This is a genomic window from Rhizorhabdus sp. GW822-FHT03C02, assembly GCF_058801765.1.
The window spans coordinates 1-113677 of the sequence record NZ_JBXANN010000011.1; the positions used below are offsets into that span (position 1 = coordinate 1).

Genomic DNA, 113677 nt, shown 5'->3' on the forward strand with positions numbered 1-113677 from the left:
AAGTCGAGACACGCTGCGGTGGTGGAGCGTGTCTCGACTTCGCTCGACACGAACGGAGAAGAGGTGCTCCCGCACGTTGTAGCGTGTCCCGATCAGACGGCGTCCGACAGCGAGGTGAAGGTGAAGTCGCGCAGCTTCATCGGCGGCAGCATCATGATCAGGTTGGACTCGTCGCCCTTGACCCGCACCGGCTTGCCGAGCTCCTCGATATTGTTGAGCATGATCACCGGGCTTTCGTTGAAGCGGAAATTCTTCACCGGATATTTGATCGCGCCATTCTCGATATAGAAGGTGCCGTCGCGGGTCAGTCCGGTCAGCAGCACGGTCTGCGGATCGACCATGCGGATATACCAGGTGCGGGTGACGAGGATGCCCTTCTGGGTGGTCTTGATCAGGTCTGCGGTCGACTTGGTGCCGCCCGCCATGATCAGGTTGCCGATCCCCGCGGTCTCGCGCTTGCCCTGTTTCTTCGCCCAGAAACGCGAATATTGCAGGTTGGCGACCTTGCCGTTCTCGATGATCGCCATCTTCTCGCGCGGGAGATTGTCGTCGTCCCACGGCAGCACCGGCGCATCGGGATGCCAGGGATCGGCGGTGAAATTGACCCGCGGATCATAGACCTGCTCGCCGATCTTGTTGCCGCCGCCCTTTTTCGACAGGAAGCTGCGGCCTTCGTCGGCCGAGCGCGCGTCGAAGAAATACATCATGAACGAGATCAGCCCGGCGGCGGCGGCGGGTTCGAGGATCACCGTATATTTGCCGGGCTCGAGCGCCTTGGCGTCGGCCGATGCACTCGCCTTGCGCATCGCGGTCTGGATGTCGTTGCCCGCCTTGAACGCGGTCGCGTCCTGGACATTGTGCCCGACCCAGCCCGATCCGCGCCCGTCCTCTGTGCGGACGGTGCAGGTGAAGTCGAGCGAGGTCGCGCGCTGATAGCCGAAATTGCCCTTCGAATTGGCGAAGGCGACGAAGCTCTGGCCGTCCTCGAGGAAGCCCGCGGCGATCAGCTTCTGCGCCTTGCACGGGCCGATGCTGTCGGCGGCGACCTGCGCGCGATATTCGGGGGTGATCGCGGCGGTCGCCTCGGAGAAGGTCGGGGTCGGCTTGTAGACCTGCTTGTCGACCGCCGGCATGAACTCGGGATTTTCGGGGGCAAGCCGGGCGAGATCCTCGGCGCGGCGCACCACCCGTTCGAGCGAGGCGTCGTCGAACTGGTTGATCGTGGCGATGCCGACGCGCTTGCCATAGGCCACCTGCACCGCGAGGTCGCAGTCGTTGACGATGCCGCTGGTCGACACATTGTTGAGCGCGAAACGGATATTGCCGTTGATCGCGCCGCTCAGCTGCGCGGTGCACTCGTCGGCCTTCGACAGGCCGACGACCTTGGTCAGGATCGCCTTGGCCTGCTCTTCGGTAAAGATGCTCATCTTCGAGAACTCCTGGATCTATCAGCCGAGCGAGCGGGCGGTGTTGATGACGTTGATGCCGTTGAAGCGCGCGGTCGACGAACCGTGCGACACCGAGGACACCTGGCCGGGCTGGCCCTTGCCGTCGAAGAAGGATCCGCCGAGGCGATAGTCGCTCGCGTCGCACACGCCGACGCAGGCATTCCAGAATTCCGGGGTGCGGATCTGATAGGCGACGTCCTCGATCTGCTGGCCGATCTTGCCGTTCTTGATCTCGTAGAACAGCTGCCCGCCGAACTGGGCGTTGTAGCGCTGCTGGTCGATCGAGAAAGATCCGTCGCCGATGATGTAGATGCCGTCCTCGACATCCTTGATCATGTCGGCGACCGACAATTTGGCGGCGCCGGGCTGCAGCGAGACATTGGCCATGCGCTGGAACTGCACGCTCGACCAGCTGTCGGCATAGCAGCAGCCGTCGGATTCGGTCTTGCCGATGATGTGCGCCTGATCGCGGATCACCTGATAGTCGACCAGCTTGCCGTCCCTGATCAGGTCCCAGCGCTTGGTCTTGACGCCCTCGTCGTCATAGCCGACCGCGCCGAGGCTGCCGGGCTGGAGCTTGTCGGCGACGATGTTGACCTTGTCGCTGCCGTACTGGAAATGCGCCGCGCGCTTGTCCATCGTCGCGAAGCTGGTGCCGGCATAATTGGCCTCGTAGCCGAGCACGCGATCGAGCTCGAGCGGATGGCCGACCGACTCGTGGATCGTCAGCCAGGTGTGCGAGGGATCGAGCACCAGGTCATATTTGCCGGGCTTGACCGAAGGCGCCTTGATCTTGGCCTGCGCCTGTTTGGCGGCGGCGATCGCGTCCTCCTTCATGTCGTAGGACTTGCCGTAGACGGTGACGCCGTTGGGCAGCACGAACTTGCCCGAGGGCGCGCCGTCGAGATATTCATAGCCCATGCCCATCGGCGCCGAGAGCCCCTCGCGCTCGCGGAACTTGCCGGTCGCCTTGTCGATCGCGGTGACGGTGAACGGCGCCCAGATCCGATGGACGTCCTGGTCGATATACGATCCGTCGGTGCTGGCGAAATATTTCTGCTCGTTGACCAGGAACAGCATCGAATTGATGAAGTTCGCGCCGGCCGCCAGCGCCGCCGAATTGACGCTCATCAGCAGGTCGGCCTTCTCCTTGATCGGCACCTGCATCGCATTCTTGGTGATCGGCGCCTTCCACGACACCACGCCGACGCCCTTGACCGGCGCGAGCTGGACCGGCGCGGTCTGGCTCTTGGCATTGGCCTTGGCGATCGCCGCCGCCTGCTGCGCGGCGCGGGCGACGCTGTCGGGCGACAGGTCGTTGGTCGCGGCGAAACCCCAGGCGCCGTTCGCGATCACGCGGATGCCGACCCCGGTCGATTCGGTGTTCACGACATTTTCGACATGGTCGTCGCGGGTGATCACGAACTGGCGCAGATAGCGGCCGACCCGCACGTCGCAATAGCTCGCGCCCGCTCCGGTCGCCGCGTTGAGCGCGGCGTCGGCGAGCGTCTTCTTGAAGCCGACATCGAGGGCATCGCCGAGCGCCTCGGCGGCGATCGCCTTGCCGAAGAGCGACGGCAGCATGGCGCCGCCCAGGCCGAGGCCGCTGAGCGCCAGAAAATTACGTCTGTCCAAGACTGTCTCCACCGGCATGCCCGCGATCGCGGGACTGGAAGGATAGGATGTGCATGTGCGCTGCAGCATGCTTGCCGACATAAATGACACTATGGCGCGCGGCGTCAAACGGCTTTTCGCGTATCGGCGAGAAACTGTGTTACTTTTATAGCACGCATAGGAAAATTGGCGTTAAAACAAGGGCGAAGGTGCTTCGGCGATGCTGAAGGGGGAAGCCGCTCGCGCCGTCGCGATTATATTCCCATAGGCGCGGTTCGTTCCACGCGCGGACTCCCTTATCCGTCACCCCGGACTTGTTCCGGGGTCCACACTGCGCCGGTGTTGCCCAGCTTCTCATGGGTTGCGCTCGTGGTTCGGTGGACCCCGGAACAAGTCCGGGGTGACGAAGCTCATATGCGAAAAGCCCCTCCCGCAAGCGGGAGGGGCTCCGAGAGGCTTCGATAGGCGAAGGATCACGCCGCCGGATTGCCCGGGGTCGAGGAAGGCGCGGGCGTGCCCGCAGTCGCCGAACCCGATCCCGATCCCGATCCGGTGACCGAGGCCGCGCCGCCGGTCACCGAGCCGGCGAGACCGCCCGAGCCGGCGCCATTGGCGGCCGCGGTCGCGCCCTTCGCCTGGTTCACTGCCGACCCGACCCGATCGCGGGTGGCCGCAACCGCCCCGCTCGCGGTGCCGCGCGCGGTGTCGACGGTCGAGGCGACCCGGTCGCGAGCGCTGGCGACGCCGTTGGTTGCGGCGGTGCGGGCGCTGCCGACCGTCGACGAGGCGGTGTCGCGCGCTGATCCGACCGTGCTCGCCACCTGATCGGTGCCGACCGCGTTGACGCTGGTGCCGACATTGCGGCTGACGCTGGTGCTGCCCGAATTGGCGACATTGCCGGCGAGCGCGCCGCCATTGGGCCCGCTGGCGCCCAGCGCCGCGTCGGTGCTGCGCGAGACCGTGCCGGCCAGGCCGGCATCGGCGGCGACATTGCCCGATTTGGTGTTCACCGACTTGTTGGCCTGGGCGCTGCCCGACCCGGTCACGCTGTTCGAGACGCTGCCGGTCGCCGAACCGAGCGAACCCGCGGCGCCGCTCAACGAACCGGTCGCGCCGGTGACCCCGCCGACGGTGCCGCCGAGGCCGCCCGCGCCCGAAGTCATTCCGCTCACCGCGCCGCCGAGCATCCCGGCACCGCCGCCGCCCAGCAGTTGCGCCGCCGCGGGCGCCGCCGCGACACCGGCCATCATCATCGCCGCCACCATCAGACGGGCTTTGGTTGGATTGGTCATCGGTCTTCTCCTCATCTGCCGCCGGCCATGTCGTCCGGCTTCATGGAGAGCAACGACAGCCGCTCGGCGATTCATCCCGCCGCCGGCCAAATTATTTCAGGCCGACCGATTTCGGCGGAATCGCGCAGTCGCCGCAGACGATGCCGCGGCCGACCTTGCCGCCGCCGGGCCGCGCCTCGGCGGCGAGCGCCGCAAGCGTCGCGTCGGCATTGCCACGGTCCAGCCGGGCGAGGCGCGCGGTCACCAGCGGCGCCGCGAACGAGGTGCCGCGCAGTTTCTCCCAGCCGCCGCCGGGCACCGCCCCCGCCATGTCGGCACCTGGTGCGGCGAAATCGAGGTGGAGCGGCTTGCCGGCCTCGAACAGCGCCTTGCCCTTCGCATCGACCCCGGTGACCGCGACCACGCCGGGATAGGAGGCCGGATATTGCGGCGGCGCCGCCGGCCCGTCATTGCCGACCGCGGCGACGATGATGATGCCCTTCGCCTGCAGCGCCTTCACCGCCGCCAGCAGCAGCGGGTTGGGCGGGCCCACCAGGCTGATGTTGACGACGCGCGCGCCGCTTGCCGCCATCCAGCCCATCGCGCGCATGATCGCATCGGCCGATCCGTTGCCCGCCGCACCCCCATAGACATCGGCAACCAGCAGCGTGCCGCCCGGCGCCGCACCATGGAAGGCACCGGCGCTGCCGACGATCAGCGAGGCGACCGCGGTGCCATGGCCGCTCGGCCGCGCCGCCCCGGCGAAACCGCGCTGCTCGATATGCGCGCCCGCGAAGGCCGGGTGATTGCCGACGCCGCCGTCGATCAGGCCGATGCGGGTACCGGCTCCTTTTCCATCCGGGCCCGCGCTTCCCGACTCGGCGGCCGGCCCTTTCGCCGGCGCCAGCGGCGCCCTGGCCGGTTCGTAGACATGGTCGAGCGTATAGGTGCCGGCGGGGTCGATCGCACGGAGCTTCGCGATCGCCTTGCGCGCCGGCTCGCCCTTCGGTGGCGCGAGGATCGTCGTCGTCAGCCCGAGTCCCTCGACCGCGCCGCTGCGGACCAGCGCGAAGCCCGCCGCCTGCGCCCTGGCCAGCGCATCGGGCGCGAGTCCGATCGCGACGATCTCGCCGCGGCGGATGACATTGCCGTCATCGTCGACGTCGAGCGCATCGCGATTCGCGCGCAGCAAGGCACGCTGCCGTTCCTTGCGCAGCGACAGCAGGTCGCCCGGGGTCAGCGCGCGCAGCGTGTCGCCCACCCCCATCAGCGGACCCTGCAGCCCGCCGACCACCCCGCCTTGCCCGCTCGAACCGCCGAGCAGGCCCGAGGTCAGCCCACCAAGCCCGCCGCCCGGCAATCCGCCACCGCCCAGTCCTCCACCTAGGCCGCCGCCACCGATCCCGCCGCCGCCCAGCAACTGCGCCGTGGCCGGCCCGCCGACCGCGATCGCCGCCGCCAGCAGGCCGATCCGCATCCTTCGCGTCATGTTGCGCATGGTCTTTCCTTTTTCGTGGCACCGATGGATGAAACGACGGGCGATGGTCGTTTCATCCGCATGGCTACGAGGCAGATCATTGGACGAGTTCGAAAGCGCGCTGGCAAGCCTGCTCCCCCGGCTGCGGCGATTTGCCCATGGCCTGACCCGCGACGCCGCGGATGCCGACGACCTGACCCAGCAGGCGGCCGAACGCGCGCTCAAATCGCGGACGCTGTGGCAGCCGGGGACGAATTTCGACGCCTGGGTCTATCGGATCATGCGCAATCTGTGGATCGACACCGCGCGCAGCCGCCAGCGGCGCGACCGGGTGCTGGCGCCCGAGGAGGAAGGGGTGGCGGTCGGTGCGAGTGGCGACGCCGAGACCCGGGTCGAGCTCCATTATCTGATGCGCGCGCTGGGCCAACTGCCCGACGAGCAGCGCGAGGCGGTGGCGCTGGTGATGATCGAGGGCTTCGGCTACGCCGAGGCGGCGACGATCCTCGATATCCCCGCGGGAACGCTCACCAGCCGGCTGGTGCGCGGGCGGCAGGCATTGATGAAGATCCTGGGATGAAAATCCTGGCATGAAGAGGCTGGACGGAGACGGGTCATGAGCGGAACGATCGACGAAGCGACGATCATCGCCTGGATCGACGGCGAGCTTGGCGATGCCGAGGCCGATCGGGTCGCGCGCGCGGTCGCCGCCGATCCGGCGCTCGGCGAACTTGCCGACCGCCACCGCGCGATGAAGGCCCGGTTCGCCAAGGCGTTCGGCGCGATCATCGCCGATCCCGCGGCGCTGCCGCAGGCGACGCCCCCCCGGCGCGCACCGGCGCCGGTGATCTCGCTGGCGGCGGCGCGCGCCGAACGCAGCGAGCGGACCGAACAGAAGAAGCGCGCCGCGCCGCCGCGCCGGGCGACGACGCCGGGCGGCTGGGCGATCCCCGGCGCGATCGCCGCGAGCCTCGTCGTCGGCGCGCTCGCCGGCTATGGCTTCACCCCGCCCGGGGTCGGCGACCATCCCGGCGCGCTGGCCGTCGCCGGCCCGATCGCCCAAGCGCTCGACCAGCAGGCCTCGGGCGAGGCCGGCCCGATCCGGGTCGCGCTGAGCTTCCGCGACCATGACGGCCAATATTGCCGCAGCTTCGTCGGCACCAGCCTGTCGGGCGTGGCGTGCCGCGCCGGCGACGGCTGGCAGCTTCGCTATGCGGCCCCGGACAAAGCCGGCGATGCCGCCTATCGCCAGGCAGGCGGCGACACCACCCAGACCCAGCTGATCGGCGCGATGATCGCCGGCGATCCGCTCGACGCCCCGGGCGAGAAGAAGGCGCGCGAGGCGGGGTGGCGGTAACCAAGCTGGAAGCCCCTCCCCTTTAGGGGAGGGGTTCGTCAGGTCGGGAGTGCCCCCGGCACTCCCTCAACCATGCCGGGGGCATGGTTGACCTGACGAAGGTGGGGCGCGAGCGCAGCGAGCGTCTACGCTGGAACCGAAAGCGCCTTCAGCGGCATCGAGCCGAGCCGCTTCAGTCGCCACCCACCCCTTCCCCCTCCCTTGAAAGGGAGGGGCTTATTCCCAAAAAACCATCACCCGATCGGCAGCAGCCCATCCATGATCGCGGTCAGCGCCAGCACGGTCTGCGCCTCCATCGCGCTATGCCCGGCATTGGTCAGGACGAAACTGGCCGGCGTCGCGCCGGCCCCCGCCATCGCCTCGACCAGCCGCGAGGCCTGGGTCAGCGGGCAGACCTGGTCGAAGCGGCCATGGACGATATGGGTCGGGATGGCGGCGATCCGGTCGACATGGGCGACGATATAGTCGGGCGGCAGGAACAGGTCGTTCGCGAAGAAATGCGCCTCGATCTGCGCGAAGGACAGCGCGAACGCCGCCTCGCCGAACTTGCCCGGGTCGCTGTCCTGCGGGATCATGTTCGAGATCGTCCCCTCCCAGACCGACCAGGCGAGCGCCGCCTGCAGCTGGCGCGCGCGGTCGGCATCGTCCTGCGGCACCATGTCGAAGATCGCCTTGTAGGCGGCCATCATGTCGGCGCGCTCCGCCGGCGGGATGATCTCGACGAACGCCTGCCACTCGTCGGGATAGCTGATGTAGCTGCCGGGCTCGGTGATCGCGAACGGCCGCTCGGCAAAAGTCGCGGCATTGCCCTGGTACATATAGAGCAGGTCCTCGGGGGCGCCGAGGAAGATGCCGCGCAGGATCAAGGTCGCGACGTCCTCGGGATGGCGGATCGCATAGACCAAAGCGAGGGTGCTGCCCCAGCTGCCGCCGAACAGATGCATCTTGCCGCCGATGCCGAGCGCCTGCCGCAGCGCGCGGATATCCTCGACCAGATGGTCGGTGGTGTTGCGGGTCAGCGCGATCGCGGGGCCCGCGGCGGCGACCGTCGGCTCGCTCTTCCCGCAGCCGCGCTGGTCGAACAGGATTACCCGGTAGCGCGCCGGATCGAAGAAGCGCGCCATCGCCGGCGCACAGGCGCCGCCCGGCCCGCCGTGGAGGAACATCAGCGGCTCGCCGGCGGGATTGCCATATTCCTCCCAATAGAGCCGGTGGTCGGGATCGCTGTCGACCTGGAGCAGGCCGGAGCGGTTGGCGACCGCCGGCGGATAGGCCCATTCGTCGCGCACGGTGCTGACGGGCTGGAGCTTCGAGAGATCGATCATGGGGGAGTTGCCTTCATCCGATATATGCTTCGTGTTGCCCGGAATAATATCAACCGCCTCGAATTCTATCCCGTTCGTGTCGAGCGAAGTCGAGATACGTGCCACCAGCGCACCATGTCTCGACGACGCTCGACATGAACGGAAAAGGGGCAGGCACTATCGCACCCCCGGAAACCCCGGCTCCGCCCGCAGCCGCCGCATGATCCGCACGATCTCGCGGCGGTCGACCTCGACAGCGCCCAGCCGGACCGCGGCGTCGCGCCGTTCCTCGTTGAGGTCGTAATGCGGGAAGCTCACCGGCTGGAACCAGATCCGCCGCATGCCGATCGCATCGGCCATGGCGTGGAGTTCGTCGAGCGTGTCGGCGAGCATATGGCACATCAACATGCCGTGGAACGGGTTGCGGGCGTTGTCGACATAGACGGACATGAGGCGACAGATGGGGCCGGGCGGCGTCGATGCCAATGGCTGGCGGCGCGGCCTCGGATCGAGCCCGCCCGCATCCTACCCACCACCGTCACCCTGAACGTGTTTCAGGGTCCACCGTGCCGCGGGGGGCCGTTCCCGAGAGGAAGAGTGGATGCTGAAACCAGTTCAGCATGACGGACTTTGAGGTTCGTTCTTCAAGGACACCCGTCGAGCAACTCCCCGATCGCCGCCAGCGCCGCCGGCTCGTCGAGCATCGGCGCATGGCCGACATCGGGCACGATCCGCAGCGCGACGTTCGCCCGGCCCGCCACCATCGCCGCGGCATCGTCCGGATCGAGCAGGTCCGACAGCGCGCCGCGCAGCAGCAATAGCGGCCGGCCGGTCGCGAGCCGGTCCCAGCGCTGCCAGGGGTCGGCGCTGAGCGCCCCCTCCCCATCACCGAGCGGGTGGGCGATCGCCGGATCGCACAGCGGGATGATACGCCCGCTTTCCTCGCGGAACATCCGCCGCGCCATCCGCGCCCAGTCGGCGGCGCGATAATGCGGCAAAGCGGATTCGTTCAGCCGGCGCAGCCAGTCGGCGGCCGCGGCCCAGTCGTCGATCGGCGGGGTCTTGCCGGCATAGGCCGCGATCCGCGCGAGCCCGGCGGGGGCGAGCACCGGGCCGACATCGTTGATCGCCGCCGCCGCGATCAGCCCCGGGCGCAGCATCGCCAGCTCCATCGTGATCAGCCCGCCCATCGAGGTGCCGACGAAGATCGCCCGCGCCACCCCGAGCGCATCGAGCAGCCGCGCGACATCGTCGGCATAGGCGGGAAGCCGATAGTCGGCGGCGGGATCCCATTCGGACAGGCCGCGCCCGCGCACGTCGACCGCGAGCACGCGGCGGCGCCGCGCCGCGAGCCAGGGCGCCAGCGCATCGAAGTCGGCGGCGTTGCGGGTCAGGCCGTGGAGGCAGATCACCGGGAGCAGCGCCGGGCCCGCCGCGGCGGCATAGTCGCGCGCATGGAGGGTGAGCCCGTCCGCCGAGCGCCAGAAGCGATGCGCGAATAGGTCGCCCTCGGCCATCGGCCTAGTCCTTCTCGCCCCCGCCGCGCGGCGCGATACCATTTGCGATGAAGTCGCCCGCGACCCGCGACACCTCGGCCGGATCATAATCCTCCTCGCCCCACACCCCGAAGCGCAGCCCCAGGAAGACGTTGATCCCCATCAGCGCCCAGGCGCGAATCTCGGCCGATCCTTCGCTGACCTCGCCACGCGCCTGGCCCGCGGCGAGGCGGGCGGCGATGCGGCCGGCGGTGTTGGTATAATGTTCGCGATAGGTCGCCGGATCGACGAACTCGGCCTCGTCGATGATCCGGTAGATCTGCTTGTGGTGGCGCACGAACTCGAGATAGGCGCGCTGGCCGGCGCGTTCGGCCTCGACCTGGTTCGCCTCGACGACGATGCGCGGCCCGACGAAATCGCGGACCTGCCCGCTCAGGTCCCTGACCAAAGCGGTGAAGATCGCCTCCTTCGAATCGAAATAGGTGTAGAAGCTGCCGATCGCGGTCCCGGCCCGGCGGGTGATCTGGCTGATCGACGCCTCGTGGAAGCCCTTTTCGCCGAACTCCTCGGCCGCCGCGTCGAGCAGCGCGCGCAGCGTCCGCCGCCCGCGTTCGGTCTTCGGCATCTTGGCTTCACCGGCGACACTCACCGTGTCTGCCGCGCTATCCCCTTCGTTCAAAGGGTTTTTTCGAGAATCCATCTCCCAGTCTCTTTTCGTATTTGAAACCCGGTTCAACTTTCATTATGACCAAGCCCAACGAAGCGCAAGCGTCATGCATTGCGCTCTTATCTGGGAGAGGTCCGATGGCCACCATGGCATCCTTGCGTCATGCTTTTCTGTCTTTCGCGAGCCTCGCGGCACTGAGCGCCCCGGCGATGGCGCAGCCATCCGACCAGCCCGCACCCGCCGCCGACCAGGCCGACGACGGCGAGGCGATCGTCGTCACCGCGCGCCGGCGCGAGGAGACCCTGCTCAACGTGCCGATCGCGGTCAGCGCCTTTTCGGGCGACAAGCTCGAACGCACCGGCACGCTCGACATCACCGACATTTCGAACAGCACCCCCAACGTCACCCTCGAAGTGTCGCGCGGCACCAATTCGACCCTGACCGCCTTCATCCGCGGCGTCGGCCAGCAGGATCCGGTCGCCGGGTTCGAGGCCGGGGTCGGGCTCTATCTCGACGACGTCTATCTCAACCGCCCGCAGGCGGCGGTGCTCGACATTTACGACGTCGAGCGGATCGAGGTGCTGCGCGGGCCGCAGGGCACGCTCTATGGCCGCAACACGATCGGCGGCGCGGTCAAATATGTCACCAAGCGGCTCGGCGACGATCCGACCCTGTCGGTGCGCGCGACCTATGGCACCTACGACCAGGCCGAAGGCGTGGTGAAGGGGAGCCTGCCGATCGGCGACGGCACGATCAAGGTCGGCGGCGCGGTCGCGCGCCTCTCGCGCGGCGGGTTCGGCAAGAACCTCACCACCGGTCAGGACAATTACAACAAGGATATCTGGGCGGGCCGCGCCACCGTGCAGATCGAACCGAGCAGCAGCGCCTTCTTCCGCATCACCGGCGACTATACCAAGGATCGCAGCAATCCGCGCGGCGGCCACCGGCTGATCCCCGGGCTGTTCAGCGGCACCCCGGTGCTCAGCGACGTCTATGACAGCCAGGGCGGGCTGGTGTCGCCCAAGCAGGACGTCAAGGCCTGGGGGGTGTCGGGCTATGGCGAGATCAAGCCCACCGACTGGCTGACGATCCGCAGCATCACCGCCTATCGCAAGGACGACAGCGCCTCGCCGATCGATTTCGACGCGCTGGCGGCGGTCGATGTCGACGTGCCGGCCTATTACAACAACAAGCAATTGTCGCAGGAGGTGCAGGCGCTGGTGAGCAGCGGCGGCTTCAGCGGGCTGTTCGGTTTCTATTATCTCGACGCCGCCGCGCGCACCGTGTTCGACGTCCGGCTGCCGAGCGCGGTGACCGCGCTGACCTTCGGCAATGTCGACACCGACACCACCGCCTTCTTCGGCGACGTCACCTATGATTTCAGCGACCAATTCTCGGTGTCGGCGGGCGGCCGCTACACTTGGGACACCCGCAAGTCGCGGATCCTGCGCGGCACCTATCTGGGCGGCGGATCGCCCTTCTTCGGCGGCACCGGCGTGCTGCTGGCGACGACCTCGGATTTCCGCGGCACCGCCACCTTCAAGGAATTCACCCCGCGCGCCTCGGTCAGCTTCAAGCCGACCCCCGATCACAACATCTATGCGAGCTATTCGAAGGGCTTCAAGGGCGGCGGCTTCGATCCGCGCGGGGTGTCGACCGCGGCCCCCGACACCAACCGCGACGGGGGGCGCAGCTATGACGAGATCTACGATTTCCTGTCGTTCGATCCCGAGACCGTCGACAGCTATGAGATCGGCTACAAGGCGCAGTTCTTCGATCGCCGCCTGAACATCGCGCTCGCGGTGTTCGACGCCGAATATAAGGACGTCCAGGTCCCTGGATCGGCGGGCACCGTGATCAACGGCCAGCAGACCTTCATCGGCGTCACCACCAACGCCGGCAAGGCACGGATTCGGGGCGTCGAATATGAGGGCAGCTTCCTCGCCGCGCGCGACCTGTTCGCCGCCAGCGACCGCGTCGACCTCAACTGGTCGCTCGGCTATATCGACGCCAAGTACAAGCAGTTCATCGATGCCCGCGGCCTCAACGTCGCCGATCGCCGCGCCTTCCAGAACACCCCGAAATGGACGACGAGCGGGTCGATCGGCTACACCACCCCGGTGGGACCGGGCAAACTCAACATCAACAGCACGCTGTCGTGGCGCAGCAGCACCCAGCAGTTCGAGCTGCGCACCCCGGGGCTCGACCAGAAGGGCTATGCGCTGCTCGACGCCAGCCTGGTGTGGACCTCGGACGGCGACCGCTGGACGGTCGGGCTCCACGGCCGCAACCTGACCGACAAGAAATATATCGTGTCGGGCTACAACTTCCTCAGCCAGAATGCCGACACCGGCAATTTCAACCGCACCCCCGCCGGCGCGCTGATCCCGACGCTCGGCCGCGAGGGCGTGCTCACCGCTTATTACGGCAATCCGCGGCAGGTGTTCGCGACCGTGGGGATGAAGTTCTGACCCGGGCGATCGAAATTTCGGCTCCCTTTGCCGGGTCGAACGCCGGTCGAAATTTCGACTCCCTTTTCCGTTCGTGTCGAGCGAAGTCGAGACACGCTCCACCACCGATGCGTGTCTCGACTTCGCTCGACACGAACGGGGCAGGACTAAGGTTTTTGGTATGACGCCGACCCCGATCCCTGCCGCTCCCGCAGCGGGCCCCATCCCTGCAACCACCGGCCGCAAGGCGCTGGTGCTCGCGATGCTGCTGATCGTCTACACGTTCAACTTCGTCGACCGGCAGATCCTCGGCATCCTCGCCGGGCCGATCCAGGCCGAGCTCCACCTCAGCGACACCCAGCTCGGAGTGCTCGGCGGGCTCGCCTTCGCGATCCTCTATTCGACGCTGGCGGTGCCGCTCGCCTGGCTCGCCGACCGCACCAGCCGAACCTGGGTGATCGCCGGGTCGCTCGGCATCTGGAGCGCGTTCACCGCCCTGTGCGGGGTCGCCACCGGCTTCGTCCAGCTCTGCGCGTGCCGGCTCGGGGTCGGAGTCGGCGAGGCGGGCGGGGTCGCCCCCTCCTATGCGCTGATCGGCGACACTTTTCCGCCGCAGCAGCGCGCGCGGGCGCTGGCGATCTATTCGCTCGGCATTCCACTGGGCTCGGCGCTCGGGGTGCTGTTCGGCGGCTATATCGCCGCGACCGTCAACTGGCGCGCGGCCTTCCTGTCGATCGGCATCGCCGGGCTGCTATTCGCGCCCTTGTTCAAGCTGCTGGTGCGCGAGCCCAAGCGCCACGATCCGGCCGGCAGCCCCAAGCCGCGCTTCATCGACGTGGTCCGCATCCTCGCCGCCAAGCGCAGCTTCTGGCTGCTCGCCTTCGGCGCGGCGTCGAGCTCGATGATGGGCTATGGCCTCGGCTTCTGGCTGCCGTCGCTGCTGCGGCGCTCGTTCGATCTCGACCTGATCGCGGCCTCGCGCTTCTTCGGCGCGCTGGCGCTGACCGGCGGGGTCGCCGGGATCATCCTCGGCGGCTGGCTCGGCGACTGGCTCGGCGCGCGCGACCGCGCCGCCTTCGCCCGGGTGCCGACGATCGCCTATGTGATCTGCGTGCCGCTCTATGCCGCGGCGATGCTGGCGCCGTCGGTGTGGCTGTCGTTCGCGCTGTTCGTGGTACCGCAGGCGCTGGCCTATGTCTGGCTCGGCCCGGTGATCACCGCGGTCCAGCATCTCGTGCCCGCGCCGATGCGCGCGACCGCCTCGGCGAGCTTCCTGCTGATCAACAATCTGATCGGGGTCGGCGCCGGCGCGCTGTCGATCGGCGCGCTGTCCGACCGGCTCGCGCCGAGCTTCGGCGACGACGCGCTGCGCGTCGCGCTGCTGATCTCGCTGGTCTATTATCTGATGGCGGCCTTGTTCATGGGGCTCGCCGCCAAGCATCTGCGCACCGAGTGGGTCGAATGAGCCGGGCGCCGATCAGGCCACTGCTCGCCCTCGCCGCGCTGCTCGGCCTTGCCGCCGTACCGTTGCAGGCGGCGTCGGCGACCGCGACAACGACACCCGTGGCCATGGCTGCCACCGACCGGATGATCGAGGTCGACGGCGCGACGCTCCATGTCCGCGACGAGGGGCCGCACACCGCGCCGCCGATCATCCTGATCCACGGCTTCACCTTCGCCCTCGACACATGGGACGGCTGGGCCGCCGACCTTGCCCGCGACCACCGGGTGATCCGCTACGACCTGTCGGGCCATGGCCAAAGCCCCGCCGATCCCCGCGCCCGCTACGCGACCGCCGACCGTGAAGCGCAACTGCTCGCGCTGATGGACAAGCTCCACCTCCGCAAGGCGGCGATCGCCGGCAACAGCCTGGGCGGCCTGATCGCCTGGAACTTCGCCGCCGACCATCCGGAGCGGGTCGACAAACTGATCCTGATCGACAGCGGCGCCTTCCCGATGAACGGCGTCACCGACAAGCCGGTCGCGGTCCCCCCGGTGATGGCCGCTTTCCTGACCGCCCCGACCCCGGCCGGCATCGCCTTCACCGCCCAGCGCATTTACGCGCATCCCGACCGGGTCCCGCCGGCCCGGCTCGAAACGCTCCGCGCCGACATCGCTCGCAACGGGCCGGCGCTGGTCGCGCATCTCGAACAGTTCACGCTGCCCGATCCGGTCGCAAAGCTGGCGCGGATCAAGGCGCCGACCTTGGTGCTGTGGGGGCGGGCCGATCGGATGATTCCGGTGGGGGATGGGGAGGGGATTGCGGCGGCGGTGCCGGGGGCGAAGCTGGTCGTTTATGATGATGTGGGGCATGTGCCGCAGGAGGAAGCGGTGGGCGAGACGCTGCGTGATGTGCGGGGATTTCTGGCCGGTAAATAGACGTAGCGGGCGCTAGAAGCCGGTGGAATTTCATGCGCTGGAACGACCGGATTTGGGCCGGTTGCGGACTGGCAGCTTTCAGATCGTCAGGCGCAAGAAGCTGCCGTTAAACTAACGCTTCAATGGCGGAAGCTGCATCCGCCTTGGCCGCGTAGTGCTATCGGCTCCAAACTGGATCAAACGGAAGTCGAACGCTTTGTGGAGCTTTGCGTCCCTACATGCTAGGCTTCGGCTTAGAACCGAAGTCCGAACTGGGGAGGCTGTCTTTTGCCGCGTCGGAACCGCAAAGATAAGGTGACTGTATCGTTCCACTATCTCACTCGCACCGTTCAAGGCGACGATGGCGAGCCGAAGAACGCTCCTTTCTCTGTCCAAGAGTTTAACGAAGCGATGGAACGGCTGGCTGCGATGCCGCCCATCGACACGTCGACGCAGGATGCGGTTGATAAGCTGCGTTTCAGCAGCACTGCACCTGTTGAAGATGTGACCGAACTCGAACCCGGACTTCATTTCGGGAAGTACAAAGCCATCTATTCTGGGCACACATATCAAAACACGGCTAAAGGCGAAATTCCGTACAATAGTGCGAGTATCCGAAACTTCTATTTTATTGCGTACAGATCAAATTCTAGCGGTCGGGTGTATATTGCAACTCAGTATCTCGGGCAATTTGGGGATTATTCAGGGCTTCGCAACACGATCGAAAGGGCATTTACCAACCGGAAGGGTGTTGAATCTCGGTCGTTTCGCAATGATTCTACGGCGTTCGAGAAGGTCAATGCCGAAGAAATCGTTATAGAATATCTGAAGCCGGGTTCGAATGCTGGCGCGGCTAATAATTTCGGAAACGTCAGCACGATTGTGTTGAAAAAGAGCGGTGATGGAACGCAATTTGCCGCCGCAACTCGTAAGCGACTCTTTTCTATTTTCAAAAGTCCGAAGGATAAGATCAAAGCCGAAGTGGCGAAAATTCTCAAAGAGGATCAACTCATATCAGTGTCAGACGAAGACATCCTGAATTGCACGGTTCTTGCCGAGATCGACGGCAGCAAAGCAAAGTATTACTTTATTAACGATAGCAATCGCGCTACTCACTTTGAGTTATCTGTTGGGTTGGATGATCATGGCCATCCGGCACCCGAACAACTGAAGTCAGTTATGCGTGACATGCTAAAAAACAGGATTCTGAAAAAGTCCGAAAATGTTTAGCATTGCTGACATCATTCGCCGAGATGCGTCCACATATTATGAGTACGGAACCAATAATCGTGTAGGTCGCGTCAAGACGCTCATAATTTTTGGCGTTTTATCGATCGTTATTGGCGGACTTGTCACCGAAGCTTCTTCCGATTTTTTAGCTGGGGCGCTTTCTGCTGAAGCAATACTTGTAGGTTTTAGCTTCAATGTTCTTTTTTATCTCGTGGCCAATCGCCTAACGCGACCCGCCGCTTATGCGAGCATCGAACATGAGTTGCGCTTCGAGCGACTATCCAAGCTTTCGGACGAAGTGTTCGATAACGTCACTTATTTCAACCTAGTTGCCATTTCGGCTGCAGTCGCTGCGTTAATACTGCTGCTGATCGGGTCGGAGGGCTTTAACGCAAACCTTCAAAAGATAGGGGCATTCATCGAAAACCGAACGCGGATTGATCAAGCGACGCTTAGCTGGGCGAAATACGGCACGAAATCGGCTGGCTTAGGCGCTCTCATATTCGTCCTATGCGAGAGCATATATACGTTCCTACGGGCTGTCGGGCGCGTGCGGTTCTACTTCAGCATGCTGAAGACCATGAATGACGAAATTGGGACTTAGGTTCGAGAGCAGCGATCGAGGCTACGGCGTTAGGGGAAGGCAATGCGAGGCTGGTTCGCTCGGCATGGTGGAGTGCTGCTTGGTGTAGCGTTCGTGTTGATTTGGGTTCTTGTCGTACTGTTTTCCGGGTGGGGAGTTAACGCCACCGGCATTGACTGGAACTTTGAACGAACCGGGCAACTTGGCGATTCGTTCGGCGTCCTAGGCGCGATGATGGCGGCCGCAGCGGCATACTTCGCTTTTCGCACTTATCAGTCGGCGCGCGACGATGTGGCTCGGCTCGAACGACGTGCGGCAGAGCCTTCATATCTGAACTTGCTTGAGCGCAGATTCGATATTTTGGATCGGGTTCGATTGTCGCGCATGAGGATAACTCCGAAAGGCCCGGAAGGGTTTGAGCGCATCGGACAGAATGCGCTTGACTGGATTGTCATGCTTTTAAGAAAGCCAGATAGTGATAACCGGGCGCTAAGAACTCGATATTCGCGTTCTGTCAGCGGCGTCTCCGGCCTGTCGAACCTGTATCGCTTCACGTATCATATTGTTTCGTATGCAGATCGACAGTTCGCGGAACGGACGGTCGGAAGTGCAATTTCGAAGGCCGATCCGGCATATCAGTATGTACGCCTCCTTCGCGCTCAGATGTCGGACGCAGAATTGGTTTTAGTAGCACTGAATTGCGCGTTCGGCCCGGGTCACGAAAAATTCAAACCTCTCGTTGAGCGTTATGCTCTGCTGCATAATATGAACCCGTCAGACCGCGCGCTCTTTGGCTTGGACAATTTATTTGAGCCAAGCGCCTTCGGAATTCATCCTGAAGACCGGATCGCCCACGGAGACGGTCCACCGCACTTGAGTGCCGAACTCGACGACGGCATTGTCGGCGAATGATGGCCGAGATGTTGGCCGTAGTCGCGCCATTGGCACTACGTATCTGATATTACTACAGAATTGGCAGAGACGGAGATTTTCGAACTTCTAAGGCGACTTTTGGGAAATCCCGTCCGACGGCTGGCCGTCCGGTTATAGGGCGCAAAGCTGACGAGCGCTCTCTCAATCATCCGCGAACAAAAACGGCGCACTCCCTCCCAGATAGTCGTTCGGCAATATCTGCCGCCCGATCGGCGGCGCCGAGCGCGCCGCGCACGCCGTGCGGTGGCACAGCCGGCACGACACCCCGATCGGGGTCACGCCGCGCGGGGCGGCCTCGCCCTGCGCATAGATCAGCTTGTGGGCATGCTCCGCCGCGCAGCCGAGCGCGATCGAGCGGTCGATGCGGGGGCGGTCGAAGCCGCCGCCGCCGGCGGTGACGGTGCGCGCGATCGAGAAGAAGCGCTGGCCGTCGGGCAGCTCGATCCACTGCGTGACCACCTCGCCCGGGGTGCGGAACGCCTGGTGGACCGACCAGAGCGGGCAGGCGCCGCCATGGCGGGCGAAGGGGAAGCCGGCGCCGTCGAGCCGCTTCGAGACATTGCCGGCCTGGTCGACCCGGATGAAGAAGAAGGGCACCCGTTCCTCGCCCGGCTTCTGCAGGGTGGTGAGCCGGTGCGCGGTCTGTTCGAAGCTGGTGGCGAACTGGCGGGCAAGCGCCTCGACATCGTAGCGCTGCGCCTCGACCGCGCGCGCGAACGCCGAATAGGGCATCAGCAGTGCGGCGGCGGCATAGCTGGCGAGCGCGCGGCGGGCGAGGTTGAGCCCGCCCTCGGTGTCGAAGCTGCCGCCTTTGAGCACCGCGTCGATATCGCCGCGCAGTTCGAGATAGGCGAGCTGCAGCGCGAGCTGGAAGCGGTGGCTGGCGCCGTCGAGGCCGTCGTCGACGAACAGGGTGTCGCGGTGCATGTCGAAGCGCCGGGTCAGCCCGCCCATCGCCTCGGCTGCCCAGCGCCGGACCTTGACGTTGTGCTTCGCCTTCAACCGCGCGGCGAAGCCCTCGACCCCGGCGCCGAGCGTCGCGATCTCGCCCGCCAGCCGCTCGGCGGTCTCGTCGAGCATGGGAAAACTGTTGCGCCGGGCGCCGAGGAAGCGCCGCACCTCGGCGAGCGGATCGGCGGCCTCGGCGCCGCGCGTACCGTCGCGCCCCTGCGCCGCGGCGCTGTCGGCGAGCGCCAACTGTTCCTCGCTATAGGCGGTGTAGAGCCGCAGCAGCGCCTCGGTGATGCCGGTATAGTTGGTCGCGACGTCGGCGGCCTCGAGCGCGGGGATGTCGATGTCGGCGAACATCGGATCCTTGAGCACCGCCTGCAACCGCGCGCCATGATCGCTGCCCTCGTCGCTGGCGAGGTCGGCGACGTCGAGCTTGTAGGTCCGCGCCAGCCGCAGCAACATGTCGGCGGTCAGCGGCCGCTGGTTGCGTTCGAGCAGCGCGACATAGGATGGCGAAATGCCGAGATCCTCGGCCATGTCGGATTGCTTGAGGCCGAGCTCGCGCCGCAGCCGCCGCAACCGGGGCCCCAGATAGACCGCACGCTGATTGGCCATACAGGCTTTACCTCGACTCGTTGTACAGTCTGTACAGCTTTACACGAATCTTTTGTAAAGTCTCACAACTGAACTTCGCAAGGCCTCGCCGGGTGTCATGTCGGCGCGTTAGTCCCCCGTCATCGCATTATCGACCGAATGAGGGACTGCCATGTCGTACCAGGATCATATCAACCATCTCGACCAGCTGATCGACGGCCAGAGCGGCTGGACCGGGATCGGCGCTGAGTCGGTTGCGCGCATGCGCCTGCAGAACCGCTTCCGCACCGGGATCGACATCGCGCGCTACACCGCGAAGATCATGCGCGAGGACATGGCCGCCTATGACGCCGATCCGGCGAACTACACCCAGTCGCTCGGCTGCTGGCACGGCTTCATCGGCCAGCAGAAGATGATCAGCATCAAGAAGCATTTCGGCACCACCAAGGGCCGTTACCTCTATCTGTCGGGCTGGATGGTCGCCGCGCTGCGATCCGAATTCGGGCCGCTGCCCGACCAGTCGATGCACGAGAAGACCAGCGTTCCGGCGCTGATCGAGGAACTCTACACCTTCCTGCGCCAGGCCGACGCCCGCGAGCTGGGCATGATGTTCCGCGACGTCGACGCCGCGCGCGCCGCCGGCGACCAGCTGCGCGAGAAGCAGCTGCTCCAGGCGATCGACCAGCACCAGACCCATGTCGTGCCGATCATCGCCGACATCGACGCGGGCTTCGGCAATGCCGAGGCGACTTATCTGCTCGCCCGCAAGATGATCGAGGCCGGCGCCTGCGCGCTGCAGATCGAGAATCAGGTGTCCGACGAGAAGCAGTGCGGCCACCAGGACGGCAAGGTCACCGTGCCGCACGAGGACTTCCTCGCGAAGATCCGCGCCTGCCGCTACGCCTTCCTCGAACTCGGCGTCGAGGACGGGATCATCGTCTCGCGCACCGACTCGCTGGGTGCGGGCCTGACCAAGCAGATCGCGATCAGCCACACCCCCGGCGACATCGGCGACCAGTATAACGCCTTCCTCGATTGCGACGAGGTCAGCGCGGCGACCGCGCGCAACGGCGACGTGATCATCGTGCGCGACGACAAGCTGATGCGCCCGAAGCGGCTGCCGTCGAACCTCTACCAGTTCCTGCCGGGGACCGGGGCCGATCGCTGCGTGCTCGACTGCATCACCTCGCTGCAGAACGGCGCCGACCTGCTGTGGATCGAGACCGAGAAGCCGCATATCGAGCAGATCGCGTCGATGGTCGACGCCATCCGCGAGGTCGTGCCCAACGCCAAGCTGGTCTACAACAACTCGCCGTCGTTCAACTGGACGCTCAATTTCCGCCAGCAGGTGTTCGACGCCTGGGCCGCCGAAGGCCGCGACCTGTCGGATTACGACCGGGCCCGGCTGATGAGCGTCGATTATGACGCGACCGATCTCGGCATCGAGGCCGACAACCGCATCCGCACCTTCCAGAAGGACGCGGCGGCGCGCGCCGGCATCTTCCACCACCTGATCACCCTGCCGACCTATCACACCGCCGCTCTGTCGACCGACAATCTGGCGCGCGAATATTTCGGCGAGGCGGGCATGCTCGGCTATGTCCTCGGCGTCCAGCGCCAGGAGATCCGCCAGGGCATCGCCTGCGTGAAGCATCAGAACATGGCCGGATCGGACATGGGCGACGACCACAAGGAATATTTCGCCGGCGAGGCCGCGTTGAAGGCCGGCGGCACCCACAACACGATGAACCAGTTCGCGGCCTGATCACCGTATAGGAGAGGCGCCATTCGGGCGGGGTAACGGATCCTGCCTTCTACCTTCACTTCTGAAGCCTTCTCCCGCCTGCGGGAGAAGGTTTGGATGAGGGTCTTCTTCCTTCTTATCCTTCACGGAAGAAGAAACAGAAGAAGACCCTCACCCAACCCTCTCCCATGAAGAATGGGAGAGGGCTCAAGAAGGGGAGAGGTGAAGGGAACCCCGACCCGAATGGCGGCCTGCACATCACAACCAAGACAACAGACCAAGGAAAGGAACGACCATGGACACCACCACGACCACCACCGAACCGACCCCGATGGGCGCGAGCCCGGCGCGGTCGCGCGCGGTCTTTTCGTCCGAGGATTTCGGTTTGATCCGCACCGCGATCGGGCACTATCTGCGCGAGGTCCAGGACAAGCCGGAATCGATCAAATACGCCAATCTCTATCATCGTCTCGGCCGGTTGGGCTGAGCGCCGCGGCTAGGATAAGATAATGACGACGAGCACGACCACGCGCGCGGGCCTTTCGATGGCGAAGGTCTTCGCCGACTTCATCGAGGGCGAGGCGCTGCCGGGCAGCGGGATCGCCGCCGACGCCTTCTGGCAGGGCACAGCAGCGATCCTGGCCGACTTCGCGCCGCGCAACCGCGCGCTGCTCGACCGGCGCGACGCGCTGCAGGCGGCGATCGACGGCTGGCATGGCGAACGGGCGGGCCAGCCGATCGACCAGGCGAGCTATCAGGCTTTCCTGCGCGAGATCGGTTATCTGGTCGCCGAGCCCGCGCCGTTCGCGATCGACCCCGACAAGGTCGATGCCGAGGTCGCGACGATGGCCGGCGCGCAGCTCGTCGTGCCGGTGCTCAACGCCCGCTTCGTGCTCAACGCCGCCAATGCCCGCTGGGGCAGCCTCTACGACGCGCTCTACGGCACCGATGCGCTGCCCGGCGCGGCGACCGGCAAGGGTTATGACCCGGTCCGCGGCGCGCAGGTGATCGGCTGGGCCAAGGCGTTCCTCGACGATGTCGTCCCGCTCGACGGGATCAGCTGGACCGCATGGACCGGCGGCACCCCGCCGCTCGCCGATCCGGCCCAGCTCGTCGGCGATGCCGGCGCCAACATCCTGCTGCGCCACAACGGGCTCCATCTCGAACTGGTGATCGACCGCGATCATCCGGTCGGCCGCGACGATCCCGCCGGGCTCGCCGACATCATCCTCGAATCGGCGCTGTCGACGATCGTCGACCTCGAGGATTCGATCGCCGCGGTCGATGCCGAGGACAAGGTCGAGGCTTATGCCAACTGGCTCGGGCTGATGAAGGGCACGCTCAGCGCGAGTTTCGTCAAGGGCGGCGCGACGATGACCCGCACGATGGAGGCCGACCGCGCCTATACCGCGCCCGACGGCACCGGCTTCACTTTGCCCGGCCGCAGCCTGATGTTCGTGCGCAATGTCGGCCATCTGATGACGACCCCGACGATCTTCCTCGCCGACGGATCGGAGGCGCCCGAGGGCATCGTCGACGCGATCGTCACCAGCCTGATCGGGCTGCACGACCTGCGCCGCCAGGGCGCGTATGTGAACAGCCGCGCCGGATCGATCTATATCGTCAAGCCGAAGATGCATGGGCCCGACGAAGCCGCCTTCGCCAACGACCTGTTCGACGCGGTCGAGGATCTGCTCGGGCTCGATCGCCACACCGTCAAGCTGGGGCTGATGGACGAGGAGCGCCGCACCTCGGCCAATCTGGCGGCGTGCATCGAGGCGGTGCGTCACCGCATCGTCTTCATCAACACCGGCTTCCTCGATCGCACCGGCGACGAGATGCACACGTCGATGCGCGCGGGCCCGATGATCCGCAAGGCGGAGATGAAGGGCAGCGACTGGATCAAGGCCTATGAGGACCGCAACGTCCAGATCGGCCTCGCCTGCGGCCTGTCGGGCAAGGCGCAGATCGGCAAGGGGATGTGGGCGGCGCCCGATCGCATGGCCGACATGCTCGACCAGAAGATCGGCCATCCGCTGGCGGGCGCCAGCACCGCCTGGGTGCCGTCGCCGACTGCGGCGACGCTGCACGCGACCCATTATCACCGGGTCGACGTGTTCGCGCGCCAGGCCGAACGCCGCGCCGAACCGATCGCCGCGCTCGACCGGTTGCTGAGCGTGCCGGTCTCGGCCGGCCACAACTGGTCGCCGCAGGAGATACGCGACGAGCTCGACAACAATGCCCAGGGCATCCTCGGCTATGTGTCGCGCTGGATCGACCAGGGGATCGGCTGCTCGAAGGTGCCCGACATCAACGATGTCGGGCTGATGGAGGACCGCGCGACACTGCGCATCTCGTCGCAGCATATGGCCAACTGGCTGCTGCACGGGGTGTGCTCGGCCGACGAGGCCGACGCCGCGCTCGGGCGGATGGCGCTGCGGGTCGACGCGCAGAACGCCGCCGATCCGCTCTACACCCCGCTCGATCGATCGGGCTTCTCCTATCGCGCGGCGCGGGCGCTGGTGTTCGAGGGCCGCGAGCAGCCCAACGGCTATACCGAGCCGCTGCTCCACCGCTACCGTGCCGAGGCCAAGGCGGCGCAGGCCATCGAGGCCGACGAGGAGGAAGCCGAGGGAACGGAGGTCGTCGCGGCCGGTTGAGCGCGGGAAGGAGATCCCGATGTCCGAGACCGTGCGCAACAACAGCGAAGAGCATCGTTACGAACTGGAGGTCGACGGCCAGCTTGCGATCGCGGCGTATGAACCCCGCGGCGGCGCGCTGGCCTTCACCCACACCGTGGTGCCCGAAGCACTGGCCGGCCGCGGCATCGCCAGCCGCCTGATCAAGGCCGCGCTCGACGATGCGCGGGCGCAGGGCCTCAAGGTCGTCCCGATCTGCGAATTCGTCGCGGCCTATATCGACAAGCATCCCGAAGAGCAGGATCTGCTGGCCGCCGACGCGCCGGGTTGAGGCGGTCTTAGACCCTCCCCACGCGTAGCGTGGGGAGGGGGACCAGCGAAGCTGGTGGAGGGGTCCTCCTCGCTATCGATGTTGCGCAGACCCCTCCACCGCCCTTCGGCCACGGCTGCTGCGCAGCCGGCTCCGCGCTTTCACCATGCCCCCGGCATGGTGACGCACTACGCCCCCCTCCCCAAAGCTGCGCTTTAGGGAGGATCTGCAGGGAACGATCCCCCGCCTCCCCGGTTTGTTCATCAGACGTTCAGGAGACGAATGATGGGCGAAATCGCCTTGCAAGCCATTGACTAGCCTCGCGAAACTGCCGGTCGACGAGCTGATCTCGCGCGCCCCGGGCCGCGATGCGACCAGCCCCTGGGCACTGCCCTGGGCGGCGTGGAAACAGGTGCTCGCGCGCAGCTGGAAGGAAGCGAACGACGACAATATGAGCCTGATCGCCGCCGGGGTCGCCTTTTACGGCTTCCTCGCGCTGGTGCCGCTGCTCGGGTCGCTGGTGCTGCTCTATGGGTTGATCGCCGATGCCGCGACCGTGCTCCACGATATCGGCGCGCTCGCGCAGGTGCTGCCGGCCTATGCCGCCAAGTTCATCGCCCACCAGCTCGTCGAGATCGTCACCGCCTCGACCGGCAAGAAGGGGCTCGGCCTGCTGGTCGCGCTGGCGCTGGCGCTGTTCGGCGCACGCAACGCCGCAGGGTCGATCGTGACCGCGCTCAACATCGCTTATGAGAAGGCCGAAACCCGCGGCTTCATCAAGCTGAACCTGCTCGCGATCGCGATCACCGCCGCCGGGGTGCTGATCGCGGTCGTCGCCGTCGTCGCCATCGCCGCGCTCGGCCATCTCGAGGGCATGTTGCCGCAGATGCCCGACTGGCTGCTCGCGATCGGCAAGATCCTCTCCTATCTGGTGATGGCGCTCGGCGGCGCCGCCGGGGCCGCGACCCTCTATCGCTACGGCCCCGCCCGCGCCGAGGCGCGCTGGATCTGGCTGACCCCGGGCTCGCTCGGCGCGGCGCTGACCTGGCTGCTGCTGTCGCTCGGCTTCGGGGTCTATGTCGCCAATGTCGACGATTATAGCGCGACATATGGATCGCTGAGCGCGATCGTCGTCGTGCTGACCTGGCTCTATCTGTCGAGCTATATCCTGCTGTTCGGCGCCGAACTGAATTCGGAACTCGAACATCAAACCGTGCGCGATTCGACCAGCGGCGCCGAACGACCGATCGGCGAGCGCGGGGCTTGGGTCGCCGACCATGTCGCGGGCGAGGATCCGCAGGAGAATGACGGACGCGCCTCGCCGGTCTCGGATGCACCCGCCGAAACCAGCCTGCCGCCTGCCGAGAAGCCGCGGTCGGTCCCTGCCGAATATGTCACGATCCGCACGACCGCACGGGTCGGCCGGCTGGCGAAGGTGGCGCGGATCGGGATGCTGCCTTCGATCCTCGCTGCGACCGGCCTGTCGATGCTGCGCCGGCGCGGCAAGGGCGCAGCCGGTGCGGCGGCGCTGGGTGCGGCGGGAGCGCTGGCGTGGCTGTCGCGCGACAAACCCAAGCCTGGCGAGAATGGCTGAATATTTAAGGAATAACAATGATTTCGTCATGCTGAACTTGTTTCAGCATCCACTCATCCCCTCGGGAACGGCCCCTTGTCGCACGGTGGATGCTGAAACAAGTTCAGCATGACGAAGGTGAGGGTCGTGCTTCGCCTCTTTAACGAAGGTCGGGGTTCGACGCCGCTCGAGCGCCACCCGCTCAGACCTGCGTCTTCTCGCGTGCCGCGGCGATGCTCGCCATCAGATGTTTCTGGCGGAACGGCTTCGACAGCCGCACCACGTCGGGAGCGATCAGGTCGATCCCCTGATAGCCCGAGATGATCAGCACCGCGAATTCGGGATGTTCGGCGCGCAGCTTCTGCGCGAGTTCGGCGCCGGTCATCCCCGGCATGATATGGTCGGTGACGACGACGTCGGGATTCAGCCCCGCATCGATCAGGGTGAGCCCCTCGGCAGCGTTCTCCGCCTGGATCACGTCGAAGCCGACATCGGCGAGCATCTCGGCAGTGCCCTTGCGGACGATCAGCTCGTCGTCGATCACCAGCACGGTCTCGCCGCCGGCATCGCCGATCGGCGCGCCGGCGCCGGTGGCCGCGACCGGCGCCGCCGCCTTGGCGGCGGGCAGCCAGATCAGCACTTCGGTGCCGCGGCCGGGCGCGCTGCCGATCTCGAGCGCACCGCCGAGCTGGGCGGCAAGCCCCTGGACCATCGACAGGCCGAGCCCGGTGCCATGGCCCTCGCGCTTGGTGCTGAAAAAGGGTTCGGCGGCGCGGGCGAGGGTCGCCTCGTCCATGCCGATGCCGGTGTCGCGCACTGCGATCGACACATAGTCGCCGGGCGGCAGGCTCGCCGGGCCCCCGCCGGCGCGCAGCGCGATCACCAGGTCGCCGCCGTGCGGCATCGCGTCGCGGGCGTTGAGCGCGAGGTTGAGGATCGCCATTTCGAGCTGGTGGCGGTCGGCCTTGGCCGGGGGCAGGCCCGGCGCCGCGTCGATCCGCACGCCGATCCGCGACCCCAGCGTGCTGGCGAGCAGGGTCATGATGCCGTCGACCAGCCCCGGCAGGTCGACCGGCGCCGGCAGCAGCGGCTGGCGGCGGGCGAAGGACAGCAGCCGCTGGACCAGCGTCTTGGCGCGCTCCGCCGCCTCCATCGCCAGCGTCGCGCTGCGCGCGACCGCGGGTTCCTCGGCGCCGCGCCGCAGGATCAGGTCGAGCCCGCCGATGATCGGTGCGAGCAGATTGTTGAAGTCGTGCGCGACATTGCCGGTGAGCTGGCCGATCGCCTCGAGCTTCTGGGTCTGGCGCAGCGTCTCCTGCGCCTCGACCAGCTCGGCGGTGCGTTCCTCGACCCGCCTGGCGAGACCCGCGTTGAGTTCCTCGAGCGATCCGAACAGTCGGCGGTTTTCGAGCGCTGTCGCCGCCGATCGGGCGAGCGTTTCGAGCAGCATGATCTGGTTCGGGGTCGCCTGGGCGGTCTCCGACCAATAGGCGCCCATCGCCGCGACCGGCTCGGGCCGGCCGATCGGCACCATCACCATGCTCTTCACGAAGGTCACCCGATAGGCGTCGACCGGCACCCGCGCATCCTGGAAGACGTCGGGAATCGACGTGGTCTCGCCATGGGTCATCGCCCAGCCCGACACGCAGGTCTCCAGCGGGAAGCGCAGCCCGGCCCACAGCGGTTCCTTGGCATCCTCGGCGACATAATGGCAGCGATCGCCGTCGCGCAGCACGATCGCGATGCCGTCGGCGCCGACGATCCGGCGCGCGGTCGACCGCAATGTCTCGACCACCGCATCGAGCGTGCGTGCATTGGCCAGCTTCTCGATCGCCTCCGCGAGGAGCGACCAGCGCTGCGCCAGCAGCCGGTCATCCCCGATCCGATCCTCGTCAGCCATGGGCTCAGATGGTCCTTCGATACGCGTAAACTACGGTATGATCTTGGAGCCTGCGCCGCCAACAATCCAGTCGGATTCTGCAACCCGGCGCCTACGGATATATCCGATGCGGACAGGCCGGCGCGTCGGCCGTTGGTATCAGCGCCCGATGGCGTTGCGGTCGGGGACGTTGAACCACAGCAGTTCGAAACGCAGATTGTCGCGCTTGGCGATGTCGGCGAGCGCGGCCGGATCGAGCGTGTGGGTGAGCTGTTCGACCGGCATCGGCTTGTCGGCCTCGACCAGCATCAGCCCCGACCAGCCGACATGGGTCGCGTTGAGCGGGATCAGCTTGACCCCGGCGCCGCTGCCGCCGGGCCCGGCCATGATCTGCGCCTTGTCGGCGACCGCCGCGACCGCGCCGTCGTCGGAGATGCCGTAGACCTCGAACTCGGTCTTCAGCCGCTGCGCTTCGATGCTGACGTCGAAATCGAGCCCCTCGACCCCCGGCCGCCAGCCGCCGACCGTCATCCGCGGCACCCCGCTATAGCGATAGGCGCGGACCTGCTCGATCCAGCCGCATTGCTGCTGCAGCAAGGGTGCGACCTCGCTGGTTTCGATGCGCTGGATCGCGATGCCCTTCGCCGCCGCCGCGCGCATGATCACGTCGCGCACCCCGGCGCTGTAGACCGAGGCGCCGGCCAGGGAGAAGACATGCTGCCCGTCGGTCTCCGAATGTTCGGCGACGCGCAGCCACGAACAGGGCAGTGTCTCGATCGTCTCGGTCACGAATTTCTCGGGCGAGGCGCTGTAGGTGCGCCAGGCGAAGAAACCGCCGGCCGCCAGGATCAGGATCGATCCGGCCGCGATCAGCAGCCGGATCATGTTGCGCCGGGTGCGGCGCGACATCCGCGCCTTGCCGCTGCGCACCGCATTTTTCGACAGGGCATAGACCCGCATGGGCTGGGCGATGTTCTTGAGGCGGACGTCGCCCATATCCTCGAACTTCACCTTGAACTGGCGCAGATCCTCATAGGCGCGCGCCGAGATGCAGATGCCGCCGGGCTCGGCCTGACCCTCGAGCCGCGCGGCGATGTTGACGCCGTCGCCGAAGACATCGTCATTCTCCTCGTCGATCATGATCTCCGAGACGTTGATGCCGATCCGGAATTCGATGTGGCGATCCTTGGGGATGCCCTGGTTGCCGGCATCGGCGCGCTGCTGGATCTCGATCGCGCAGGCGAAGGCATCGATGACGCTGCCGAATTCGGCGAGCACGCCGTCGCCCGTCGTCTTGACCACGCGCCCGCGATGCTCGGCGACCTTGGGCCGCACCAGCCCGTCGAAATAGAGTTTGATCCGGGCGAGGGTCTCCTCCTCGTCCAGCTGCATGATCCGGCTGTAACCGACGATATCGGCCGCAAGGATCGCGGCAAGTCTGCGAACGACTGTATTCATATGGGCCCCTGCGACGCTACTGACTCCGCATGCGACGGCCCGCAACCCTCAATTGAGGGAGAGAGCGATGCGACCGTCCCGAGACGGAGCAGGAACGACAAAACCTTGGACGACACCCCACGCCGATAGCGCATGATGCGTCCACGCGACGTGAGCCTTGTCACAGATGACGGCAAAATCGAACCCGCGGCCGGGCCGGGTGGCGGGGGGGCCTAGAGCGGCCCGGACATCTTGAGCCGCCGTTCCTCGGCGCGGCGCAATATCTCATAGGCGGCCTGGACCGCCTGGAAGCGCACCGCCGCCTTGGCGTCGTTGGGCTTCACGTCGGGATGGTTCGCCTTGGCATGCCGCCGCCACGACGCCTTGATCGCCTCGAAATCGGCATCGCTTTCGAGTTCGAGGGTTTCGAGCGCGCGCAGCTCGTCGCCGGTCCAGCGGCCGTCGCCGGGGCCGGCCCAGCCATAATGCGACGCCTCGGCATAGCCCGACGAGGTGCGCCGCTCGTCGCGTTCGCGCGCCGCGGCCTCTTCCGCCGACAATCCCTGAAAATAATCCCAGTTGGCATTATATTCGGTGGCGTGCGCCAGGCAGAAATACCAGCGCTCGGGGCTGTTGGGCGATTTGGGGGCGGGACGGTCGCCGGGCTGGTCGCAACCATGGCGATCGCACATGCGCACCTTGGTCGCCCCACGCTCGCCGCCATAGCCGCCCCAGCGGGGGAAGCCCCAATTATCGGATCGAGATGAACGCGCCATAAGCGACCCTTTTAGCGCCAATCGACTGAACGGGCCATGTCCTTGAAGTGATTCGGCAAATTTTTCGCCGACGTACACCGGCTGTTTACGACGACTATGTACAACGGCCTTTCGGTGACGGGCGCGCGTTTTGCATCCGGCACCGGCGTAACCGGTTGTATTCGGGGTGTAGCATGGCTTTGATGTTGGCGGAGACCGTCGCTCCCAGGGGAGCTGCGGATATTATTCAGGCGTTGCTGCGGGCCGATGGGGCGGCGAGCCACCCCTATATCGCCTGTCAGGTTTTCGTGTCGGGCCGCGATACCGCGCGCAATCTCGCCGATGCGGTCCATCACCTCACCACCTTGCACGGGCGCGCGCCCGGTATAGTCGATCTGGCGGCCGCCCGCGCCGACTATGAACCCGCCACCGACTGGCTCGATTCCGCGACCCGCGGCTTCGAGCAGGAGCGCGCCTATCTCGCCCGGGTGGTGGTCGCCGCCGGGCCGATCCCCTCGACCCCCGGCCAGGCCGAATCGGCGGCCGCGGTCTCGGGTCAGCGCCATGCGCTGGAGACCCTCGCCCGGTCGGAACGCACCGGCTGCGCGCTCGGCGCGGCGATCGCGCTGACGATGGACTGGCGTGCGATCCGCACGATCATCGATGCCGCGGCGCAGCGTTTCGGTGTCGGCCTGGTCCCGCCCGCCTTGCCCAGCCCGCGCCAGACCGCCGCCGTGCTCAGTTCGACCGCCGGCCTGAGCGGGGTCGAACGCGCGATGGTGTTCGGTGCCCAGCAGATCTTCGTCCAGAACCGTGGCCTCTGGGACCTGCTCGATGCCCGCCAGCAGGCGCGTGTGGGATATTGAGCGACATAACCGCCCGGCGATGAAAGCCGGGCGGCGGCCGGGCTTCTTGCGCAGTGCGGCATCGCCGCTTATCGCTTTCTGTCAGCAAGGGCAGAGGAGAGAGCGGGCGTGCGCTTCGAGGGAACCGACGATTATATCGCAACGGCCGACCTGAAGGTCGCGGTCAACGCCGCGGTGACCCTGCGGCGGCCGCTGCTGGTCAAGGGCGAGCCCGGCACCGGCAAGACCGTGCTCGCGCACCAGATCGCCAAGGCCGCCAACGCGCCGCTGATCCAGTGGAACATCAAGTCGACCACCAAGGCGCATCAGGGCCTCTACGAATATGACGCGGTCGCGCGGCTGCGCGACGGCCAGCTCGGCGACGCCCGCGTCCACGACATCGCCAACTATATCCGCAAGGGCAAGCTCTGGGAGGCGTTCACCTCGCCCGAGCTGCCGGTGCTGCTGATCGACGAGATCGACAAGGCCGATATCGAGTTTCCGAACGACCTGCTCCAGGAACTCGACCGGATGTCGTTCGACGTCTACGAGACCCATGAGACGATCGCCGCGAAGGACCGGCCGATCGTCGTCATCACCTCGAACAACGAGAAGGAGCTGCCCGACGCCTTCCTGCGCCGCTGCTTCTTCCATTATATCAAATTCCCCGAGCGCGAGACGATGCAGGAGATCGTCGACGTCCATTTCCCGGGTATCCAGAAGCTGCTGGTGACCAAGGCGATGGAGATCTTCTACGAGATCCGCGAGATACCGGGGCTCAAGAAGAAGCCGTCGACCAGCGAGCTGCTCGACTGGCTCAAGCTGCTGCTCCACGAGGACATGCCGCTCGACATCCTCCAGAATCGCGATCCCAAGAAGGCCATCCCGCCGCTCCACGGCGCGCTGCTCAAGAACGAGCAGGACATCATGCTGTTCGAGCGGCTGGCCTTCCTCGCGCGGCGGCAAGGGAATTAAAGAATATCCGTTCGTGTCGAGCGCAGTCGAGACACGTTACGCCACCGCGGGGTGTCTCGACTGCGCTCGACACGAACGGCTTGGTTTTCCGCGCTATTCCGTCAGCCGCTTGATCGCCGCCTGATATTCGGCCTTGAGCCGGGCGACGAGCTGCGCGGTCGGGACCACCGCGTCGACCGCGCCGATGCCCTGGCCGCAGCCCCAGATGTCGCGCCACGCCTTGGCGCCGCCGGCGAGGGCGGCGAAATCCATCTTCGACGGATCGGATTCGGGGAGATGGTCGGGGTCGAGCCCGGCCGCGACGATGCTCGACTTCAGATAATTGCCGTGCACCCCGGTGAACAGGTTCGAATAGACGATGTCCTCGCCGTTGCTGTCGACGATCGACTGTTTGTAGGCGTCGGAGGCGACCGCCTCGTCGGTGGCGATGAAGGCCGAGCCGATATAGGCGAGGTCGGCGCCCATCGCCCGCGCCGCGGCGATCGCGCCGCCGGTGGCGATCGCGCCCGACAGCGCCAGCGGGCCGTCGAACCATTCGCGGATTTCCTGGACCAGCGCGAACGGCGACAGCGTGCCGGCATGGCCGCCGGCGCCGGTCGCGACCGCGATCAGCCCGTCGGCGCCCTTTTCGATCGCCTTGCGCGCGAAGGCGTCGTTGATCACGTCGTGGAGGACGATCCCGCCATAGCTGTGGACCGCGTCGTTGACGTCGGTGCGCGCGCCGAGCGAGGTGATCACCATCGGCACCTCGTAGCGCACGCACAGCGCGAGATCCTCCTCGAGCCGGTCGTTGCTCTTGTGGACGATCAGGTTGACCGCGAACGGCGCATCGCCGCCGCCGATCTCGGCGCGCAGCCGCTTGAGCCAGTCCTCGAACACCCCCGACGGCCGCGCGTTGAGCGACGGGAAGGAGCCGACCACCCCGGCCTTGCACTCGGCGATCACCAGCTCGGGCTGCGAGACGATGAACATCGGCGAGGCGATCGCGGGAACCGAGAGACGGCCTTCGAGGATTTTGGGGAGCATGGGTCGACCTTCGAGGTGCGGAATTCCGCATATATTCAGAAAAAAGGCAGGCGCCGCACGGCCGCGACGCCTGCCCCATCTCAGGACGATAAGCGCTTGATCAGCGCGGCGCCATCCGGATCGCACCGTCGAGGCGGATGACCTCGCCGTTGAGCATCGGGTTGCGGATGATCGACTCGGCGAGCATCGCATATTCCTCGGGCTTGCCGAGCCGGCTCGGGTGCGGGACCTGGGTACCGAGCGAGTCCTGCGCGGCCTGGGGGAGGCCGGCGAGCATCGGCGTCCAGAAGATGCCGGGGGCGATCGTCATCACCCGGATCTTGTGCTGGGCGAGGTCGCGCGCGACCGGCAGGGTCATCGCGACGACGCCGCCCTTCGACGCGGCATAGGCCGGCTGGCCGACCTGGCCGTCATAGGCGGCGACGCTGGCGGTGTTGATGATCACCCCGCGCTCCTCGCCGACGACCTCGAGCTGGGCGGCCTTGGCGGCGAAGCGCGACAGGGTGATGAACGAGCCGATCAGGTTGATCTCGATCGCGCGGCGGAAGGCGTCGATCGGGTGCGGCGCGAACTCGCGGCCGACGGTCTTGATGGCCGGCGCGATACCCGCGCAGTTGACCAGCACCCGCGCGGGGCCGTGCGCGGCCTCGGCGGCGGCGATGCCGGCATCGACACTGGCTTCATCGGTGACGTTGACCGCGACGAACAGCCCGCCGATCGCCGCGGCATGCGCCTTGCCGGCCTCCTCGTTGAGGTCGAACAGCGTGACCTTGGCGCCGTTCTGCGCGAGCAGCGCCGCGGTCGCGGCCCCCAGCCCCGACGCGCCGCCGGTGACGATCGCCGAAATTCCCGAGATATCCATACTAGTCCCTCTCTATTCGGTACGGATCAGACGAGCTCGACCGCGACCGCGGTCGCTTCGCCACCGCCGATGCAGAGCGCGGCGACACCCTTCTTCAATCCGCGATTCTTGAGCGCGGCGATCAGCGTGGTGATGATCCGCGCACCCGACGCGCCGATCGGATGGCCGAGCGCGGTTGCGCCGCCGTTGACGTTGACCTTCTCGTGCGGGATGCCGAGATCGCGCATCGCGATCATCGCGACCACCGCGAACGCCTCGTTGACCTCGAACAGGTCGACATCGGCGACGCTCCAGCCGGCCTTCTTGAGCAGCTTCTCGATCGCCGGCACCGGCGCGGTGGTGAACAGGCCGGGCTCATGGGCGTGCGCGGCGGTGGCGACGACCACCGCCTCGGTGGCGAGGCCGAGCTTCGCGGCGACGCTGGCGCGGGTCATCACCAGCGCGGCGGCGCCGTCGGAGATCGACGAGGCGTTGGCGGCGGTGATCGTGCCGTCCTTGATGAAGGCGGGCTTGAGCCCGGGGATCTTGTCGGGCTTGGCGTTGCCGGGCTGCTCGTCGACGATCACCTGGGTGTCGCCGCCGCGGCCCTTGACCGTCACCGGCACGACCTCGCTGTCGAAGGCGCCGCTGGCGATCGCGGCGTTGGCGCGGCTGAGGCTCTCGAGCGCGTAAGTGTCCTGGTCGCCGCGGGTGAACTGGTACATCTGCACCGCGTCCTCGGCGAAGGCGCCCATCGGCTTGCCCTTGTCATAGGCATCCTCGAGCCCGTCCATCATCATCGAATCATAGATGACGTCATGGCCGATGCGCGCGCCCGCGCGGTGCTTCTGCATGATGAAGGGGGCGTTGGTCATGCTCTCCATGCCGCCGGCGACGATCACGTCGACAGTGCCGGCGGTGAGCGCCTCATGCGCCATGATCGCGGCCTGCATGCCCGATCCGCACATCTTGTTGAGGGTGGTCGCCTCGACCGACTTGGGGAGGCCGGCGATCAAGGCCGCCTGGCGCGCGGGCGCCTGGCCGAGGCCGGCGGGGAGCACGCAGCCCATATAGATGCGGTCGATCGCGGATGGATCGACCCCCGAGCGCTCGACCGCGGCCTTGACCGCGACCGCGCCGAGATCGACCGCCGACACGCCGGCGAGCGCGCCCTGGAAGCCACCCATCGGGGTGCGGGCGAAGGACGAGATGATGATCGGATCTTCGGTCGACATGATATGCTCCTTAAAGCTTCGGCTCAAAGCGCGCGGGCGATGACCATGCGCTGGATGTCGGACGTGCCCTCGTAGATCTGGCAGACACGCACGTCCCGGTAGATTTTCGCGACCCCGAATTCCTCGAGATAGCCATAGCCGCCGAGCGTCTGGATCGCGCCCGAGCAGACCGCCTCGGCGGTCTCGGAGGCGATCAGCTTGGCCATTGACGCCTCCTTGAGGCAGGGCAGCCCGGCATCCTTGATGCTGGCGGCGTGGAGGACGAGCTGGCGCGCGGCCTCGAGCCGGGCGGCGAGATCGGCGAGCCGGAAACCGACCGCCTGGTGATCGATGATCAGCGCGCCCATCGACTTGCGCTCGCGCGCATAGCCGACCGCGATCTCGAGCGCGGCCTGGGCCATGCCGACGCACTGCGCGGCGATGCCGACCCGGCCGGCCTCGAGGTTCGACAGTGCGATCCGGTAGCCATTGCCCTCGGCGCCGAGCAGCAGATCGTCCTCGACGAACATATTGTCGAAGCGCAGCGCGCAGGTGTCCGACGCGCCCTGGCCCATCTTGTGCTCGACCTTGTCGACGACATAGCCCTCGCGGTCGGTCGGCACGATGAAGGTCGAGATACCCTTGCGCCCCGCCGCCGGATCGGTGACCGCGACGATCATCACCACCCCGGCGATCTTGCCCGAGGTGATGAACTGCTTGGCGCCGTCGATCCGCCAGCCGCCGTCGACCTTCGTCGCGCGGGTACGGATCGCCGAGGCGTCCGAACCGGCATCGGTCTCGGTCAGCGCGAAGGCGCCGATCGTCTCGCCCGAGATCAGCCCGGGCAGGAAGCGCGCCTTCTGGCTCTCGCTGCCGTCCTTGAGCAGGCCCGAGACCATGATGCTGTTCTGGATCGACACGATCGTCGACAGCGCGCCGTCGGCGGCGGCGATCTCCATCAGCGACAGCGCATAGGAGACATAGTCGGCCCCGCCGCCGCCGGCCTCCTCGGGCGCGGTCATCCCCATCAGGCCGAGCCCGGCGAGTTCTGTGAACAGCTCGGGCGGATAGCCGCCGGCGGCTTCGAACGCGGCGCTGCGCGGGCGGATCTGCTCCTGCGCATAGTCGCGCACCGCGTCGCGAATCGCGGCCTGCGTATCGGTCAGGATCATGGCGACATACGCTCCGAATAGACTTTACTCATGAGTAGTTGTGCGTTGCGTGCCGTCATGTCAATATCCGATCGATGAAGGACATGACCGACACCGCCTCGCTCGCCTCCACTGGCCCGGCCGCTTCCCCGTTTCGTTCGGCCGCCGAGCGCGAGCGCGACAAGGAGAACAAGCGCCAGGCGCTGCTGACCGCGGCGGTGACGATGTTCAACGAGCGCGGCTTCCACGCGACTTCGCTCGACGACGTCGCCGCCAGCCTGGGGGTGACCAAGCCGGTGATCTACCATCATCTCGGCAACAAGGATCAGGTGCTGCTCGAATGCATGCGGCTGGGGCTGGCGAAACTCGAAGCCGCCGCGCTCGACGCGCAGGGCCGGGCCGGCACCGGCGCCGACCGGCTGCGCTCGCTGCTGCTCGGCTATGCCGAGCACAACATGACCCCGTTCGGCGCCTGTGTCGTGCTCACCCCCGATTATGAGTTGTCGCCCGACAGCCGGGCGACGGTGCGCGGGATGAAGCGCCGGGTCGACCGCATCATGCGCGACATGATCGCCGAAGCGACCGGCGACGGCTCGGCCCGCATCGCCGACGTCCGCCTCGCCGGCTTCGCGCTGGCGGGGGCGATCAACTGGATTCCGCGCTGGTATCGCGCCGACGGCGAGCGGACGGCGGCGGAGATCGCCGCGAGTTTCGTCGATACGCTCATGCAGGGGATGGTGACGGCTGGGTGAGGGTCGGCCGGCATTCGCTCGGGCGCGCGCGGAGTTGGTCTTTCCTCGTCATCCCGGCGGAGGCCGGGATCTCGTGCGGATAAGGCGCGCCCCTGCCTCCTGAGATCCCGGCCTCCGCCGGGATGACGAGATAGGGGCGGGTCCCGCCCCGCGTCCCTAGTCGATCGCTTCGGCTATTTGCGTCAGATAGTCGGCGTCGATGATGCGGATCTTGCCCTGGGCGAGTTCGATGACGCCTTCATTGGCCCAGGCGGCGAGCTGGCGGTTGATGTTTTCGCGGCTGATGCCGACGAAGTTGCCGAGTTCGCTCTGGCTGAGGTCGCGCGTGAGCTGGGCGCCATGGGCCTGGAGGGTCAGCCGCTTGAGATAGCGCGCGAGCCGCGGGCCGGTGGTGAAGGCGCGGTCGCTTTCGATGGTGGCGTTGGTCTGGCGCATCCGGCGCGCCATTTCACGCAGCAGGCTGAGCGCCATCTTCGGGTTGCGCTCGACGAAGCCCTCGAACGCGGCGCGGCCGATGCGCAGCACCCGCCCGGCCCACATCGCGATCGCCGAGGCGGTGCGCGGCTCGCCGTCGAGCACCGCGATTTCTCCGAGTACGGTGCCGGGTTCGGCATAATCGAGGATGATCTCGCGACCGTTCGGCGTCACCATCGAGATGCGGACGACGCCTTCGAGGATGATCAGCAGCGAATCGCCATCGTCGCCCTGGCGCAGCATCGTCTCGTTGACCTTGGTCGACTGCAGCGTGCCGATCTGCAGCAATTCGGCCAGTTCCTGTTCGTTGCAGGCCGCGAAGACACTGTTGACCGGCAGCAAGGCGGCAAGTTGCGCTGGCGTCATCGACACGCTGTCTTTTCCCCCTGACGATTCGGACCAGGCGCGTGCCGGCGTCTCCTGGCGCGCTACCCGGCTATAAGAGTGTCGTGACGCGCCGATGAATGCAAGCATCGTTAATGTTTTTGGGAAAGCGCCGGAAAGCGGCGCGAACGCCTCAGCCTTTCGGTGCCCAGCCCGGCGGCGCCAGCGCGAATCCTTCGAAGACGAAACCCGGCGCGACCACGCAGCTCACCAGCGCCCAGCCCTCGCGCGCCTCGGTCGCCTGCCACCAGCCGTGCGGGACGATCGCCTGCGGGCGGTCGCCGGCGAGGACATCGGGGCCGACCCGGATCGCCTCGACCGGGCCATCGTCGCCCGGCGCGATCAGCAGCTCGACCGCGCTGCCGGCGTGGAACAGCCACAGTTCGGTGCCGTCGACCCGGTGCCAGTGCGAGCGCTTGCCGGCCTCGAGCAGGAAATAGATCGCGGTCGCCAGCCCGCGGCCGCCACCGTCGTCGCCCGCACCTTCCCGCCATGTCTGGCGATACCAGCCGCCTTCGGGGTGCGGTTCGAGCCCGAGCGCGGCGATGATGTCCTGAGGGTCAACCACCTGTCTGTTGTCTCATGTTCATGAAACCCGATCTATTTCCGATAGTTGTATCATCACGATGTGTTGCTTTGCGTATCTGGACGGCCTTCGCCCCGCGGCGGAGGCCGTTCATCTTTTCACATCAGCAACGTCTGGAACCACAGCGATTCGCGGACCAGCCGCCCGACCGCGATCGCCATCGCGAACATGCTGAGCCAGCGACCGCTGTCGGCGCGCGAGAGGATGCCGAAGGCGGTCCCCATCGCCGCCAGCGGCACCGCGGCCCAGGCGAAGATCGCATAAGACGGGACGAGCGTGCCCAGCAACACGCACAGACTGGCCGCCCCCAACGCCAGCGAGAACATATTGTACATTGCGCCCCGGCACCATTTCCCTACTTTCGCGCACCAGCCCCCTGCTTGCGCGAACTGTATTATTTTTCTAATACAGCAGAGATGACATTAGCCCAATTTGCTGGCGAGGAGAAAGAGATGCGTGCGAAGACCGTCATGTTGGCCCTTCCCCTTCTGGCACTGTCGCTGGTCGCGCTGGGCGGATGCGAAATGAAGATCGGCAAGGACGACGACAAGGCGAACGTCTCGTCTGTGACGGTCGGCGAGGACGGCAATGTCGCGATCGCGTCGGTCGACGACAGTAAGGGCGTTTCGATCTCGGTCCCCGGCTTCCAGGCCAAGGTCAACATGCCCGGGCTCAAGATCGGCGACGGCAATATGGATATCGACGGGATGAAGCTCTATCCCGGCACCAAGCTCGACGCGATCAACGTCAATGGCACCGACAATGGCCAGAAGGGCGTGGTGATGCGCTTCACCAGCGCCGCCGCGCCGGCCGCGCTCGCCGATTATTATGCCGACGCTGCCGCCGCGAACAATTTCACCGCGGTCCAGTCCTCGAAGACCGCCGCCGGTGCGACGGTGACCGCGATCAAGCCCGACGGCGACCATATCAAGATCGCGATGGCGCCGGCGGCGACCGGCGCGGGCAGCCAGGGCAGCATCAGCGTCGAGGACAAGGGGGAGTAGGGGAGTCTTTGTTTTAGACCCTCAAACGCCGGGCGGTCGGCATCCGCCTCCCTTGGCTTCCTCGCAATAAGCTCGGGCGGCCGGTCGGCCTTGCGGGCCTGCGGCCCGTGGCTTTGTACGCCCTTCAAACGCCGGGCGGTCGGCATCCCCATCTTCGTCGCCCCAGCGCAGGCTGGGGTCCATGTCTTTCTCCAATCCAGATGCCATCATTTGTCGTACGAGACATGGATCCCAGCCTTCGCTGGGACGACGGGGAGAGGTGGGCGCACAAGATCGAGCGGCAGGGAACCGGGCTCAGGCGACCCCAAGATGAAGCGATACGCACCCGCCTTGGGCGGCCCCGGCTTCCGCCGGGGCGGCGGCTGAATTGGCGACCAGGTCGCCCATTCAGCCTTGCACTGGCGCAAAATCATCGCAGCGGCTAAAGGCGGCGCATGCCCCCATTGTTTCTCGTCATGATCGGCGGCGCCATCGGCGCAGGCTTCCGATACCATATCTCGTCCGTCGCGCTGCGCCATATGGGCCCGGGCTTTCCCGTCGGCACCTGGATGATCAACCTGCTCGGCGGGTTGGCGATGGGGATCGTCGCCGGAATCGTCGCGCGCGGCGACATCGGCGCCGAGCAGTTCCGGCTGTTCGTCGGGGTCGGTATCCTCGGCGGCTTCACCACATTTTCCGCGTTCAGCCTCGAGACCTTCGAGATGCTGACCCGCGGTGAAAACATACTGGCACTGGCCTATGTCGTGTCGTCGGTGGCAGGATCGATCCTGCTGGTGATGGCCGGCCTCTGGCTGTCGCGGGGGATCGCATGACCGACAAAGAAAAGCCCGTCGCCCAGGGCGGCGCGCCGGCCGGCGATCCGACCGGCCGCCAGTTCACGGTCGGTTACGACGATGACGGCATCCGGCTCGACCGCTGGTTCAAGCGGCATCTGCCCGACACCAGCTTCAACCTCGTCTCGCGCTGGGCGCGCACCGGCCAGTTGCGGATCGACGGCAAGCGCGCCGAGCCCGGCGACCGGATCGAAGCGGGACAGATCCTGCGGGTGCCACCCGCCGAGATCGTCGCCGAGGCGATCAGCGCGGCGACCAAGGCGCCGCGCCCGAAGCGCGATCGCGAGCCGCTGAGTGCCGAGGACACCCAGCTGATCCAGTCGATGGTGATCCACCGCGACAAGCAGGCGCTGGTGCTCAACAAGATTCCGGGGCTCGCGACCCAGGGCGGCACCAAGACCGACCGCCATGTCGACGGCCTGCTCGACGGGGTCCAGTTCGAGGCCGAGAACCGGCCCAAGCTGGTCCATCGGCTCGACAAGGACACGTCCGGGGTGCTGCTGCTCGCGCGCACGTCGCGCGCCGCCGCGCATTTCGCCAAGGCGTTCAGCAGCCGCACCGCGCGCAAGGTCTATTGGGCGCTGGTCACCGGGGTGCCGTCGATCAACGACGGCATGATCGAGCTGCCGCTCGCCAAGCAGCCGGGCAGCGGCGGCGAAAAGATGCATGTCGACATGAAGGACGGCTCGCCCGCGCGCACCCGCTATCGGGTGATCGAGCGCGCCGGCAACCGTGCCTGCTGGGTCGAGCTCCAGCCCTATACCGGCCGCACCCATCAGCTGCGCGTGCATATGGCGGCGATCGGCCACCCGATCGTCGGCGACGGCAAATATGGCGGGCTCGAAGCCTTTCTGACCGGCGACGTCAGTCGCAAGATGCACCTCCATGCGCGCCGGCTGAAGGTCGACCATCCCGACGGCGGGGTGATCGACGTGATCGCCAAGCTGCCCAAGCATTTCAGCGATTCGCTCAACGTGCTCGGCTTCGAGGAGGAGCTGGGCGACCTGCTGCCGCTCGACGAGGTCAAGGCGATCGATACCCCCGAGGGCAAGCGCCGGCTGGTCGCCAACAAGGCCAAGGATGCGCGGCGTGCGCGCAAAGGCGAGCGGCGGGGCCGGGCCCGCGAGTGATGAAGGCGTTCGTCCGCGCGATCGCCGTGCCAGGGTTAGCGCGATGATCGCCGCCAACCGCCTCGCGATCTTCGACTGCGACGGCACGCTGGTCGACAGCCAGGCCAATATCTGCCGGGCGATGGCCGATGCGTTCGACGGCGCCGGCCTGACCCCGCCCGGCGACAATGCGACCCGGCGGGTGGTCGGGCTCAGCCTGGTCGAGGCGATGCGCGCGCTGCTGCCCGACGCCGATCATGGCCTGCATGTCGATCTGGGCGAGCGCTACAAGCGCGCCTTCCAGCAGCATCGCGGCGCGGGGCTGATCGAGGAGCCGCTGTTCCCGGGGATCGTCGAGACGCTGGCGGCGCTCGACGCCGATGGCTGGCTGCTCGCGGTGGCGACCGGCAAGTCCGATCGCGGGCTCGAGCTCTGTCTCGCGCATCATGGCATTCGCGGACTGTTCGTCTCGCTGCAGACCGCCGACCGCCACCCGTCGAAGCCGCATCCGTCGATGGCGCTGCAGGCGATCGCCGAGGCCGGGGCATCGCCCGAGACCAGCGTGATGATCGGCGACACCAGCTTCGACATCGGCATGGGGATCGCCGCCGGCTGCCCGACGATCGGGGTCGCCTGGGGCTATCACGCGCCCGAAGAACTGTTCGGCGAGGGCGCTGACTTCGTCGCCGACCGCCCCGACCAGCTCCCGGCGATCTGCACGCTCGCGATCGGGGTGCGTGCGGCCGGAGGCGCGGCGTGAAGCGTTTCTACAAGGTGGTGAAGGTCGGCGACGACCTGTCGATCAGCCTCGACGGGCGGGCGGTGAAGACCCCGGGCCGCGCGCCGCTGGTCCTGCCGACCTCGGCGCTCGCGCACAGCGTCGCCGCCGAATGGGATGCGCAGGGCGACGAGATCGACCCGCGGTCGATGCCGCTGACGGGCCTGTCCAACGCCGCGATCGACAAGGTTGCGAGCGACCGTGCGACCTTCGTGCGCGACGTCGCCGGCTATGGCGAGACCGACCTGCTCTGCTATCGCGCGACCTCGCCCGATCCGCTGATCGAACGCCAGCTGGCGACCTGGGATCCGCTGCTCGACTGGGCGCGCAACCGCTACGGGGTCGACTTCGTCACCGTGTCGGGGGTGATGCATCAGCCGCAGCCGCCGGCGACGATCGCGCGGCTGGCCGAGGCGGTTGACGGGTTCGAACATTTCCGGCTGGTCGCGCTCCAGCAACTCGTGACGATATCGGGCTCGCTGGTGATCGGCCTCGCGCTCGCCGAGGGCCATATCGATGCGCGCGCGGCGTTCGATGCGGCGCATCTCGACGAGCTGTGGCAGGCCGAGCTGTGGGGCGAGGACTGGATGGCGACCGACATGCGCGACGCCCGGCGCAAGGATTTCGAAAGTGCGGCGCGGTTTCTGGGGTTGTTGGTGGAGTAGGCCGGCGAGGCTGGGTGCGACCGAAAGCCCTCTCCCACTTCTTGGGAGAGGGTTGGGAGAGGGTTCTTCTTCTTTAAATACAGCGCCCAGCCGACCGTTGGTTCCCTCTCCCAACCCTCTCCCAAAATGGGAGAGGGCTTAGAAAAAGGCGGAATTCACCGAAACGCCCCGCCTTTAGGCAGGAACCAGCGCGCGATGATCAGGCCGCAGACCGACAGGCCGATCAGGTCGCTGGCGAACAGATAGACCCAGTAGCCCCAGCCATAATGGTTGAAGATCGGCTGGCCGAGCTCGGTGTAGACGGTGATCGCCAAAGTGAAGAGCAGGACGATCGCGGCGCGGCTCCCGAAGTCGAGCACCCGCGACCCGATCACGCCGAGCGCGAGCGCGATCAGGACGCCGGTGAGGACCGCGAGGCCGAAGCCGGTCGCGAGCGCGCCGGTGTCGGCGAGCGCGAAGCCGCCGGTGTTGAAATGGATCGTCGCGATCGGGCCGCGGCCATAGAGCACCGAACCGGCGGCGGTGTTGGTTGCCGGGACCAGATAGGTGCCGGTGCCGCCGGTCGTCAGATTCTGCGCGAGCGCGGCCTGCAGCGCGGTCGAGGGCGCTTCCTCGAGCCGGTTGAAGGCGAGCAGGCTGAGCGGGGTCCCCCAGAACAGGAAGCCGACCAGATAGAGCGCGATGCCGCCCAGCACCCCGCCGAGCAAAGTCTTCGCCATGCGGTTTCTCCCCTATGATCAAGCGCGGGAGCTTGCGACGATCGGGGGCGATGGGCAATCCCCGTGCGGCGGAGCGTCGCGCGGGCAGGACTGCCGGGCAGGATATTATTTGACGTCGAGCTTGCGGATGAAGCCGATCAGCCCGGCCTGGCGGCTGCGCTTGAGCCGTTCGGCCTCGAGGATATGCTTCACCTGGTTGAAGCAGGTGTCGATATCCTCGTTGACCAGCACATAGTCATAGCCGTCCCAATGGCTGACCTCGGCGAAGGCGCGCTGCATGCGGCCGGTGATCACCTCGTCGCTGTCGGTCGCGCGGGCGCGCAGCCGGCGTTCGAGTTCGCGCATCGACGGCGGCAGGATGAAGACGCGGACGACGTCGCCGCCACGCATCTGAAAGAGCTGCTGCGCGCCCTGCCAGTCGATGTCGAACAGCACGTCGTCGCCATTGGCGAGCATCGCGTCGATCGGCGCCGCGGGCGAACCATAACGATGGTTGAAGACATGCGCCCATTCGAGGAATTCATTGTCGTCGACCATCGTGCGGAAATGCTCGAGATCGACGAAGTGATAATCCTTGCCGTCGACCTCGCCCGGACGCGGTTCGCGGGTGGTCGCGGAGACCGACATCTGGAGATGGGGATCGGATTCGAGCAGGCGGCGGGCGATCGTGGATTTGCCGGCGCCCGAGGGCGAGGACAGGACAAACAACACGCCGCGTCGCTTGAGACGCTGCTCCAGAGATTTATCGGCCATGGCGGCTCTTGCGCCGGGGAGCCCCCTCGCGTCAATGTCCGCAGGCATGGAGGGCCGATGGAAAAGATGATCCTGTTGCTGAGAGGCATCAATGTCGGCGGCAAGAACCGGCTGCCGATGGCGGAATTGCGCGATGCCTGCCGTGAAGCCGGGCTCGAAGACATCGAAACCTATATCCAGAGCGGCAACCTCGTCTTCTCGGCGAAGAGCCCGGCCGCGGCCGAAGCGGCGGTCGAGGCGGTCATCGCCCAGCGATTCGGAATGACGATCGGCGCGATCGCGCGGTCGGCGACGATCTGGGCGGGCTATGCGCGGAAGACCCCCTTCGCCGACGCCGACGAACGCGGCAACATCGTCCATCTCGGCCTGTCGAAGCAACCGCCGAGCCCGGATATCGTCGACCGACTGATGGAACGCGCGGTGCGCGGCGAGACGGTCGTGATCGAAGGTGACGCGATCTGGATCGATTTCAACGCGGGCGTCGCCGACACCAAGCTGACCCCGGCGTTCATCGACAAGGTGGTGGGCTCGACCGTGACGATGCGCAACTGGCGGACGGTGCGCAAGCTTGCGGAGATGGCGGGGGTATAGAATCTAGAGCATGTCCTGATCAGATTAATCAGAACACACTCTAAATTGTCTTTGTTTGTCGTGATTTCCGAGCCGGCAGATATTCTATCTGCCTCGAAATCACTCTAGCCAGCCCGGTTACGCACCCTCAAGCGTCGCGCGCCAGCCTTACCCCGGAAAACATCCACCGCGACGCGGGCGGAAAGAAATTGCGGTAGGTCGGCCGCGCATGACCTTCCGGCGTCGCCAGGCAGCCGCCGCGCAGCACGAACTGGTTGACCATGAACTTGCCATTATATTCGCCGACCGCGCCCTCGGCGATGCGGAAGCCCGGATAGGCGACATAGGGCGAGGCGGTCCATTGCCAACCGCTGTCGCCCTGCTGGCGCAGCCCGCCATGGCCGGCGGCGACCTCCCATTCGGCCTCGGTCGGCAGCCGGCAGCCGCGCCAGTGCGCGAAGGCGTCGGCCTCATAATAGCTCAGATGCAGCACCGGCTCCGCCGGATCGACCGCGACGCGTCCGCGCAGCGAGAAGCGCGTCCAGCCATCCCCCTCGCGCCGCCAGTAGAGCGGTGCGCGCCACCCCTCGGCCTGCGCGGTCGCCCAGCCGTCGGACAGCCAATATTCGGGCCGGTCATAGCCGCCATCGTCGATGAACGTGCTATACTCGCCCGCATTGACCAGCCGGTCGGCGATCGCGAACGGCTCGATCCAGACGCGATGCTGCGGCAGCTCGTTGTCGAAGGCGAAACCGCCACCCGCATGGCCCATCGTGTAGAGCCCGCCGGGTTGCTCGATCCACGCCTCGGCACCATCGATCCCGATCGCAGCCGGCGCATCGGCGGCATAGACCGGGTCGCCGGGGTTGCGCGAGAAGCCGTGCTGGATGTCCATCAGCATCAGCTCCTGATGCTGCTGCTCATGCTGGAGTCCGAGCTCGATCAGTTCGGCATGGGCGTCGCCCTGCGCGTCGATCAGCGCGCGCATCGCCGCGTCGACATGGCGGCGATAGGCGCGGACCTCGTCGAGCGTCGGCCGCGACAGCAGCCCGCGTTCGGGGCGCGGATGGCGCTCGCCGACCCCGACATAATAGCTGTTGAACAGCACCGCATAGGACGGGTCGATCGGCCGATAGCCTGGCAGATGCGGGACCAGCAGGAAGGTCTCGAAGAACCAGCTGACATGGGCCAGATGCCATTTGATCGGGCTGGCGTCGGGCATCGACTGGATCTGGCAATCCTCGGCCGACAGCGGCGCGGCGAGCGCCTCGGTCCGCCCGCGCACCATCCGGAAGCGCGCCGCGATATCGGTTTCGCCGGCGATCGCCGCGATCGGCGCGCTGCTCATGGTTCGATCATGTCGCCGTTCGCCGCCCAGACATGGACCCCGAACATCTGCGCCTCGTCGAACCAGCTGGCCTGCGGCTCCCACCCGGCGGCGCGGGCGAGCAGCCGCGCCTCCTCCGGGGTGTATTTATAGCTGTTCTCGGTGTGGATGCTCTCGCCCTCGGCCATCGCGAAGCTCTGGCCGGCGGCATGGAAGCGGACGTCGCGGGTCGCGAACAGATGCATCTCGATCCGGCCGAGCCGATCGTTCCAGATCGCCTTGTGGACGAACCCATCGACCGGGACCGTGCCGCCGAGCTCGCGGTTGATCCGGTGGAGCAGGTTGAGGTTGAACGCCGCCGTCACCCCCGCCGCGTCGTTATAGGCCGCCTCCAGCACCGCCTGGTCCTTGCGGGTGTCGAGCCCGATGATCAGCCGGGCGCCGCCGCCCAGCGTCTCGCGGAACGACCGCAGCAGGTCGACCGCGGCGGCGTGCGGGAAATTGCCGAGCGTCGATCCGGGGAAGAAGCCGACCAGCGGCCGCGGCAGCACCGGCAGCCGGAGTGGCGCGGTGAAGTCGCCCGCGACCGGTTCCACCCGGATCTGCCGATAGGCGCGCGCGAGCACGTCCGCCGAGGCGTGGAGGAAATCGTCCGAAATATCGATCGGCACATAGACCGGCGGTTTCAGCGCCTCGAGCAGCAACGGGGTCTTGGTCGAGGATCCCGATCCGAACTCGATCAGCGCGCGGCCGACCCCGGCGAGTTCGGCGATCGCGCCGGCATGATGCTGGAGCAGCCCGGTCTCGACCCGCGTCGGATAATATTCGGGGAGACGGGTGATCTCCTCGAACAGTTCGGATCCGGCTTGATCGTAGAAGAAACGGGCGGGTATCGATTTTTTCGACTGGGCCAGTCCGGCGAGCACCGCCATGGCGAAATCGTCGAGTGCATCGGCAAATACATGGGCCATCCGGTAATTGCTCCCCCGCTTCAGCGGCCTAAAACGCACGGGACCGGGACTCGTTGCCAGCCACGGGGGAAAATGGGCGCGGCCCTGCCGTTCGGCAAGACATACCATCGGTTATATCACCCGTCCGAAGGTTTCCCCGAAGCGGGTTGAAGCCACCCCCGGCTTCTGCCACCGTCGCGGTTCCGCCGTCCCGGCCAAGGAACGCGCCATGGCCGCCGAGCCGATGATCGTCTTCGACAAAGTCGCCAAGTCGTTCGAAAACGGCCGGACCCATGCGGTGCGCGAGGTCTCGCTCGCGATCGCTCGCGGCAGTTTCGTCGCGCTGGTCGGCCAGTCGGGATCGGGCAAGACCACCCTGCTCAAGGCGATCAACCGGCTGGTCGAGGTCGACGGCGAGGTGCTCGTCGACGGGCGGTCGGTGCGGGCCGCCGAGCCCGCCGAACTGCGCCGGCGGATCGGCTATGTCTTCCAGGGGACCGGGCTGTTCCCCCACATGCGCGTCGCCGAGAATATCGGCCTGGTCCCCCGCCTGCTCGGCTGGGAGGCGGCGCGGATCGCCGCGCGCACCGCCGAGCTGCTCGATCTGGTCGATCTGCCGCGCGACCATGGCGATCGCTTTCCCGATGCCCTGTCGGGGGGCCAGCGCCAGCGGGTCGGGGTCGCCCGCGCGCTCGCCGCCGGCCCCGCGATCATGCTGATGGACGAGCCGTTCGGCGCGCTCGACCCGGTCACCCGCGACAGCCTCGCCACCGCCTATCGCGCGCTTCACGACCGATTGGGTCTGACCACGATCATGGTCACCCACGACATCCAGGAGGCGGTGCTGATCGCCGACCGCATCCTGGTGATGGCGGCGGGCCAGATCGTCGCCGACGGCGCGCCCGCCGATCTGATCGCCGGCCATCCCGATCCGCGGGTGACCGCGCTGATGGAGGTGCCGCGCCGCCAGGCCGATCGCATCCAGGCGCTGGTCGCGGGAGCCGCGCGATGAACCCGCAGGTCGCCGCCGCCTGGGCGCTGCTCCCCGATTATCTCGGCCAGCATGTCCTGTTGAGCGCCGCGGCTCTCGGCCTCGGCATCGCCATCGGCCTGCCGCTGGTGCTGCTCGGGGTGCGCCGGCCGCGGCTGCGCTGGCCGCTGCTCGCGGTCGCCGGGCTCGTCCAGACGATCCCCGGGCTCGCCCTGCTCGCGCTTTTCTATCCGCTGCTGCTCGGCCTGTCGGCGCTGACCGCGCGGGCGTTCGGCTTCGGGGTCCAGGCGCTCGGCTTCCTGCCGTCGCTGCTTGCGCTCACCCTCTATTCGATGCTGCCGATCCTGCGCAACGGCATCACCGGTTTCACCGGGCTCGACCCCGCTCTGATCGAGGCCGCCGACGGCATCGGCATGACCGCCCGGCAGAAATTGCTGCTCGTCGAGCTACCGCTCGCCGCCCCGGTGCTGATGGCGGGCATCCGCACCGCCGCGGTCTGGACGATCGGTGCGGCGACCCTGTCGACCCCCGTCGGGCAGACCAGTCTCGGCAATTACATCTTCTCGGGCCTGCAGACCGAGAATTGGGTGTTCGTGCTGTTCGGCTGCGCGGCGTCGGCGCTGCTCGCCTTCGTCGTCGACCTGCTGCTCGGCCTGATCGAGACCGCCGCCCGGCTGCGCGATCCGCGCCGGCTGGCGGTCGGGCTCGCCGTGCTGCTCGCCGGCACCGTGCTCGCCGCTGCGCCCTTGCTGGTGGTCTCGTCTTCGCCAAATTATGTAGTTGGCGCTAAAAATTTCAGCGAGCAGTTCATCCTCGCCGAGATGATGCAGGCGCGGATCGAGCGCGAGGGGGCGCGGGTCGCGCGGCGCGACGGGCTCGGCTCGGCGATCGCCTTCCGCGCGCTCGCCGCCGGCGACGTCGATGCCTATGTCGATTATTCGGGAACGCTGTGGGCCAATGTCCTCGGCCGCCGCGACCATCCGCCCCGCGCGCAGATGCTCGCGATCCTCGGCCGCGAGCTCAAGGCGCGCTACGGCGTGACCGTGCTCGGGCCGCTCGGATTCGAAAATGCCTATGCGCTGGCGATGACCCGGAAATCCGCCACGGACCTGGGGATCCAAACCCTCGACGATCTCGCCAAGGTCGCGCCGCGCCTGCGTTTCGGCGCCGACCTCGAATTTCTCGATCGCCCGGAATATGCCGGAATCCGCGCCTCCTACGGCCTCGCCTTCCGCTCGCTCAGATCCTACAATCCGACCTTCATGTACCGCGCGCTCGCCGGCGGCGACGTCGACGTCATCTCGGCCTTTTCGAGCGACGGCCGGATCGCCGCCCAGCATCTCGTCATCCTCGCCGACCCGCGCCACGCGGTGCCCGGCTATGACGCGCTGATCCTGCTGTCGCCGAAACGTGGGAATGACCCGCTGCTGCGCCGCGCGCTCACCCCGATGCTCGGCCGGATCGCGGTCGCGCGGATGCAGGAGGCGAACCTGCTCGTCGACCGCGACGCTGACAAGCGCTCACCCGCCGAGGCGGCGCGGTCGCTGGCGGCGGCGGTCGGGCTGCGCTGAGCGGGCGATGCCGAGCAGCGGCGCCAGCCCCGGCACCCGCCGAGCGATTTCATAGCTCGTCAGGCAGCCGAGCGCGGTCGCGGCGACGAGCAGCAGCGCCTCGGCGAGCACCGGCAGGTCGCGCGCGTCGAGCCACCAGGCGGCGAGGACGATGATCGTCTGGTGGGTCAGGTAGAAGGGGAAGATCCCGCCACGCAGATAGCGCAGCGCCGGCCCGTCGGCGGCGCGCAGGTGGCGGTGGCCGAAGCCGAGGATCGCGGCGATCGTCGTCCACTGGTTGATCGCGAAAGCGGCCATGATCGGGATCGCCCGCGCATGCTGGGGCGGCGGCAGCGTCGCGTCGATCATCAGCGGGACGACGCTGGCGACCGCGGCGGCGAGCGCGATCCAGCGCAGCCGGACCAGATCGGCCCAGATCGCACGGCTGTCGACGATCAGATAGCCGAGCAGGAACAGCGCGAGCGAACTCGCATGATTATACCAGTCGTTGCCCAGCCGGTTGGTGATGCCGAACGCCGGGAACAGCGCGATCCGTACCGCGGCGAGATAGAGGCAGGGCAGCAGGATCAGCCCGCCGCCGCGCAGGCCGGTCTCGAGCATCGCCCGCAGCCGCGGCGCGACCGGCACGATCGCCATCGCTGCGAAGCCATAAGCCCAGATGTAGAGGATGAACCAGAGATGGTTGAGCGGCACGTCGATCCGCGGCCGGCCACCGGGCAGGAAATAGCCCGAGAGGAAGCTCGCATAGTCCGCGGTCTCGCCGAACTTGGCGACCGCCTCGGCATAGGCCTGCGGCGGGACCAGGACGATCGCGCCGAATATCATCGGCACCAGCAGGCGCCGCGACCGGTCGACGAGCAGCGCGGCCGGCGTCCGTCGGCGCATCAGCGCGATGGCCGCGCCCGACACGAAGAACAGCAGCCCCAGCCGCCAGGGATTGGACATCACCAGCGCGCTGGCGATCCAGCGCTGCGGGTGGCGGCTGTTGAGGTGCCAGTCCCACGGCCCGAAGAACAGGGCGATATGATAGAGGATCAGCAGCGCGAACGCGCCGATCCGGATCCAGTCGAGGTCGGCGCGTCGCAAGCCGGGCTCGCAGGCTATGAGGGGGACTGCGAGCCCGGCGATCGCGCGATCAGCGGCCCGTGTCGACGACGACCGAGACCGCCCGGCGATTCTGGGCATAGGCGACATCGTCCGACCCGGTCACCTCAGGCCGCTCCTTGCCGTAGGACAGGCTGCGCAGCCGATCGGGCGAGATGCCGTTGGCGCTCATGAAGCTGGCGACCGCGTTGGCGCGACGGTCGCCCAGCGCGAGATTATATTCGCGGGTGCCGCGCTCGTCGCAATGGCCTTCGATCGTGAAGCCGACCTGCGGGTGCGCCTTCAGCCAGGCGACCTGACGGGCCAGCACCGCCTCGGCCTCGGCCGACAGGCTGTACGAATCGAGCGCGAACAGCACGCGGTCGGCGCCCGCGGCGGCGATCAGGTCGGCTTGCGACAGCCCGCTGCTCCGGACCGGCGGTTCCTCGGCCGCGGGCGGCGCGTAGATCGAGCTGGCGGCCGGATCGCTCGCCGCCGACACCGGCGGGGTCTTCTTCGCGCAGCCGGAAATGGCCAGAGCAGCCATGGCCACACCAATGATCAAATATTGCTTCATAAATCCCCCCAAAAACGATGAGGCGGGATGTACGCGGCTGGCGCCGGGGGTGTTACTATAGGATTTATATGCATGGACCCCCTGTTCGCGGCTTCCTAGCCCGACTTTGCCGAGGCGCGATCGGCACGATGTGGAACCGAGATGATGGCTGAGACAGCGGGCAGCGAGGTGCCCACCGCGTTCCCGCTGGGACGGGCGCTCAAGCTCCATCTCGACCTGCGCGACCTCGTGACGACCGCGCTGATCGTCGCGGTCACCGCCTTCGCGGCGTTCGCGGCCAAGCCCGATCTCGGCGAGGTCGCCGCGGCGCTGATCTTCATGCTCGGGATCAGCCTGGCGGGGGCGTTCGGCGGGCTGGCAGCGGCGCTGCTCGCGGCGCTGGTCGCCTTCTTCCTCTATAATTTCTACCTGACCGAGCCGGTGCTGACCTTTCGGCTCGCGACCGGCAGCGACATCGCGCCGCTGGTCGTGTTCAACCTGTGCGCGCTGGTCGCCGGCATGCTCGCGGGCCTGCTCAAGGACCGCGCCCAGGCCGCGCACCGCAGCAACATGCTGCTTGCGGGGCTGCTCGAGGCGAGCCGCTCGCTGCAGTCGGCGGTGCGGATCGAGGATGTCGCCGATTCGCTCCACCGCGGGGTCAAACCGCGGCTGCCCGGCCGGCTCGCTTTGTTCGGCCTGCGCGACGAGGCGCTGTTCCCGATCTATCCGCCGGCTCCCGGCGCGGCATGGCGCATCTTCGCCGAGCAGGCGCTCGCCGCCGATGCCGCGTCGATCGCCGACGGGCCGCTCGCGGGCTACAAGCTGGTCGGCGGCGGCGGCCCGGTGGGGGTGCTGCTGATCGAGGAAAGCGCGGCGCAGCGGCTCGAACCCGCCTTCGTCGCCGCGCTTAACAGCCTCGTCGCACTCGCGCTCGAACGCGCGATCCTGTCGGCGCGGATCGCCGAGACCAGTGCGCTGGCGCGCACCGAGGAGCTCAAGACCGCGTTGTTGTCGTCGGTCAGCCATGATTTCCGGACCCCGCTGACGACGATCGCGGCCTCGGCTTCGAGCCTGATCAGCTATCGCGAGCAACTCGGCCCCGCCACGTCCGAACGGTTGCTGCAGGGCATCGTCGAGGAATGCGACCGGCTCAACCGCTACACCGCCAACCTGCTCGAAATGAGCCGGATCGAGGCGGGGCAGGCGGCGGCGCGCGGCCAGATGCTCGACGTCGCCGAGATGCTGGGCTCGGTGATCGCGCGGGTGCGTCCGCGGGCCGGGGCCCGCACGATCCGGCGCGATTATGGCGGCGAGGCGCTGCTGATCCGGGCCGACGCTGCGCTGTTCGAACTGGCGCTGGTCAACGTCCTCGACAATGCCGTCACCCATGGCGAGGACGGCACCCTGATCGAGATATCGAGCCGCGCCGCGCAGGGCGGATGCGAGATCGTCATCGCCGACGAGGGCTGTGGCATCCCGCCCGAGGATCTCGAACGGGTGTTCGAGCGCTTCTACCGCGTGGTCCGGGCCGAGGCCGCGCCGCGCGGCACCGGTCTGGGCCTTGCGATCGCACGCGGCTTCGTCGAGGCGATTGGCGGGCATATCGCGGCGGCGTCTCCCGGGATCGGCGATCGGGGCACGCGCATCACCATCTGGCTGCCGCTCGCCGATCTGGAGGACCGAATTTGACCGCGCATGTGCTTCTGGTCGACGACGAGCCCGCGCTGGCCGCGGTGCTCGAGCCGGTGCTCGGCGCGGCGGGTTACCGCGTCACCATCGCCACCGACGCGCGAAGTGCGATCCGCCTCGCCCGCGAGATCGAACCCGATATCGTCCTGCTCGACCTCGGCCTGCCCGATCTCGACGGCAAAGAGGTGATCCAGCAGATCCGCAACCGCAGCGACGTGCCGATCATCGTCATTTCGGCGCGGCACCAGGAGGGCGAGAAGATCGCGGCGCTCGACGAGGGCGCCGACGATTATGTCAACAAGCCGTTCGAGATCGGCGAACTGCTCGCGCGGATCCGGGTGTCCGAGCGCCGGCGCACGCGCGCCTTCGCCAACGCCACCACCTATGCCGCCGGCGGGCTGACGGTCGATTTCCCGAGCCGCCGGGTGAGTCTCGGCGACGAGCCGGTGCGGCTGTCGCCGAAGGAATATGACCTGCTGCAACTGCTCGCGCAGTATGCCGGCCAGGTCGTCACCCACAAGCGGCTGCTCGCCGCCGGCTGGGGACCGGGGGCTACCGACACCCAATATCTGCGGGTCTATATCGGGCTGCTGCGGCAGAAGATCGAGGAGGATCCGTCCGATCCGAAACTGCTGCTGACCGAGCCCGGGGTGGGCTATCGTCTCGTGTCGCCCGACTGACCCGCCGGTCACTATAGAATTTATATGCATGGAAGGATGGGGGCCGCCTTCCTACCTCTGGCGCCGTCACCCGGCCCGGTCATCGAGGAGAAGCAGGATCGCCGAAGAGACCCCAGCGACCGGCGGAGCGGTCGACGCGATCGTCGAGCGGCATCTGACCGAGCTGTTCGGCCGGCTCGATGCCGAGACCGGCGACATCGATCGGCGCAAGCGGCTCCACGCGATCGCGGTCGGCCAGGCGATCGATCTCGCCGCCAACCGCTTCGCCGACAATCCGCATCTGCGCGACACGCTGGGCAGGGCGGCGGCGACTCATGCACCCGGCCACGCGCCGGCTAGCGAGGACCCGGACTGATGGAAACGCTGTCGATCGTCCTCGTCATGCTCGCGGCGGTGGTGGTGAGCGGCGCGCTGTCGCGGATGGTGCCGTTCAACCTGCCGACCCCGCTGATCCAGATCGCGCTCGGTTGCGCGATCGGGCTGGTCGCGCAGATCCGGGTCGACCTCAATCCCGAACTCTTCTTCGTGCTGTTCCTGCCGCCTTTGCTGTTCCTCGACGGCTGGCGGATTCCCAAGGACGAGCTGTTCAAGGATCTGCCGGTGGTGATCGAGCTCGCGCTCGGGCTGGTGATCTTCACCGTGATCGGCGCGGGGCTGTTCATCCACTGGCTGATTCCGGCGATGCCGCTGGCGGTGTCGTTCGCGCTCGCCGCGATCATCTCGCCGACCGATCCGATCGCGGTGTCGGCGATCGCCGCGCGGGTGCCGATCCCGAAGCGGATGATGCACATCCTCGAAGGCGAATCGCTGCTCAACGACGCCTCGGGCCTCGTCTGCTTCCGCTTCGCGGTGGCGGCGGCGCTGACCGGGGCCTTCTCGCTGCACGAGGCCGCGGCGAGCTTCGTCTGGATGGCGGTGGGCGGGCTGGTGATCGGCGCGCTGACGACGATCGCGATCACCCGCGCCAAGGCCTGGGTCACCCGCCGCTATGGCGAGGAGATCGGCTCGCAGATTCTGATCAGCCTGCTGATCCCGTTCATATCCTATCTGGTCGCCGAGCATTTCCATTGCTCGGGCATTCTCGCGGCGGTCGCCGCCGGCGTGACGATGAGCTTCACCGAAATCTCGCGCCAGACCCTCGCCGCGACGCGGATGCGCCGCAATTCGGTGTGGGACACCATCCAGTTCACCGCCAATGGCGCGATCTTCCTGCTACTCGGCGAACAGCTGCCGATGATCCTCGCCAGCGCCGGCGAGACCGTGAAGCTCAGCGGGCATGGCGAGCCGTGGTGGTTGATCGTCTATATCGTCGCGATCAGCCTCGGCCTCGCATCGCTACGCTTTGTGTGGGTGTGGGCGTCGTTCAAGGTGTCGATGCTCCGCAACACCGGCGCGAGCCCGCTCAAAGGGTCCGAGCTGCGGCTGGTCACGGCGATGAGCCTGGCCGGGGTGCGCGGCGCGATCACGCTGGCGGGCGTGCTCACTTTGCCGCTGACCCTGGTCGACGGCACCGCCTTCCCGGCGCGCGATCTGGCGATCCTGATCGCCGCCGGGGTAATCGTGATGTCGCTGGCGGCGGCCAGCATCGGCCTGCCGATCATCCTGCGCGGACTGGTGATGCCATCGGATCCGTCGGCGCTCGCGACCGAGAACAGCGCGCGGGTGGCGCTTGCCGAAGCCGCGATCCGGCGGATCGAAAGCGAACAGCACCGGCTCGCCGAAGGCCGCAACGACGCCGATCTCTATGCCAGCGTCGCCGCCGAGGCGATGGACCTCTATCGCGCGCGGATCGAGAGCCGGGCCCAGGAGGGCGAAGCGGCGGTGGCGATGCGGGTGCGTGACGGGATCGGGCGCGATCTGCGGCTGGCGGCGCTGGCCGCCGAGCGTGACGAACTGTTCAATCTGGCGCGCGATCGGCGAATCGGCAGCGCGCTGGCCACCAAGCTCACCCGCGAGATCGATCTCAATGAGGCTCGGTTGAGGAATTGATCGCCGGTCGCGGGCGTGGCCTGAAGGGCGGGCCTGCGCGATCCGGTTCGAAGATGTCCGCCGGGTCGCGCGTCGGGGCAGACGCGACGACCGGCAGACCGAACGTCAGATTTCGACGTCGCGCAGGTCGACGATCACCGGCTGCTGGACCTCGCCGGCCCGCGCCACGACCTTCTTGCGCGCGGCATGCATGATTTCGGTGCTCGCGCGACCGAAGGCCTCGGCCAGGCTGGCGCCCGGGTTGATCGGCCCCACCAGCACGTCGAGCACGCCACGCGCGACCCGACCGCGATAGGGATTGGCCTGAAACATCCACTGGGGAATGTCGCGCGCAGCCGCGCCGACCGTGAATTCGAACTCGTGAAATTCGGGTTCCATCATCGCTTGCCCCTTCATCGTTCCGACTGCTGCCAGATGCAGCGCACGCAGACTCAGACACAGGTCCGCTGGACCACTAAGCTACGGAAACTTAACTGGTCCTCTCCGAACGATGGGCCTTGTTGCCAAAGCCTCGCTGCTCGATTCATTACCATATCCGGGCCGACCTGTCGCCCTCATTGCCGCAGGATTCGGCCATTTTTGAGACAAATGTAAAAAAAGTTTACGCGTCACGTCGAATTTCGCGCTGAATCAGCGTGCAGGCCTGGGCGGGGATGTCATCGGGGAATGGCGCGCCCGGCAGGATTCGAACCTGCGACATACCGCTTAGAAGGCGGCAACTCTATCCAGCTGAGCTACGGGCGCGTTGGTGCAAGCGCATAAAGCATTTTCCAGCCGGGTGGAAACACCCCGCAGATCGAAAAATGAATCCGGGCAATGGGGCGGATTGCGCGGGAAGGGAACTGCGCTAGGCTGTGGTTCCATGACCGAAACGCCTTCGAACACAGCGCCGCTCGCGCTCGATGCCGCTGCCCTCGCCGGGCGCCCCTTGCGCTATTTCGACTTCGTGATGGCGGCGTTCGTCACCATCCTGTTGCTGTCGAATGTAATCGGCGCGGGCAAGGTCGCGACGATCGATCTGCCGGGGATCGGCGCCTGGCCGTTCGGGGCGGGCATATTGTTCTTCCCGATCGGCTATGTGATCGGCGACGTTCTGACCGAGGTCTATGGCTATGCCCGCGCGCGCCGCTGCATCTGGGCGGGGACCGGCGCGCTGATCTTCATGGCATTCATGAGCTGGGTGGTGGTGTCGCTGCCGCCGGCCGCCGATTGGGGCGGGCAAGCGGCCTATGAACAGGTGTTCGGGCAGGTGCCGCGGATCGTGTTCGCATCGCTCGCCGCCTTCTGGGCCGGCGAATTCGTCAACAGCTTCGTGCTCGCCAAGATGAAGGTCTGGACCGCGGGCAAGCATCTGTGGACCCGCACGATCGGATCGACGATCGCCGGCGAGGGTGTCGACAGCCTGATCTTCTACCCGCTCGCCTTTTTCGGCGCGCAGGGCTGGACCACCGCGCTGGTGCTCAAGGTGCTGGTCACCCAATGGGTGCTCAAGGTCAGCTGGGAGGTGATCCTGACCCCGGTGACCTATATCGTCGTCGGCTTCCTCAAGCGGCGCGAGGGGATCGACATCTTCGACCAGGGCACCGACTTCACGCCGTTCAAGACTGCACTCTGATCTAGAGCATGTCCTGATCGGATTGATCAGAACATGCTCTAAATTGTCTTTGTTTTCCGCATTTTCCGAGCCGTCAGGTGATTCCACCCGACTTGAAAATGCTCTAGCCCCGCGGTGCGAGCAGGATGACGAGGCTGCCGGCGACGCATAAGGCGGCGCCGATGCCGTCCCAGCGATCGGGCCGCACCCCTTCGACCGCCCACATCCAGCCGAGCGACGCGCAGATATAGATTCCGCCATAGGCGGCGAAGGCGCGGCCGGCGGCGGCGCTGTCGATACGGGTGAGGATCCAGGCGAAACCGATCAGCGCGGCGGCACCGGCGACCGCCCAGAGCGGCGACTTGCCGAGCCGCAGCCACGCCCAGAAGGCGAAGCAGCCGCCGATCTCGCACAATGCCGCCCCCGCGAAGATCAGCAGGCCGGCAGCCCCGCCCATCGTCAGGCGACCGGCGGGATCTGCGCCGGATAGCTGGGGATATCGTCGCTGATGCAGGCCCAGTCGGGCGCGGCCGAGGTCCAGATCGTCGCCTGCGGCGCGATCAGATTGGGATCGTCAAGGGTGCCGGCGCGCAGGAAGATCAGATGCGGCCGCGCGAGCGCCTCGCTGGTCAAGGGCGTCCCGCAGGTCGGACAGAAGCCGCGGCGCATCGCATTGCCGCTGTCGGCGACGCCGTCATGATAGCGGATCTCGCCGTCGATCGTCACCTTGTCGGCGGGGAAGCAGACATTGGTGGTCGCGGTGCCGCCGCCCAGATATTGGCATAGCCGGCACCAGCAGCTGCGCGCCGCCAGCGGCTCGGCATCGATCGCGAAGCGGACCGCGCCACACAGGCAGCCCGCCCCGTGCATCAGGCCATCACCTCGACCAGCCCCTCGAACAGGCGGCGACCGTCGCTGCGGCCATGCGCGGCCTCGATCACCCGCTCGGGGTGGGGCATCATGCCGAGCACATTGCCGGCGTCGTTGAGGATGCCGGCGATGCCGCGTGCCGACCCGTTGACGGGCTCGTCATAGCGGAAGGCGACCCGGCCTTCGCCCTCGAGGCGGTTGAGCACCTCCTCGTCGGCGGTGAAATTGCCGTCATGATGCGCGACCGGCACGACGATCTTCTCGCCTTGCTCGTAGCGGCCGGTGAACGCCGACTGGCTGTTCTCGACGGTCAGCGCGACGTCGCGGCACACGAAGCTCAGGCCGGCATTGCGCATCAGCGCGCCGGGCAGCAGGCCCGCCTCGGTCAGGATCTGGAAGCCGTTGCAGATGCCCAGCACCGGCACGCCGCGGCCCGCCGCCTCGACGACCGCGCGCATGATCGGCGACCGTGCCGCCATCGCCCCCGAGCGCAGATAATCGCCATAGGAGAAGCCGCCGGGGACCGCGATCAGGCCGATGCCGTCGGGCAGGGCGGTATCGCGATGCCAGATCATCTCGGGCCGGGTGCCGGTCACGTCGCGGATCGCGACCGCCAGATCGCGATCGCAGTTGGAGCCCGGAAAGACGATGACCGCGCTCTTCATGGCCTCAGGCCCCCCGTTCGATGCGGAAATTCTCGATCACGGTGTTGGCGAGCAGCTTCTTGCACATCGCCTCGATGTCGGCGTCGCTGACCGCATCGTCATGGTCGAGCTCGATCAGCTTGCCGGCGCGCACATCGTTGACGCCGGAAAAGCCCAGGCCGTCCAAAGCATTGTGGATGGCCTTGCCCTGCGGGTCGAGCACGCCGCCCTTCAGGGTAACATAGACGCGGGTTTTCATCGCGGCCTCATATCTGGGAAACTGGCGCCCCTATGGCGCGGGCTCGGGTCGGGGGCAAGGCTCTTGAACCGAATGTGCGCAAGGTCACGGCCCGATGGCGCGAATCGCGCCATGAAGATGCGGTCGATGAGCAAGGAGGCAGGCATGACTGCGATCACCATATTGGATAAGGCGATACCGGTCAGTTTCGAAGGCGATATCAGCGCGGCCGACCGCGACCGGATCAGCGATGCCCTGGTGGAGATGACCGCGCTGATCGACATGAAGCGGCCGTGGGATCCGCGCTATGCCGCCGCTTATACCGGCCTGAAGGGGATCGTGTTCTTCGCCGGCGAGATATTGGTCAACCAGCATCTGATGAGCCGGCCGTGCTGCGACGAGGACGACGCGATCTTCTACTGGGAGGCGGCCGAGTTCCTGCAGAATATGGAACCCGATCTCCACGCGCACACGCTGTTCCACGATTGCTGGCATGTCGTGCAGTTCAACGCCACCCACCGCTTCGCGACGCCGGGCAACGAGCAGATCGAGCGCGAGGTCGACGCGATCACCCACCAGATCGCGGTCGCCGAGCATCTCGGCGCCAAGCAATATGAGATCGATTTCCTGCGGAGCTTCTGCAACGCCCAGTCGCTCGGCCTGCGGATCGCCGAGGGCGTCGACGACGGCAAGATGCTGGCGGACGGCAAGCAGGTGCGGATGGCGGCGCGCGACAACCGGGCGGTCGCGACGGCCTGACGTAAAAAGGGCGGACCGAAGCCCGCCCTTGATCTTACTGGTCGAGGAAGCTGCGCATCTTGCGGCTGCGGCTCGGATGCTTGAGTTTGCGGAGCGCCTTTGCCTCGATCTGGCGGATACGCTCGCGGGTCACGCTGAACTGCTGGCCGACCTCCTCGAGGGTGTGGTCGGTGTTCATGCCGATGCCGAAGCGCATGCGCAGCACGCGCTCCTCGCGCGGGGTCAGGCTGGCGAGGACCCGGGTCACGGTCTCCTTGAGGTTCGCCTGGATCGCCGCGTCGACCGGGATGATCGCATTCTTGTCCTCGATGAAGTCGCCGAGATGCGAATCCTCCTCGTCGCCGATCGGCGTTTCGAGGCTGATCGGCTCCTTGGCGATCTTCATCACCTTGCGGACCTTCTCGAGCGGCATCGACAGCCGCTCGGCCAGCTCTTCCGGGGTCGGCTCGCGGCCGATCTCGTGGAGGATCTGGCGGCTGGTCCGCACCAGCTTGTTGATCGTCTCGATCATGTGGACCGGGATACGGATCGTGCGCGCCTGGTCGGCGATCGAGCGGGTGATCGCCTGGCGGATCCACCAGGTCGCATAGGTGCTGAACTTGTAGCCGCGGCGATATTCGAACTTATCGACCGCCTTCATCAGGCCGATATTGCCTTCCTGGATGAGGTCGAGGAACTGCAGGCCGCGGTTGGTATATTTCTTGGCGATCGAGATCACGAGCCGCAGATTGGCCTCGACCATCTCCTTCTTGGCGATGCGCGCCTCGCGCTCGCCCTTCTGGACCATGTTGACGATGCGCCGGAACTCGACCAGCGCCATGCCGGTCGCCTGGGCGATCTCGCTGATCTCGGCGCGGATGCGTTCGACCGCATCGCCTTCGTTGGTGACGAACGCCGCCCATTTCTTGTCGATCGAGCCGACCTTGTCGAGCCAGCCTTCTTCGAGCTCATGGTTCACATAGCGATCGAGGAAGTCCTTGCGCGGCACCTTGTGGCGCTCGGCGAGGCGCAGCATCTGGCCGCCCAGCGTGGTCAGGCGCCGGTTGAACGAATAAAGCTGGTCGACCAGATATTCGATCTTCGCGCCGTGGAACTGGACGCTCTCGACCTCGGCGGTGAGCTGCTCGCGCAGTTCCTGATAGCGTTCTTCCTCGCGGCTCGGGAAATCGTCGCCGACGCTGAGCGTCGCGAGCCGCTGGCCCTGGACGTTCGAGAAGCTCTTGTAGAGGTCGGTGATGGTCGCGAACTTCTCGAGCGCCATCGGCTTGAGCTGTTCCTCCATCTGCGCGAGGCTGAGGGTATTGTCCTCGTCCTCGTCGTCCGACGGACGCGGCGCGCGCCGCTCGGTCATCGACTCTTCGTCGTCGCCGTCGGCGACAGCCTCTTCCTCGGGCTCTTCTTCTTCCTTGAAGGTCGGGCCGGTGCTGGTCTCGGAGATTTCGCCGCTATCGTCCTCGGCGCCCTCGACCTGCTCGGCGGTCGGGCCCTTCGAGAGCATCGCGTCGAGATCGAGGATCTCGCGCAGCTGCATCGTGCCTTCGTTGAGCGCGGTCGACCATTCGATGATCGCGTTGAAGGTGATCGGCGATTCGCACAGGCCGAGGATCATCGTGTCGCGGCCGGCTTCGATGCGCTTGGCGATCGCGATCTCGCCTTCGCGGCTGAGCAGCTCGACCGCGCCCATCTCGCGCAGATACATCCGCACCGGATCGTCGGTACGGTCGATCGTTTCCTTCTTGGCGGTCGCGGCGAGCGCGGGGGCGGCTTCGCCCTCGCCATCGTCGGCGGAGGCCTCGTCGGCACCGCTGTCGTCGTCGGGCTGGCCGTCTTCGCCCGAATCCTCGTTGTCGACGATGTTGACGCCCATCTCGTTGAGCGCGGACATCACGTCTTCGAGCTGATCCGAGGACATCTGGTCCTGTGGCAGCGCTTCGTTGAGCTGGTCGTAGGTGATGTAGCCCTTGCGCTTCGCGCGGGCGATCAGCTTCTTGAGCGAGGCTTCGTTCAGATCGATGAGGGGAGCGTCACCTCCGGTCCCTTCGTCACCACTCTCGCCACCATTCGTCTTCGCCATCTAGGACACGCCCTCAATCAAATCGTCCGGCATCACAATCAGATGCCTTGGTCGTCCTCGCCTTCGGCCAGGTCGACAAGCCTTTGTTCCGCCGCGTTCCTTGCCTTTTGCAGCCGCTGCTGCTCGGCAAATCCCGCCTCATCCGTCGCCGCACTAGCCCTTACGGTCGCCTCTTTCAGCGCCGCATCGAGCATTGGCAGTGCCGCCAAGGCCTCGATGGCCGCCGATAGATCGCGCATAGCACGCTCATGATCGGCATTGCCGCGCAAAAATGAAAAGGCAAGTCCGTTCGTCGTCTGCAGCTCCTTCGCTACGACCCCAAGACCCGCATCGACCAATATGGTCTGCAGATCGGCGCTTTCAAGGCGGGTGGCGCCGAAGGCGGCGTCGATCGCGGTCGCGCGCACGCTTTCGAGCCGCGGATCGCCGAACACCAGCCGGCCGATCGCGTCGCTGTTGGCGGCGATCAGCGCGGGATAGCGGATCAGCCCGGCCAATATCGCCCGGCCCATCATCCGGTCGATGCCCGACTGGCGGACCGCGTGAGTCGCGGCGAGCGGCGGCCCGGGTTCGGGGCGCCAGGGCTGGCCGGGGCGGCGCTGCTGGCCGGGGCGGCCCGCCGGGCGCGGGGTGAAGGGGCGATCGAAGCGCTGGCGCGGCTGGGCTGCGAACAGCGCGTCGAAGCGGTTGCGGAACTCCTGCTGATATTGTTCGCGCACGTCGCGATCGGCGATCGTCGCGGCGAGATCGCCCAGCCGCTTGCGCAGGCCCGCCCGCGACTCGGGGGTGGTGAGCGGCTCGGCCTCATGCTCGCTGCGCCAGAGCAGCTCGTCGAGGCTGATCCGGTCGGCGAGCACCGCCTCGAACGCGGCGGCGCCGCCGATGGCGACCAGATCGTCGGGATCCTGCCCGCCCGGCAGCAGGGCGAAGCGCAGGGTGCGGCCGGGGGCGATCATCGGCAATGCGCGGTGGGCGGCGCGGACCGCGGCCTTCTGGCCCGCCTTGTCGCCGTCGAAGCAGAGGATCGGGATATCGTCCATCCGCCACAGCCGTTCGAGCTGGCCCTCGGTCAGCGCGGTGCCGAGCGGCGCGACCACCTCGTCGATGCCGGCCTTGGCGAGCGCGATCACGTCCATATAGCCTTCGACGACGATCACCCGGCCGGCCTTGCGCGCGGCCGGGCCGGCGCGGTCGTGATTGTAGAGGGTGCGGCCCTTGTCGAAGAGCACCGTCTCGGGCGAGTTCAGATATTTGGGCTCGCCCTCGCCGATGATCCGCCCGCCGAAGCCGATCACCCGGCCGCGCTGGTCGCGGATCGGGATCATCAGCCGGCCGCGGAACCGGTCATAGGGTTCCTTGTCCTCGACCTGGATCAGCAGCCCGGTATCGACCAGCTTGTCGACCCCCTGCTTGGCCAGCGCGGTCTTTAGCTTGCCGCGCGAATCGGGGGCGAAGCCGAGACCGAAGGCGCGCGCCAGCTTGTCGCCGATCCCGCGCTTTTGGACATAGGCGCGCGCCTGGGCGCCCTCGATGCCGCCAAGCTGTTCCTCGAACCAGATTTGCGCGGCGGCGGTGACGTCGTGCAGGGTGGACTGGCGCTCGGCGCGCTCGGCGGCCTTGGGATCGGGGGCGGGCACGTCCATGCCGGCGGCGGCGGCCAGTTCCTTGACCGCATCCATGAACGGCAGGCCCTTGGCCTCGGTCAGGAACCGGATCGCGTCGCCATGCGCGCTGCACCCGAAGCAGTGGTAGAAGCCCTTGTCGTCGTTGACGTAGAAGCTCGGCGACTTCTCGTTATGGAACGGGCAGCAGGCCTTATATTCGCGGCCGGCCTTCTGCAGCTTCACCGACTTGCCGATCAGCGTCGACAAGGTGGTGCGGGCGCGGAGCTCGTCGAGGAAGGCGGGAGTGAGGGACATCTTAGGTGTCGCAGTCGGCGCGCGGTGTCTCGACTACGCTCGACACGAACGGCTTTTTCGAATTTTCGCCCCCCTTTCCGTTCGTGTCGAGCGAAGTCGAGACACGTTCCGCAGGTGGTCGAGCAAAAAACGACACGCTTTTCCAATCTCCGTGAATCAACGCTTCCTTCTTCGCCCGGGACCAGGCCTTGATCCGCAGTTCAGCTTCCAGCGCCTCGATCCGCGTCGGACAATATTCCTGCCACGCGAGTTCGACGGGGCGCCTTCGCGAGGTGAAGTCGCAAAAACCACCCGCATGATGCTCGGCTATCCTGCGATCGAGATCGTCGGTGTGGCCGGTATAGAAGCGGCCGTCCGAGCATCGCAGCATATAGACCCAGAACGCCATCGATCGAGATTGCTATAGCGACCGCTCAGAGTCGATAACGCGTGTAGCGTGTCTCGACTGCGCTCGACACGAACGGACGAAAAGGAGCCCCTCCCTCGGCAGGGAGGGGGCTTTAGTTCAGCCCAGCCGCGCCTTCACCAGGCCGCTGGCCTTGGCGAAATCCATCTGGCCGGCGTGGCGCTCCTTGAGCGCGGCCATCACCTTGCCCATGTCCTTGACCGAGCTCGCGCCGATCTCGGTCGCGATCGCGTCGATCGCGGCCTTGGCTTCGTCCTCGCTCATCTGCGCGGGCAGGAAGCGTTCGATCACCGCGACCTCGGCGGCCTCGGCGTCGGCGAGTTCGGGGCGGTTGCCCTTCACATACATGTCGATCGATTCGCGGCGCTGCTTGATCATCTTCTGCAGCACTTCGGTGATCAGCAGATCGTCGTCGGGCTGGGTGGTCGCGGTGCGCAGTTCGATATCGCGATTCTTGACCGACGACTGGATCAGCCGGATCGCGTTGGTGGTCGTCGTGTCGCGCGCCTTCATGGCGACGACGAGCGCCGTCTTGATATCGTCTCGAATCATGGGATGCCTGTCGGAACTGGATCGGAAAGCGGAGCCGATAGCATGGCGGGAAGCTTTTTAATAGAATTGACCCTGCCGCATGTGGTGCCTAGTTACGCCGCCGTTTGCCCAGCACTCGAACCGATATAGGAGCGCCCCGCCAGTGGCCGAAACCGATCACGCGCGTCTGACACCCCCCGAGGGCGCAACGGGCGTATTGGTGTTGAGTTCTCCGGGCTCCGACCAGCCGACCATCGTCTGGGGCCGCGGTTTCGGGGCCGAGGGCGACGCGGTCGGCGAGGTGTGCTTCAACACCGCGATGACCGGCTATCAGGAGGTGATGACCGATCCCTCCTATGCCGGGCAGATCATCGCCTTCACCTTCCCGCATATCGGCAATGTCGGCACCAACCCCGAGGATATCGAGGCGATCAACCCGCACGCGCTGGGCATGATCGTGCGCGAGGACGTCACCGATCCGGCGAGCTTCCGCAGCACCCAGCATCTCGACGGCTGGCTCAAGGCCAATGGCCGGATCGGCCTGTCGGGGATCGACACCCGCGCGCTGACCCGGGCGATCCGGATCGGCGGCGCCCCCAACGGGGTGATCGCTTTTTCGGCCAAAGGGCAGTTCGACGTCGCCGCGCTGATCGAGAAGGCGAAGAGCTGGCCCGGGCTCGAGGGCATGGACCTCGCCAAGGAGGTCTCGGCGACCCAGAGCTACAGCTGGAGCGACGGGCTGTGGACGCTCGGCGAGGGCTATGATGTCGACGCGGTCGCGCCCGGCGCGCCGCATGTCGTCGCAATCGATTTTGGGCTGAAGCGCAACATCCTGCGCAACCTCGTCGCCGCCGGCGCGCGGGTGACGGTGGTGCCCGCGACCGCGAGCTTCGACGAGATCATGGCGCACGAACCCGACGGCGTCTTCCTGTCGAACGGTCCGGGCGATCCGGCCGCGACCGGCGTCTATGCGGTGCCGGTGATCCAGCAGCTGCTCGAAATCGGCAAGCCGATCTTCGGTATCTGCCTGGGCCACCAGATGCTCGGCCTCGCGGTCGGCGCGAAGACCTTCAAGATGCACCAGGGCCATCGCGGCGCGAACCATCCGGTCAAGCGCACCGACGACGGCCGGGTCGAGATCACCAGCATGAACCATGGCTTCGCGGTCGACACCGACTCGCTGCCGGCCAATGCCGAGGCGACCCATGTCTCGCTGTTCGACGGTTCGCTCGCCGGGCTGCGGCTGACCGACAAGCCGGCGTTCAGCGTCCAATATCATCCCGAGGCGAGCCCGGGTCCGCAGGACAGCCATTATCTGTTCGAGCAGTTCGTGAGCCAGCTTCGGTGAAGCTCACCGCCCGGCGCCTGTGGCTCGGCGTGACGATCGCGATCGTCGCGTGGCAGGTCGTGAGCGCATTCCGCTATCCCGACACGCTGTACGGCACCGGTTCGGCCTGGGTCTGCATCCCCGGCACCTATTATGCGCATAGCGAGCAGGAATCGAACGGCTACAGCTATCCGAACGAGGCGCAGATCGCCCGCGAGGCCAGCGTCATGTCCTATTACGGTCCCGATCGCACCGTCGAGCAGCTGCGCACCGCCGCCGCGGGCAAGCTGACCAAGGAAGAATTCAAGACGGTCGACTATTTCGGCTGCACGACCTGGTTTTACCTGATCAAGCGCATCTTCTACGGTCTGCTATGGTCGCTGCTGGCCGGCATCGTCCTGCTGCTGCTGCGCCGGCTGGCCCCCAATCTCGGAAAAGAGCAATAATGCCCAAACGCACCGACATCTCCTCGATCCTGATCATCGGCGCCGGGCCGATCGTCATCGGCCAGGCCTGCGAGTTCGATTATTCGGGGACGCAGGCGTGCAAGGCGCTGCGCGAGGAGGGCTATCGCATCATCCTCGTCAATTCGAACCCGGCGACGATCATGACCGATCCGGACATGGCCGATGCGACCTATGTCGAGCCGATCACGCCGGAGATCGTCGCGCGGATCATCGAGAAGGAGCGCCCCGATGCGGTGCTGCCGACGATGGGTGGCCAGACCGCGCTCAACACCGCGCTGGCGCTGTTCAACGACGGCACCCTCGAAAAATATGGCTGCCAGATGATCGGCGCCGATGCCGAGGCGATCGACAAGGCCGAGGACCGGATGAAGTTCCGCCAGGCGATGGACAAGATCGGTCTCGAAAGCCCGCGCTCCGAAGTCGCGCACAGCGTCGACGAGGCGCTGCGCGCGCTCGATTATGTCGGGCTCCCGTCGATCATCCGCCCGAGCTTCACGATGGGCGGCACCGGCGGCGGCATCGCCTACAACAAGGACGAGTTCGTCAAGATCGTCACCGGCGGCCTCGACGCGTCGCCGACCACCGAAGTGCTGATCGAGGAATCGGTGCTCGGCTGGAAGGAATATGAGATGGAGGTCGTCCGGGACCGGAACGACAACTGCATCATCATCTGCTCGATCGAGAATGTCGATCCGATGGGGGTCCACACCGGCGATTCGATCACCGTCGCGCCCGCGCTGACGCTGACCGACAAGGAATATCAGATCATGCGCAACGCCAGCATCGCGGTGCTGCGCGAGATCGGCGTCGAAACCGGCGGATCGAACGTCCAGTTCGCGGTCAACCCGGTCGACGGCCGGTTGGTGGTGATCGAGATGAACCCGCGCGTGTCGCGCTCGTCGGCGCTCGCGTCAAAGGCGACCGGCTTCCCGATCGCCAAGGTCGCCGCCAAGCTGGCGGTCGGCTATACGCTCGACGAGATCATGAACGACATCACCGGCGCGACCCCGGCGTCGTTCGAACCGACGATCGACTATGTCGTCACCAAGATCCCGCGCTTCGCGTTCGAGAAGTTCAAGGGCGCCGAGCCGTTGCTGTCGACCGCGATGAAGTCGGTCGGCGAGACGATGGCGATCGGCCGCAACATCCATGAATCGATGCAGAAGGCGCTGCGCGGGCTCGAGACCGGGCTGGTCGGCTTCAACATCGTCGATGCCCTGAAGGGCGCGCCCAAGGCCGAGATCGAGGCCGAACTGGCGCGTGCGACCCCCGACCGGCTGCTGGTCGCGGCGCAGGCGCTGCGTGAAGGCCTGACCGTCGCCGAAATCCACCGCATCGCCAAGTTCGAGCCTTGGTTCCTCGACCGCCTCGCCGAGATCGTCGCCGCCGAACAGGGCGTCTGCCGCGACGGCCTGCCCAACGACGCTGCCGGCCTGCGCCGGCTCAAGGCGATGGGTTTCTCCGACAAGCGGCTCGCCTGGCTGGCACTGCAGTCGGGCAATGTCGCCGGCATGAGCCGCGAGCAGGCGCGCGGATCGGGGATCGTCCACGACGCGCTCAAGGCGATGACCGGCGGCATCACCGAAAAGGAGGTGCGCGCGCTCCGCCACAAGCTCGGCGTGCGTCCGGTGTTCAAGCGGATCGATACCTGTGCGGCCGAGTTCGATGCGAAGACGCCCTATATGTACTCGACCTACGAGGCGCCGAGCTTCGGCGAGCCCGAGTGCGAGTCGAAGCCCACCGATCGCGAAAAGATCGTGATCCTCGGCGGCGGTCCCAACCGGATCGGCCAGGGCATCGAGTTCGACTATTGCTGCTGCCACGCCTGCTTCGCGCTCGGCGACGCGGGCTATGAGACGATCATGGTCAACTGCAATCCGGAAACGGTGTCGACCGACTACGACACCTCGGACCGGCTCTATTTCGAGCCGCTGACCGCCGAGGACGTGCTCGAGATCCTCCATGTCGAGATGTCGAACGGCACCCTCAAGGGGGTCATCGTCCAGTTCGGCGGCCAGACCCCGCTCAAGCTCGCGCAGGAGCTTGAGGACGCCGGCATTCCGATCCTCGGCACCTCGCCCGACGCGATCGACCTTGCCGAGGATCGCGAGCGCTTCGCGGCGCTGGTGACCGACCTCAAGCTGCTCCAGCCGCGCAACGGCATCGCCCGCAGCCGCGAGGAGGCGCTCGCCGTCGCCGAGCGGGTCGGCTATCCGGTGCTGATGCGGCCGTCCTATGTGCTCGGCGGCCGGGCGATGGAGATCGTCGAGGATCCCGCGCAGCTCGAACAATATATCACCACCGCGGTCCAGGTGTCGGGCGACTCGCCGGTGCTGATCGACCAATATCTGCGCGACGCGATCGAGGTCGATGTCGACGCGATCTGCGACGGCGACGATGTCGTGGTCGCGGGCGTGCTCCAGCATATCGAGGAAGCCGGCGTCCATTCGGGCGACAGCGCCTGCTCGCTGCCGCCGTACAGCCTGTCGGCCGAGGTCGTCGACCGGATCAAGGTCCAGACCGACAAGCTGGCGCGCGCGCTGATGGTGCGCGGCCTGATGAACATCCAGTTCGCGGTCAAGGACGACGCGATCTACCTGATCGAGGTCAATCCGCGCGCCAGCCGCACCGTGCCGTTCGTCGCCAAGGCGATCGGCGCGCCGATCGCCAAGATCGCCGCACGGGTGATGGCGGGCGAGAAGCTCAAGGATCTGCCGAAGATCGATCTCGACATCGCCCATATCGCGGTCAAGGAAGCGGTCTTCCCGTTCGCGCGCTTCCCCGGCGTCGATCCGGTGCTGAGCCCCGAGATGAAATCGACCGGCGAGGTGATGGGGATCGACAGCGATTTCGCGACCGCCTTCGCCAAGGCGCAGCTTGGCGCGGGCACCAAATTGCCGCTGTCGGGCAAGGCGTTCGTGTCGGTGAAGCCCAGCGACAAGCCGTATATCCTGCCGGCGGTGCGCCAGTTGATCGATCTCGGTTTCACCATCCTCGCGACCAGCGGCACCGCCGACTATCTGCGCGAGCATGGGCTCGCCGTCGAAAGCGTGCTCAAGAAGCGCGAGGGCCGGCCGAACATCGTCGACCGGATCAGCGACGGCGATGTCGACCTGATCTTCAACACCACCGAGGGCTGGCAGTCGCTGCTCGACTCGAAGGCGATCCGCACCACGGCGCTCTACGGGCGGGTTCCCTACTTCACCACCGCGGCCGCTTCGGTCGCGGCGGCGCAGGCGATTGCGTCGCTTCGGGAGCGCAAGCTTGAAGTACGGGCGCTCCAGTCCTATTATTCAGCTTCGCACGCCTGAATCCCCCAATCGTGAGATAGTTGCGGGCGGCCCCGACAAGGGGCTGGCCGGGGTTCAGGAATTTTGACGAAGGGGTTTTGCGGACGATGAGCGTTGAGAAGCTGCCGATGCTGGCGGAGGGCTACCAGACCCTGACCCAGGAATTGTCGCGCCTCAAAATCGAGCGTCCGCTGATCATCGATGCGATCGAGGAAGCGCGTGCGCATGGCGACCTTTCGGAAAATGCCGAATATCATGCGGCCAAGGAGCGCCAGGGCCAGGTCGAGGCGACGATCTCGGATATCGAGGACCGGCTGAGCCGCGCGCAGATCATCGATCCGCGCGACCTGTCGGGCGACAAGATCGTGTTCGGCGCGACCGTCACCCTGCTCGACGACGACGACAAGCCGATCCGCTACCAGATCGTCGGCCAGACCGAGGCGAACGCCAAGGACGGCAAGATCAGCTACAACTCGCCGCTCGGCAAGGCGCTGATCGGCAAGAAGGTCGACGACGACATCGAACTGACGGTGCCGTCGGGCGATCGTTTCTACACGGTGTCGAAGATCGAGTTCATCTGATCGGCGCGCTTCGATGAAGATGCCGCAGGCCCGGACCACCGTCGCGATCGCGGTCGCCGCGGCGGCGACGTGGCTGCTGCTGGCGGCGACCGGCTATGATGCGAGCGCCGACATCATCGGCGGCTTCATCCCGGCGCGGGTGAGCGGCTTCGAGGTCGTCGGCGCGCTGCCGGTGTGGATCACGCCGCTGTCGGCGACGATGCTCCATGGCAGCCTCGTCCATCTCGCCTTCAACATGCTGATGTTCGTCTATTGCGGACAGGCGGTCGAACGCGCGCTGGGCTGGGTCGGTACGGCGATCCTGTTCGTGGTCGGCGCCTATGCCGCCGCTGCCGCGCAATATGGGCTCAACCCGTTCGACATGTCGCCGATGATCGGCGCGAGCGGCGCGATCTCGGCGATATTCGGCGCCTATGCGCTGCTGTTCGGCCGCCCACGCGGTTTCGCCGGCCATCCGCGGATCGCCTTCGCGCTCAATCTTCTGTGGCTGGCGGTGGCGTGGATCGGCGTCCAGATGCTGATCGGTTTCGCCAGTGCGGGGACCGGCTTCGCGATCGCGATCGGCGCCCATGTCGGCGGCTTCCTCGCGGGTCTCGTGCTCGCGCGACCGCTGCTGCTGTTCCGCTATCGCCACGCCTGAGTGTCTCGTCATCCCGGGCTTGACCCGGGATCTCACTTTTTCCTCGGCCGACCAAAGGCAGGGAGATCCCGGGTCAAGCCCGGGATGACGATGAAGAGGCCTTCCGATCAGATCGTGTCGGGCTCGAGCAGCTTGTGCAGATGCACGACCACATATTTCATCTCGGCGTCGTCGACGGTGCGCTGGGCGGCGCTGCGCCAGGCATCCTCGGCCGTCTTGTAATTCTCGTAGAAGCCGACGACGTCGATCTTCGTCAGGTCCTCGAAATCGAGGCCCTGCGGATCCTTGACCCGGCCACCGAACACCAAATGCATCTTGCTCACGCTTACCTCCGATCAGGCTCCGGATCCGTTCGGGCCGTGCGGCCCGATCGCTGAGGCGATCTCTAGAGCGGTTTGGCCGCCGAGGAAATCGTTCGCAGGCCCGAAAAACCCGGAAAAACGACGAAGCCGGTGCAGGCTGGGACCCACACCGGCTTTCATCGGTCGATTATGCGAAGCGTTTAGGCGCGCGACTTCATTATCGCGATCAGGCCGTCGATGCCCTTGCGCTGGATGATCGCGTCGAAATCCTGGCCTTGGGTCACCGCGAGGTTGATATTGGCGACGGTCAGGTTGGTGACCTTGAAGGCGCCGCCGACCTGCGCGACCGACCAGACCGCGGTGATCGGCTGGGCGCCGGGCTTCTGGACCTGGGTGGTGACGTTGAAGCCGCTGCCCGCGGGGACGGTGCGGATCACCTTCATCGTCGCATTGGCATAATCGTAGAGATTGTCCGAATAGGTGCCGATGATGAAGGTCGGGATCGCGGCCTTGTAGGCGGCCTTCTGTTCGGGCGTGATCTGGTTGGCCCAGCGGCGGATCAGCCGTTCGCCGATCGCGTCGATCGCGAAATGCTGCGACAGGAGTTCGCGGAACTTGGCGCGCACCGCATTCTTGTTGCCGGTCTTGAGCACGCCGAAGGATTCGGATCCCAGCGACGAGATGAAGGTCGCGGCATCCTGGTTGGCGACCACCGCGGCGGTTGCGGGTGCGGTCGCGAGCGGGGCCGCGAACGAGGTCGCGATCAGGGCGGCGCTGCCCAATGAAAACATCAGCTTCTTCATGTCATTCTCCGAACATGGCCGGCCTCCACGGGCCGGCCATCCTTGTGATCCTGTTGGCAGACAGGCGGTGAACCGGGCTTGAACCAGCCGTTCACCGCCGGTCGGTCAGGCCTTGGCCTTGACCGCCTCGACCGCGGCGGTGCCGGCGGTCTCGGCGACCTGTGCCAGCGATTCGATCAGCTTGCCGACCTGCTTGCCGGCGGCATCGGTCGAGACGCCGAGTTCGTCGAGCTTGCCGGCGCCGGCGTCGCGCGCGGCGGTGAAGGCCGATCGGGCGCGATCGTTGATCTGGCCGCCGATCCCGCCGAGCAATTCCTCTTCCTTCTTCGTCTTCGGCAGCAGCGCGCCGACCAGCGCGCCGGCGACGATGCCGCCGACCAGCGCCGCGACCGGGAAGCCGTCGACGCTCTCGCTCGCCTTGGCCTTCGCCTTGTCGAGGCTGGCGCGGGCGGCGTCGCTCGCTTCGTGCAATTTGGTGCCGGCGAGCGTCGCGGCGCGCTCGGCGCTATCCTTCACGGTCATGACGTCTTCTCCTCGTCAGTGCGGGGAAGCGCCCGGGGACGGGCGCCTTGGGTCGGGTAACTCTTTCCCTGCGATCCGGTTGCGCCGGTCTTGCCGGCGGCGCGCAATGCCGCCTTGGCGAGCGGGCCGCGGAACAGCAGCGCGGCCGACAGGGCGATCGCGGCGAAGGTCCTGAACGGCCGGAAACGCAGCGCATTGACCGCGCGGTGCGCGATCTTCTGGCCCTGGTCGAGCGCATCGTCGAGGAGGTCGGCCATCAGCGTCTGCGGGCTCAGCCGCTGCTGCGCCTCGCCGACGGTTTCGGCCAGCCGCGCGCGCGCGACTTGCGACCGGGCGCGGGCGCGGGCGAACAGCTCGTCGACCGACAGCAGCGCGGTGCGCCTTTTTTCCTCGCTGTTCTTGTCGTCCCGCTGGGCATCGTCGTCGATGATCAGCGACAGTCGGCGCAGGCCGAAACGGATCGCGATGCCGGCGGCGGCGAAGCCGATCAGCGCGGCGACCGCGGCGCCCGGAAAGGGGCCGATGATCGGGCCCAGCGCGAAGGCGATCGAGATCAGCAGCACCACCGCGGCGGCCTGCGCCATGATCGCGCCGCCGATGCACAGCGCCACACCCAGCTTGGCGCGGCTGATCCGGCGATAGAAATCGACCCGGAACAGCGCCAGTTCATTGGTGATGAGCCCGCGGCCATCCTCGATCAGGCGGGAAAAGAGCTCGCCGATCGATTCCTGGTCCTGGGGTCCCCTTTCGCTCAAGGCTCAGGCCGTGGGCGCGGGATCGGTGCTGTCGGAGCCCTTGTCCGCAGGAGCCTTCTCGGCGGCGGCCGCCGCCGGTGCGGTGGCGGCGTCGAAGCCGGCCTTGACCACCCGCGCGACGACGAAGCCGACCGCGGCGGCGGCGGCGATCGCGATCGCCGGGCTTGACCGGATCGCATCGCGACCGGCGTCGAAGATATCGTCGGCATCCTTCTCGCGCAGCGTATCGGCGAAGCCCGAGACCGCCTCGGCAGCCTGGCGGACATAGCCGCCATATTGCTCGCCGAGCTTCTCGTCGATCTGCGCGGCAGCATCGCTCACCAGCGACGCGACATTGTCGAGCGCGTCGACGGTGCGGTCCTTGCCCTGACCGGTATATTCGCGCGCCTTGGCGCCGGCCTGCTCGCTGAAGCCCGCGGTTGCCGATTTGAGGCTGTCGAAGACACCGTCGAAGGCCGAGCTCTTTGCGCCGCTATCGCCGCTGCCCTGATTGTCGGGGGTATCGAGCGCCATGTCGTTCGTCTCCGTGCTGGAAGCCAATTTCACGTCAACAACCAAGTGGGGCGAGGACCGTTCCTTTTCCAGCCCCGTAACGACATCATAATTGCCTATCCCGGCGGTCGCGGATAGAGCCCGCTCATCCGATCGTCCACCAGAAAGGTCCGCATCCGAAATGACTGCCATCATCGAGGTCCATGCCCGCCAGATCATCGACAGCCGCGGCAATCCCACCGTCGAGGTCGACGTCCTGCTGGAGGACGGCAGCCTCGGCCGCGCCGCAGTCCCGTCGGGCGCGTCGACCGGCGCCTATGAGGCGGTCGAGAAGCGCGACAACGACAAGAGCCGCTGGCTGGGCAAGGGCGTCGGCCTCGCGGTCGAGGCGGTCAACGGCGAGATCGCCGAAGCGATCGTCGGCCTCGATGCCGAGGACCAGAGCGAGATCGACGGCCGCATGATCGAACTCGACGGCACCCCGAACAAGGCCCGGCTCGGCGCCAATGCGATCCTCGGCGCCAGCCTGGCGGTGGCCAAGGCCGCGGCCGATGCGCGCGGCCTGCCGCTCTACCGCTATGTCGGCGGGGTCCAGGCGCAGACGCTGCCGGTGCCGATGATGAACATCATCAACGGCGGCATGCATGCCGACAACCCGATCGACTTCCAGGAATTCATGATCATGCCGGTCGGCGCGGATTCGATCGTCGAGGCGATCCGCTGCGGTTCGGAGATCTTCCACACGCTCAAGAAGGCGCTCCACGACAAGGGCCTCGCCACCGCGGTCGGCGACGAGGGCGGCTTCGCCCCGAACCTCGCCAGCGCCCCCGACGCGCTCGACTTCATCATGCAGTCGATCGAGAAGGCCGGCTACAAGCCCGGCGAGGATGTGGTGCTCGCGCTCGATTGCGCCGCGACCGAATTCTTCAAGAACGGCGTCTATGATTTCGAAGGCGAGGGCGTGAAGCGCTCGCCCGCCGAAATGGCCGCCTATCTTGCCGATCTGTGCGCGCGCTATCCGATCGTGTCGATCGAGGACGGCATGGGCGAGGATGATTTCGAAGGCTGGAAGATCCTGACCGACCAGATCGGCGGCAAGGTCCAGCTGGTCGGCGACGATCTGTTCGTCACCAACCCGAAGCGGCTGGCGCAGGGCATCAAGGACGGGCTCGCCAACTCGCTGCTCGTCAAGGTCAACCAGATCGGCACGCTCAGCGAGACGCTCGAAGCGGTGACGATGGCGCAGCGCGCGGGCTATACCGCGGTGATGTCGCACCGTTCGGGCGAGACCGAGGATTCGACGATCGCCGATCTCGCGGTCGCGACCAACTGCGGCCAGATCAAGACCGGCTCGCTCGCGCGGTCGGACCGGCTCGCCAAATATAACCAGCTGATCCGGATCGAGGAGCAGCTCGGACCGGTCGCTTATTATGCCGGCCGCCAGGCGCTCAAGGCGCTGCGCTGACATAGATCCTCCCTGGGCGTAGCGCGGGGAGGGGGACCGGCGCAGCCGGTGGAAGGGTAAACCTCTCCACCGGTGCCAAGGTTCGACTGTCGGAAAACCCCTCCACCAGCTTCGCTGGTCCCCCTCCCCATCTGCGATGGGGAGGATCTTTCCCGATCCCTTTGGCGAATCGTGCCTCGGCGCGTCGCAAAAAGGCTTGCTACGCGAGTCATTTAGTGATTCTGCTGTCGGGATGGCACGCCTCCCCCTCTTCCAGATGGCGCGTTCCGCCGCGGTGCCGGCGGTCGCGATCCTGATCATCGGTTATTTCGCCAGTTCGGCGATCCTGGGCCAGAACGGCATCCTCGCGCTGGGCGGCTACAAGCAGCAGCTCAAGGCGAAGAGCGAGGCGTTGAAAGCCGCGCAGGCGTATCGCGATACGCTGCGCCATCGCGCGCAACTGCTCGACCCCAATCATGTCGATGCCGATTATGGTGACGAGATCGTCCGGAAAACAACCGGACAGGTTCGTCCCGACGAGGTTATCCTCCCGCGCGACTGATTCTTGCGCAAGTTTGTTGCGAAGCGCGAAGGGCGGCGCCTATAACGGGCGCTCCCCATTGTTCCCCCAGAGGAGCCACCCGCTTTGGCAAGATCCGCACAGCCGCGCGCAGCGTCGAAAAGCGCGCCGCGCAAAGCCCCCGCCAAGGCTGCGGCCGCAGCACCCGCTGCCGGCCCCGCCATTCCGAATCGCGAACGTCCGGCCGAGCCCGAGCGTTACCAGGCCTCGAAGGAGGAGATGCTCGAATTCTACCGGCAGATGCTGCTCATCCGTCGGTTCGAGGAGAAAGCGGGCCAGCTTTACGGCCTCGGCCTGATCGGCGGTTTCTGCCATCTCTACATCGGCCAGGAAGCGGTCGCGGTCGGGCTGCAGTCGGCGCTCGAGGTCGGCCAGGACTCGGTGATCACCGGTTACCGCGACCATGGCCATATGCTCGCTTATGGCATCGACCCGAAGCTGATCATGGCCGAACTGACCGGCCGCGCCGAAGGCATCAGCCGCGGCAAGGGCGGATCGATGCACATGTTCTCGGTCGAGCACCGTTTCTACGGCGGCCATGGCATCGTCGGGGCGCAGGTCAGCCTCGGCACCGGCCTGGCCTTCAAGCATAAATATTCGGGCGATGGCGGCGTCGCCATGGCCTATTTCGGCGACGGGGCCTCGAACCAGGGCCAGGTCTATGAAAGCTTCAACATGGCCGAGCTGTGGAAGCTTCCGATCATCTTCGTGATCGAGAACAATCAATACGCAATGGGCACCAGCGTCAATCGCTCGTCGGCCGAGGATCAGCTATATCGCCGGGGCGAAAGCTTCCGCATCCCGGGCATCCAGGTCGACGGCATGGACGTGCTCGCGGTCCGCGGCGCGGCCGAGCGCGCGGTTGAATGGGTGCGGGGCGGCAAGGGGCCGATCCTGCTCGAGCTCAAGACCTATCGCTATCGCGGCCATTCGATGTCCGATCCGGCCAAGTACCGGTCGCGCGACGAGGTCCAGTCGGTGCGCGACAAGTCCGATCCGATCGACCATCTCAAGCGCGAGCTCGAGGCCGTCGGGGTCAAGGAAGAGGATCTCAAGGCGCTGGAGAAGGACATCCGCGCGATCGTCGCCGATGCCGCCGCCTTCGCCGAGGAGTCGCCCGAGCCGGACGCCTCCGACCTCTACACCGACGTGCTTGTGGGACAATATTGACATGCCCGTTGAACTGAAGATGCCGGCGCTTTCCCCGACGATGGAGGAAGGCACCCTTGCCAAATGGCTCGTCAAGGAAGGCGATGTCGTCAAATCGGGCGATATCCTCGCCGAGATCGAAACCGACAAGGCGACGATGGAATTCGAGGCGGTCGACGAGGGCACCATCGCCCAGATCGTGGTTCCTGAAGGCGCCGCCAATGTGAAGGTCGGCGCGGTGATCGCGCTGATCGCCGAGGAAGGCGAAGACGCGTCGGCCGCCAAGGCGCCTGCACCCAGGCAGGAGCCCGAGGTCGCCGCGAAGGCCGAGGAGAAGCCCGCCGCCGAACCCGAGGCGGCCGCGGCCCCCGCGCCCGAATCGGCCACCCCGCACAAGATGGAGACCGCCGCCCGCGCGTTGGTCGCCAATGTCGCTGACACCGTCGACGCGCCGGAGATGCCCGAGGGCACCGAACTGGTGAAGACCACGGTGCGCGAGGCGCTGCGCGACGCGATGGCCGAGGAGATGCGCGCCGACGGCGACGTGTTCGTGATGGGCGAGGAAGTCGCGCAATATCAGGGGGCCTACAAGGTCACCCAGGGGCTGCTCGACGAATTCGGCGACAAGCGCGTGATCGACACCCCGATCACCGAATATGGCTTTGCCGGCATCGGCACGGGCGCGGCGATGGGCGGGCTCAAGCCGATCGTCGAGTTCATGACCTTCAACTTCGCGATGCAGGCGATCGACCACATCATCAATTCGGCGGCGAAGACCAACTATATGTCGGGCGGCCAGATGCGCTGCCCGGTGGTGTTCCGCGGCCCGAACGGCGCCGCGGCGCGCGTCGGTGCGCAGCATAGCCAGAATTACGCGCCCTGGTATGCCAGCGTCCCCGGCCTGATCGTGATCGCGCCTTATTCGGCGGCCGACGCCAAGGGCCTGCTGAAGGCGGCGATCCGCTGCCCCGACCCGGTCGTCTTCCTCGAGAACGAACTGCTCTACGGGCAGAGCTTCGACGTGCCCAAGCTCGACGATTATGTCCTGCCGATCGGCAAGGCGCGGATCGTCCGGGAAGGCGCCGACGTCACCCTGGTGAGCTATTCGATCGGGGTCGGCGTCGCGCTCGAGGCGGCGAAGAAGCTCGAAGCCGAAGGCATCGACGCCGAGGTGATCGACCTGCGCACGCTGCGTCCGCTCGACAAGGCGACCGTGCTCAAGAGCCTTGCCAAGACCAACCGCATGGTCGTGATCGAGGAAGGCTGGCCGGTCTGCTCGATCGCGTCGGAGATCATCTCGATCGTGATGGAGGAAGGCTTCGACGATCTCGACGCCCCGGTCCGTCGCGTGACCAACGAGGATGTGCCGATGCCTTATGCGGCCAATCTCGAAAAGCTGGCGCTGCTCAATGTCGATCAGGTCATCGAGGCGGCGAAGTCGGTCTGCTACAAGGGCTGACGCCTTTTGCTGCAGCGGCCCCTGCGATATTGCGGGGGTTCGCGACCTGACATTTCTGATAGGCTTGCCGATCTGATGCCGGCCCCATCCGCCTGCGGACGGGCCGGCATCGCTTTTTGTTGATTTTCCGTGACTTCCGAGTCGGCCGATGATTGTATCGGCTCGGAAATCATCCAAGAGAATCACCCAGTCCTGCACCAGGGAAGGGCGCAGCATGCGGAATCGGCCTTTTGTGCAAGATGGCGACATCATGTTGCTCGATCGTTCGACCCTGTTGGCGGTGCTGCGCGAATGCGGGACGCTGACCTTCGCCTCGGACGTCGTCCGGCCCGCGGCGCGGCCGGGCGCGCAGCGGCAGGGGGTCGATGCCGACGGCTTCGAGGGGCGGCTGCTCTATGTCGAGGATAATGTCCGCATCGCCGAGATCACCGAGATGATGCTCGAGGATCTGGGGTTCGAGGTGACCTGGGCCGAAAGCGGCGAAGAGGCGCTCCAGCGCATCGACGATGCCCCCGAACCGTTCGACTTGGTGTTCAGCGACGTCGTGATGCCGGGGATCAGCGGGGTCGGTCTCGCCAAGCGGCTGGCGCGCGACTGTCCCGATCTGCCGGTGGTGCTGACCAGCGGTTTCAGCGCCGAACTGGTCGCGGGCTTCGGCAGCGAATTCGAGCTGCTCCAGAAGCCGTTCACGCGCGCCGCGCTGATCGACGTGCTGCGGCGCCATCTGGACCAGCGGCGCTCCCACTGACCGCCGACGACCTCGTCGACCCCGAGCGCCGGCTGGCGCTCGCTTATGCGCCCGCGGCCGTCCGGGACGCACTCGCGCTGATGTGGCTGCTCGACGAGCGGATGGGGGCGATCGTCGCCGCCGCGCGCGAGCCGGCGATCGGGGCGATGCGGCTGCTGTGGTGGCGCGACGCGCTCGAGGCGCTCGACCGCACCGAGGCCCCCGCCGAACCGCTGCTGGGGGCGCTGGCGCGCGAGGTGCTGGCGCGCGGGGTCGATGGCGCGACGCTGGCGGGGATCGAAGAAGGCTGGGCGGCGCTGCTCGATGACGAGGAGCCCGGCGACGAAGCGATCCTGCTGCACGCGCGTGCCCGTGGTGGCCGGCTGTTCGCGGCTTGCGCGACGCTGCTCGGCGGCCGGACCGACGGGATCGACGCCGCCGGCGAGGGCTGGGCGCTCGCCGATCTGGGCCACCGACTGCGCGACCCGCGTGCGCGCGGTTTTGCCCGAGGAGAAGCTGCTGCGCGACTGCGCGCTGTCGATCTCGCCCGCTGGCCTACCACGCTGCGACCACTGGGCCTGCTGGCGCTGCTGGCGCGACGCGACGCGGCGATGCCGGTCGGCGACGTCCGGCGCCAGGGGGCGCCGGGGCGGGTGTTGCGGGCGATGCTCTACGGGCTGACCGGGCGGTAGCGACAAGATCGATAACGGACCGATCCCTTCTGGCCGAATCGATCGCACATCATAGGATGGCCGCCGATCAACCATCGGGGAGGGGCATCTATGTGGCGATATCTGGCGGGCGGGGTCGCGGCGCTGCTGCTCGGCGTGGGCGGCATGCTGATCTGGCAGGGCGTCGGCGACAGGCCGAAGCTCGCGATCGGACCAGCGCCGGCGCATGCCGCCGAGGACCCGGTTTCGGCCCCGCCGGCGGCGACCGAGGCGACCCGCGAGGAGAAGCGCTTCAACCGCTACGACAAGGACCGCGACGGCACGGTCACCTCGGACGAATATCTCGCGGCGCGGCGCAAGGCCTATGCCAAGCTCGACGTCAACGGCGACGGCAAGCTCGACTTCGATGAATGGGCGGTCAAGGCAACCACCAAATTCGCCGGCGCCGACGCCGACAAGTCGGGCACGCTGACCGCCAAGGAGTTCGAGACGACCAAGGTGGTGCGCAAGGAGAAGGCGATCGTGCCGTGCAAACCGGCTGCGGACAGCGAGGAGTCGTAGCCGCAAAACATGGCGCCGATATCCGATCCGGGCCGGTGATTCTGAAGATATGACACTGAAAAATCTGAACTTTCATGATTGAGTCATGCATTAGACTCGGCTGATTCACGCGCGTCCTGCAGCAGCGCCCGAACACATCGGGGATAACGCATGACACGTCGCATCAGCCTTTTCGCTCTCCTGCTCGCCGGATGTTCGATATCGCCGGCATGGGCCCAGCCGGCGATGGCACCCGCCGACGCGGAGACGCCGGTCGAGAGCAACGACGAGGAAATCCTCGTCACCGCCCAGAAGATCGAACAACGCGCGATCGACGTGCCGATCACCATCTCGACCGCAAGCGCCAAGCGGATGCGCGACCTGGGCGTTTCCGATCTCGACGAGCTCTCCAACTATATCCCCGGGCTCAACATTCAGGAACAGAGCGCCAACAATCCCGGCATCGTCATCCGCGGGATCACCTCGGACAGCGGATCGGCCCAGCAGGCGGCGCGCGTCACCCTCTATTATAACGGCATCGACATATCGCGCTCGCGCGGATCCTATCAGGACATCTACGACGTCGAGCGCATCGAGGTGATCAAGGGCCCGCAGGCGACCCTGTTCGGCACCGCGTCGGCGGTCGGCGCGATCAGCATCATCTCCGCCCGGCCCAAGCCCGGCCTGTCGGGCGAAATATCGGCCAGCTACGGCAATTACGACGCCACCGTCCTGGCCGGCCATATCAACGCCGGGTCGGACAAGGTCGCGGGCCGGATCGCCTTCGCCTGGAAGAAGCGCGACGGCTATGTCGAGAATCTGTCGACGACGCAGGACGATCTCTACGCGCAGGACCAGCTGGGGATTCGCGGATCGCTGCGGCTGACGCCCAGCGAGGCGTTTACCGCCGACCTGATCCTGACCTATGACCGTCAGCGCAATTCGGGCACGCCGTTCATCTCGCTGGCGCTGCCGACGTCGCAGGGGCCCGGCAACCCGTTCGGCGCGGCGAATCTGAGCGGCTCGCCGCTGTCGGGATCGGTGCTGGGCGGCGACAAGCTTGGCCTCCACCGCGACGTCTACGACGCCAATCTGACGCTCAGCTGGGAGATCGCCGACGGTTGGACGCTGGCGATGGTCAACGGCTATCGCGATTTCGACAGCAACGAGGTGTTCGACGCCGACGGATCGGCGGCCTGGTATCTCGAGTTCGCGGAGAAGGCGGTCGGCTGGCAGGCCAGCCACGAAACCCGTTTCTCCTACGACAGCGAGCATTTCCGCGGATCGTTCGGCGGCAATCTGTTCCGCGAGAAAAATTATCAGCGCGTGCCCTTCTCGACCGAGGAGGGGACCTATCTGCAATGCGCGGCCCGGGTCGTTCCCGGCCTCGCCTGCATCGCGCCCAACGGCACGGTGACCGCCGCGGGCGCCACCGCGATCCTGACGCGGGGCGCCGCGACGGTCATCCCCTACCAGTCGATGTTCGAAAATCGCGGGAAGAGCGACAGCTACTCGATGTTCGCCGACGGCACCTGGATCCCGGTTCCGGCGGTCGAGGTGACCGCGGGTATCCGCGCGCTCATCGAAAAACGCCGTTCGGGCTATGTGACGAAGGTGCCCAATTCGGTGCTGACCGGTGCGCCGCTGGTCCCGGGCCAGGTCGACACCGGCGGACGGGTGTTCAGCACCGAGGACAGCTTCCAAGCCTTCCTGCCGCGCTTCAACATCCTCTACCATTTCTCGCCGAAGGTGAACGGGTTCGTCACCGTGTCGAAGGGGCGGCGCTCGCCGACGGTCAGCCTCGACGCGGTCCGCACCAATGGCGTGGTCGTGCCGCGCATCAACAATGTCGCCGAGGAGAATGTCTGGAATTACGAGGGCGGCCTGAAGGGCAGCTTCGGCATATTGTCGGGGTCGCTCGGCGTCTATTATCAGAAATACGACAATTTCCAGGTGAGCGTCGTCCAGTCGAACGGCGTCGCCCAGACCGTCAGCGCCGGTTCGGCGAGCAATCTCGGCGTCGAGGCCGAGGTCGCGCTGCAGCCGACCCGCTGGCTCAACCTGTTCGGCAATATCGGCTATATCGACGGCGGGATCGACGACAAGGCGGCCAATGGCCGGTTCGCCGGCAACCGCTTCCGCCTGCAGCCCGAGTTCCAGGGCGCGGCCGGCTTCACCATCGACATGCCGCTGTCGGAGGATATCCGCCTGTTCGCGACGCCGAGCGTCACCTATCGCAGCCGCATCTATTTCGAACTGCCGAACAACCCGCTGATCAGCCAGAAGGCGGTGACGCTGGTCAATCTGCGCGCGGGGATGAGCTTCTCCGACGACCGGATCGAGGTTGCGGCCTTTGCGCGCAACCTGACCAACCGCAACTACCTGCTCGACGCGGGCAATACCGGCGGTGGCTTCGGCATTCCGACCTATATCCCGGCCGAGCCGCGCTTCTACGGCCTCCAGTTGACCGGCCGCTTCTGATGGGTATCGCCATCGATCGCCGTCTGCTGATCAAGGCTGGGATGCTGGGGCTGGGGGCGCTGGCGATCCCCGGCGCCGCGCAGATCCTCGCGGGCAAGGGTTTCACCCATGGCATCGCCAGCGGCGAGCCATCGGCAAGCTCGGTGCTGCTGTGGACCCGTTATGTCGCGGCAGGCGACAGCAAGCTGCGCTGCGAAGTCGCCACCGACCGCGCGTTCAGGAAGGTCGCGGGCGGCGGCGACGTCGTCGCCCGGGGCGATGCCGACCACACCGCCAAGCTGGTCGTGAAGGGGCTGGAGGCGGGCCGCGTCTATTATTACCGCTTCGTCGCGCCCGACGGCGCGATCAGCCCGGTGGGTCGCACGCGGACCTTGCCGCAGGGCGATGTCGCCCGGTTCGGCATCGGCCTCTTTTCCTGTTCGAACCTGCCTTATGGCTGGTTCAACGCCTATGCCCATGCGGCGACCCGCGACGATCTCGACCTGATCGTCCATTGCGGCGACTATATCTACGAATATCCGATCGGCACCTATCCGACGCTGAAGGATGCGCTGCCCGGCCGGCTGATCCAGCCGAGCCACGAGATCGTGACGCTCGCCGACTATCGCCTGCGCTACGCGGCCTATCGGCTCGATGCCGACCTGCAGCGGCTGCATGCCGCCTTTCCGATGATCGCGCAGTGGGACGATCATGAACTGGCCAACGATGCCTGGAAGGACGGCGCCGAGAATCACCAGCCGGAAACCGAAGGCGACTGGTCGGTGCGCAAGGCGATCGCCGAGCGCGTCTATCGCGAGTGGATGCCGGTCTCCGACGAGACCTACAGCAGTTACCAGATCGGCACGCTGGCGACGCTGTTCCGGCCCGAAACCCGCGCGTCGGCGCGGATGAAGCAGCTGAGCGTCGGCGATGCGCTGGCCGGTCGCGGCGACCTGGCGAAGGCGCTGGCCGAATTTCGCGACGGGGCGTGGAGCGCACAGGACCGGACCCCGATGGGGATGGTCCAGGAGAAATGGCTCCATGACGGGCTGGCCGCCTCGACCCGCGCCGGCACCGGGTGGCAGATCCTCGCCCAACAGGTGGTGATGGGCAATGGCCGTTTCCCCGCCGAGGCGGCGAACTGGGCGCCGGCGACCGCCGAGATCGCCCGCAAGCGGCTGATGGCCGCGGTCGCCGCGTCGCAGGCGGGCCTGCCGTTCAACATGGACGCCTGGGACGGCTATCCGGCGGCGCGCGCGCGGCTCTACGATGCGGCGCTGGCGGCCGAGGCCAATCTGGTCGTCCTGTCCGGCGACAGCCATAATGCCTGGGGCTATGATCTGGGCGAGGGCGGCTTCGGCCAGGGCAAGTCCGACCGTGTCGGCGTCGAGTTTGGCGGACACAGCGTGACCTCGCCCGGTTTCGAGACCTATGCCCCCGGTATCGCGCCGGCCGAGGTCGCGCGCGAATTGCGCGCGGCGAACCCGGGCCTTGTCTTCTCCGACACCAGCCAGCGCGGCTATGTCTCGCTCGAGGTGACGCCCGCCGAGGTGGTGGGATCCTGGCACTTCACCAGCGACATCCGCACGCGATCGAGCGCGCTTGCGGGCACCCACAGCATGCGGGTGCGCCGCGGTCAGCGCCGGCTCGAAGAGCTCTGACCGGCTGGCCGGCGTTTATACCGGATCCGGTGAGCGTGCCTCATCGGATCCGGTGTCAGCCCGTGCGGCGCTTGAGCATATCGATCGAGGATGCGTCAGCATCTTCGAGATCGCATATTAGTCCACGTCTTCGACGTCGACCTTCTCGCCGGTCACCCGCTGCGACAGCGCGGCGGCCATGAACTTGTCGAGATCGCCGTCGAGCACGTCCGACGGTGCGGTCGAGGTGACGCCGGTGCGCAGGTCCTTCACCATCTGATAGGGCTGGAGCACATAGGAGCGGATCTGGTGGCCCCAGCCGATCTCGGTCTTGGCGGCATAGCCGGCCATCGCCTCGGCCTCGCGCTTCTGGAGTTCCTGTTCGTACAGGCGCGCCTTGAGCTGCTTCATCGCCTCGGCCTTGTTCTTGTGCTGCGACCGCTGGTTCTGGCAGGCGACGATGATGCCCGACGGAATATGGGTGATGCGCACCGCCGAATCGGTGGTGTTGACGTGCTGGCCGCCCGCGCCCGACGAGCGATAGGTATCGATCTTCAGGTCCTTCTCGAGCACCTCGATGTCGATATCGTCGTCGACCTCGGGATAGACCCAGACCGAGGCGAAGCTGGTGTGGCGGCGCGCGGCGCTGTCATAGGGCGAGATCCGCACCAGCCGGTGGACCCCGCTTTCGGTCTTGGCATAGCCATAGGCGTTCTCGCCCTTGACCAGCAGGGTCGCCGACTTGATCCCGGCCTGCTCGCCCGAATGATAGTCGACCAGTTCGACCTTGAGCCCGTGGCGTTCGGCCCAGCGCGCATACATGCGGTGGAGCATGCCCGCCCAGTCCTGGCTCTCGGTGCCGCCGGCGCCGGCATTGACCTCGATATAGCTGTTGTTGGCGTCGGCTTCGCCGGCGAGCAGCGCGGTGATCTTGTCCTTCTCGGCGCGTTCGGCGAGCGCGGCGAGGCCCTTGACCCCGTCGTCGATCATGCCTTCGTCGCCTTCGGCCTCGGCCATGTCCATCAGCTCGACGGTGTCGTCGCGCTCCTGCTCGATCGCCTTGACCGCGGCGACCGCCTCGTCGAGGCGGCGACGTTCGCGCATCACCTCCTGCGCGGCCTTGGCGTCGTCCCACAGCTTGGGGTCCTCGACGCGGTTGTTGAGCTCGTCGAGGCGACGCAGCGCCCGATCCCAGTCGAGGAAGCGGCGCACGAGCGCCATCGCCTGGTTGATCTGATCGACATGGGCTTGCGCTTCGGCGCGCATGGTCTCGTCTCCGGTTCTAAATCGTCGATCCGGCGCGGGGCCGGAGCTGAAAGGGCTTCATATAGGGATGGCGCCCCTGCCGAACGAGATCCCAGCCTGCGCTGGGATACGGGCGGCACTGCCCGCCGCCCTAGTAGATGCCGCCCTGACTTTGCAAGAATTCGCTGTCGTTGGTGGCGCGGACCGGCGCCTTGGCGGCCTTGGCGATCTCGTCGCGGCGGATCGTGCGGCGCGGTTCGCTCTCGGGCTTGAAGGCTTCCCAGATGATCGGCGAATAATAGCTGCCGTCGGGCCAGGCGCCGAACACGCGGCGGCCGGTCTTGCGGTCGATGCGGATCATGCGGATGCCGGCCGGGGCCTGGAACGGGACCACCGGCATGCCGGCCATCGCCTTCTGCGCGAACTGGCGGAAGATCGGCGCGGCGATCGTGCCGCCCTGCGCATAGCCGCCCATCGATTTCGGCGTGTCATAGCCCATGTAGAGCCCGCCGACCATGTCGGCCGATCCGCCGACGAACCAGACATTGGTCGGGCCGGTCGAGGTGCCGGTCTTGCCGAACAGCGGCCGGCCGAGATCGCGCAGCACGGTCGCGGTGCCGCGCTCGACCACGCCTTCCATGATGTGCAGCATCTGATAGGCGGTCATCGCGTCGATCACCTGCTTCTGGCGCAGCCGCGGGCGCGGCATCGGCTTACCGTCCCATGCCGCCATGTTGCAGCCCTCGCACGAGCGCTTGTCGGCGCGCCAGATCGTCTTGCCGTTGCGATCCTGGACATAGTCGATCAGCGTCGGCGTCAACGCACGGCCCTGATTGGCGAACATCGCATAGGCGTTGACGATCCGGCTGACCGTCGTCTCGCCGGCGCCCAGCGCATAAGCGAGATAGGGCGGATATTTGCCGATCCCCATCACGTCGGCGGTGTGGATCACCTTGTCCATGCCGATCTGGCTGGCGACGCGCACCGTCATCAGGTTGCGCGACTGTTCGACGCCCCAGCGCATCGTCTGCTGGCCGGCATTGGCGCCCGAGAAATTCTTGAAGCATTTCTGTCCCAGCCGCGCCGACTGGAACACGCAGAACGGCCCGTCGATCACGATCGAGGCCGGGGTCATGCCATTGTCGAGCGCCGAGGCGTAGACGAACGGCTTGAAGGTCGATCCCGGCTGGCGCATCGCCTGGGTCGCGCGGTTGAACGAGCTGCCGCGATAGTCGAAGCCGCCCTGCATCGCCAGCACCTGGCCGGTGTGCGGGTTTTCGACGACCATGCCGCCCGAGATCTTCGGGATCGACTTGAGCGTCCAGCTGTCGCCGTCCTGGCGCACGACGATCACGTCGCCGGCGCGCAGGAAGTCGAAGGCGCGTCCGCCGACCCCGGCCTTGGGCATCGTCGCGCCCCAGGAGGGGAGGGTGCCCTTCGACCCGTCCTCGAAGCCGAGCTCGGCGGCCGATCCGGCGACCGACAGCACCACCGCGGGCCTCCAGTTTGGATAGCCCGCGCCGACATTGGCGCCGACGAGGTCGCGCTGCCAGTCGCCCTGGACGTCGATCTTGGCGATCCGGCCGCGCCAGCCCTGCGCGGCTTCGTAGCGCACCAGCCCGTCGCGCAGCGCGCCCTGGGCGGCATCCTGGACCTTTTCGTCATAGGAGGTCCGCACCCACAGGCCGCCGGCATAGACGCTGTTCGGTCCGGCATCGGCATTCTCGCCATATTGGTCGAGCAGCTGGCGGCGAACCTCTTCCATGTAGTAGCCGGTGACGCTGGGCTTGGACGTGTAGCGCGGCACCACCCCGAGCGGCGCGGCGGCGGCGGCGGCATGCTGGGCCGCGGTGATGAAGCCGTTCTCCTCCATCTGGCGCAGCACATAGTTGCGGCGGTCGAGCGCGCGATCGGCGTGGCGCTCGATCGTGTAGTTCGACGGCGCCTTCGGCAGGATCGCCAGATAGGCGATCTCGGGCAGGGTCAGGTCGGCGACGTCCTTGGCGAAATAGGCGCGGCTCGCCGACTGGACGCCATAGGCGTTGCGGCCGAGGAAGATCTGGTTGAGATAGATTTCGAGGATCTGCTGCTTGGTCAGCGCGCCTTCGATGCGGAAGGCGAGGATCGCCTCGCGGATCTTGCGCGCGATCGAATAATCGTCGCCGACGATCAGATTCTTGGCGACCTGCTGGGTGATCGTCGATCCGCCGCGCGCGCGCCGGCCCGATCCGAGCTTGGTCGTATAATCCCACACCGCGCCGGCGAGGCCGCCGATATCGACTCCGGGATGGCTGAAGAAGCTCTTGTCCTCGGCCGAGATGAAGGCGTTGACCAGCATCGGCGGATATTCGTCGAAGGCGAGCTGGACGCGGCGTTCGCGCGCGAAGTCGCCGATCGGTTCGCCGTCATAGCCGCGGACATTGGTCGGCAGCGGCGGCTGATAGGCGAGCAGCGCGTCGGCCGACGGCAGGCCGCGCGCGAACAGGAACCAGATCAGGATCCAGCCGAACAGCGCCGACCACAATATATAGCCCGACCAGCGCCAGCTCCTGTAGCCCCAGAGGCGACGAATCTCGCTGCCATAGCCGGCGAACGGGTTGCGGAGGGCAGGGAAGGAAACCACGGGACGAGCGTCTAGCAGTTTTGCAAGGCTTTGGAAGCCGGGGCCGCGCCGCCGCCGATCATCATTCGCCGGTCAGCCGGCGGGCGAAATGGGTCTCGACCGCCTTGCGCACCCCGACCGCGACCGCCTGGCGATAGTCGCGCGACTGGAGCAGCTTCAGATCCTCGTCGTTCGAGATATAGCCGGTTTCGAGCAGCACCGAGGGGACGTCGGGCGCCTTGAGCACGATCAGCCCGGCGAAGCGATGGGCGTCGTCCTTGAAGTGGACCTCGGGCGACATTTCGCGCTGGAGCAGGGTCGCGAATTGCGACGAGATGTTCATCGTCTCGCGCTGGGCGAGGTCGATCAGGATCGACGACACGTCGTTGTTCTCGCCGCCCAGATCGACCCCGTTCAAGATGTCGGCGCGGTTTTCCTTGGCGGCGAGCTGCGCCGCGACCCGATCCGACGCGACGTCGGACAAGGTGTAGATGCTGGCGCCGCGCGCCGCCGCATTTGGGGCGCTGTCGCAATGGACCGAGATGAACAGATCGGCCTTGAGCCGCCGGGCGATCTCGCGCCGTTCGCCGAGCACCAGGAAGCGGTCGTCGCTGCGGGTGAGCGCGACGCGCACCCGGCCCGATGCCGCGAGTTCGTCGCGGATCGCCCTGGCCATCGCGAGCGCGAGATCCTTTTCCTTCTGCTGCCCGCTTTGCGACTGCGATCCCGGATCATGGCCGCCATGGCCGGCGTCGATCACCACCAGTGGCCGTTTCGTGCCGCGCGCGCCGGTCACCTGCGGCACCGGTAACGGCCTGGCGGGGTCGAGCGGCACGGTGATGCCGCCGGGTTGCGGCGCGGCCTTGGTTTCGGGACCGAGACCGAACAATTGCCGGCCCCTGCGCACCGTCTTGCCGAAGATCGTCTCGGACACCGGCTTCAGGGTGAGGGTCAGCGTCTGGTGGTCGGGCGAGAATTCGGCGCCCGCGACCACCGCGGGTTCGGTCAGCTCGAACACGATCCGCGCGGTGTTCGAATCATATTGGCCGTGGCGGGTCGAGGCGATCATCCCGCCGGCGGCGCTGATCCGCCCCATCCGCGCGCCGGGCAGGTCCACCGCGATCCGTTGTGGCCCGTTGAGCACGAACGCCGATGCGGTCGCGACCGGCCGGTCGAAGCGCAGGATCACCTGGTCGGTGGCGATGTCGATCGCCGATATGCCCGCCGATGCCGACAGCGGCCCCGGAGACGCGACCGCCAGCAGCGCGAACATCAGCGCCAGCCACGACAGGACCGGCCGCAACAACGATCGGTTGAACATCATCATCGTCTCGAAGCCGGGCAGTTCTTCACTATGTACAAGTTCGTCCTGCCTGTCCGAGATGGGACGCGGTGCGAGCGTCATCGCCTTAGTTAACCAAAGCTTGACGGCTTTTGTCCATAGCGCTGTCGCGCCGAGCTTTTTGTTGCCTGTATGTCACACGGGTGGTAGCACCCCCTATCCGGATACAGGCAGATGCCAGGCATCGCCCGAAAAAAGTAACCGGGCCTGTCGCGGGTGCCGATTTCAGGGACCCGCACAATAGGTTGACGATCGCATGAGTCATTTTTCGCCCGATTGCCAAAGCCGTCCGCCAGTTGGCGGCGCTTGGGATCGGGCCTCTTATCCGGCGCATCGCGCCGGATGTGACTTCGCGACGGCCACGCATACCCGACTATCAACCCCGACGACCCAGGGAGGCTCAGCGCGATCCGCGCTGCTGCTCCCGATGTCGTCGCTTTCATATCGCGCGCGGCACGGCTTCCTGCCCGTAGGCCAGCGCGCCTGGAGACCATTGAATGACAACCCGCATGCTGATCGACGCGCGCCATCGGGAGGAAACCCGCGTGGCCGTCGTCAAGGGGAACCGGATCGAGGAATTTGACTTTGAGTCTGCCGAACGCAAGCAGCTCAAGGGGAATATCTATCTAGCCAAGGTGACCAGGGTCGAGCCGTCGCTTCAGGCGGCGTTCGTCGACTATGGCGGCAATCGCCACGGCTTCCTGGCCTTTTCGGAAATCCATCCGGACTATTATCAGATCCCCAAGGAGGATCGCGAAGCGCTGCTCCGCGAGGAAGCCGAGCATGCCGCCGAAGAAGAGGCGCTGCGCGCCCGCGACGATGACGGCGACCTCGACGAGGACGGCGGCGATCATGACGACGACGATCGTGGCCACGACCATGATCATGACGACCATGATCACGAGCATGGCGAGGACGGCGAAGAGCCGCTGCCGCGTCCGGAATCGACCGGTGGCGCCAGCGACGACCATGCGGTCGAGAATCTCCGCCAGAAGCGGATGAACCTGCGCCGCCGCTACAAGATCCAGGACGTGATCCGCCGCCGCCAGGTGCTGCTGGTCCAGGTCGTCAAGGAAGAGCGCGGCAACAAGGGGGCGGCGTTGACCACCTATTTGTCGCTCGCCGGCCGCTATTGCGTGCTGATGCCCAACACGTCGCATGGCGGCGGCATCAGCCGGAAGATCTCGAACGCCGCCGATCGCAAGCGGCTGAAGACGATCATGACCGAACTGGCCCTGCCGCGCACGATGGGCTGCATCGTGCGCACCGCGGGGCTCCAGCGGACCAAGGTCGAGATCAAGCGCGATTTCGACTATCTCGCCCGTCTGTGGGACGAGGTCCGCGAGAACACGCTGTCGTCGGCGGCGCCGGCGCTGATCTATGGCGACAGCGACCTGGTGAAGCGCGCGATCCGCGACATCTACAATCGCGAGATCGACGAGGTGATCGTCGAGGGCGAGGATGGCTGGCGCCAGGCGCGCAGCTTCATGAAGCTGCTGATGCCGAGCCACGCCAAGAAGGTGCAGATCTACGCCGACGCGGTGCCGCTGTTCCAGCGCTTCGGGGTCGAGGATCAGCTTGCGGCGATGTACCAGCCGATCGTCCAGCTCAAGTCGGGCGGCTATCTGGTGATCAACCCGACCGAGGCTCTGGTGTCGATCGACATCAACTCGGGCCGGTCGACCCGCGAGCATAATATCGAGCAGACCGCGACCGCGACCAACCTCGAAGCCGCGCACGAGATCGCCCGCCAGCTGCGCCTGCGCGACATGGCGGGCCTGGTCGTCATCGACTTCATCGACATGGAGAACAACTCCAACATCCGTAAGGTCGAGAAGGCGATGAAGGAGTCGCTGCGCAACGATCGCGCGCGCATCCAGGTCGGCCGCATCTCCAGCTTCGGCTTGTTCGAGATGAGCCGCCAGCGCATCCGCACCGGCGTGCTCGAGGCATCGACCCGCCAGTGCCCGCATTGCGAAGGCACCGGCCTGGTCCGCACCGCCTCGTCGGCGGGGCTGTCGGCGCTGCGCATGCTCGAGGACGAGGCCGCCCGCGGCCGTGGCTCGCGGCTGCTGCTGCGCGCCAGCCAGGAGGCGGCGCTCTACGTGCTCAACCGCAAGCGCGCCGAACTGGCGGAGATCGAGGAGCGCTACGGCGTCTTCATCGAGATCATCTCCGACGGCACCCTCGAGGGCGCGCGGATGACGGTCGAGGCCGGTGGCCCGCCGCCGGCCCACGCCCCGCGCCTGCCGGCGCCGGTCATCATCGACATCGACGATGACGAGGAAGAGTTCGAGGAAGAAGCCGAGGACGAGATCGAGGAGGAAGAGGCCGTCGAGCCGGCAGCACGCGAACCCCGCGAGCCTCGCGAGGGTCGTGAGGAAGGTGGCGAGCGCGGTAAGCGTCGCCGTCGCCGTCGCCGTCGTGGCGGTCGCCGTGACGAGGCGGGCGAAGGCACCGAAGCCTCCGAAGCCGGTGAAGAAGGCGAAGAGGGTGACGATGACGCCGCCGACGCTGTCGAAGGTGACGTTGCCGAAGCGGCGGAGCCGGCCGAGGCCCGCGAGGGCGATGGCGAACGTGGCGAGGGCCGCGGCCGTCGTCGTGGCCGTCGCGGTCGCCGCGGTGGACGTCGCGATGGTGGTGAAGGCAGCGAAGCCGAGACCGGTGGCGAGACCCCGGTCGAAGCCGAGGCCGAAGCGCCGGTCGAGACCGTTGCCGAGGTGCCGAGCGTAGCCGAGCCGGTTGCTGCCGACGAACCGGTCGCCGAGGAGGCCGCTCCCAAGGGGCGCCGTCGCCCGCGTGCGCGCAAGGCCGCAGCCGAGGCGCCGACGGTCGACGTCGTCATCGACACCCCGGCGGAAGAGCCGGCGGTGGTCGAGGTGGCCCTCGTCGAGCCGGTCGCGGAAGCCCCCGCAGCCAAGCCGCGCCGTTCGCGCAAGAAGGCGGTCGATGCCGTCGTCGAGGACAGCGCGGCAGCCCCCGTCGAAGCGCCGATCGCGGTCGAGCCCGCCCCGGTCGAGGAAGCGCCGGCTCCGGCACCCAAGCGTCGCAGCCGCGCCAAGGCGGCGCCGGCATCGGCCGAGCCGGTGACGGTCGAGGCGCCCGCCGACGAGCCGGCGGCGGCTGCCGAACCGGCGACCGAGGCGACCGAAACCGACGCGACCGATGGCGACGGCAATTCGCCGCGCCGTGGCTGGTGGCAGCGGACCTTCGGGGCCTAGGATGATGTTGGGCGGGGATCGGCACAGGCTGGTTCCCGCCCCACTTCATGGTTTATTAAGTGCGGATCGACGAGGCTCGGCTGCATGACCCATTATCCATCCGCATCGACGAAGCCGGCCTCCTGGCGCAAATGGGTGCGCGGCATCCGGATCGCGCTGGCGTTCGCCATCGGCGTCGCGCTGACCACCCAGCCGCTGGCCGCGCAGAATATATTGCGCGATGCCGAGACCGAGGCCTTTCTCAAGGAAATATCGGCGCCGATCATCGCCGCGGCGGGGCTGCAGCCCGGCAATGTCGACGTCGTCCTGCTCGGCGATAAGGAGATCAACGCCTTCGTCGCGGGCGGGCAGGTCGTCTATCTGCAGAGCGGCCTGATCGAGGCCGCCGACAATGCCAACGAGGTCCAGGGCGTGATCGCCCACGAACTCGGCCATATCACCGGCGGCCATGTCAGCCTCGCCGGCGAAAATGCGAAGGGCGCGTCGAACATCTCGATCCTGTCGCTGCTGGTCGCGGCCGCGGCGATGGCCGCCGGCGCGGGCGAAGCCGGCATGGCGGCGATGATGGCGGGCCAGCAGGCCGCGCTCGGCAAATATCTGTCGTTCAGCCGGTCGCAGGAGGCGAGCGCCGATGCGGCGGGCGCCGGTTTTCTCCAGAAGGCCGGGATTTCGGGCCGCGGCATGCTGACCTTCTTCCTGAAGCTCAAGAAGGAAGAATTCCGCTACGAATCGACCTATTATCAGACCGACCCCTATATGCAGACCCACCCGATGTCGGGGGATCGCGAGGCGACGCTGAAGGGCGACATCGAAAAATCGCCATCCTACAATGTGAAGACCGACCCGGCGATCGACGCCAAGTTCCAGCGGATCAAGGCGAAGCTGGTCGGCTTCATGGACGATCCGACCACCGCGGTCCGCAAATATCCCGAAACCGACCAGAGTGCGCCTGCCCATTATGCGCGCGCTTATGCCTATCATCGCGGTGCCTATCCCGACAAAGCGGTGCAGGAGGTCGATGCGCTGGTCGCCAAGGATCCGACCGACCCCTATTATCTCGAGCTCAAGGGCCAGATCCTACTCGAATCGGGCAAGCCGAAAGAGGCGATCGCGCCGCTCCGGCTGGCGGTCGCGCAGTCGCGCAGCACACCGCTGATCGCGGCGCTGCTCGGCCATGCGCTCGTCGCGACCGAGGATCGGGCCAACCTCGAAGAAGCGCGCGACGTGCTCAAGGTGTCGGTGTCGCGCGATCGCGACAATCCGTTCGCCTGGTATACGCTGGGCACCGCTTACGCCGAACTGGGTGATGAGCCGCGTGCACGGCTGGCGACCGCCGAACGTTACGCGCTGATCGGCGACAATGGCCGTGCCGTCGCGAGCGCCGAGATGGCGATGCAGGGTATCCCTCGCGGCACACCCGACTATATCCGGGCGGAGGATATCGCGGTGTCGGGCCGCGCGACGCAGGGTAATCGGAGAGGCCGTTGATCGATCGGGCGAATATCAAGAAGCACGCACCGCTGATCGGTGCGGCAGGCGTCGGCCTGCTCGCTTCGCTGGCGGTAGCGGCGACGCTGGGCGAAAAATCGCCTGCGCCGGTACCGGTCAAGGATCGCGCGGCGATCGAGGCGGTGGTGCGCGACTATATCCTCGCCCATCCCGAGATCATCCCCGAGGCGATCAACCGGATGCGCGAGAAGCAGGCGACCGACGCCTATGCGGCCAACAAGAGCAAGCTCGAAACCCCGTTCGCGTCGGCCTGGGCCGGCGCCGAAAAGGGCGACGTCACCCTGGTGATGTTCTCGGACTATGCCTGCGGCTATTGCCGGGCCTCGCTGCCGGAGATCAACCGGCTGATCGCCGAAGATCCCAAGCTGAAGGTGGTCTGGCGCGAAATCCCGATCCTGGGGCCGGGCAGCGAGCTTGCGGCCAAGGGCAGCCTCGCCGCGGCGAAGCAGGGCAAGTTCATCGAATTCCACAACCGGATGTTCGCGGCCGGTCGTCCCGACGGAGCGAAGGTGTCGTCGGTGCTCCGCTCGCTCGGGGTCGACAACAAGCGGCTCGAATCCGATGTCGAGAGCGCGGCGGTGTCCGAGGAGCTGCAGGCGAACATGAAGCTGGTTTCGTCGCTCGACAGCGAGGGGGTGGCGACGCCGACCTTCTTCGTCGGCGGCCAGATGCTCAAGGGCGCGGTCGGCTACGAGGCGCTCAAGGAAGCCATCGCCGAGGCCCGCAAGAAAGCCTGACGGCTTATCTCTTGGCGATCACCTGCCCGTCGAGGGTTGCGGTTGCCGGGTGGTACCGATCGAGATGGCGGCGGATGATCTTCAGGTTGCGGCTGTTCGACCGGAAGAAGAAGTCGGGCACCATGCCGACGACCGGGATCGCGCCGAGCAGCATGTCGATCCCGACATTGCCGAACATGCGCGCCATCTGCCATTTCGACATGCCGAGGTTGCGCGCTTCCCAGACCAGCCAGCTGCCCATGGCCGCCGCGATGACGTCGCCGACGAACGGGATCAGGTCGAGGATCACGTCGAGCCCCACCGGCCGGTTGAGCCCGGGGACGACGAACATCCGTTCGAGGACATTCTCCATCGCCTCGATCCGGCGCCGCACCGAAGCGGGATCGCGGTCGAGTTTCGCACCATGGGCGATGCGGTCGAAATCCATGCTGAATTTGGGCGCGCTCTTGCTGGTCATCGTCATTCCTTCACGCCATCAGCGTTCCGCAGGTATCTTGGTTCCCATCGGCCGTTAATCAAGGCCGTGGGTCATCGCGGTCATTGGCCGACGAGCGCCGCGAGCGGATGGGCGGCGCGGGGGTTGGTCGCGAAGCCTTCCAGGCCGGGGGCGACCAGCGACCAGCGAACCGGCTGCCCGATCGGCAGGAAGGGTGTGATATCGGCGAGCCGCTGTTCGGCCTGCGCGAGCAGACGGCTGCGCTCGGCGCCGTCGAGGGTCGCGCGGGCGGCGCCGAACAGCAGGTCGGCCTGTTCGGAGCAGGGGGCGCCGGTGCCGCAGCGAAAATGGGCCAGAAACCAGTCGGCCTGATCGGATGGGGCGACTTCGTCGATCAGCACGAGATCGGCAAGCGCCGCGCGGTCGACCCTCATGGTCCGCACGCCGATCGACCGCCATTGCCGCTCGACCGCACCAAACAGCAGGCGCGATCCGGGACCTTCGGGCAGGTACAGCTTCATCATCGGCGCCGTCCTGCCATGGGCGGCCGTCCAGCCGGCGACATAAAGCTGTGCTTCGGCGATCCGGCCGGCCAGGCCTTGGCCGGCGCCGCCGCGGACATTGGCCAGCGCGCGCGCCCAGAGCGGTCGGGTGGGCGTCGGCACGTCGCTTACGCCGTCCGGCAAGATCGCCTGGGTGCTGTGCCAGCCGGGTATGGCGAGGATCGCGCCGATCGCATCGCGATCGAGCACCATCGACAGGGCTTGTCGCCCTTCCGGCGCGGCGAGCAGCCCAGCTGGACGACGGATCATCAAGCCGAACAGGCCGCGGGTCGGATCGATCTGAAGCGCCTGGGGCGCCAGGCCGGCGACCGGAACATAGGCGAAGTCGGCATAGGTCCCGCCAAGAACCAGTCGGCTCGCACCCTTGGCGAAACGCGCCATCGCCAACCCGACCCGTTCGCCGCGTAGTTCGACGATATGGCGGGGGACTTCGCCCGCGCCGGGATCGGGTGGGGTCTCGAGCACCACCATGCCATGTGCGTTGCGGGTGATGCGCAACGGGCCGCTGCCCTTCGCATCGACGAGAAGGCCAAGCTCCGGGCGTGCGAAGACGGTGAGCAGGTCGGGCCGCGGCGCGCCCAGCCGGACCTCGATCACCTCCGGCGTGACCGCCACCACCTCGTCGACCCCGTCGAGGATGGGGCGCAGTGCACCGCCGCCGGCCAGCGCGATGCGCCGACGCAGCAACTGGGCGACTTTTTCTGCCGGAGGCCCATCGCGATCGAGACGGAAGGTATAATAGAGTCCGTCGTCGGAGACGGCCCAGCGAATGGCGAGGCCGGTAGCGATCTGACCGGTCGCGTCGAACCGCACCAGGCCTTGCGCCACGGCCCCGAGCAACGCCGCATCCGGGCGTGCGGGCCGATCGCGGCCGGGATCGGCGAGTTCGGTCGAGGGGCCGATCACGCTGACGACGATCGGGCCGCCGGCCGGCTTGCGGTCGCATCCTGCGACGGTGGCGGCCAGCAGCGCCAGCACAGGGAGCGCGCGGTTGATCATGGGCGAAGGCTCAGGGTCCGGCTGGGATGGGTGTTCGCCGGATTGTCGTGCCATCCCGCGACCCGGTCGGCAACCAGCGCGCGGCTGACATAATGGTAGATCGGGATGAGTGGAGCGTCGTCGACCAATATGGCTTCGGCGGCCCGCATCGCCACCGCGCGCGCGACGGGATCCGCTGTGGCCATCGCCCGATCGAGCGCGGCGTCGTAGCGGGGGCTGGCATAGCCCGAATAGTTGATGGTGCCGGCGTCCGACCGATGGACCGCGAGATAATTTTCGGGTGCGGCGAGATCGCCGATCCAGCCCGATCGGGCGAGCGCGAAGTCGTGGCGGCGCAGCCCGGCGAAATGGAGCGAGGCCTCGCTGTTGAGCAGATGCGCCTCGACCCCCAGCGGCTTCCACATCGCCGCCATCGCGATCGCCACCCGCCGATGATCGGGATCGCTGTTGAAGCGGATGTCGAAGACCAGCCTGTGGTTCGGCCCATAGCCGGCGGCGGCCAGCAGGGTGCGGGCGGCGTCGAGGCGTCTGGTCGCGGGCCAGTCCGCCCAGTCGGGGCGCAAGGCGCCCTGATCGCCCATGACCGCGGCAGGCAGCACGCCCCACGCCGGCTGTGTGCCGAGCCCGATCAGTCGCGCGGCGATCCAGCGCCGGTCGATCGTCATGCTGAGCGCGCGGCGTATCCGGGGATCGTCGAAGGGCGGCTGGGCGACGTTGAACACGAAATAATAGCTGCCATTATAGGGCGCGACATGCGCCGCGCCGGGCATGCGCCGTGCGATCCAGTCATAGCGTGTCTGGGGAAAGTCATTGGCGGTATCGGCCTCGCCGCCGGCAAAGCTGCGCAGCGCGGTCAGCCGGTCGGTGACAGGCCGCCATTCGACCCGGGCGATCGGTGCCTTGCCGTCGTGCCATCGCGGATTGCGGTCCATCCGCAGCCGTTCGTTCAGCCGCCACTCGACGAGCCGATAGGGGCCCGATGTGACCAGCGGGCGATCGGCAGTCCATGCCTCGCCCGCGGCGTCGATTCGATGCAGCGGCAACGCCGCCATCGACGGCAGGGCCAGCAGTTCGGGCAATGCCGGCATCGGCTCGGCAAGGGTGACCACGACATCGTCGCCATCCGCGGCGACCGCGCGGATGTTGCGGAACAACCCCGCATTGGGTGACGCGGTCGCCGGATCGTTAAGGCGCGCGAAGACCCGGCCGAACAGCCCCGGCGTGATCGCGACCCCGTCCGAAAAGCGCAGGCCGGGTCGCAGTGCGAAGCGCCAAATGCGCCCATCGCCCGATATGCGCCAGTTTCGGGCAAGGCCAGGCTCGGCATGGCCGAAGCCGTCCATCCGGGTCAGCCCCTCGAACTGGTCCTGATGGATCCGGATCGTCGCGAGGTCCGACGCTTTCTGGGGATCGAGATTTTTCAGTTCGTCGTCCTGAAGCCGCACGACGGTGTCGGCCGGCCTCGGCAAGCGGTGATCGCGCTGGCATGCGGCAAGCAGGAAAAGGAGCAGGACGACAGGGCGACGCATCTGGATGGCAGTTAGGCCCGAAGGCATCGCGATGCTCAAGCGCTTTCGGTCGGCTCGACAAGCGATTTCCACGCCTTACTGTGGTGGTGAAGGACAGGGAGGCACAAGATGCGGCACGGTTTGGGGTTGGGCTTGGGCGTGGCGCTGATGCTGGGCGCGACCCCGCTGTTCGCCGCGCCGACCGCCGCCGATCAGCGGTTCGATGCGCTCGCCGCGCGCGAATATGCGTGGCGCCGGGAAAGCTTTCAGAGCGCCGAATATGAAAAGGGCGGCGTGCCGGCGCATCTGTCCGACGAGAGCCTGAAGAATCAGGCGGCCCGCACCGCCTATTGGGAAGGCGTGCTTCGCGATCTCAACGCGATCGGTCCGGCCGACCTCTCGCCCGGCAAACAGGAGGATTATGCGGTCTATCGCACCCAGATCGAGGCGTTCGTCGATCAGCAGCATTTTCGCGACTATGAGAAGCCGCTGAATTCGGACAGCGCCTTCTGGTCGGATATCTCGTTCGTCGCGCGCGATCCGCTCAAGAAGGAACAGGATTATGTGAACCTACTGTCGATGATGCGCGATATCCCGGTCTATTTCGACCAGCAGACCGCGAACATGAAGGCGGGGCTCAAGCGCGGCTTCACCCCGCCGGCGGTGACCATGGTGGGGCGCGACAAGTCGATCGCGGCGATCGCCGAGGCGAAATCGGCCGAGGACACCGTGTGGTACGAGCCGTTCAAGGCGATGCCGGCGTCGATCGCGCCGGCGCGCCAGGCCGAACTCCGTGCCGCGGCGTTGCAGGTGATCAACGCCCAGGTGATCCCGACCTACGCGAAACTGCTCGCCTTCATGCGCAAGGACTATATCCCGGGCATGCGCAAGCCGCTCGCCGCCGAGAGCCTGCCCGACGGCAAGGCCTATTATCAGGCGAAGATCCGCGAGTTCACCACGCTCAACCTGACCCCCGACCAGATCCACCAGATCGGCCTCGACGAGGTCAAGTCGATCCGCGCGCAGATGGACGAGGTGATGAAGGAGGTGAAGTTCGCCGGCGATTTCCCGGCCTTCCTCCATTTCCTGCGCACCGATCCGCAATTTTATCCGAAGACGCCGGCGGCGCTGCTCGAGCGCGCGGCGTGGATTTCGAAACAGTTCGACGGCAAGGCGGCGCGCTGGTTCGGACGGATGCCGCGCGGGCGCTTCGGCATCGTCGAGGTGCCGCCCGATATCGCCCCTTTTTACACCGCCGGCCGCGGCGGCCGCGATACCTATCTGCTCAACACCTATGACCTGCCTTCGCGGCCCTTCTTCCAGCTCACCGCGCTGACCCTGCACGAATCGGCACCCGGCCATAGCTGGCAGGGATCGCTCGCGGCGGAGAACGACGATCGGCCCGACTATCGGCGCCATTATTATATCTCGGCCTATGGCGAAGGCTGGGCGCTCTATTGCGAGAAGCTCGGCGTCGAAATGGGCATGTACCAGACGCCTTATGACCGGTTCGGCATGCTCAGCTACCAGATGTGGCGCGCGGCACGGCTGGTGATCGATACAGGTATCCATTCCAAGGGCTGGACGCGCGAGCAGGCGATCGCCTTCCTCAAGGACAACAGCGCGCTGTCCGAGCATGAGATCGAGACCGAGGTCGACCGCTATATCGGCTGGCCCGGCCAGGCATTGTCCTATTATCTGGGCGAGCGCACGATTCTGCAGGAGCGCGCCCGGGCCGAGAAGGCGCTGGGGAGCAAATTCGACATCCGCGCCTTCCACGACATGATCCTGTCGCTCGGATCGGTACCTTTGCCGGTGATCACCGCCCGCACCGACCGCTTCATCGCCGAAGGCGGCAAGGGGCCCTGGCCGATCGAAAACTAAACTGTCGCGCTCCTGCCGTCAGGCAAGGACGCGGGCGAGGGCCTCGGCCAGGTCACCCGGGCCGAAGGGCTTGCGCAGCACGATCGCATCGTCGCCCATCACCGCGTCGATCGCCTCCGATTTCGCGAAGCCGGTCGCGAAGATGACGCGGATGTCGGGCCAGCGTTCGAGCGTTTCGCGGGCAACCTCGGCGCCGTTCATGCCCGGCATCGCGAAATCGATCACCATCGCATCGGGCTGGCGGGCTTCGACCATCATCAGCGCGGTGCGTCCATCCTGGGCGAGTTCGACCGAACAGCCGAAATCCTCGAGCAGCGATCCGACCACCTCGCGGACGGCTTCCTCATCGTCGACGACGAGCACCGAAAGCCCCGAAAGCCGATCGACATGTTCGGCCATGATCGGCTGGCCGCGCTCGACGATCGGCTCGCTGGCGTCGGCGGCGGGCAGATAGATGGTGACGGTCGTGCCTTTGCCGAGCGCCGATTCGATCTCGACGGTGCCGCCGCTCTGCCGGGTCATGCCGAACACCATCGACAGGCCGAGGCCGGAGCCTTGGCCGACCGGGCGGGTGGTGAAGAAGGGTTCGAACGCCCGCGCCTTCGTCTCGCGCGACATGCCGATCCCGGTGTCGCGCACGCTGATCGCCAGATAATCACCATCGGGCACGTCGTCGCGTCCCGACAGCCGCCGGTCGGAGACCGTGATCGTCAGGCTGCCGCCATCGGGCATCGCCTCGCGGGCGTTCAGGCAGAGGTTGAGGACCGCATGCTCGATCTGGACCTGGTCGCCGACGACCCGGCCGCTGCTGTCGCCGAAATCGGTCCTGATCGCGATCGTCGGCCCGATCGTCCGTCCCAGCAACTCCTCGAGTTCGGTGACGACCGGGCGGACGTCGATCGGCCGGAGTTCGAGCCGCTGGAGGCGCGAAAAGGCCAGCAACTGGCCGGTCAGCCGCTTGCCGCGCTCGATCGCGCCGATCGCGCTGCTCGCGAGCCGGGCGAGCTTGTCGTCGTCGGCCACCCGCCGGACGATGATCTCGAGGCTGCCGTTGACGACCTGGAGAAGATTGTTGAAGTCGTGGGCGATGCCGCCGGTCAGCTGGCCGACGGCTTCCATCTTCTGTGCCTGGAGGAGCTTGGCTTCGGTCTTTTCGCGCTCGGCGATTTCGGCGCGCAATGCCGCCAGCGCGGCGTCGCGTTCGGCGATGCGCGCGCTCAATGCCTCGTTGGCCTCGCGCAGCCGTGCCGGGGACGGCAGTGCGATCGCTCTCGGCAGCAACGGCCAGAGCAGGATCGCGGTGAACACCGATGCGACCGCGGTGACCGCCTTGATCAATGCCTCGGCGGCATAGTCGCCGTGCCAGAGATTCCAGATCGCCAGGACATGGGTCGTTCCACAGGCGGTGATGAACAGCGCGAAGAGCCAGAATATGCCGCCGAAGGCGATATCGCGGCGCTTGCGCACGAACACGATCAACGCCATCGGGATCGAGAAATACGCCAGCGCGATCAGCGCGTCGGACACGGCATGGGTCCAGATCAGCCACGGCTGCCACAGCAGGCAATAGCCATGGGGGGCATAGCTGGTGCCGATGAACTCACGGATCAATTCGAGCATAAGCGCGCGCCCCTTTGCGCAAACGATAGTGGGTCCATTTTCGGATGCACCTGATTTCTGAACCCCTATAGGGTGCGTCGCGCTTGACGCCAGCGGGCCGCTCCGGAATGACCGCAGGATGAATCCTATCCTGCGCGCCCTGAAGGGCATCGATCCGTTCCTGCTGATGCTGATCGCGACGGTGACGCTCGCCTCGCTGCTGCCCGCGCGCGGCGCGGCGGTCGGCTGGTTCGGCCTGCTGACCGACGCCGCGATCATGCTGCTGTTCTTCCTGCATGGCGCGAAACTGTCGCGCGCCGCGATCCTCGCCGGCGCCGGCAACTGGCGCCTGCACCTGATGGTGCTCGCCTCATCGTTCATCGTGTTTCCGCTGCTCGGCCTGGCGATCAGCAAGGGGGCCGTCGGGCTGGCGGCGCCCGAGATATTGAGCGGCCTGCTCTATCTGTCGCTGCTGCCGTCGACGGTACAGTCGTCGATCGCCTTCACCGCGATGGCGGGCGGCAATGTGCCCGCGGCGGTGTGCAGCGCCTCGCTCTCCAACCTGCTCGGCATCGTCGTGACCCCGGTTCTGGTCGGGCTGCTGATGCATGTATCGGGGGTCGCGGGCGGCATTTCGATCGACGCGATCAAGGGCATCATGGTGCAGTTGCTGCTGCCGTTCGCGGTCGGGCATCTGGCGCGTCCGTTGATCGGCGGCTGGATCGACAGCCACAAGAAGATCCTGCTGCCGGTCGATCGCGGATCGATCCTGCTGGTCGTCTATACCGCGTTCAGCGCGGCGGTGGTCGAAGGCATCTGGCACAAGGTCGACGCGATCGATCTCGCGACGATCCTGCTGCTGTCGGCGGCGCTGCTGGCGGTGGTGATGATCGCCAATATCGTGCTGGGCAAGCGCACCGGATTGCCGCGCGAGGATGCCATCGTCCTGCTGTTCTGCGGATCGAAGAAGAGTCTGGTATCGGGGGTGCCGATGGCGGGCGCGCTGTTCCCTGCGGCGCAGGTCGGCGTGCTGATCCTGCCGCTGATGATCTTCCACCAGCTCCAGCTGTTCGTCTGCGCGGTGCTTGCGGCGCGGTACCGCAAGCAGCTCGCGGAAACGATCAGATAAGTTCGATCAGCGGCGTCTCGGGACGGGCGCCGAAATGCGAGATGACCTCCGAGGCGGCGACATGGCCGATGCGCGCGCATTCGGCGAGCGCCATGTCGCGGGTGAGCCCGAACAGCACCCCGGCGGCGTAGAGATCGCCGGCGCCGGTGGTGTCGACGACCTGGGTCACCTTGCCGACGGGGACGCGGATCCGCTCTTCGCCGGCGACGATCAGCGATCCTTCGGCGCCCAGCGTGATGAAGACCAGCGGCGCGACCTTGGCCGCCAGATCGGCGGCGGCCGCGAGGTCGTCGGTTTCGTAGAGCGACTTGATCTCGTCGTCATTGGCGAAGACGATATCGATATGGTCGGCGATCAGGTCGCGGAATTCGGTGCGATAGCGATCGACGCAGAAGCTGTCCGACAGCGACAGCGCGACCTTGCGGCCGGATGCGCGCGCGACCTTCGAGGCCTTGCGGAACGCCTCCTTGGCGAGCGGCGGATCGAACAGATAGCCTTCGAGATAGGTGATCGCCGCCGACGCGACCAGCGTCTCGTCGATATCGTCGGGGGTCAGGTTCACGCAGGCGCCGAGATAGGTGTTCATCGTGCGCTGCGCGTCCGAGGTCACCAGGATCAGGCAGCGCGCGGTCGACGGACCGTCGGTCGCCGCCGGCGTGTCGAAGGTCGCGCCAAGGCCGCGCATGTCGTGCCGGTACACGCCGCCCAGGACATCGTCCTTGACCTTACCGATATAGGCGCCTTTGCCGCCCAGCGATGCGAGCCCGGCGATCGTGTTGCCGGCCGATCCGCCCGACGCCTGGATGCCGGCGCCCATCGCCGCATAGATCGCCTCGGCGCGCTCTTCGTCGATCAGCGACATGCTGCCCTTGGGCATGCCATGCGAATCGAGAAAGGCGTCGTCCGAATGCGCGATCACATCGACGATCGCGTTGCCGATGCCGAGGACGTCGATCGTGGGGGTGGCCATGGGAACTCCTGTTCAAATCCTGGCAGCCGCCTAGAGCGCGGCGGTGCCGAGGGGAATAGAAAAAGCTAATCGTCGCCCGGGCGCTTCATCCCCGCTTTGGCCCAGGGCTGGCCGATCAGCCGGCGATAGACGTCGTGGGTCAGCCAGAGCAGCGGGATGCGGCGTTCGGCGATGCCCGGCAGGCTCCAGGGATCGAGGCCGGTGAACGGCAGGAAGGGATTGCGCCGGTTATAGGCCCATAGTTCGATGCGGGTGCTGCGCGATCTGGCGAGGCCGCGGGCATGGAAACCGAAGGTGTCGGCGACGACCAGCGTATTGGCCGGCACCGCGAAGGGGGTCGGTTGCGGCAGGCCGAGCGTCGGCAACTCCTGCCTTTCGATGCGGAAGGAACCGCGCGCGGACAGAAAATCGCCCTGATCGAGCACGTCGATGCTGCGCCGCGTCTCCCAGGCAAGGCGCTCGGGGGTCAGCCGGTGCGATCCCGCGACATAAGTGAGCGGGCCCTCGTCCGCGGCGACGTCGTCGAGGAACAGCCAGGCCTTCATCGTCGGGTGGAAGGTGTCGGCGTGAAGATCGACCTGCGGGTCCGGCGGCGCATCGTGGCGATGGGTCAGGATCGACTGGATGTAGAGCAGCGGTTCGACGTCGAAGCTCGAGACATAGCGCGCGATGCCCTGCCAGCGCGGATCGTCGATGAAATGCCGGACCGACGGGATCGTGCCGATCGCACCGGGATCGACCGCATATCGCCTGGTGATCGTGTCGCCCTGCACCATCTCGCGGGCGGGGCCGCGAAAGGCGAAAACCTCGTCACGCAGTCGTGCGAAGATGTCGGGCGGCAGGAAGTCGCGAATCTCGACATAGCCGTCGCGATCGAAGGCGGTACGCAGGGCCGGGTCGACCCTCGGCGCGATCGTCGCGCGCCGTCTGGCCGTCATCCGATAGGCTGTCCGGACCCGCCAGCGGTGCAGGCCATATCGGTTCAGCCGCGGCGATCCGATCAGCGGGTTGTCGAGGAAGGATTTGGCGCCGGTCGGCAGCTGGGCGAGCCACCAGGGCGCGAGAAGCGGTCGAAGGAAGGAAAAGGCCATGGGATCAGCTTCAGGCGATCCCGCGCGCGCGCAATACGGCCTCGATCGGTGCGACATCGGTCGGATTGTTGAGTTCGATCGCGTCCCAGCCGATCGGATCGAACGGGACCACCCCGACCGGCACGCCGCCATCGAGGAAGCGAAGCTGCTCGAGGCCCTCGAGCTGTTCGAGTTCCGACGTTTCGAGCGCCATATAGCGGTCGAGGGCTTCGGGCCGGTAGGCATAGACCCCGAGATGCAGGTGAACCGGAGGGAATGCCGCATCGGCCGCCGCGGGCGGCAGATGCGGGACCACGCGCTTCGAGAAATATAGGGCGCGCCGGTCGCGGTTGAAGACGACGGTGGTTCCGCCGACACGGCCTTCGGCCTGGTCCTGGACCAGGTGGCGATAGGTGCTGTTCGCACAGCGTATCGCCGGGGTCATCATCATGATGCCGGGGGCGGCGCGCAGTGCTTCGACGAGCTGCGTCACCACGAAGCCGGGGGTCAGCGGCGCATCGCCCTGCAGGTTGACGACGGCATCGGGGCGGATCCCCAGCCGGGTGATCGCGTCGGCGCAGCGCTCGGTGCCATTGGCGCAGTCGGGCGAGGTCATCACGACCTGGCCGCCGAAACCGCGGACCACGGTGGCGATGCGGTCGTCGTCGGTCGCGACCCAGACATTGTCGGGATCGGCGACCGTGACGGCGCATTCCCAGCTGCGCTGGATCAGCGGCCGGGCTTCGCCGCCCGCACCGCGAAGCAGCGCAAGCGGCTTGGCGGGATAGCGGGTCGACTGATAGCGCGCGGGAATGATGACCGCGAGGGATCCGGACATCGCGGGGATCAGGAGCTCAGGCCGAACCTGACGAAATCATGCATATGGACGATTCCGACCGGCTTGCCGGACTCGTGATCGTCCATGACGAAGACCGTCGTGATCTGCGCGTCGTTGAGGAACATCAGCGCATCTTCGGCCAGCATGTCGGCGGGAACGGTCTTGGGATTGGGGGTCATGACCGCGCTGGCGATCTGGTCGAGCAGGTCGCCGATATGACGCCGCAGATCGCCGTCGGTGATGATCCCCACCAGCCGGCCGCGATCGTTGCGCACGCCGGCGACGCCGAAGCCCATCGAGGTCATCGTCATGATGACGTCGCGCATCGGCGCGTCGCTGTCGACCAGCGGCATGCGATCGCCGCCATGCATCATCTCGCCGACGGTCATCAGACGGAGGCCGATGGTGCCGCCGGGATGAAGCTCCTTCAGGCTGGCACGTGAAATTCCCCGCAGATCCATCAGGGCGAGGGCGAGGGCATCGCCGAGCGCGAGCATCATCACCGTCGATGTGGTCGGTGCGATATTGGCCGAACAGGCTTCCTGTACGACCGGGATCAACAGCGGAACCTCGCAATGCTGCATCACCGGCGAGTCCATCCGCGACGCCACACCGATGATCCGAACGCCAAGATTGCGGCAATGCTGCATCACCGCGCGCAATTCGGTCGTCACCCCCGAATTCGACAGCATCAGCACGGTATCGCCGCGCTTGATCATGCCGAGATCGCCATGAGAGGCTTCGGCGGGATGGACGAAGGTGGCTGCGGTACCGGTCGCGCACAGCGTGGCCATGATCTTGCGGCCGATATGGCCCGATTTACCCATGCCGGTGATAATCACCCGGCCGGTCGTCGCCGCCAGCAGGCGCACCGCAATTGCAAAATTTTCGTCGAGCGCCGCGGTCAGCGCGGTCAGCGCGTCACGCTCCGCCTCAATGACGGAACGTCCCCGATCAAGTATGTCCTCATTGGAAATCTTAGCGGAGACAAGGGGTTGGGTGGCGATCATTCCAAAACTCCGAACAGGCGACACACCGTACGCACCCCCCCGGGTTAGAGCTTCACCATATACTGGCGTGCAATTCTTGCAATAGCGCGCTGCAGCGAAATCCCTGCCGCTATTTTTTGCGAACCACCAGTCCGAACGATGTCGATACCCAGCGCAACAGCGCAAGTTTCAGATGCGAATCGGCCGAATAGGGCGGGAGGTCGATGAACCGGTCGAGCTCGGTGTCGCCGCTGTCGAAGGTGATCGGCATGACGTCATGCCCCTGTTCGGCCAGACGGAGCGCCAGCGCCTCGAAGTCGCGCCGCCGGAAAAGCACGGTGCCGCTGTTGTCGAGGGTCCCCTCGTTGGAGCTGAGATTGAGTTCGGTGGTATGCACGGCAATGCCGCCCGGCTTGAGGCAGGCCAGCGAGTTTTCGAAGAAATCGAGCCCTGCCTTGATCGAACCGAGATGCTCGTAGGCGCAGGACGACCAGGTGAAATCAAAGTCCCTGAGATCGTCGGGGATGGCGTTCATGTCGACGGGCCGGAACGAGACCCGTTCGTGAAAGTCGGCCTCGCTGCACAGGTCGGGATAATGGATCTGCGCCAATGTCGATCCAAGCTGGTCGGTATCGTCCCAGACCTGGGCGCGCGCGTCGGTCGCCTCGAGATCGGTTGCGACGATCGTGCAGCCCGATGCCGCGAACACCGACGAAAGCGGCTCGATTCCGACCCCGAACCCCAATCCCCGTGCCCCGTCGCGCCATGCGCCATGATATTGGAGCGTGCGCAGGATGAACGCGAATTCCCATTGCTTGCGGTGGCGGCCCGGCACCGTGCCCATGCGCGCGCACATTTCGGCATATTCGGGCTCCGCCATCTGATGCGCGGTGCACATCTGCGAGATCGGATGCGCCATGGTCGCCTGACGATCGACGATCAGATCCGCCAGCTTCCCTTCGCCCGGCGCCGCCAGAAAATCGCGACGGGCATCGTCGAGGCGGCGTTTCATCGCCTCTTCGCTGTCGCCGCCCCGCGCGAAGATGCTGATTCGATCGGCCCGCGCATCGGCGTCGGCCGACAGCAGACCCAGCAGGGCATAGTTGTAACCCGACAAGCCGAGCTGGGTTATATCGATGCGTCCGCCGTCCGCCGCGAGTTTCGCCAGCGAATATTCCTTGATCCGCGGCTTGGCGGCGTTGTCGCGCGAATCCAGTATGTTGACGTGAAGCAACAGCTTGCCTCGCGTGGCACGCAATCCATCGAACTGCAGCGTGAAGCGAAGCCGCCCGCCGGTCGATGGGACATATTCGGTATGGAAGGCATAGCCAGCGACCAGCGCGTCCTGGTCGCCGCCTTCGCCGGAAAGCCTGCTGCGATGATTCGGCCAGAAGGAAAAGGGCTTGAGCGCCACTTCCTTTTCGCCGACGCGGGTTCCCGCTTTCCAATCGAGAAGCCAGGCACGGACCAGCCGGCGCAGGTGCCGAAGGGCGGATTGCCCCCTGCCGGTCGTGGCGACGCGAACGGGGGAGGATGTGGAAGCGTCCATCATAAATTTTCGTCTCTATGGCGGCGCCGGCGGATCGGTTCAACAGGTAGATGCGCAACCCGGTGGAATGGGGGTTGTTCCCGAGGCGCCGGATCTGCGAAATCGCCTGGGCTGCAGCAGATGAACCTCGCCCTAACGAATCGGACAGTGGCGACCTATGCCGCGTGCCCGGGAAATGCCGGGCTCGATTGCCATCGGCGACGTGCGGCCCCATATTCCGGGCACGCTGGGAGGCGTGACAGGCGTTGAATGATTCACAGGATAATTCGATCGGCCGGATCGGCGATCGCAACTGGCTGCAACGGATGAACACGTTGACGGCGCGGCGTGCCGATGCCCTGCGGCCGCATATTCCCGTGGGCCAGCGTGTCTATGCGATCGGTGACATTCATGGCCGGCTAGACCTGCTGCTGCCGCTGCTCGCCCATATCCGGACCGACACCGCTGCGCGCCATCCCGCCGATACGCATGTCGTCCTGCTGGGCGATCTCGTCGATCGCGGGCCCTATTCGGCCGAGACGCTCGAGTTCATGATCAGCGCACCGCCGGGTTTTGCGACATTCCACTGTCTCATGGGGAACCATGAAGAGGCGATGCTGCGGGCGCTCGATCCGGCTGCCGATCGGTCGGAAAATCTCTGGCTGAAGTTCGGCGGTTACGAGACGCTTGCAAGTTACGGCGTCCCGGTCGCGATGCTCGGTGACGACATTCCGCCGGTCGATCTGCTCCAGCAGCATATTCCCGATCGGCACCGGCGCTTTCTCGAAGCGCTCGACGACAATATCCGCTTCGGCGATTATTTGTTCGTGCATGCAGGCATCCGCCCCGGCGTCGCGCTTTCCGCCCAGGATCCGCAGGACATGCGGTGGATAAGGGGCGATTTTCTCGATTATCGTGGGGATCATGGCGCGTTCGTCGTCCACGGCCACTCGATTTCCGCCGAACCCGACGTCCAGGCCAATCGCATGGGCATCGATACGGGAGCCTATCGCAGCGGTACCCTCACCGCGCTCGGGCTCGAGGGGGAAGAGCGCTGGCTGATCCGCGCCAGCGTCATCGACGGCGAAGTTCAAACCAAATTAAGTAGCGTCGGTTAAGGCTTCCGACTCGATAGCGGGTAACGGGAGTCACGCCGGCATGCGGCGGGTAAGGGGACGGGCGGCCAATATGGTGGACAGCGCGGTGGCCGAAGGCGGCGATCGCGGTTTCCGCTTCGTGCGTGGTCTGCTTCCGTCCGGTCCGGCGCATGACACCCAGTCGGTGGCGAACCGCGTCCGTATGACCAGCGACGTGCTGCCGATCCTGATGCTGGCCGAACTCGCGGCGGCGGCGGGGATCGCGATGGTCCGCGCGCCGGCGCCGGGAACCCGCGCCTTCTGGATGATCGTCGGACCGTTGTTGCTGATGCTGGCGGCGGGCGGAGCGTTCCGGATCTCGATGGCGTTACGCCTGCATCGCGGGCGCCCGCCCGAACGGACGCAATTTCTGGTCGCGATCGTCGGGCTGCTGCAAGGGATCGGCTGGTCGGTCTGGCTCGCCGGTTTCAAGGGGGACATGGCGTCGTCCTTGTGGCCGATCGTCGTCATCGCGCATTTCGGCCTGTTCGCGCTGGCCGGCATGGCCTTCGTCCCGGTGCCGCTGGCGGCCTTGGCGATGTGGTCGGCGATGGCGATCGCGGCGATGGTCGCGATCGGGCCATGGGCGTCGGCGGTGATGCTGCTGCCGATGTTCGGCCTGGCGGTCATCGCGCTCGGCGGCGTGTCCGAACGCTCCTATCTTGCCTCGCGCCGTTGGCTCGCCACGGCCTCGTCGGCGCTGAAGGCGTCCGTCCTGCTGCGCGAGTTCGAGGAGAATCGGCGCGGCTGGTTCTGGGAGACCGATGCGCGAGGATGCCTGACCTATATCTCCGCGCAGCTGGCGGCGGCGATCGGCCGGCCGGTCGAGGATCTGCTCGGCACGGCGATGACCGATCTTGTGCTCCATGACGGCGGCGATCCGCTGGCGCAGGGCGAGCGGACGCTCGGCTTCCATCTGTCGACCCGTCTCGCCTTCGCCGAGATCGCGGTACGCGCGGCGAGCGGCAGCGATGTCCGCTGGTGGTCGCTATCGGGGCGGCCGGCGTTCGACGAATATGGCAATTTCCTCGGCTTTCGCGGATCGGGCACCGATCTGACCGAGATGCGCCGATCGGAACAGGAGGTGAAGCGTCTCGCGAGCTACGACGCGCTGACAGGCCTGCCCAATCGCATCCTCATGCGCCGCACCCTCGACGAATCGCTGCGCGACATCGCCGGCAAGCCGAAGCGAACCGCTTTGTTCCTGCTCGATCTCGACCGGTTCAAGATGGTCAACGACACGCTCGGCCATCCGGTCGGGGACATGCTGCTGCGCCAGGTCGCCGAGCGCCTCACCCGCGTGATCCAGAATGACGGGCAGGTCGGGCGGCAGGGCGGCGACGAGTTCAAGATCGTGCTGCCCGGGATATTCGACCATGCGCGGCTGACGGTCCTGGCCGAGGCGGTGATCCAGCAGGTGTCGCGCCCCTATGTGATCGAGGGCGCGAACATCTCGATCGGCGCGTCGATCGGCATCGCGATCTCGCCCGATGACGGCGCGACCGCCGACGCGCTGTTCCGCAACGCCGACCTCGCGCTTTACGCGGCCAAGGCCGACGGCAAGGGCGTCCATCGCTTCTACGAGCCCGAGATGCATACCAGCGCCAAGGACCGGCGGCTGCTCGAAATGGATCTGCGCAACGTCATGTCCGACAATGGGCTGCACCTCGTCTATCAGCCTGTGGTCAATGCGCACAGCGAGGAGATCGTCGGTTTCGAGGCGCTGGTGCGATGGAACCACCCGACCCGGGGGCTGGTGTCGCCGGCATCGTTCATCCCGGTGGCCGAGGAGATCGGGCTGATCGCACAGATCGGCGAGTGGGTGCTGCGCACCGCCTGTCTCGAGGCCGCGCATTGGCCCGACCATGTCCGCGTCGCGGTCAACGTCTCGCCGAGCCAGTTCGCCAGCCCGGCACTGCCCGGCATCGTCGTCAGCGCGCTGGCTGCCGCCCAGTTGCCGCCGCAGCGGCTCGAACTGGAGATCACCGAGGGCGTGTTCCTCAACGATGGCGATGCGACCGACGCGATGTTCGCCCGGCTGAAGGCGATCGGCGTGCGCTTCGCGCTCGACGATTTCGGCACGGGCTATTCCTCGCTCGGCTATCTGAAGAAGGCGCCCTTCGACAAGATCAAGATCGACCAGAGCTTCGTGCGCGGGGCCGCGGTTCCGGGCAGTCGCAATGCGGCGATCGTACGCGCGATCGTCACCCTGGCCGACAGCCTGGACATGGAGACCACCGCGGAAGGCGCCGAGACGCCCGAAGAGTTGGCGCTGATCCGCTCGCTCGGCTGCAGCCACATCCAGGGTTATATCTTCGGCAAGCCGATGCTGCCCGACGATGCGCGTGCGCGGGTCGCGGGATCGGGTAAACTGGCGATGCCGGGCCTGCTGGTCAGCCGCGAACCGCGGGTGGCGGTGCTGCGGTCGGTGACCATCCGCAGCGCCGGGGGTATCGTGACGGGCCGGGTGCGCAATCTGTCGCGCACGGGGGCGATGATCGAAGGGCCTGGCGGCCTGGCCAACGGCACCCGGATCATGCTCGAATTCGGCGACGGCGGCCGGGTCGACGGCACGATCCGCTGGGTGGACGAGGCGCGCTTCGGCGTCGCCTTCGATGGGCCGATCGAGGTCGAGCAGTTGACGGCGCAGCGGATCAGCCGCGCCGCCATGGGCTGATCGGCGCGATCAGCCCGGAATTTCGCCGCCCATCAGGCCCGGGAAGAAGCCCTCATGGGCGCTGCGCAGCTCGGCCAGCGTCACGCCTGCGATCTTGTCGCCCCCGGTCACGCCGAGCCGGCAGGCGAAAATGCCCGCGGTCAACGCGGCCGCCATCACCGCGTCGGAATTGGCGGTGGTGACGACATAGCGTGCCTGGTCCTCGCCAAAGGCCCTGCTGTGGCTGGGATCGCCGATCTCGGCGCCGATGCCGCCGGCCAGCGCCATCTCGGCGACGGCGACGAGCATCCCGCCATCGGATATGTCATGAACCGCGCTGACCTGTCCGTCGAGAATCAGGCCGCGGACGAACTCGCCGTTGCGGCGTTCGGCATCGAGATCGACCGGCGGCGGCGGTCCCTCCTCGCGGCCGGCGACGTGGCGCAGCCACAGCGACTGGCCGAGATGGCCCTCGTCGTCGCCGATCAGGACGATGTGCTCGCCGACGGCCTTGAACGCGATCGTCGCCATGCGGTCGACATCGTCGAGCAGACCGATGCCGCCGATCGCCGGGGTCGGCAGGATCGCGCTGCCCGATCCGTCGTCATTCTTGGTCTCGTTGTAGAGCGAGACATTGCCCGACACGATCGGGAAGTCGAGCGCGCGGCACGCCTCGGCCATGCCCTCGATCGCGCCGACGAACTGGCCCATGATCTCGGGCCGCTGCGGGTTGCCGAAATTCATGCAGTCGGTCGTGGCCAGCGGCCTGGCGCCGACCGAGATCAGGTTGCGCCAGCATTCGGCGATCGCCTGGCGCCCGCCCTGCACCGGATCGGCGAAGACATAGCGCGGGGTGCAGTCGGTCGAGATCGCGATCCCCTTGCGCGAACCATGGACGCGGACGACCGCGGCGTCACCGCCCGGCCGCTGCAGGGTGTCGGCGCCGACCATGTGGTCATATTGTTCCCAGATCCAGCGCCGGCTGGCGAGGTCGGGGGATGCCATCAGCGTCAGCAGATTCTCGCCGATCGACCCCTTGGGCGGCACCGCGCCGAGCGGCTTGCGCGGCGGGGTCGCGACCCAGGGGCGGTCGTAGAGCGGCGCGTCGTCGGCCAGCGGCCCCAGCGGGATGTCGCAGACGATCTCGCCGTCGAATGTGAGTACCATCCGGCCGGTGTCGGTGACATGACCGATCACCGCGAAATCGAGTTCCCATTTGTGGAAAATCGCTTCGGCCTCGCCCTCGCGCC

The 113677-nt window shown here is 66.7% G+C and carries 103 protein-coding genes and 1 tRNA gene (1 of these 104 cut by a window edge); 51 read left to right on the plus strand and 53 right to left on the minus strand.

Translation table 11 applies throughout. The features are described 5' to 3' along the window. Nucleotides 1-92: 92 nt before the first annotated feature. From AC1RM6_RS22635 to AC1RM6_RS22650, 4 genes are all read right to left on the minus strand, one after another. The gene (locus AC1RM6_RS22635; protein ID WP_493105403.1) at nt 93-1427 is read right to left on the minus strand and encodes a TldD/PmbA family protein; all 1335 of its coding nucleotides are present in this window, start codon (nt 1425-1427) and stop codon (nt 93-95) included. A 21-nt stretch (nt 1428-1448) separates the two neighbouring features. After that, nucleotides 1449-3083 carry a TldD/PmbA family protein gene (locus AC1RM6_RS22640; protein WP_493105405.1) on the minus strand — a complete coding sequence of 545 codons (1635 nt, stop codon included), beginning with the start codon at nt 3081-3083 and terminating at the stop codon, nt 1449-1451. 452 nt (nt 3084-3535) lie between these two features. After that, nucleotides 3536-4354, minus strand: coding sequence for a hypothetical protein (locus AC1RM6_RS22645; protein WP_493105407.1), 819 nt, complete (start codon nt 4352-4354; stop codon nt 3536-3538). A 91-nt stretch (nt 4355-4445) separates the two neighbouring features. Then, nucleotides 4446-5831, minus strand: a complete 1386-nt coding sequence (locus tag AC1RM6_RS22650; RefSeq protein WP_493105409.1) for a S8 family serine peptidase — start codon at nt 5829-5831, stop codon at nt 4446-4448. A gap of 43 nt (nt 5832-5874) precedes the next feature. Here AC1RM6_RS22650 and AC1RM6_RS22655 point away from each other — a divergent pair, with 43 nt between their 5' ends. Both AC1RM6_RS22655 and AC1RM6_RS22660 read left to right on the plus strand, forming a co-directional pair. Beyond that, the gene (locus tag AC1RM6_RS22655; RefSeq protein WP_493105411.1) at nt 5875-6387 is read left to right on the plus strand and encodes an RNA polymerase sigma factor; all 513 of its coding nucleotides are present in this window, start codon (nt 5875-5877) and stop codon (nt 6385-6387) included. A 36-nt stretch (nt 6388-6423) separates the two neighbouring features. After that, a complete protein-coding gene (locus AC1RM6_RS22660; protein ID WP_493105412.1) occupies nt 6424-7164 on the plus strand; it encodes an anti-sigma factor in 741 nt (246 codons plus the stop codon). Between the two features lie 233 nt (nt 7165-7397). Here the strand turns inward: AC1RM6_RS22660 and pip are convergent, their stop codons facing one another. From pip to AC1RM6_RS22680, 4 genes are all read right to left on the minus strand, one after another. After that, nucleotides 7398-8489 (minus strand): prolyl aminopeptidase, encoded by a 1092-nt coding sequence (pip, locus tag AC1RM6_RS22665; protein ID WP_493105414.1) that lies wholly within the window; start codon nt 8487-8489, stop codon nt 7398-7400. A 156-nt stretch (nt 8490-8645) separates the two neighbouring features. Then, on the minus strand, nt 8646-8918 hold the full coding sequence (locus tag AC1RM6_RS22670; protein ID WP_493105415.1) for a DUF4031 domain-containing protein: 273 nt from the start codon (nt 8916-8918) through the stop codon (nt 8646-8648). 194 nt (nt 8919-9112) lie between these two features. Continuing rightward, nucleotides 9113-9985: an alpha/beta fold hydrolase gene (locus tag AC1RM6_RS22675; RefSeq protein ID WP_493105417.1), complete on the minus strand. Its 873-nt coding sequence runs from the start codon at nt 9983-9985 to the stop codon at nt 9113-9115. Between the two features lie 4 nt (nt 9986-9989). Next, on the minus strand, nt 9990-10589 hold the full coding sequence (locus AC1RM6_RS22680) for a TetR/AcrR family transcriptional regulator (RefSeq protein WP_493105419.1): 600 nt from the start codon (nt 10587-10589) through the stop codon (nt 9990-9992). Nucleotides 10590-10768: 179 nt separating this feature from the next. Between AC1RM6_RS22680 and AC1RM6_RS22685 the strand changes: the two genes are divergently transcribed. From AC1RM6_RS22685 to AC1RM6_RS22710, 6 genes are all read left to right on the plus strand, one after another. Beyond that, nucleotides 10769-13102, plus strand: a complete 2334-nt coding sequence (locus AC1RM6_RS22685; protein ID WP_493105421.1) for a TonB-dependent receptor — start codon at nt 10769-10771, stop codon at nt 13100-13102. Between the two features lie 241 nt (nt 13103-13343). After that, nucleotides 13344-14546, plus strand: a complete 1203-nt coding sequence (locus AC1RM6_RS22690; RefSeq protein ID WP_493105770.1) for a spinster family MFS transporter — start codon at nt 13344-13346, stop codon at nt 14544-14546. Then, nucleotides 14543-15460 carry an alpha/beta fold hydrolase gene (locus AC1RM6_RS22695; protein WP_493105422.1) on the plus strand — a complete coding sequence of 306 codons (918 nt, stop codon included), beginning with the start codon at nt 14543-14545 and terminating at the stop codon, nt 15458-15460. Before AC1RM6_RS22690 ends, AC1RM6_RS22695 begins: the two co-directional genes overlap by 4 nt. 294 nt (nt 15461-15754) lie before the next feature. After that, nucleotides 15755-16669, plus strand: a complete 915-nt coding sequence (locus AC1RM6_RS22700; protein WP_493105424.1) for a hypothetical protein — start codon at nt 15755-15757, stop codon at nt 16667-16669. Then, a complete protein-coding gene (locus AC1RM6_RS22705; protein ID WP_493105426.1) occupies nt 16662-17273 on the plus strand; it encodes a hypothetical protein in 612 nt (203 codons plus the stop codon). The genes AC1RM6_RS22700 and AC1RM6_RS22705 overlap by 8 nt, the downstream gene beginning before the upstream one ends. Before the next feature lie 42 nt (nt 17274-17315). Continuing rightward, nucleotides 17316-18164: a putative phage abortive infection protein gene (locus AC1RM6_RS22710; protein ID WP_493105428.1), complete on the plus strand. Its 849-nt coding sequence runs from the start codon at nt 17316-17318 to the stop codon at nt 18162-18164. 162 nt (nt 18165-18326) lie between these two features. Here AC1RM6_RS22710 and AC1RM6_RS22715 read toward each other — a convergent pair whose 3' ends face one another. Further along, nucleotides 18327-19751 carry a helix-turn-helix domain-containing protein gene (locus AC1RM6_RS22715; protein ID WP_493105430.1) on the minus strand — a complete coding sequence of 475 codons (1425 nt, stop codon included), beginning with the start codon at nt 19749-19751 and terminating at the stop codon, nt 18327-18329. Nucleotides 19752-19902: 151 nt separating this feature from the next. Between AC1RM6_RS22715 and AC1RM6_RS22720 the strand changes: the two genes are divergently transcribed. The 5 genes from AC1RM6_RS22720 (at nt 19903) to AC1RM6_RS22740 (ending at nt 26017) form a co-directional block, all read left to right on the plus strand. Then, a complete protein-coding gene (locus tag AC1RM6_RS22720) occupies nt 19903-21495 on the plus strand; it encodes an isocitrate lyase (RefSeq protein ID WP_493105435.1) in 1593 nt (530 codons plus the stop codon). A gap of 274 nt (nt 21496-21769) precedes the next feature. Next, the gene (locus tag AC1RM6_RS22725; protein WP_493105438.1) at nt 21770-21961 is read left to right on the plus strand and encodes a hypothetical protein; all 192 of its coding nucleotides are present in this window, start codon (nt 21770-21772) and stop codon (nt 21959-21961) included. 22 nt (nt 21962-21983) lie between these two features. Next, nucleotides 21984-24134: a malate synthase G gene (locus tag AC1RM6_RS22730; protein WP_493105440.1), complete on the plus strand. Its 2151-nt coding sequence runs from the start codon at nt 21984-21986 to the stop codon at nt 24132-24134. Nucleotides 24135-24153: 19 nt separating this feature from the next. Beyond that, complete coding sequence (locus AC1RM6_RS22735) at nt 24154-24444, plus strand: GNAT family N-acetyltransferase (RefSeq protein ID WP_493105442.1); 291 nt, start codon at nt 24154-24156, stop codon at nt 24442-24444. Between the two features lie 289 nt (nt 24445-24733). Further along, the gene (locus AC1RM6_RS22740; RefSeq protein ID WP_493105444.1) at nt 24734-26017 is read left to right on the plus strand and encodes a YihY/virulence factor BrkB family protein; all 1284 of its coding nucleotides are present in this window, start codon (nt 24734-24736) and stop codon (nt 26015-26017) included. A gap of 181 nt (nt 26018-26198) precedes the next feature. Here AC1RM6_RS22740 and AC1RM6_RS22745 read toward each other — a convergent pair whose 3' ends face one another. The 3 genes from AC1RM6_RS22745 to AC1RM6_RS22755 form a co-directional block, all read right to left on the minus strand. Then, nucleotides 26199-27896: an ATP-binding protein gene (locus AC1RM6_RS22745; RefSeq protein ID WP_493105446.1), complete on the minus strand. Its 1698-nt coding sequence runs from the start codon at nt 27894-27896 to the stop codon at nt 26199-26201. A 138-nt stretch (nt 27897-28034) separates the two neighbouring features. Further along, entirely contained in the window at nt 28035-29333 is a 1299-nt protein-coding gene (locus AC1RM6_RS22750) for an adenylate/guanylate cyclase domain-containing protein (RefSeq protein ID WP_493105448.1), read from the minus strand. A 212-nt stretch (nt 29334-29545) separates the two neighbouring features. After that, nucleotides 29546-30088, minus strand: coding sequence for a J domain-containing protein (locus AC1RM6_RS22755; protein ID WP_493105450.1), 543 nt, complete (start codon nt 30086-30088; stop codon nt 29546-29548). A gap of 233 nt (nt 30089-30321) precedes the next feature. Here AC1RM6_RS22755 and AC1RM6_RS22760 point away from each other — a divergent pair, with 233 nt between their 5' ends. Together AC1RM6_RS22760 and AC1RM6_RS22765 are read left to right on the plus strand one after the other, a co-directional pair. Then, nucleotides 30322-30933, plus strand: coding sequence for a DUF6975 family protein (locus tag AC1RM6_RS22760; RefSeq protein ID WP_493105452.1), 612 nt, complete (start codon nt 30322-30324; stop codon nt 30931-30933). A 108-nt stretch (nt 30934-31041) separates the two neighbouring features. Continuing rightward, nucleotides 31042-31887, plus strand: a complete 846-nt coding sequence (locus AC1RM6_RS22765; RefSeq protein WP_493105454.1) for an AAA family ATPase — start codon at nt 31042-31044, stop codon at nt 31885-31887. 93 nt (nt 31888-31980) lie between these two features. Here AC1RM6_RS22765 and AC1RM6_RS22770 read toward each other — a convergent pair whose 3' ends face one another. The 4 genes from AC1RM6_RS22770 to AC1RM6_RS22785 form a co-directional block, all read right to left on the minus strand. After that, the gene (locus tag AC1RM6_RS22770) at nt 31981-32913 is read right to left on the minus strand and encodes an NAD(P)H-dependent flavin oxidoreductase (RefSeq protein WP_493105456.1); all 933 of its coding nucleotides are present in this window, start codon (nt 32911-32913) and stop codon (nt 31981-31983) included. A gap of 100 nt (nt 32914-33013) precedes the next feature. Next, entirely contained in the window at nt 33014-33775 is a 762-nt protein-coding gene (locus tag AC1RM6_RS22775; protein ID WP_493105458.1) for an SDR family NAD(P)-dependent oxidoreductase, read from the minus strand. Nucleotides 33776-33801: 26 nt separating this feature from the next. After that, on the minus strand, nt 33802-34989 hold the full coding sequence (locus tag AC1RM6_RS22780; RefSeq protein ID WP_493105460.1) for an acetyl-CoA C-acyltransferase: 1188 nt from the start codon (nt 34987-34989) through the stop codon (nt 33802-33804). 23 nt (nt 34990-35012) lie between these two features. Next, nucleotides 35013-36140, minus strand: coding sequence for an acyl-CoA dehydrogenase family protein (locus tag AC1RM6_RS22785; RefSeq protein ID WP_493105462.1), 1128 nt, complete (start codon nt 36138-36140; stop codon nt 35013-35015). Nucleotides 36141-36223: 83 nt separating this feature from the next. On the opposite strand from AC1RM6_RS22785, the gene AC1RM6_RS22790 reads away from it, so the two are divergent. Continuing rightward, nucleotides 36224-36871, plus strand: coding sequence for a TetR/AcrR family transcriptional regulator (locus AC1RM6_RS22790; protein WP_493105464.1), 648 nt, complete (start codon nt 36224-36226; stop codon nt 36869-36871). A 156-nt stretch (nt 36872-37027) separates the two neighbouring features. Here the strand turns inward: AC1RM6_RS22790 and AC1RM6_RS22795 are convergent, their stop codons facing one another. The 3 genes from AC1RM6_RS22795 to AC1RM6_RS22805 all read right to left on the minus strand — a co-directional run bounded on the left by AC1RM6_RS22795 (nt 37028) and on the right by AC1RM6_RS22805 (nt 38650). Then, entirely contained in the window at nt 37028-37711 is a 684-nt protein-coding gene (locus AC1RM6_RS22795) for a Crp/Fnr family transcriptional regulator (protein WP_493105771.1), read from the minus strand. Between the two features lie 151 nt (nt 37712-37862). Continuing rightward, nucleotides 37863-38297, minus strand: a complete 435-nt coding sequence (locus AC1RM6_RS22800) for a cupin domain-containing protein (RefSeq protein ID WP_493105466.1) — start codon at nt 38295-38297, stop codon at nt 37863-37865. Between the two features lie 116 nt (nt 38298-38413). Beyond that, nucleotides 38414-38650: a hypothetical protein gene (locus AC1RM6_RS22805; RefSeq protein WP_493105468.1), complete on the minus strand. Its 237-nt coding sequence runs from the start codon at nt 38648-38650 to the stop codon at nt 38414-38416. A gap of 135 nt (nt 38651-38785) precedes the next feature. On the opposite strand from AC1RM6_RS22805, the gene AC1RM6_RS22810 reads away from it, so the two are divergent. From AC1RM6_RS22810 to AC1RM6_RS22830, 5 genes are all read left to right on the plus strand, one after another. Next, on the plus strand, nt 38786-39319 hold the full coding sequence (locus AC1RM6_RS22810; RefSeq protein WP_493105470.1) for a hypothetical protein: 534 nt from the start codon (nt 38786-38788) through the stop codon (nt 39317-39319). A 434-nt stretch (nt 39320-39753) separates the two neighbouring features. After that, nucleotides 39754-40131, plus strand: coding sequence for a fluoride efflux transporter CrcB (gene crcB / locus AC1RM6_RS22815; protein WP_493105472.1), 378 nt, complete (start codon nt 39754-39756; stop codon nt 40129-40131). Next, nucleotides 40128-41282 carry an RluA family pseudouridine synthase gene (locus AC1RM6_RS22820; protein ID WP_493105474.1) on the plus strand — a complete coding sequence of 385 codons (1155 nt, stop codon included), beginning with the start codon at nt 40128-40130 and terminating at the stop codon, nt 41280-41282. Before crcB ends, AC1RM6_RS22820 begins: the two co-directional genes overlap by 4 nt. A 43-nt stretch (nt 41283-41325) precedes the next feature. Continuing rightward, nucleotides 41326-42021: an HAD hydrolase-like protein gene (locus AC1RM6_RS22825; RefSeq protein ID WP_493105476.1), complete on the plus strand. Its 696-nt coding sequence runs from the start codon at nt 41326-41328 to the stop codon at nt 42019-42021. Further along, a complete protein-coding gene (locus AC1RM6_RS22830; RefSeq protein WP_493105478.1) occupies nt 42018-42704 on the plus strand; it encodes an ATP12 family chaperone protein in 687 nt (228 codons plus the stop codon). Before AC1RM6_RS22825 ends, AC1RM6_RS22830 begins: the two co-directional genes overlap by 4 nt. Nucleotides 42705-42859: 155 nt before the next feature. On the opposite strand, the gene AC1RM6_RS22835 is transcribed toward AC1RM6_RS22830, so the two are convergent. Together AC1RM6_RS22835 and gmk are read right to left on the minus strand one after the other, a co-directional pair. Further along, complete coding sequence (locus AC1RM6_RS22835; RefSeq protein ID WP_493105480.1) at nt 42860-43423, minus strand: hypothetical protein; 564 nt, start codon at nt 43421-43423, stop codon at nt 42860-42862. A 105-nt stretch (nt 43424-43528) separates the two neighbouring features. After that, nucleotides 43529-44176: a guanylate kinase gene (gmk, locus tag AC1RM6_RS22840; protein WP_493105482.1), complete on the minus strand. Its 648-nt coding sequence runs from the start codon at nt 44174-44176 to the stop codon at nt 43529-43531. Nucleotides 44177-44233: 57 nt separating this feature from the next. On the opposite strand from gmk, the gene AC1RM6_RS22845 reads away from it, so the two are divergent. Continuing rightward, complete coding sequence (locus AC1RM6_RS22845; RefSeq protein WP_493105484.1) at nt 44234-44767, plus strand: DUF1697 domain-containing protein; 534 nt, start codon at nt 44234-44236, stop codon at nt 44765-44767. Nucleotides 44768-44894: 127 nt separating this feature from the next. Here the strand turns inward: AC1RM6_RS22845 and egtB are convergent, their stop codons facing one another. Both egtB and egtD read right to left on the minus strand, forming a co-directional pair. Further along, the gene (gene egtB / locus AC1RM6_RS22850) at nt 44895-46094 is read right to left on the minus strand and encodes an ergothioneine biosynthesis protein EgtB (protein ID WP_493105486.1); all 1200 of its coding nucleotides are present in this window, start codon (nt 46092-46094) and stop codon (nt 44895-44897) included. After that, nucleotides 46091-47044, minus strand: a complete 954-nt coding sequence (gene egtD / locus AC1RM6_RS22855; RefSeq protein ID WP_493105488.1) for an L-histidine N(alpha)-methyltransferase — start codon at nt 47042-47044, stop codon at nt 46091-46093. Before egtD ends, egtB begins: the two co-directional genes overlap by 4 nt. 208 nt (nt 47045-47252) lie before the next feature. On the opposite strand from egtD, the gene AC1RM6_RS22860 reads away from it, so the two are divergent. Both AC1RM6_RS22860 and AC1RM6_RS22865 read left to right on the plus strand, forming a co-directional pair. Beyond that, the gene (locus AC1RM6_RS22860; protein ID WP_493105490.1) at nt 47253-48035 is read left to right on the plus strand and encodes an ATP-binding cassette domain-containing protein; all 783 of its coding nucleotides are present in this window, start codon (nt 47253-47255) and stop codon (nt 48033-48035) included. Beyond that, on the plus strand, nt 48032-49585 hold the full coding sequence (locus tag AC1RM6_RS22865; RefSeq protein WP_493105492.1) for an ABC transporter permease/substrate-binding protein: 1554 nt from the start codon (nt 48032-48034) through the stop codon (nt 49583-49585). The genes AC1RM6_RS22860 and AC1RM6_RS22865 overlap by 4 nt, the downstream gene beginning before the upstream one ends. Here AC1RM6_RS22865 and AC1RM6_RS22870 read toward each other — a convergent pair. Together AC1RM6_RS22870 and pal are read right to left on the minus strand one after the other, a co-directional pair. Continuing rightward, nucleotides 49535-50671 (minus strand): acyltransferase family protein, encoded by a 1137-nt coding sequence (locus tag AC1RM6_RS22870; protein WP_493105494.1) that lies wholly within the window; start codon nt 50669-50671, stop codon nt 49535-49537. The two genes, AC1RM6_RS22865 and AC1RM6_RS22870, sit on opposite strands and share 51 nt — an antisense overlap. Before the next feature lie 49 nt (nt 50672-50720). Next, nucleotides 50721-51215: a peptidoglycan-associated lipoprotein Pal gene (gene pal / locus AC1RM6_RS22875; protein ID WP_493105496.1), complete on the minus strand. Its 495-nt coding sequence runs from the start codon at nt 51213-51215 to the stop codon at nt 50721-50723. A gap of 174 nt (nt 51216-51389) precedes the next feature. Here pal and AC1RM6_RS22880 point away from each other — a divergent pair, with 174 nt between their 5' ends. Genes AC1RM6_RS22880 through AC1RM6_RS22895 form a run of 4 tightly spaced genes read left to right on the plus strand, consistent with a single transcriptional unit; the run spans nt 51390 to nt 55582 of the window. Further along, entirely contained in the window at nt 51390-52913 is a 1524-nt protein-coding gene (locus AC1RM6_RS22880) for a sensor histidine kinase (protein ID WP_493105498.1), read from the plus strand. Further along, nucleotides 52910-53593, plus strand: a complete 684-nt coding sequence (locus AC1RM6_RS22885) for a response regulator transcription factor (RefSeq protein WP_493105500.1) — start codon at nt 52910-52912, stop codon at nt 53591-53593. The genes AC1RM6_RS22880 and AC1RM6_RS22885 overlap by 4 nt, the downstream gene beginning before the upstream one ends. A gap of 28 nt (nt 53594-53621) precedes the next feature. Next, nucleotides 53622-53948 (plus strand): hypothetical protein, encoded by a 327-nt coding sequence (locus tag AC1RM6_RS22890; RefSeq protein WP_493105502.1) that lies wholly within the window; start codon nt 53622-53624, stop codon nt 53946-53948. Beyond that, nucleotides 53948-55582: a Na+/H+ antiporter gene (locus tag AC1RM6_RS22895; RefSeq protein ID WP_493105504.1), complete on the plus strand. Its 1635-nt coding sequence runs from the start codon at nt 53948-53950 to the stop codon at nt 55580-55582. Before AC1RM6_RS22890 ends, AC1RM6_RS22895 begins: the two co-directional genes overlap by 1 nt. A gap of 105 nt (nt 55583-55687) precedes the next feature. On the opposite strand, the gene AC1RM6_RS22900 is transcribed toward AC1RM6_RS22895, so the two are convergent. Next, entirely contained in the window at nt 55688-55963 is a 276-nt protein-coding gene (locus AC1RM6_RS22900) for a hypothetical protein (protein ID WP_493105506.1), read from the minus strand. Between the two features lie 286 nt (nt 55964-56249). Continuing rightward, nucleotides 56250-56326: transfer RNA gene (locus tag AC1RM6_RS22905), tRNA-Arg, on the minus strand. A gap of 118 nt (nt 56327-56444) precedes the next feature. On the opposite strand from AC1RM6_RS22905, the gene AC1RM6_RS22910 reads away from it, so the two are divergent. After that, nucleotides 56445-57197, plus strand: coding sequence for a queuosine precursor transporter (locus AC1RM6_RS22910; protein ID WP_493105508.1), 753 nt, complete (start codon nt 56445-56447; stop codon nt 57195-57197). Between the two features lie 103 nt (nt 57198-57300). Here AC1RM6_RS22910 and AC1RM6_RS22915 read toward each other — a convergent pair whose 3' ends face one another. The 4 genes from AC1RM6_RS22915 to purS are packed head-to-tail and all read right to left on the minus strand — an operon-like array spanning nt 57301 to nt 58949. Then, nucleotides 57301-57633 carry a YnfA family protein gene (locus tag AC1RM6_RS22915; RefSeq protein ID WP_493105510.1) on the minus strand — a complete coding sequence of 111 codons (333 nt, stop codon included), beginning with the start codon at nt 57631-57633 and terminating at the stop codon, nt 57301-57303. Between the two features lie 2 nt (nt 57634-57635). Continuing rightward, nucleotides 57636-58049, minus strand: coding sequence for a GFA family protein (locus tag AC1RM6_RS22920; protein ID WP_493105773.1), 414 nt, complete (start codon nt 58047-58049; stop codon nt 57636-57638). Then, complete coding sequence (gene purQ, locus AC1RM6_RS22925) at nt 58046-58711, minus strand: phosphoribosylformylglycinamidine synthase subunit PurQ (RefSeq protein ID WP_493105512.1); 666 nt, start codon at nt 58709-58711, stop codon at nt 58046-58048. Before purQ ends, AC1RM6_RS22920 begins: the two co-directional genes overlap by 4 nt. A gap of 4 nt (nt 58712-58715) precedes the next feature. Beyond that, entirely contained in the window at nt 58716-58949 is a 234-nt protein-coding gene (purS, locus tag AC1RM6_RS22930; RefSeq protein WP_493105514.1) for a phosphoribosylformylglycinamidine synthase subunit PurS, read from the minus strand. 144 nt (nt 58950-59093) lie between these two features. Between purS and AC1RM6_RS22935 the strand changes: the two genes are divergently transcribed. Beyond that, entirely contained in the window at nt 59094-59687 is a 594-nt protein-coding gene (locus AC1RM6_RS22935; RefSeq protein WP_493105515.1) for a hypothetical protein, read from the plus strand. Nucleotides 59688-59721: 34 nt separating this feature from the next. On the opposite strand, the gene rpoD is transcribed toward AC1RM6_RS22935, so the two are convergent. The 4 genes from rpoD to AC1RM6_RS22955 all read right to left on the minus strand — a co-directional run bounded on the left by rpoD (nt 59722) and on the right by AC1RM6_RS22955 (nt 64638). Further along, nucleotides 59722-61761, minus strand: a complete 2040-nt coding sequence (gene rpoD, locus AC1RM6_RS22940) for an RNA polymerase sigma factor RpoD (RefSeq protein ID WP_493105517.1) — start codon at nt 61759-61761, stop codon at nt 59722-59724. 38 nt (nt 61762-61799) lie between these two features. Further along, nucleotides 61800-63680, minus strand: coding sequence for a DNA primase (gene dnaG, locus AC1RM6_RS22945; RefSeq protein ID WP_493105519.1), 1881 nt, complete (start codon nt 63678-63680; stop codon nt 61800-61802). Nucleotide 63681: 1 nt separating this feature from the next. Further along, nucleotides 63682-64068, minus strand: coding sequence for a GIY-YIG nuclease family protein (locus AC1RM6_RS22950; protein WP_493105520.1), 387 nt, complete (start codon nt 64066-64068; stop codon nt 63682-63684). A 117-nt stretch (nt 64069-64185) separates the two neighbouring features. Next, nucleotides 64186-64638, minus strand: a complete 453-nt coding sequence (locus AC1RM6_RS22955) for a GatB/YqeY domain-containing protein (protein ID WP_493105522.1) — start codon at nt 64636-64638, stop codon at nt 64186-64188. A gap of 142 nt (nt 64639-64780) precedes the next feature. On the opposite strand from AC1RM6_RS22955, the gene carA reads away from it, so the two are divergent. From carA to AC1RM6_RS22980, 5 genes are all read left to right on the plus strand, one after another. Beyond that, nucleotides 64781-65965, plus strand: a complete 1185-nt coding sequence (gene carA / locus AC1RM6_RS22960) for a glutamine-hydrolyzing carbamoyl-phosphate synthase small subunit (RefSeq protein ID WP_493105524.1) — start codon at nt 64781-64783, stop codon at nt 65963-65965. After that, a complete protein-coding gene (locus AC1RM6_RS22965; RefSeq protein WP_493105526.1) occupies nt 65962-66390 on the plus strand; it encodes a hypothetical protein in 429 nt (142 codons plus the stop codon). The genes carA and AC1RM6_RS22965 overlap by 4 nt, the downstream gene beginning before the upstream one ends. Then, nucleotides 66390-69722, plus strand: coding sequence for a carbamoyl-phosphate synthase large subunit (gene carB / locus AC1RM6_RS22970; protein WP_493105528.1), 3333 nt, complete (start codon nt 66390-66392; stop codon nt 69720-69722). The genes AC1RM6_RS22965 and carB overlap by 1 nt, the downstream gene beginning before the upstream one ends. Nucleotides 69723-69808: 86 nt before the next feature. Next, entirely contained in the window at nt 69809-70282 is a 474-nt protein-coding gene (gene greA, locus AC1RM6_RS22975; RefSeq protein WP_493105530.1) for a transcription elongation factor GreA, read from the plus strand. 13 nt (nt 70283-70295) lie between these two features. Next, nucleotides 70296-70922, plus strand: a complete 627-nt coding sequence (locus tag AC1RM6_RS22980) for a rhomboid family intramembrane serine protease (RefSeq protein WP_493105532.1) — start codon at nt 70296-70298, stop codon at nt 70920-70922. Nucleotides 70923-71029: 107 nt separating this feature from the next. Here the strand turns inward: AC1RM6_RS22980 and AC1RM6_RS22985 are convergent, their stop codons facing one another. From AC1RM6_RS22985 to AC1RM6_RS23005, 5 genes are all read right to left on the minus strand, one after another. Further along, complete coding sequence (locus tag AC1RM6_RS22985) at nt 71030-71245, minus strand: DUF4170 domain-containing protein (protein WP_493105534.1); 216 nt, start codon at nt 71243-71245, stop codon at nt 71030-71032. A gap of 179 nt (nt 71246-71424) precedes the next feature. Continuing rightward, nucleotides 71425-72027 (minus strand): MlaC/ttg2D family ABC transporter substrate-binding protein, encoded by a 603-nt coding sequence (locus AC1RM6_RS22990; RefSeq protein WP_493105536.1) that lies wholly within the window; start codon nt 72025-72027, stop codon nt 71425-71427. A 105-nt stretch (nt 72028-72132) separates the two neighbouring features. Further along, a complete protein-coding gene (locus AC1RM6_RS22995; protein ID WP_493105538.1) occupies nt 72133-72549 on the minus strand; it encodes a hypothetical protein in 417 nt (138 codons plus the stop codon). Further along, nucleotides 72546-73304, minus strand: coding sequence for a phage holin family protein (locus AC1RM6_RS23000; RefSeq protein WP_493105540.1), 759 nt, complete (start codon nt 73302-73304; stop codon nt 72546-72548). Before AC1RM6_RS23000 ends, AC1RM6_RS22995 begins: the two co-directional genes overlap by 4 nt. 3 nt (nt 73305-73307) lie before the next feature. Beyond that, nucleotides 73308-73817, minus strand: a complete 510-nt coding sequence (locus AC1RM6_RS23005) for a hypothetical protein (RefSeq protein WP_493105542.1) — start codon at nt 73815-73817, stop codon at nt 73308-73310. Between the two features lie 160 nt (nt 73818-73977). Between AC1RM6_RS23005 and eno the strand changes: the two genes are divergently transcribed. From eno to AC1RM6_RS23050, 9 genes are all read left to right on the plus strand, one after another. Further along, entirely contained in the window at nt 73978-75261 is a 1284-nt protein-coding gene (eno, locus tag AC1RM6_RS23010; RefSeq protein WP_493105544.1) for a phosphopyruvate hydratase, read from the plus strand. Nucleotides 75262-75493: 232 nt separating this feature from the next. Next, nucleotides 75494-75802, plus strand: a complete 309-nt coding sequence (locus AC1RM6_RS23015) for an FtsB family cell division protein (protein ID WP_493105546.1) — start codon at nt 75494-75496, stop codon at nt 75800-75802. A 180-nt stretch (nt 75803-75982) separates the two neighbouring features. Further along, entirely contained in the window at nt 75983-76990 is a 1008-nt protein-coding gene (gene pdhA / locus AC1RM6_RS23020; protein ID WP_493105775.1) for a pyruvate dehydrogenase (acetyl-transferring) E1 component subunit alpha, read from the plus strand. 1 nt (nt 76991) lies between these two features. Beyond that, on the plus strand, nt 76992-78428 hold the full coding sequence (locus AC1RM6_RS23025) for a pyruvate dehydrogenase complex E1 component subunit beta (RefSeq protein ID WP_493105548.1): 1437 nt from the start codon (nt 76992-76994) through the stop codon (nt 78426-78428). A gap of 250 nt (nt 78429-78678) precedes the next feature. Next, nucleotides 78679-79176, plus strand: coding sequence for a response regulator (locus tag AC1RM6_RS23030; RefSeq protein WP_493105550.1), 498 nt, complete (start codon nt 78679-78681; stop codon nt 79174-79176). Continuing rightward, nucleotides 79173-79847, plus strand: a complete 675-nt coding sequence (locus AC1RM6_RS23035; RefSeq protein WP_493105777.1) for a squalene/phytoene synthase family protein — start codon at nt 79173-79175, stop codon at nt 79845-79847. The genes AC1RM6_RS23030 and AC1RM6_RS23035 overlap by 4 nt, the downstream gene beginning before the upstream one ends. A gap of 90 nt (nt 79848-79937) precedes the next feature. Further along, complete coding sequence (locus AC1RM6_RS23040; RefSeq protein WP_493105552.1) at nt 79938-80387, plus strand: EF-hand domain-containing protein; 450 nt, start codon at nt 79938-79940, stop codon at nt 80385-80387. A 150-nt stretch (nt 80388-80537) separates the two neighbouring features. Next, nucleotides 80538-82847 (plus strand): TonB-dependent receptor, encoded by a 2310-nt coding sequence (locus AC1RM6_RS23045; RefSeq protein ID WP_493105553.1) that lies wholly within the window; start codon nt 80538-80540, stop codon nt 82845-82847. Then, on the plus strand, nt 82847-84487 hold the full coding sequence (locus AC1RM6_RS23050; RefSeq protein ID WP_493105555.1) for an alkaline phosphatase D family protein: 1641 nt from the start codon (nt 82847-82849) through the stop codon (nt 84485-84487). Before AC1RM6_RS23045 ends, AC1RM6_RS23050 begins: the two co-directional genes overlap by 1 nt. A gap of 117 nt (nt 84488-84604) precedes the next feature. Here AC1RM6_RS23050 and prfB read toward each other — a convergent pair whose 3' ends face one another. The 3 genes from prfB to AC1RM6_RS23065 form a co-directional block, all read right to left on the minus strand. Continuing rightward, nucleotides 84605-85732, minus strand: a complete 1128-nt coding sequence (prfB, locus tag AC1RM6_RS23055; protein ID WP_493105557.1) for a peptide chain release factor 2 — start codon at nt 85730-85732, stop codon at nt 84605-84607. Nucleotides 85733-85862: 130 nt separating this feature from the next. Then, entirely contained in the window at nt 85863-88334 is a 2472-nt protein-coding gene (locus AC1RM6_RS23060) for a penicillin-binding protein 1A (RefSeq protein WP_493105559.1), read from the minus strand. A 61-nt stretch (nt 88335-88395) separates the two neighbouring features. After that, nucleotides 88396-89634 carry an N-acetylmuramoyl-L-alanine amidase gene (locus tag AC1RM6_RS23065; RefSeq protein WP_493105561.1) on the minus strand — a complete coding sequence of 413 codons (1239 nt, stop codon included), beginning with the start codon at nt 89632-89634 and terminating at the stop codon, nt 88396-88398. 518 nt (nt 89635-90152) lie between these two features. Here AC1RM6_RS23065 and AC1RM6_RS23070 point away from each other — a divergent pair. The 3 genes from AC1RM6_RS23070 to AC1RM6_RS23080 all read left to right on the plus strand — a co-directional run bounded on the left by AC1RM6_RS23070 (nt 90153) and on the right by AC1RM6_RS23080 (nt 95122). After that, nucleotides 90153-92876 (plus strand): Rne/Rng family ribonuclease, encoded by a 2724-nt coding sequence (locus tag AC1RM6_RS23070; protein ID WP_493105563.1) that lies wholly within the window; start codon nt 90153-90155, stop codon nt 92874-92876. Between the two features lie 84 nt (nt 92877-92960). Continuing rightward, on the plus strand, nt 92961-94364 hold the full coding sequence (locus tag AC1RM6_RS23075; protein ID WP_493105565.1) for a M48 family metalloprotease: 1404 nt from the start codon (nt 92961-92963) through the stop codon (nt 94362-94364). Continuing rightward, nucleotides 94361-95122 carry a DsbA family protein gene (locus AC1RM6_RS23080; RefSeq protein WP_493105567.1) on the plus strand — a complete coding sequence of 254 codons (762 nt, stop codon included), beginning with the start codon at nt 94361-94363 and terminating at the stop codon, nt 95120-95122. The genes AC1RM6_RS23075 and AC1RM6_RS23080 overlap by 4 nt, the downstream gene beginning before the upstream one ends. A 4-nt stretch (nt 95123-95126) precedes the next feature. Here AC1RM6_RS23080 and AC1RM6_RS23085 read toward each other — a convergent pair whose 3' ends face one another. The 3 genes from AC1RM6_RS23085 to AC1RM6_RS23095 all read right to left on the minus strand — a co-directional run bounded on the left by AC1RM6_RS23085 (nt 95127) and on the right by AC1RM6_RS23095 (nt 98589). Next, on the minus strand, nt 95127-95549 hold the full coding sequence (locus AC1RM6_RS23085) for a DUF4112 domain-containing protein (protein ID WP_493105779.1): 423 nt from the start codon (nt 95547-95549) through the stop codon (nt 95127-95129). 110 nt (nt 95550-95659) lie between these two features. Next, nucleotides 95660-97120: an ABC transporter substrate-binding protein gene (locus tag AC1RM6_RS23090; protein ID WP_493105569.1), complete on the minus strand. Its 1461-nt coding sequence runs from the start codon at nt 97118-97120 to the stop codon at nt 95660-95662. Further along, nucleotides 97117-98589 (minus strand): peptide ABC transporter substrate-binding protein, encoded by a 1473-nt coding sequence (locus tag AC1RM6_RS23095; protein ID WP_493105571.1) that lies wholly within the window; start codon nt 98587-98589, stop codon nt 97117-97119. Before AC1RM6_RS23095 ends, AC1RM6_RS23090 begins: the two co-directional genes overlap by 4 nt. Before the next feature lie 168 nt (nt 98590-98757). On the opposite strand from AC1RM6_RS23095, the gene AC1RM6_RS23100 reads away from it, so the two are divergent. Beyond that, the gene (locus AC1RM6_RS23100; protein WP_493105573.1) at nt 98758-100512 is read left to right on the plus strand and encodes a DUF885 domain-containing protein; all 1755 of its coding nucleotides are present in this window, start codon (nt 98758-98760) and stop codon (nt 100510-100512) included. 18 nt (nt 100513-100530) lie between these two features. On the opposite strand, the gene AC1RM6_RS23105 is transcribed toward AC1RM6_RS23100, so the two are convergent. Beyond that, nucleotides 100531-102132, minus strand: a complete 1602-nt coding sequence (locus tag AC1RM6_RS23105; RefSeq protein ID WP_493105575.1) for an ATP-binding protein — start codon at nt 102130-102132, stop codon at nt 100531-100533. A 118-nt stretch (nt 102133-102250) separates the two neighbouring features. On the opposite strand from AC1RM6_RS23105, the gene AC1RM6_RS23110 reads away from it, so the two are divergent. After that, nucleotides 102251-103240 (plus strand): bile acid:sodium symporter family protein, encoded by a 990-nt coding sequence (locus tag AC1RM6_RS23110; protein WP_493105577.1) that lies wholly within the window; start codon nt 102251-102253, stop codon nt 103238-103240. Here the strand turns inward: AC1RM6_RS23110 and AC1RM6_RS23115 are convergent. From AC1RM6_RS23115 to AC1RM6_RS23135, 5 genes are all read right to left on the minus strand, one after another. Further along, the gene (locus tag AC1RM6_RS23115) at nt 103233-104210 is read right to left on the minus strand and encodes an adenosine kinase (protein WP_493105579.1); all 978 of its coding nucleotides are present in this window, start codon (nt 104208-104210) and stop codon (nt 103233-103235) included. The genes AC1RM6_RS23110 and AC1RM6_RS23115 overlap by 8 nt on opposite strands. Nucleotides 104211-104275: 65 nt before the next feature. Then, the gene (locus tag AC1RM6_RS23120) at nt 104276-105301 is read right to left on the minus strand and encodes a phytanoyl-CoA dioxygenase family protein (RefSeq protein ID WP_493105581.1); all 1026 of its coding nucleotides are present in this window, start codon (nt 105299-105301) and stop codon (nt 104276-104278) included. 10 nt (nt 105302-105311) lie between these two features. Continuing rightward, nucleotides 105312-106118 carry a 3-deoxy-manno-octulosonate cytidylyltransferase gene (locus AC1RM6_RS23125; protein WP_493105583.1) on the minus strand — a complete coding sequence of 269 codons (807 nt, stop codon included), beginning with the start codon at nt 106116-106118 and terminating at the stop codon, nt 105312-105314. 8 nt (nt 106119-106126) lie between these two features. Further along, on the minus strand, nt 106127-107293 hold the full coding sequence (locus AC1RM6_RS23130; protein ID WP_493105585.1) for a KpsF/GutQ family sugar-phosphate isomerase: 1167 nt from the start codon (nt 107291-107293) through the stop codon (nt 106127-106129). Next, complete coding sequence (locus AC1RM6_RS23135) at nt 107238-108521, minus strand: class I SAM-dependent methyltransferase (RefSeq protein WP_493105587.1); 1284 nt, start codon at nt 108519-108521, stop codon at nt 107238-107240. Before AC1RM6_RS23135 ends, AC1RM6_RS23130 begins: the two co-directional genes overlap by 56 nt. Nucleotides 108522-108901: 380 nt before the next feature. Between AC1RM6_RS23135 and AC1RM6_RS23140 the strand changes: the two genes are divergently transcribed. Then, nucleotides 108902-109753 carry a metallophosphoesterase gene (locus AC1RM6_RS23140; RefSeq protein WP_493105589.1) on the plus strand — a complete coding sequence of 284 codons (852 nt, stop codon included), beginning with the start codon at nt 108902-108904 and terminating at the stop codon, nt 109751-109753. Nucleotides 109754-109823: 70 nt separating this feature from the next. Beyond that, a complete protein-coding gene (locus AC1RM6_RS23145; RefSeq protein WP_493105591.1) occupies nt 109824-112448 on the plus strand; it encodes an EAL domain-containing protein in 2625 nt (874 codons plus the stop codon). Between the two features lie 9 nt (nt 112449-112457). Here AC1RM6_RS23145 and purL read toward each other — a convergent pair whose 3' ends face one another. Beyond that, on the minus strand, nt 112458-113677 hold the 3' portion of the coding sequence (gene purL / locus AC1RM6_RS23150) for a phosphoribosylformylglycinamidine synthase subunit PurL (protein WP_493105593.1). Its footprint extends 979 nt past the window's final position; the window shows 1220 of its 2199 coding nt (coding positions 980-2199); its start codon lies beyond the right edge, outside the window; it ends in the stop codon at nt 112458-112460.

Bases quoted from the DNA above. Each gene is read 5' to 3' on its own strand.
- AC1RM6_RS22635 (WP_493105403.1), bottom strand. From the start codon at position 1,427: ATGAGCATCTTTACCGAAGAGCAGGCCAAGGCGATCCTGACCAAGGTC.
- AC1RM6_RS22645 (WP_493105407.1), bottom strand. From the start codon at position 4,354: ATGACCAATCCAACCAAAGCCCGTCTGATGGTGGCGGCGATGATGATG.
- AC1RM6_RS22650 (WP_493105409.1), bottom strand. From the start codon at position 5,831: ATGCGCAACATGACGCGAAGGATGCGGATCGGCCTGCTGGCGGCGGCG.
- AC1RM6_RS22655 (WP_493105411.1), top strand. From the start codon at position 5,875: ATGGTCGTTTCATCCGCATGGCTACGAGGCAGATCATTGGACGAGTTC.
- AC1RM6_RS22660 (WP_493105412.1), top strand. From the start codon at position 6,424: ATGAGCGGAACGATCGACGAAGCGACGATCATCGCCTGGATCGACGGC.
- pip (WP_493105414.1), bottom strand. From the start codon at position 8,489: ATGATCGATCTCTCGAAGCTCCAGCCCGTCAGCACCGTGCGCGACGAA.
- AC1RM6_RS22670 (WP_493105415.1), bottom strand. From the start codon at position 8,918: ATGTCCGTCTATGTCGACAACGCCCGCAACCCGTTCCACGGCATGTTG.
- AC1RM6_RS22675 (WP_493105417.1), bottom strand. From the start codon at position 9,985: ATGGCCGAGGGCGACCTATTCGCGCATCGCTTCTGGCGCTCGGCGGAC.
- AC1RM6_RS22680 (WP_493105419.1), bottom strand. From the start codon at position 10,589: ATGCCGAAGACCGAACGCGGGCGGCGGACGCTGCGCGCGCTGCTCGAC.
- AC1RM6_RS22685 (WP_493105421.1), top strand. From the start codon at position 10,769: ATGGCCACCATGGCATCCTTGCGTCATGCTTTTCTGTCTTTCGCGAGC.
- AC1RM6_RS22690 (WP_493105770.1), top strand. From the start codon at position 13,344: ATGCTGCTGATCGTCTACACGTTCAACTTCGTCGACCGGCAGATCCTC.
- AC1RM6_RS22695 (WP_493105422.1), top strand. From the start codon at position 14,543: ATGAGCCGGGCGCCGATCAGGCCACTGCTCGCCCTCGCCGCGCTGCTC.
- AC1RM6_RS22705 (WP_493105426.1), top strand. From the start codon at position 16,662: ATGTTTAGCATTGCTGACATCATTCGCCGAGATGCGTCCACATATTAT.
- AC1RM6_RS22710 (WP_493105428.1), top strand. From the start codon at position 17,316: ATGCGAGGCTGGTTCGCTCGGCATGGTGGAGTGCTGCTTGGTGTAGCG.
- AC1RM6_RS22715 (WP_493105430.1), bottom strand. From the start codon at position 19,751: ATGGCCAATCAGCGTGCGGTCTATCTGGGGCCCCGGTTGCGGCGGCTG.
- AC1RM6_RS22720 (WP_493105435.1), top strand. From the start codon at position 19,903: ATGTCGTACCAGGATCATATCAACCATCTCGACCAGCTGATCGACGGC.
- AC1RM6_RS22725 (WP_493105438.1), top strand. From the start codon at position 21,770: ATGGACACCACCACGACCACCACCGAACCGACCCCGATGGGCGCGAGC.
- AC1RM6_RS22730 (WP_493105440.1), top strand. From the start codon at position 21,984: ATGACGACGAGCACGACCACGCGCGCGGGCCTTTCGATGGCGAAGGTC.
- AC1RM6_RS22735 (WP_493105442.1), top strand. From the start codon at position 24,154: ATGTCCGAGACCGTGCGCAACAACAGCGAAGAGCATCGTTACGAACTG.
- AC1RM6_RS22745 (WP_493105446.1), bottom strand. From the start codon at position 27,896: ATGGCTGACGAGGATCGGATCGGGGATGACCGGCTGCTGGCGCAGCGC.
- AC1RM6_RS22750 (WP_493105448.1), bottom strand. From the start codon at position 29,333: ATGAATACAGTCGTTCGCAGACTTGCCGCGATCCTTGCGGCCGATATC.
- AC1RM6_RS22755 (WP_493105450.1), bottom strand. From the start codon at position 30,088: ATGGCGCGTTCATCTCGATCCGATAATTGGGGCTTCCCCCGCTGGGGC.
- AC1RM6_RS22770 (WP_493105456.1), bottom strand. From the start codon at position 32,913: ATGCTCCCCAAAATCCTCGAAGGCCGTCTCTCGGTTCCCGCGATCGCC.
- AC1RM6_RS22775 (WP_493105458.1), bottom strand. From the start codon at position 33,775: ATGGATATCTCGGGAATTTCGGCGATCGTCACCGGCGGCGCGTCGGGG.
- AC1RM6_RS22780 (WP_493105460.1), bottom strand. From the start codon at position 34,989: ATGTCGACCGAAGATCCGATCATCATCTCGTCCTTCGCCCGCACCCCG.
- AC1RM6_RS22785 (WP_493105462.1), bottom strand. From the start codon at position 36,140: ATGATCCTGACCGATACGCAGGCCGCGATTCGCGACGCGGTGCGCGAC.
- AC1RM6_RS22790 (WP_493105464.1), top strand. From the start codon at position 36,224: ATGACCGACACCGCCTCGCTCGCCTCCACTGGCCCGGCCGCTTCCCCG.
- AC1RM6_RS22795 (WP_493105771.1), bottom strand. From the start codon at position 37,711: ATGACGCCAGCGCAACTTGCCGCCTTGCTGCCGGTCAACAGTGTCTTC.
- AC1RM6_RS22805 (WP_493105468.1), bottom strand. From the start codon at position 38,650: ATGTACAATATGTTCTCGCTGGCGTTGGGGGCGGCCAGTCTGTGCGTG.
- AC1RM6_RS22810 (WP_493105470.1), top strand. From the start codon at position 38,786: ATGTTGGCCCTTCCCCTTCTGGCACTGTCGCTGGTCGCGCTGGGCGGA.
- crcB (WP_493105472.1), top strand. From the start codon at position 39,754: ATGCCCCCATTGTTTCTCGTCATGATCGGCGGCGCCATCGGCGCAGGC.
- AC1RM6_RS22820 (WP_493105474.1), top strand. From the start codon at position 40,128: ATGACCGACAAAGAAAAGCCCGTCGCCCAGGGCGGCGCGCCGGCCGGC.
- AC1RM6_RS22825 (WP_493105476.1), top strand. From the start codon at position 41,326: ATGATCGCCGCCAACCGCCTCGCGATCTTCGACTGCGACGGCACGCTG.
- AC1RM6_RS22835 (WP_493105480.1), bottom strand. From the start codon at position 43,423: ATGGCGAAGACTTTGCTCGGCGGGGTGCTGGGCGGCATCGCGCTCTAT.
- gmk (WP_493105482.1), bottom strand. From the start codon at position 44,176: ATGGCCGATAAATCTCTGGAGCAGCGTCTCAAGCGACGCGGCGTGTTG.
- AC1RM6_RS22845 (WP_493105484.1), top strand. From the start codon at position 44,234: ATGGAAAAGATGATCCTGTTGCTGAGAGGCATCAATGTCGGCGGCAAG.
- egtB (WP_493105486.1), bottom strand. From the start codon at position 46,094: ATGAGCAGCGCGCCGATCGCGGCGATCGCCGGCGAAACCGATATCGCG.
- egtD (WP_493105488.1), bottom strand. From the start codon at position 47,044: ATGGCCCATGTATTTGCCGATGCACTCGACGATTTCGCCATGGCGGTG.
- AC1RM6_RS22860 (WP_493105490.1), top strand. From the start codon at position 47,253: ATGGCCGCCGAGCCGATGATCGTCTTCGACAAAGTCGCCAAGTCGTTC.
- AC1RM6_RS22865 (WP_493105492.1), top strand. From the start codon at position 48,032: ATGAACCCGCAGGTCGCCGCCGCCTGGGCGCTGCTCCCCGATTATCTC.
- pal (WP_493105496.1), bottom strand. From the start codon at position 51,215: ATGGCTGCTCTGGCCATTTCCGGCTGCGCGAAGAAGACCCCGCCGGTG.
- AC1RM6_RS22880 (WP_493105498.1), top strand. From the start codon at position 51,390: ATGGCTGAGACAGCGGGCAGCGAGGTGCCCACCGCGTTCCCGCTGGGA.
- AC1RM6_RS22890 (WP_493105502.1), top strand. From the start codon at position 53,622: ATGGAAGGATGGGGGCCGCCTTCCTACCTCTGGCGCCGTCACCCGGCC.
- AC1RM6_RS22895 (WP_493105504.1), top strand. From the start codon at position 53,948: ATGGAAACGCTGTCGATCGTCCTCGTCATGCTCGCGGCGGTGGTGGTG.
- AC1RM6_RS22900 (WP_493105506.1), bottom strand. From the start codon at position 55,963: ATGATGGAACCCGAATTTCACGAGTTCGAATTCACGGTCGGCGCGGCT.
- AC1RM6_RS22910 (WP_493105508.1), top strand. From the start codon at position 56,445: ATGACCGAAACGCCTTCGAACACAGCGCCGCTCGCGCTCGATGCCGCT.
- AC1RM6_RS22915 (WP_493105510.1), bottom strand. From the start codon at position 57,633: ATGGGCGGGGCTGCCGGCCTGCTGATCTTCGCGGGGGCGGCATTGTGC.
- purQ (WP_493105512.1), bottom strand. From the start codon at position 58,711: ATGAAGAGCGCGGTCATCGTCTTTCCGGGCTCCAACTGCGATCGCGAT.
- purS (WP_493105514.1), bottom strand. From the start codon at position 58,949: ATGAAAACCCGCGTCTATGTTACCCTGAAGGGCGGCGTGCTCGACCCG.
- AC1RM6_RS22935 (WP_493105515.1), top strand. From the start codon at position 59,094: ATGACTGCGATCACCATATTGGATAAGGCGATACCGGTCAGTTTCGAA.
- rpoD (WP_493105517.1), bottom strand. From the start codon at position 61,761: ATGGCGAAGACGAATGGTGGCGAGAGTGGTGACGAAGGGACCGGAGGT.
- dnaG (WP_493105519.1), bottom strand. From the start codon at position 63,680: ATGTCCCTCACTCCCGCCTTCCTCGACGAGCTCCGCGCCCGCACCACC.
- AC1RM6_RS22950 (WP_493105520.1), bottom strand. From the start codon at position 64,068: ATGGCGTTCTGGGTCTATATGCTGCGATGCTCGGACGGCCGCTTCTAT.
- AC1RM6_RS22955 (WP_493105522.1), bottom strand. From the start codon at position 64,638: ATGATTCGAGACGATATCAAGACGGCGCTCGTCGTCGCCATGAAGGCG.
- carB (WP_493105528.1), top strand. From the start codon at position 66,390: ATGCCCAAACGCACCGACATCTCCTCGATCCTGATCATCGGCGCCGGG.
- greA (WP_493105530.1), top strand. From the start codon at position 69,809: ATGAGCGTTGAGAAGCTGCCGATGCTGGCGGAGGGCTACCAGACCCTG.
- AC1RM6_RS22980 (WP_493105532.1), top strand. From the start codon at position 70,296: ATGAAGATGCCGCAGGCCCGGACCACCGTCGCGATCGCGGTCGCCGCG.
- AC1RM6_RS22990 (WP_493105536.1), bottom strand. From the start codon at position 72,027: ATGAAGAAGCTGATGTTTTCATTGGGCAGCGCCGCCCTGATCGCGACC.
- AC1RM6_RS22995 (WP_493105538.1), bottom strand. From the start codon at position 72,549: ATGACCGTGAAGGATAGCGCCGAGCGCGCCGCGACGCTCGCCGGCACC.
- AC1RM6_RS23005 (WP_493105542.1), bottom strand. From the start codon at position 73,817: ATGGCGCTCGATACCCCCGACAATCAGGGCAGCGGCGATAGCGGCGCA.
- eno (WP_493105544.1), top strand. From the start codon at position 73,978: ATGACTGCCATCATCGAGGTCCATGCCCGCCAGATCATCGACAGCCGC.
- AC1RM6_RS23015 (WP_493105546.1), top strand. From the start codon at position 75,494: ATGGCACGCCTCCCCCTCTTCCAGATGGCGCGTTCCGCCGCGGTGCCG.
- AC1RM6_RS23025 (WP_493105548.1), top strand. From the start codon at position 76,992: ATGCCCGTTGAACTGAAGATGCCGGCGCTTTCCCCGACGATGGAGGAA.
- AC1RM6_RS23030 (WP_493105550.1), top strand. From the start codon at position 78,679: ATGTTGCTCGATCGTTCGACCCTGTTGGCGGTGCTGCGCGAATGCGGG.
- AC1RM6_RS23040 (WP_493105552.1), top strand. From the start codon at position 79,938: ATGTGGCGATATCTGGCGGGCGGGGTCGCGGCGCTGCTGCTCGGCGTG.
- AC1RM6_RS23045 (WP_493105553.1), top strand. From the start codon at position 80,538: ATGACACGTCGCATCAGCCTTTTCGCTCTCCTGCTCGCCGGATGTTCG.
- AC1RM6_RS23050 (WP_493105555.1), top strand. From the start codon at position 82,847: ATGGGTATCGCCATCGATCGCCGTCTGCTGATCAAGGCTGGGATGCTG.
- prfB (WP_493105557.1), bottom strand. From the start codon at position 85,732: ATGCGCGCCGAAGCGCAAGCCCATGTCGATCAGATCAACCAGGCGATG.
- AC1RM6_RS23065 (WP_493105561.1), bottom strand. From the start codon at position 89,634: ATGTTCAACCGATCGTTGTTGCGGCCGGTCCTGTCGTGGCTGGCGCTG.
- AC1RM6_RS23070 (WP_493105563.1), top strand. From the start codon at position 90,153: ATGACAACCCGCATGCTGATCGACGCGCGCCATCGGGAGGAAACCCGC.
- AC1RM6_RS23075 (WP_493105565.1), top strand. From the start codon at position 92,961: ATGACCCATTATCCATCCGCATCGACGAAGCCGGCCTCCTGGCGCAAA.
- AC1RM6_RS23085 (WP_493105779.1), bottom strand. From the start codon at position 95,549: ATGGATTTCGACCGCATCGCCCATGGTGCGAAACTCGACCGCGATCCC.
- AC1RM6_RS23090 (WP_493105569.1), bottom strand. From the start codon at position 97,120: ATGATCAACCGCGCGCTCCCTGTGCTGGCGCTGCTGGCCGCCACCGTC.
- AC1RM6_RS23100 (WP_493105573.1), top strand. From the start codon at position 98,758: ATGCGGCACGGTTTGGGGTTGGGCTTGGGCGTGGCGCTGATGCTGGGC.
- AC1RM6_RS23105 (WP_493105575.1), bottom strand. From the start codon at position 102,132: ATGCTCGAATTGATCCGTGAGTTCATCGGCACCAGCTATGCCCCCCAT.
- AC1RM6_RS23110 (WP_493105577.1), top strand. From the start codon at position 102,251: ATGAATCCTATCCTGCGCGCCCTGAAGGGCATCGATCCGTTCCTGCTG.
- AC1RM6_RS23115 (WP_493105579.1), bottom strand. From the start codon at position 104,210: ATGGCCACCCCCACGATCGACGTCCTCGGCATCGGCAACGCGATCGTC.
- AC1RM6_RS23120 (WP_493105581.1), bottom strand. From the start codon at position 105,301: ATGGCCTTTTCCTTCCTTCGACCGCTTCTCGCGCCCTGGTGGCTCGCC.
- AC1RM6_RS23125 (WP_493105583.1), bottom strand. From the start codon at position 106,118: ATGTCCGGATCCCTCGCGGTCATCATTCCCGCGCGCTATCAGTCGACC.
- AC1RM6_RS23145 (WP_493105591.1), top strand. From the start codon at position 109,824: ATGGTGGACAGCGCGGTGGCCGAAGGCGGCGATCGCGGTTTCCGCTTC.